The 115343-nt window shown below is 39.8% G+C and carries 111 protein-coding genes and 1 pseudogene (2 of these 112 cut by a window edge); 34 read left to right on the top strand and 78 right to left on the bottom strand.

What is annotated here, in order from left to right; all coding sequences use genetic code 11:
- On the bottom strand, positions 1–751 hold the 5' portion of the coding sequence (pheS, locus tag F886_RS05520) for a phenylalanine--tRNA ligase subunit alpha (RefSeq protein WP_004794529.1). The gene continues 230 nt to the left of window position 1, outside the view; the window shows 751 of its 981 coding nt (coding positions 1–751); the start codon lies at positions 749–751; the stop codon falls past the left edge of the window.
- A gap of 157 nt (positions 752–908) precedes the next feature.
- Here pheS and F886_RS05515 point away from each other — a divergent pair, with 157 nt between their 5' ends.
- The gene (locus F886_RS05515) at positions 909–1901 is read left to right on the top strand and encodes a hypothetical protein (protein WP_005302438.1); all 993 of its coding nucleotides are present in this window, start codon (positions 909–911) and stop codon (positions 1899–1901) included.
- Positions 1902–1907: 6 nt separating this feature from the next.
- On the opposite strand, the gene F886_RS05510 is transcribed toward F886_RS05515, so the two are convergent.
- From F886_RS05510 to rpmI, 4 genes are all read right to left on the bottom strand, one after another.
- Positions 1908–2411 carry a GNAT family N-acetyltransferase gene (locus F886_RS05510; protein WP_005302435.1) on the bottom strand — a complete coding sequence of 168 codons (504 nt, stop codon included), beginning with the start codon at positions 2409–2411 and terminating at the stop codon, positions 1908–1910.
- A 57-nt stretch (positions 2412–2468) separates the two neighbouring features.
- Positions 2469–3026, bottom strand: coding sequence for an NADAR family protein (locus F886_RS05505; protein ID WP_005302432.1), 558 nt, complete (start codon positions 3024–3026; stop codon positions 2469–2471).
- A 90-nt stretch (positions 3027–3116) separates the two neighbouring features.
- Entirely contained in the window at positions 3117–3476 is a 360-nt protein-coding gene (rplT, locus tag F886_RS05500; protein ID WP_000124858.1) for a 50S ribosomal protein L20, read from the bottom strand.
- Positions 3477–3487: 11 nt separating this feature from the next.
- Positions 3488–3682 carry a 50S ribosomal protein L35 gene (rpmI, locus tag F886_RS05495; protein WP_003655048.1) on the bottom strand — a complete coding sequence of 65 codons (195 nt, stop codon included), beginning with the start codon at positions 3680–3682 and terminating at the stop codon, positions 3488–3490.
- Positions 3683–3918: 236 nt separating this feature from the next.
- On the opposite strand from rpmI, the gene nreB reads away from it, so the two are divergent.
- On the top strand, positions 3919–5172 hold the full coding sequence (gene nreB / locus F886_RS05490) for a nickel resistance MFS transporter NreB (RefSeq protein ID WP_005302428.1): 1254 nt from the start codon (positions 3919–3921) through the stop codon (positions 5170–5172).
- Between the two features lie 44 nt (positions 5173–5216).
- Here nreB and F886_RS05485 read toward each other — a convergent pair whose 3' ends face one another.
- From F886_RS05485 to thrS, 4 genes are all read right to left on the bottom strand, one after another.
- Complete coding sequence (locus F886_RS05485; RefSeq protein WP_005302425.1) at positions 5217–5645, bottom strand: YqaA family protein; 429 nt, start codon at positions 5643–5645, stop codon at positions 5217–5219.
- Between the two features lie 57 nt (positions 5646–5702).
- Positions 5703–6323, bottom strand: a complete 621-nt coding sequence (locus tag F886_RS05480) for a glutathione S-transferase N-terminal domain-containing protein (RefSeq protein WP_005302422.1) — start codon at positions 6321–6323, stop codon at positions 5703–5705.
- A gap of 228 nt (positions 6324–6551) precedes the next feature.
- On the bottom strand, positions 6552–7103 hold the full coding sequence (gene infC, locus F886_RS05475) for a translation initiation factor IF-3 (RefSeq protein ID WP_080592984.1): 552 nt from the start codon (positions 7101–7103) through the stop codon (positions 6552–6554).
- Positions 7104–7108: 5 nt separating this feature from the next.
- Positions 7109–9031, bottom strand: a complete 1923-nt coding sequence (gene thrS / locus F886_RS05470; protein ID WP_005302419.1) for a threonine--tRNA ligase — start codon at positions 9029–9031, stop codon at positions 7109–7111.
- Positions 9032–9423: 392 nt separating this feature from the next.
- On the opposite strand from thrS, the gene F886_RS05465 reads away from it, so the two are divergent.
- Positions 9424–11061 (top strand): acyl-CoA synthetase, encoded by a 1638-nt coding sequence (locus tag F886_RS05465; protein WP_005302416.1) that lies wholly within the window; start codon positions 9424–9426, stop codon positions 11059–11061.
- A gap of 47 nt (positions 11062–11108) precedes the next feature.
- Here F886_RS05465 and yjgA read toward each other — a convergent pair whose 3' ends face one another.
- From yjgA to mazG, 9 genes are all read right to left on the bottom strand, one after another.
- The gene (gene yjgA, locus F886_RS05460; RefSeq protein WP_005302413.1) at positions 11109–11645 is read right to left on the bottom strand and encodes a ribosome biogenesis factor YjgA; all 537 of its coding nucleotides are present in this window, start codon (positions 11643–11645) and stop codon (positions 11109–11111) included.
- A 2-nt stretch (positions 11646–11647) separates the two neighbouring features.
- Positions 11648–11917, bottom strand: a complete 270-nt coding sequence (locus F886_RS05455) for an HPr family phosphocarrier protein (RefSeq protein ID WP_013198928.1) — start codon at positions 11915–11917, stop codon at positions 11648–11650.
- Positions 11914–12765 (bottom strand): RNase adapter RapZ, encoded by an 852-nt coding sequence (gene rapZ, locus F886_RS05450; protein WP_004794551.1) that lies wholly within the window; start codon positions 12763–12765, stop codon positions 11914–11916. The genes F886_RS05455 and rapZ overlap by 4 nt, the downstream gene beginning before the upstream one ends.
- Positions 12766–12789: 24 nt before the next feature.
- Complete coding sequence (gene panC, locus F886_RS05445; protein WP_005302410.1) at positions 12790–13638, bottom strand: pantoate--beta-alanine ligase; 849 nt, start codon at positions 13636–13638, stop codon at positions 12790–12792.
- 3 nt (positions 13639–13641) lie between these two features.
- Positions 13642–14451 carry a 3-methyl-2-oxobutanoate hydroxymethyltransferase gene (gene panB, locus F886_RS05440; RefSeq protein WP_005302408.1) on the bottom strand — a complete coding sequence of 270 codons (810 nt, stop codon included), beginning with the start codon at positions 14449–14451 and terminating at the stop codon, positions 13642–13644.
- Between the two features lie 46 nt (positions 14452–14497).
- Positions 14498–14980: a 2-amino-4-hydroxy-6-hydroxymethyldihydropteridine diphosphokinase gene (folK, locus tag F886_RS05435; RefSeq protein ID WP_005302406.1), complete on the bottom strand. Its 483-nt coding sequence runs from the start codon at positions 14978–14980 to the stop codon at positions 14498–14500.
- Positions 14977–16440, bottom strand: a complete 1464-nt coding sequence (gene pcnB / locus F886_RS05430) for a polynucleotide adenylyltransferase PcnB (RefSeq protein ID WP_005302403.1) — start codon at positions 16438–16440, stop codon at positions 14977–14979. The genes folK and pcnB overlap by 4 nt, the downstream gene beginning before the upstream one ends.
- A gap of 125 nt (positions 16441–16565) precedes the next feature.
- Positions 16566–16970 (bottom strand): ComEA family DNA-binding protein, encoded by a 405-nt coding sequence (locus F886_RS05425; protein ID WP_005302401.1) that lies wholly within the window; start codon positions 16968–16970, stop codon positions 16566–16568.
- Complete coding sequence (gene mazG, locus F886_RS05420; protein WP_005302400.1) at positions 16939–17745, bottom strand: nucleoside triphosphate pyrophosphohydrolase; 807 nt, start codon at positions 17743–17745, stop codon at positions 16939–16941. The genes F886_RS05425 and mazG overlap by 32 nt, the downstream gene beginning before the upstream one ends.
- 112 nt (positions 17746–17857) lie before the next feature.
- Here mazG and F886_RS05415 point away from each other — a divergent pair, with 112 nt between their 5' ends.
- Positions 17858–18631: an SDR family oxidoreductase gene (locus tag F886_RS05415; protein ID WP_005302397.1), complete on the top strand. Its 774-nt coding sequence runs from the start codon at positions 17858–17860 to the stop codon at positions 18629–18631.
- A gap of 47 nt (positions 18632–18678) precedes the next feature.
- Here F886_RS05415 and F886_RS05410 read toward each other — a convergent pair whose 3' ends face one another.
- From F886_RS05410 to cysM, 4 genes are read right to left on the bottom strand one after another with little or no spacing between them, the layout of a single operon-like run.
- The gene (locus F886_RS05410; protein WP_005302395.1) at positions 18679–20985 is read right to left on the bottom strand and encodes a RelA/SpoT family protein; all 2307 of its coding nucleotides are present in this window, start codon (positions 20983–20985) and stop codon (positions 18679–18681) included.
- Between the two features lie 30 nt (positions 20986–21015).
- Positions 21016–22407, bottom strand: coding sequence for a 23S rRNA (uracil(1939)-C(5))-methyltransferase RlmD (gene rlmD / locus F886_RS05405; protein WP_005302392.1), 1392 nt, complete (start codon positions 22405–22407; stop codon positions 21016–21018).
- 9 nt (positions 22408–22416) lie between these two features.
- Positions 22417–23235, bottom strand: a complete 819-nt coding sequence (locus F886_RS05400) for a 3'-5' exonuclease (protein WP_005302389.1) — start codon at positions 23233–23235, stop codon at positions 22417–22419.
- Between the two features lie 12 nt (positions 23236–23247).
- Positions 23248–24180 (bottom strand): cysteine synthase CysM, encoded by a 933-nt coding sequence (cysM, locus tag F886_RS05395; RefSeq protein ID WP_005302386.1) that lies wholly within the window; start codon positions 24178–24180, stop codon positions 23248–23250.
- Between the two features lie 172 nt (positions 24181–24352).
- On the opposite strand from cysM, the gene F886_RS05390 reads away from it, so the two are divergent.
- From F886_RS05390 to F886_RS05365, 6 genes are all read left to right on the top strand, one after another.
- The gene (locus tag F886_RS05390) at positions 24353–27160 is read left to right on the top strand and encodes a GacS-like sensor histidine kinase (protein WP_005302384.1); all 2808 of its coding nucleotides are present in this window, start codon (positions 24353–24355) and stop codon (positions 27158–27160) included.
- A 94-nt stretch (positions 27161–27254) separates the two neighbouring features.
- Positions 27255–28043, top strand: a complete 789-nt coding sequence (locus F886_RS05385; RefSeq protein WP_005302380.1) for a crotonase/enoyl-CoA hydratase family protein — start codon at positions 27255–27257, stop codon at positions 28041–28043.
- Between the two features lie 12 nt (positions 28044–28055).
- Positions 28056–28925, top strand: a complete 870-nt coding sequence (locus tag F886_RS05380) for an NAD(P)-dependent oxidoreductase (protein WP_005302377.1) — start codon at positions 28056–28058, stop codon at positions 28923–28925.
- A gap of 13 nt (positions 28926–28938) precedes the next feature.
- Complete coding sequence (locus F886_RS05375) at positions 28939–29733, top strand: hydroxypyruvate isomerase family protein (protein ID WP_005302374.1); 795 nt, start codon at positions 28939–28941, stop codon at positions 29731–29733.
- 81 nt (positions 29734–29814) lie between these two features.
- On the top strand, positions 29815–30216 hold the full coding sequence (rsfS, locus tag F886_RS05370) for a ribosome silencing factor (RefSeq protein WP_004794586.1): 402 nt from the start codon (positions 29815–29817) through the stop codon (positions 30214–30216).
- A gap of 205 nt (positions 30217–30421) precedes the next feature.
- Positions 30422–31243 (top strand): SDR family NAD(P)-dependent oxidoreductase, encoded by an 822-nt coding sequence (locus tag F886_RS05365; RefSeq protein ID WP_005302369.1) that lies wholly within the window; start codon positions 30422–30424, stop codon positions 31241–31243.
- 62 nt (positions 31244–31305) lie between these two features.
- On the opposite strand, the gene F886_RS05360 is transcribed toward F886_RS05365, so the two are convergent.
- Genes F886_RS05360 through F886_RS05350 form a run of 3 tightly spaced genes read right to left on the bottom strand, consistent with a single transcriptional unit; the run spans position 31306 to position 34226 of the window.
- Positions 31306–32760, bottom strand: a complete 1455-nt coding sequence (locus tag F886_RS05360) for an NAD(P)(+) transhydrogenase (Re/Si-specific) subunit beta (RefSeq protein WP_004794591.1) — start codon at positions 32758–32760, stop codon at positions 31306–31308.
- Positions 32761–32772: 12 nt separating this feature from the next.
- Positions 32773–33087 carry a proton-translocating transhydrogenase family protein gene (locus F886_RS05355; protein WP_003654992.1) on the bottom strand — a complete coding sequence of 105 codons (315 nt, stop codon included), beginning with the start codon at positions 33085–33087 and terminating at the stop codon, positions 32773–32775.
- 11 nt (positions 33088–33098) lie between these two features.
- Positions 33099–34226 carry a Re/Si-specific NAD(P)(+) transhydrogenase subunit alpha gene (locus F886_RS05350; RefSeq protein WP_004794594.1) on the bottom strand — a complete coding sequence of 376 codons (1128 nt, stop codon included), beginning with the start codon at positions 34224–34226 and terminating at the stop codon, positions 33099–33101.
- A 238-nt stretch (positions 34227–34464) separates the two neighbouring features.
- Here F886_RS05350 and F886_RS05345 point away from each other — a divergent pair, with 238 nt between their 5' ends.
- The 6 genes from F886_RS05345 to F886_RS05320 all read left to right on the top strand — a co-directional run bounded on the left by F886_RS05345 (position 34465) and on the right by F886_RS05320 (position 39639).
- Entirely contained in the window at positions 34465–35391 is a 927-nt protein-coding gene (locus tag F886_RS05345; RefSeq protein ID WP_005302365.1) for a DMT family transporter, read from the top strand.
- A 67-nt stretch (positions 35392–35458) separates the two neighbouring features.
- Entirely contained in the window at positions 35459–35866 is a 408-nt protein-coding gene (locus F886_RS05340) for a RidA family protein (RefSeq protein WP_005302362.1), read from the top strand.
- Between the two features lie 18 nt (positions 35867–35884).
- Positions 35885–37075: an MFS transporter gene (locus F886_RS05335; protein WP_005302359.1), complete on the top strand. Its 1191-nt coding sequence runs from the start codon at positions 35885–35887 to the stop codon at positions 37073–37075.
- Between the two features lie 141 nt (positions 37076–37216).
- The gene (gene dusA / locus F886_RS05330) at positions 37217–38221 is read left to right on the top strand and encodes a tRNA dihydrouridine(20/20a) synthase DusA (protein WP_005302357.1); all 1005 of its coding nucleotides are present in this window, start codon (positions 37217–37219) and stop codon (positions 38219–38221) included.
- A 334-nt stretch (positions 38222–38555) separates the two neighbouring features.
- Positions 38556–39074: a hypothetical protein gene (locus F886_RS05325; protein WP_005302354.1), complete on the top strand. Its 519-nt coding sequence runs from the start codon at positions 38556–38558 to the stop codon at positions 39072–39074.
- Between the two features lie 169 nt (positions 39075–39243).
- Positions 39244–39639 carry a hypothetical protein gene (locus tag F886_RS05320; RefSeq protein WP_081402096.1) on the top strand — a complete coding sequence of 132 codons (396 nt, stop codon included), beginning with the start codon at positions 39244–39246 and terminating at the stop codon, positions 39637–39639.
- Between the two features lie 30 nt (positions 39640–39669).
- Here F886_RS05320 and F886_RS05315 read toward each other — a convergent pair whose 3' ends face one another.
- Positions 39670–40569, bottom strand: a complete 900-nt coding sequence (locus F886_RS05315; protein ID WP_081402095.1) for a LysR family transcriptional regulator — start codon at positions 40567–40569, stop codon at positions 39670–39672.
- Positions 40570–40664: 95 nt separating this feature from the next.
- Here F886_RS05315 and F886_RS19635 point away from each other — a divergent pair, with 95 nt between their 5' ends.
- Complete coding sequence (locus F886_RS19635; RefSeq protein WP_081399206.1) at positions 40665–40787, top strand: hypothetical protein; 123 nt, start codon at positions 40665–40667, stop codon at positions 40785–40787.
- Between the two features lie 65 nt (positions 40788–40852).
- Here F886_RS19635 and F886_RS05310 read toward each other — a convergent pair whose 3' ends face one another.
- The 7 genes from F886_RS05310 to F886_RS05280 all read right to left on the bottom strand — a co-directional run bounded on the left by F886_RS05310 (position 40853) and on the right by F886_RS05280 (position 50316).
- The gene (locus F886_RS05310) at positions 40853–41614 is read right to left on the bottom strand and encodes a tRNA threonylcarbamoyladenosine dehydratase (protein ID WP_005302346.1); all 762 of its coding nucleotides are present in this window, start codon (positions 41612–41614) and stop codon (positions 40853–40855) included.
- 377 nt (positions 41615–41991) lie between these two features.
- Positions 41992–44745 carry an aconitate hydratase AcnA gene (gene acnA / locus F886_RS05305; protein WP_005302343.1) on the bottom strand — a complete coding sequence of 918 codons (2754 nt, stop codon included), beginning with the start codon at positions 44743–44745 and terminating at the stop codon, positions 41992–41994.
- 124 nt (positions 44746–44869) lie between these two features.
- Positions 44870–45682, bottom strand: coding sequence for a TatD family hydrolase (locus F886_RS05300; protein ID WP_005302340.1), 813 nt, complete (start codon positions 45680–45682; stop codon positions 44870–44872).
- On the bottom strand, positions 45682–46623 hold the full coding sequence (locus F886_RS05295; RefSeq protein WP_034590854.1) for an RsiV family protein: 942 nt from the start codon (positions 46621–46623) through the stop codon (positions 45682–45684). Before F886_RS05295 ends, F886_RS05300 begins: the two co-directional genes overlap by 1 nt.
- Before the next feature lie 91 nt (positions 46624–46714).
- A complete protein-coding gene (locus tag F886_RS05290; RefSeq protein WP_005302336.1) occupies positions 46715–47557 on the bottom strand; it encodes a hypothetical protein in 843 nt (280 codons plus the stop codon).
- Between the two features lie 69 nt (positions 47558–47626).
- Positions 47627–49219: a peptide chain release factor 3 gene (locus F886_RS05285; RefSeq protein WP_005302333.1), complete on the bottom strand. Its 1593-nt coding sequence runs from the start codon at positions 49217–49219 to the stop codon at positions 47627–47629.
- A gap of 233 nt (positions 49220–49452) precedes the next feature.
- Entirely contained in the window at positions 49453–50316 is an 864-nt protein-coding gene (locus tag F886_RS05280; protein ID WP_005302331.1) for a hypothetical protein, read from the bottom strand.
- 328 nt (positions 50317–50644) lie between these two features.
- Between F886_RS05280 and F886_RS05275 the strand changes: the two genes are divergently transcribed.
- On the top strand, positions 50645–51217 hold the full coding sequence (locus F886_RS05275; protein WP_005302328.1) for a TetR/AcrR family transcriptional regulator: 573 nt from the start codon (positions 50645–50647) through the stop codon (positions 51215–51217).
- A 700-nt stretch (positions 51218–51917) separates the two neighbouring features.
- Here the strand turns inward: F886_RS05275 and F886_RS05270 are convergent.
- From F886_RS05270 to F886_RS05255, 4 genes are all read right to left on the bottom strand, one after another.
- Positions 51918–53972 (bottom strand): bifunctional diguanylate cyclase/phosphodiesterase, encoded by a 2055-nt coding sequence (locus F886_RS05270; protein WP_005302322.1) that lies wholly within the window; start codon positions 53970–53972, stop codon positions 51918–51920.
- A 336-nt stretch (positions 53973–54308) separates the two neighbouring features.
- Positions 54309–55325: a ketol-acid reductoisomerase gene (ilvC, locus tag F886_RS05265; protein ID WP_004794656.1), complete on the bottom strand. Its 1017-nt coding sequence runs from the start codon at positions 55323–55325 to the stop codon at positions 54309–54311.
- 32 nt (positions 55326–55357) lie between these two features.
- Positions 55358–55849, bottom strand: coding sequence for an acetolactate synthase small subunit (ilvN, locus tag F886_RS05260; protein WP_001215920.1), 492 nt, complete (start codon positions 55847–55849; stop codon positions 55358–55360).
- A complete protein-coding gene (locus tag F886_RS05255; RefSeq protein WP_004794658.1) occupies positions 55849–57573 on the bottom strand; it encodes an acetolactate synthase 3 large subunit in 1725 nt (574 codons plus the stop codon). The genes ilvN and F886_RS05255 overlap by 1 nt, the downstream gene beginning before the upstream one ends.
- A gap of 505 nt (positions 57574–58078) precedes the next feature.
- On the opposite strand from F886_RS05255, the gene F886_RS05250 reads away from it, so the two are divergent.
- The 7 genes from F886_RS05250 to F886_RS05220 all read left to right on the top strand — a co-directional run bounded on the left by F886_RS05250 (position 58079) and on the right by F886_RS05220 (position 67648).
- A complete protein-coding gene (locus F886_RS05250) occupies positions 58079–58426 on the top strand; it encodes a DUF4124 domain-containing protein (protein WP_005302320.1) in 348 nt (115 codons plus the stop codon).
- A gap of 187 nt (positions 58427–58613) precedes the next feature.
- The gene (leuS, locus tag F886_RS05245) at positions 58614–61238 is read left to right on the top strand and encodes a leucine--tRNA ligase (protein WP_005302318.1); all 2625 of its coding nucleotides are present in this window, start codon (positions 58614–58616) and stop codon (positions 61236–61238) included.
- A 27-nt stretch (positions 61239–61265) separates the two neighbouring features.
- Positions 61266–61775, top strand: coding sequence for an LPS-assembly lipoprotein LptE (gene lptE, locus F886_RS05240; RefSeq protein ID WP_004794663.1), 510 nt, complete (start codon positions 61266–61268; stop codon positions 61773–61775).
- An 18-nt stretch (positions 61776–61793) separates the two neighbouring features.
- Positions 61794–62783, top strand: coding sequence for a DNA polymerase III subunit delta (holA, locus tag F886_RS05235; RefSeq protein WP_004794664.1), 990 nt, complete (start codon positions 61794–61796; stop codon positions 62781–62783).
- 107 nt (positions 62784–62890) lie between these two features.
- Positions 62891–64231: a MacA family efflux pump subunit gene (locus F886_RS05230; protein WP_004794665.1), complete on the top strand. Its 1341-nt coding sequence runs from the start codon at positions 62891–62893 to the stop codon at positions 64229–64231.
- A 2-nt stretch (positions 64232–64233) separates the two neighbouring features.
- Positions 64234–66228 carry a MacB family efflux pump subunit gene (locus tag F886_RS05225; protein WP_005302315.1) on the top strand — a complete coding sequence of 665 codons (1995 nt, stop codon included), beginning with the start codon at positions 64234–64236 and terminating at the stop codon, positions 66226–66228.
- Positions 66229–66250: 22 nt separating this feature from the next.
- Complete coding sequence (locus tag F886_RS05220) at positions 66251–67648, top strand: efflux transporter outer membrane subunit (RefSeq protein ID WP_081402112.1); 1398 nt, start codon at positions 66251–66253, stop codon at positions 67646–67648.
- A 69-nt stretch (positions 67649–67717) separates the two neighbouring features.
- Here F886_RS05220 and F886_RS05215 read toward each other — a convergent pair whose 3' ends face one another.
- The 3 genes from F886_RS05215 to orn all read right to left on the bottom strand — a co-directional run bounded on the left by F886_RS05215 (position 67718) and on the right by orn (position 70111).
- Positions 67718–68521: an enoyl-ACP reductase FabI gene (locus tag F886_RS05215; RefSeq protein WP_023274323.1), complete on the bottom strand. Its 804-nt coding sequence runs from the start codon at positions 68519–68521 to the stop codon at positions 67718–67720.
- A 137-nt stretch (positions 68522–68658) separates the two neighbouring features.
- Positions 68659–69390, bottom strand: a complete 732-nt coding sequence (locus F886_RS05210; RefSeq protein WP_005302309.1) for a Bax inhibitor-1/YccA family protein — start codon at positions 69388–69390, stop codon at positions 68659–68661.
- 154 nt (positions 69391–69544) lie between these two features.
- Positions 69545–70111, bottom strand: coding sequence for an oligoribonuclease (orn, locus tag F886_RS05205; protein ID WP_005302306.1), 567 nt, complete (start codon positions 70109–70111; stop codon positions 69545–69547).
- 125 nt (positions 70112–70236) lie between these two features.
- Between orn and rsgA the strand changes: the two genes are divergently transcribed.
- From rsgA to secB, 4 genes are all read left to right on the top strand, one after another.
- Positions 70237–71298 (top strand): small ribosomal subunit biogenesis GTPase RsgA, encoded by a 1062-nt coding sequence (gene rsgA, locus F886_RS05200; protein ID WP_005302303.1) that lies wholly within the window; start codon positions 70237–70239, stop codon positions 71296–71298.
- 98 nt (positions 71299–71396) lie between these two features.
- Entirely contained in the window at positions 71397–71813 is a 417-nt protein-coding gene (locus tag F886_RS05195) for a rhodanese-like domain-containing protein (RefSeq protein WP_004794673.1), read from the top strand.
- Between the two features lie 11 nt (positions 71814–71824).
- Complete coding sequence (gene grxC / locus F886_RS05190) at positions 71825–72082, top strand: glutaredoxin 3 (protein WP_002114715.1); 258 nt, start codon at positions 71825–71827, stop codon at positions 72080–72082.
- Positions 72083–72109: 27 nt separating this feature from the next.
- The gene (gene secB, locus F886_RS05185; RefSeq protein WP_003654925.1) at positions 72110–72562 is read left to right on the top strand and encodes a protein-export chaperone SecB; all 453 of its coding nucleotides are present in this window, start codon (positions 72110–72112) and stop codon (positions 72560–72562) included.
- A gap of 68 nt (positions 72563–72630) precedes the next feature.
- Here secB and F886_RS05180 read toward each other — a convergent pair whose 3' ends face one another.
- The 33 genes from F886_RS05180 to F886_RS05020 all read right to left on the bottom strand — a co-directional run bounded on the left by F886_RS05180 (position 72631) and on the right by F886_RS05020 (position 104019).
- Positions 72631–73287, bottom strand: coding sequence for a 4'-phosphopantetheinyl transferase family protein (locus F886_RS05180; protein WP_005302300.1), 657 nt, complete (start codon positions 73285–73287; stop codon positions 72631–72633).
- Positions 73288–73311: 24 nt separating this feature from the next.
- On the bottom strand, positions 73312–73746 hold the full coding sequence (locus tag F886_RS05175; protein ID WP_005302297.1) for a hypothetical protein: 435 nt from the start codon (positions 73744–73746) through the stop codon (positions 73312–73314).
- A gap of 11 nt (positions 73747–73757) precedes the next feature.
- Positions 73758–74984, bottom strand: a complete 1227-nt coding sequence (locus tag F886_RS05170) for a beta-ketoacyl-ACP synthase (protein ID WP_005302294.1) — start codon at positions 74982–74984, stop codon at positions 73758–73760.
- Positions 74984–75709: a 3-ketoacyl-ACP reductase FabG2 gene (locus tag F886_RS05165; protein ID WP_005302292.1), complete on the bottom strand. Its 726-nt coding sequence runs from the start codon at positions 75707–75709 to the stop codon at positions 74984–74986. The genes F886_RS05170 and F886_RS05165 overlap by 1 nt, the downstream gene beginning before the upstream one ends.
- A 23-nt stretch (positions 75710–75732) precedes the next feature.
- Positions 75733–76158 (bottom strand): hotdog family protein, encoded by a 426-nt coding sequence (locus F886_RS05160; protein ID WP_000762337.1) that lies wholly within the window; start codon positions 76156–76158, stop codon positions 75733–75735.
- Positions 76158–77360, bottom strand: coding sequence for a beta-ketoacyl-[acyl-carrier-protein] synthase family protein (locus tag F886_RS05155; RefSeq protein WP_005302288.1), 1203 nt, complete (start codon positions 77358–77360; stop codon positions 76158–76160). Before F886_RS05155 ends, F886_RS05160 begins: the two co-directional genes overlap by 1 nt.
- Positions 77357–77902 (bottom strand): DUF3261 domain-containing protein, encoded by a 546-nt coding sequence (locus F886_RS05150; RefSeq protein ID WP_005302286.1) that lies wholly within the window; start codon positions 77900–77902, stop codon positions 77357–77359. The genes F886_RS05155 and F886_RS05150 overlap by 4 nt, the downstream gene beginning before the upstream one ends.
- A gap of 2 nt (positions 77903–77904) precedes the next feature.
- A complete protein-coding gene (locus F886_RS05145; RefSeq protein WP_005302283.1) occupies positions 77905–79200 on the bottom strand; it encodes an NAD(P)/FAD-dependent oxidoreductase in 1296 nt (431 codons plus the stop codon).
- 29 nt (positions 79201–79229) lie between these two features.
- Entirely contained in the window at positions 79230–81545 is a 2316-nt protein-coding gene (locus tag F886_RS05140) for an MMPL family transporter (RefSeq protein ID WP_005302280.1), read from the bottom strand.
- Positions 81520–82149, bottom strand: a complete 630-nt coding sequence (locus F886_RS05135; protein WP_005302277.1) for a LolA family protein — start codon at positions 82147–82149, stop codon at positions 81520–81522. The genes F886_RS05140 and F886_RS05135 overlap by 26 nt, the downstream gene beginning before the upstream one ends.
- Positions 82149–82577 carry an acyl-CoA thioesterase gene (locus F886_RS05130; protein ID WP_003654902.1) on the bottom strand — a complete coding sequence of 143 codons (429 nt, stop codon included), beginning with the start codon at positions 82575–82577 and terminating at the stop codon, positions 82149–82151. Before F886_RS05130 ends, F886_RS05135 begins: the two co-directional genes overlap by 1 nt.
- Before the next feature lie 9 nt (positions 82578–82586).
- Positions 82587–84122: an HAL/PAL/TAL family ammonia-lyase gene (locus tag F886_RS05125; RefSeq protein WP_005302274.1), complete on the bottom strand. Its 1536-nt coding sequence runs from the start codon at positions 84120–84122 to the stop codon at positions 82587–82589.
- Between the two features lies 1 nt (position 84123).
- Complete coding sequence (locus F886_RS05120; RefSeq protein WP_005302271.1) at positions 84124–85050, bottom strand: LpxL/LpxP family acyltransferase; 927 nt, start codon at positions 85048–85050, stop codon at positions 84124–84126.
- Between the two features lie 2 nt (positions 85051–85052).
- Complete coding sequence (locus F886_RS05115; protein WP_005302268.1) at positions 85053–85793, bottom strand: glycosyltransferase family 2 protein; 741 nt, start codon at positions 85791–85793, stop codon at positions 85053–85055.
- Positions 85794–85795: 2 nt separating this feature from the next.
- Positions 85796–87454: an ApeI family dehydratase gene (locus tag F886_RS05110; RefSeq protein WP_005302264.1), complete on the bottom strand. Its 1659-nt coding sequence runs from the start codon at positions 87452–87454 to the stop codon at positions 85796–85798.
- Between the two features lie 9 nt (positions 87455–87463).
- The gene (locus F886_RS05105) at positions 87464–88018 is read right to left on the bottom strand and encodes a COG4648 family protein (protein ID WP_005302261.1); all 555 of its coding nucleotides are present in this window, start codon (positions 88016–88018) and stop codon (positions 87464–87466) included.
- Entirely contained in the window at positions 88015–88269 is a 255-nt protein-coding gene (locus F886_RS05100; protein WP_080649511.1) for an acyl carrier protein, read from the bottom strand. Before F886_RS05100 ends, F886_RS05105 begins: the two co-directional genes overlap by 4 nt.
- Before the next feature lie 5 nt (positions 88270–88274).
- Positions 88275–88535, bottom strand: a complete 261-nt coding sequence (locus F886_RS05095; protein ID WP_000067033.1) for a phosphopantetheine-binding protein — start codon at positions 88533–88535, stop codon at positions 88275–88277.
- Position 88536: 1 nt separating this feature from the next.
- Positions 88537–89340 (bottom strand): lysophospholipid acyltransferase family protein, encoded by an 804-nt coding sequence (locus tag F886_RS05090; protein WP_081402094.1) that lies wholly within the window; start codon positions 89338–89340, stop codon positions 88537–88539.
- Entirely contained in the window at positions 89325–89939 is a 615-nt protein-coding gene (locus F886_RS05085) for a beta-ketoacyl synthase chain length factor (protein ID WP_005302252.1), read from the bottom strand. The genes F886_RS05090 and F886_RS05085 overlap by 16 nt, the downstream gene beginning before the upstream one ends.
- A gap of 197 nt (positions 89940–90136) precedes the next feature.
- Positions 90137–91546, bottom strand: coding sequence for a ribosome biogenesis GTPase Der (der, locus tag F886_RS05080; protein ID WP_004794708.1), 1410 nt, complete (start codon positions 91544–91546; stop codon positions 90137–90139).
- 187 nt (positions 91547–91733) lie between these two features.
- A complete protein-coding gene (gene bamB / locus F886_RS05075) occupies positions 91734–92879 on the bottom strand; it encodes an outer membrane protein assembly factor BamB (RefSeq protein WP_005302249.1) in 1146 nt (381 codons plus the stop codon).
- Entirely contained in the window at positions 92879–93577 is a 699-nt protein-coding gene (locus F886_RS05070) for a YfgM family protein (RefSeq protein ID WP_004794712.1), read from the bottom strand. Before F886_RS05070 ends, bamB begins: the two co-directional genes overlap by 1 nt.
- A gap of 27 nt (positions 93578–93604) precedes the next feature.
- On the bottom strand, positions 93605–94897 hold the full coding sequence (gene hisS / locus F886_RS05065) for a histidine--tRNA ligase (protein WP_005302246.1): 1293 nt from the start codon (positions 94895–94897) through the stop codon (positions 93605–93607).
- Positions 94894–96009, bottom strand: coding sequence for a flavodoxin-dependent (E)-4-hydroxy-3-methylbut-2-enyl-diphosphate synthase (gene ispG / locus F886_RS05060; protein ID WP_004698760.1), 1116 nt, complete (start codon positions 96007–96009; stop codon positions 94894–94896). The genes hisS and ispG overlap by 4 nt, the downstream gene beginning before the upstream one ends.
- A 21-nt stretch (positions 96010–96030) precedes the next feature.
- Positions 96031–96822, bottom strand: a complete 792-nt coding sequence (locus F886_RS05055) for a helix-turn-helix domain-containing protein (protein ID WP_005302244.1) — start codon at positions 96820–96822, stop codon at positions 96031–96033.
- Positions 96813–97613 carry a type IV pilus biogenesis/stability protein PilW gene (gene pilW, locus F886_RS05050; protein ID WP_005302242.1) on the bottom strand — a complete coding sequence of 267 codons (801 nt, stop codon included), beginning with the start codon at positions 97611–97613 and terminating at the stop codon, positions 96813–96815. The genes F886_RS05055 and pilW overlap by 10 nt, the downstream gene beginning before the upstream one ends.
- A gap of 15 nt (positions 97614–97628) precedes the next feature.
- Positions 97629–98864, bottom strand: a complete 1236-nt coding sequence (gene rlmN, locus F886_RS05045) for a dual-specificity RNA methyltransferase RlmN (protein WP_005302240.1) — start codon at positions 98862–98864, stop codon at positions 97629–97631.
- A 123-nt stretch (positions 98865–98987) separates the two neighbouring features.
- Positions 98988–99419 carry a nucleoside-diphosphate kinase gene (gene ndk / locus F886_RS05040; protein WP_003654870.1) on the bottom strand — a complete coding sequence of 144 codons (432 nt, stop codon included), beginning with the start codon at positions 99417–99419 and terminating at the stop codon, positions 98988–98990.
- A 112-nt stretch (positions 99420–99531) separates the two neighbouring features.
- Complete coding sequence (gene iscX / locus F886_RS05035) at positions 99532–99732, bottom strand: Fe-S cluster assembly protein IscX (protein ID WP_003654869.1); 201 nt, start codon at positions 99730–99732, stop codon at positions 99532–99534.
- Positions 99733–99831: 99 nt separating this feature from the next.
- Positions 99832–100383 carry a phosphatase PAP2 family protein gene (locus tag F886_RS05030; protein ID WP_005302237.1) on the bottom strand — a complete coding sequence of 184 codons (552 nt, stop codon included), beginning with the start codon at positions 100381–100383 and terminating at the stop codon, positions 99832–99834.
- Between the two features lie 24 nt (positions 100384–100407).
- The gene (locus F886_RS05025; RefSeq protein WP_081402092.1) at positions 100408–101697 is read right to left on the bottom strand and encodes a glycosyltransferase family 4 protein; all 1290 of its coding nucleotides are present in this window, start codon (positions 101695–101697) and stop codon (positions 100408–100410) included.
- 138 nt (positions 101698–101835) lie between these two features.
- Complete coding sequence (locus tag F886_RS05020) at positions 101836–104019, bottom strand: carboxy terminal-processing peptidase (protein ID WP_005302232.1); 2184 nt, start codon at positions 104017–104019, stop codon at positions 101836–101838.
- 192 nt (positions 104020–104211) lie between these two features.
- On the opposite strand from F886_RS05020, the gene nagZ reads away from it, so the two are divergent.
- The gene (gene nagZ / locus F886_RS05015) at positions 104212–105231 is read left to right on the top strand and encodes a beta-N-acetylhexosaminidase (protein WP_005302229.1); all 1020 of its coding nucleotides are present in this window, start codon (positions 104212–104214) and stop codon (positions 105229–105231) included.
- A 297-nt stretch (positions 105232–105528) separates the two neighbouring features.
- Positions 105529–106371, top strand: a complete 843-nt coding sequence (locus F886_RS05010; protein WP_005302224.1) for a class I SAM-dependent methyltransferase — start codon at positions 105529–105531, stop codon at positions 106369–106371.
- A 55-nt stretch (positions 106372–106426) separates the two neighbouring features.
- Here F886_RS05010 and F886_RS05005 read toward each other — a convergent pair whose 3' ends face one another.
- Positions 106427–107740, bottom strand: coding sequence for an alpha/beta fold hydrolase (locus F886_RS05005; protein ID WP_005302221.1), 1314 nt, complete (start codon positions 107738–107740; stop codon positions 106427–106429).
- Positions 107741–108039: 299 nt separating this feature from the next.
- On the opposite strand from F886_RS05005, the gene F886_RS05000 reads away from it, so the two are divergent.
- A complete protein-coding gene (locus F886_RS05000; protein WP_005302218.1) occupies positions 108040–109305 on the top strand; it encodes a glutamate-5-semialdehyde dehydrogenase in 1266 nt (421 codons plus the stop codon).
- A 72-nt stretch (positions 109306–109377) separates the two neighbouring features.
- Here F886_RS05000 and F886_RS04995 read toward each other — a convergent pair whose 3' ends face one another.
- The 4 genes from F886_RS04995 to edd all read right to left on the bottom strand — a co-directional run bounded on the left by F886_RS04995 (position 109378) and on the right by edd (position 113956).
- Positions 109378–109890: a gluconokinase gene (locus F886_RS04995; RefSeq protein ID WP_005302215.1), complete on the bottom strand. Its 513-nt coding sequence runs from the start codon at positions 109888–109890 to the stop codon at positions 109378–109380.
- 17 nt (positions 109891–109907) lie between these two features.
- Positions 109908–111266, bottom strand: coding sequence for a GntT/GntP/DsdX family permease (locus tag F886_RS04990; protein ID WP_005302212.1), 1359 nt, complete (start codon positions 111264–111266; stop codon positions 109908–109910).
- Between the two features lie 186 nt (positions 111267–111452).
- On the bottom strand, positions 111453–112082 hold the full coding sequence (gene eda / locus F886_RS04985) for a bifunctional 4-hydroxy-2-oxoglutarate aldolase/2-dehydro-3-deoxy-phosphogluconate aldolase (RefSeq protein WP_005302210.1): 630 nt from the start codon (positions 112080–112082) through the stop codon (positions 111453–111455).
- A gap of 20 nt (positions 112083–112102) precedes the next feature.
- Positions 112103–113956, bottom strand: coding sequence for a phosphogluconate dehydratase (gene edd, locus F886_RS04980; protein WP_005302207.1), 1854 nt, complete (start codon positions 113954–113956; stop codon positions 112103–112105).
- 659 nt (positions 113957–114615) lie between these two features.
- Between edd and F886_RS19630 the strand changes: the two are divergent.
- Positions 114616–114736 (top strand): annotated as a pseudogene (locus F886_RS19630) (hypothetical protein).
- Positions 114718–115343, top strand: the 5' portion of a protein-coding gene (locus F886_RS04975; protein ID WP_005302205.1) for an acetate/propionate family kinase. The gene runs 577 nt beyond the window's last position; only the first 626 of its 1203 coding nucleotides appear in the window; it begins with the start codon at positions 114718–114720; the stop codon falls past the right edge of the window. Before F886_RS19630 ends, F886_RS04975 begins: the two are co-directional and overlap by 19 nt.

Raw genomic sequence — 115343 nt, 5'->3', positions numbered from 1 at the left:
CAGTAAACGGGAAATATGATGGACGGAAACGTACCTTTAAATCTTTTTCAAAAAACTCATTCAGCAGGTTAATGAGTAAACCTTTTAATTCAGCAAAGCTGGTGTTCTCAGCAACGTATAGACCTTCGATCTGATGGAACATTGGCGAATGCGTCTGATCAGAGTCACAACGATAAACACGGCCTGGACATACGATACGAATTGGTGGCTCACTTGTTTCCATGGTACGAATTTGCACACCAGACGTGTGCGTACGCAGTAAATGAGTGGCATCAAAATAGAAAGTATCGTGCATAGCACGCGCTGGATGGTGACCAGGAATATTTAATGCTTCAAAATTGTGATAGTCATCTTCAACTTCTGGACCAGTCGCAACTGTAAAACCAGCCTTAGTGAAGAACTGACAAATTCTTTCTTGTACTTGAGTAACAGGGTGAACTGTACCAACGCGTTGACCGCGGCCTGGCAAAGTAATATCAATTGTTTCACTTGCTAGTTTTTGCTCAAGTGCTGCCTGTTGTAATGCCGCTTGACGTTCTGTTAAAGCAGTATTAATTGTTTCTCGAACAGCATGAATCGCAGCACCTTGTACTTTGCGTTCTTCAGGGTCCATTTTCCCTAATGCTTTCGATTGTTCTGCAAGCTGGCTTTTTTTCCCTGTAAATTGCACACGCACCTGATCAAGTGCAACAAGGTCTTGAGCTGCTGCAATGGCAGCAAGCGCTTCTGTGGTCAGGGCTTCCAGTGACATATTAACTCTCAAAGCAACAAATTAAAAAATATAATAAAACACTGCATTCTAACAGTTTTTCATCAGATTGATGAAGTTTATCCATCATGAAAAATGTATTAGGCAACAAAAAGATAAAACGTATAAGATAATAGCATCGTCAATGAGATCAACTATTATGGCGCTCAATCAAATTTGGAAACAACAACTTACGCTTGTGACGTATGGTAATGAATACCTCCGTCAGAATTTAAGCTTTACCCAATGGCGACAACATCATATTTTTGACCACCATAGTTTTCAGTTTCGTGACTTAGCTTCTCAGCATTTACTCGCTCAACACTTTCAAGTTTGGCTAGAAGCGCTAAAAAAACAAGGCACCACTCAGCTCAGTTTACACTTATCAAGCCTTCTCAATGAAGAGCAAAATCCAAACAGCAACGTTGAGCTTTTGCCTTATACTCATTTTATCGTTAGCCATCAAAATGATAAGAAATTTGCATGGATTTTCGGCCATGAACTTGCTGAATGGTATAACAATGATAATGAGTTTGAAGCTCCTGCTTCACAAACCTGTGAGCTTCGTTTAGAAACTTTCTGGCGTTTTGAACTCAATGAAAAATTATCAAAAAAAATTGAAGCTGATTTAAAAAATCCGCCATGGCAAGAAATAGCTGACTTTATGGAGAGTGAATTATTTCGTAGTAAATATGCAGCAGGGTTTGAGGAACCAGAATTTCAAAAAACTCATTTTGATGGTACAAGCATTACAAGCCAAGAACCAAGACTTGCTTTAATTCCAGAGAATTATCCTGCAGATTATGCTCATCAGCTTTTATCTCGCACTCAAGCATTGGCTAATTATTTAGAACAAAAGAAACGCCTTGCAAATGATCCATTAGGAGAAGAGCTAGACCAAGAACAAATCATTAATTTAAGAAATTTTACGCAAAAAACTGATGATTTGTTTGCCAAACTTATTGTTAAGGCTGCAAATCACTACCAAACAGCTCAGATTGTACCTGTAGTTAAAGCCTCTCCGTTCGAGCAATCAAATGAAAATCCACAACATTTGAAATCTCACCACCATAAAGGCACTGGTTCAGGCGTTATTAAGCTGATTATTCTAACGATTATTATTTGTGCTCTGGCTTATTATTTTGGGCTTTAACTTAGATTAGAGTTTCCATTGATAAAGTAACTCTGTTATTTCGAAGCCGAACTCCGGTAGTTCGGTTTCGCCAATTATTCTGGCTCCCATTTTTTCATAGAAAAAACGGCTTGGATTTTTATTAAAAACTTCTAAACGAATAAAACTGTATCCATTATTTAAAGCACACTGATGAAACTTTTGGAATAACTCACGGCCTATACCTTGTTTTTGAACTTCTCTTAAAAGATAAAAAGCAAGAATTTCAGCAATATTATTTTCTGGATTTAAATAACCATCGAGAAAGCCTTTCACTATTCCATTTTCAGTATAGATAAGTAACTTATGATCAGAGTTTTTGGTGATTTCTTTCCATAACTGTTCTTTATCTAGTACTTTAAGCTCATCCAATATTTCCTGCTTAAGCATACCTGTATAGGTTTCTTTCCAACACTGCACATGTACTTCTGCAATAGATAATGCATCCTTAAAAGTAGCTATACAAATTTCTCTTTCATTTAGTAATTGCAATTCGTTTCCCTCACGTCACTACTTTTAAAGTGAAGCACCAATTTGTTTCATACAAACTTATTCAACTAAAAGCCGCTCTCGAACATGCATTAGAGCAAAACCCAACAAATTTAAGCCTTGCCATTGAGATGGATCTTGAATATGTGGATGGTCTTGTGCCATACCAATTCCCCAAATTTTATCGACTGGAGATGCTTCAACTAAAATACGATCTTTTGTGGCTAATAAGAATTCTTTCAATTTATGATGCTGAGAGAATTTAGCAAAGTTCGCCTGTACGACAATATCAAACCGTTTTTCTTGCCATAACTGTTCATCATAATTACGCACTTTACGACCTAGCTGTTTCGCCTCATTCGGATGTTTAACCTGCAAAATCTGTGCAAAAATTTCTTCATCATTAAATAATTTTGCTTTTTGCGCCATCATATAGTGCTCAGCAGTAAAGTATTCATGACCTTCCACTTTAAATTGCGCAGGAAACCACTGGCTAAAACAGCTTTTATCAACAAGATCAGCTTGTTTAGGAGTATGCCCCCAGAAATATAAGTATTTAGACTGATGGCCTTGCTGTACTTTTTGAATTAAGTCCTTTAGAAATTTTTCGTCTTTCATCATTTATCTCTGATTATTTTCTTTTTTAAAATAGAACCACTCAAAATAAAAAAGACCGCTAAAAAGCGGCCTCTTTTTGAATCTCTAAGCTTATGCAGCTAATGCGCCTTTAGCTTTTTCAGCTAAAGCAGCAAATGCTACTGCATCATGCATAGCGATGTCAGCTAATACGCGACGGTCGATGATCACTTGAGCTTTTTTCAAGCCATCGATCATACGGCTGTAAGACAAACCGTTTTGACGAGCACCAGCATTGATACGCGCAATCCATAGAGCACGGAATTGACGTTTCTTTTGACGGCGGTCACGATAAGCGTATTGACCAGCTTTGATTACCGCTTGGAACGCTACGCGGTAAACGCGTGAACGAGCACCATAGTAACCTTTAGCGCGAGCAAGAATTTTTTTGTGACGACGATGAGCCACTACACCACGTTTTACACGAGCCATTTATAATCTCCTTAGATGTATGGGCACATACGACGAACTGAGTTCACGTCAGAAACATGAACCATTACACAGCCGCGTAATTGACGGATACGTTTAGCAGATTTTTTGGTCAAAATGTGGCGCTTAAATGCTTGTTTGCGCTTAAAACCGTGTGCAGTCGCCTTGAAGCGTTTAGCAGCACCGCGGCGAGTTTTCATCTTAGGCATAACAACCTCTTTTGAACACCTGTTCGGAACGTTTGCACCATTGCAAAAACGACCTGCAGGTAAGGGAGCCGATATTCTAAAGCATCCCAACCTAAAACAAAAGTAAAATGCTCATTTTTTGATAGTAAATTGTCTATTTTATATAAACGATATTTTCTATAATCAATTATCAAATTACGAGAAAATCCATAAAATCATCGCCTATAATAAGTGCAATCCCCTAAATTCAAAAGAATATGAATATACAAAATGATGCTTTCGCTGCATTACGGTATCGAGACTTCTCTATCGTTACGATCAATCAGTTTTGCTTAACGCTCGCAATTTTGATTCAAGAAATTATTGTTGCCTATTCATTATACCAAATCACCAAAGACCCACTGACTTTAGGTTTAATCGGACTTGCAGAAGCCATTCCTTTTATTGCCCTTTCTCTTTGGGGAGGCTATTTTGCAGATAGGTTTAATAAACAGATTATTATGAAAATCTGTTTATTTTTTTCGGTTCCCCTTCCCCTGGTTTTATGGTTACTTTTCCACTTACATGGTTTAGGACATATCAGTGTTAGCTTCCTTTCTTGGGGCATTTATGCTGTTATTTTTGGCTTAGGAACAATCCGCGGTTTCTACAATCCTTCTGCAACATCTTTAAAACCATTTTTAATTCCACGCGAACTTTATGCAAATGGTGCGACATGGACAACCATCGGCTGGCAAAGTGGTGTAATTATTGGACCTATGCTGGGTGGTTTTATGCTTGCTTATTTAGGCAGAGAAACCAGTCTATTTAGCGTTGCTGTTTTACTTGGTATTTGCTTTATTTTAATTAATTTATTGCATAAACGTAATTTCCCTAAAATTGAAACTGACAATATTCTAGAAAGCTTAGGAGAAGGTTTCCGTTTTATCTGGAAAACCAAAATTGTTCTTTGGGCGATTTCTCTTGATTTAGCTTCTGTTTTATTTGGTGGCGTTATCGCGTTATTACCAATTTTCGCAGAAGATATATTAAAAGTCGGTCCGGAAGGACTTGGATATTTACGAGCTGCTCCATCTATTGGCGCACTTATCACAATGATTGCTTTGACCCGCTTTCCGCCAACTCAGCACGCATGGCGTAACATGTTACTTGCTGTAGCAGGTTTTGGAATATTTACTATTCTATTCGCCTTCTCAAAAAATATGTGGTTATCACTTTTTGCTCTTGCTATGACAGGCGCTTGTGACAGTATTTCAGTTGTGGTTAGACAAACCATTTTGCAAATTTTCCCACCAGAAAATATGCGAGGCCGCGTTGCTGCCGTAAACGGTATGTTTGTATCTTCAAGTAATGAATTAGGAGCCTTTGAATCAGGTTTAGCAGCTAAATATTTAGGCACGATTACCGCTACAATTTTTGGAGGCTGCATGACTCTGGTTGTTGTGACTTTCTGTTGGATCAAAACGAACGATCTATTTAAAGTTGATATCATCAGAAGCTCAGAAGATTAATTTAAATAGTTATAAATCAAAGCATCTTCGGATGCTTTTTTATTTTAAATAAAACCCATCACTACCCAGTAAATAAACAAATAGCGCCCTGCTTTGGCAATAACAACAATACCAAGGAAGCGCCAAAAATTTTCTTTGAAGAGTCCAGCAACCAAAGTAATTGGATCACCAATGATAGGCGCCCAACTTAAAAGTAAAGAGTAAAAGCCATACTTATGATAAAAGCGTTGGGCTTGTTCTAAACGCTTTTCAGAAACTGGAAACCACTTTCGATGTTTAAATTGCTCTATCTTTAGGCCTAACCACCAATTAACACAAGAACCTAAGACATTACCCAAAGTAGCAGTACCGATTAAAAGCAAAGCTGAATATTGTCCCTTTAATAATAAAGTTACCAACACCGCTTCAGACTGTAGAGGTAATAATGTGGCAGCACCAAAAGCACTGATAAAAAGCAAAAAGTAACTCAGCATAAGCAATTATACCAAATGACTTTTTGCTTTAAGCATTTATTAAATCTAGGCAAGAAATTAAGCCACTTTAATTGATAGTGCTTTCTGAACTGCTGGGCGTGCTGTTAAACGCACAATATATTCTTGTACATATGGATAGTCTTCAAGTTGAATACCTTGCCATTCATAACGCAAGATCCAAGGTAAAATTGCCATGTCAGCAATCGAGTACTCACCAGCAACAAACTTCTGACCAATTAATTGTTTATTAAGTACACCATATAAACGTTTAGTTTCATTTACATAGCGATCTATGGCATAGGGAATTTTTTCTGGGGCGAAACGATTAAAATGATGATTTTGCCCAAGCATAGGCCCTAACCCGCCCATTTGCCACATGAGCCACTGCTCAACCTCAACTCGCTCTTGTTCATCATCTGGATAAAATAATCCAGTTTTTCGACCTAGATATTGCAAGATAGCACCCGATTCAAATATAGATATCGGCTCACCACGAGGTCCATTTTGATCAACAATCGCAGGAATTTTGTTATTTGGAGAAATTCTCAGGAAATCTGGTTGAAATTGATCATTTTCTAAAATATTAATTGGGTAAAGGGTGTAATCCAATCCCATTTCTTCTAAGGCAATTGTGATTTTATGTCCATTGGGAGTGCCCCAATAATATAGATCAATCATTCTATTTTCCTACTCATCGTTATCATGACTGCGTCTTGGTTTATATCATGTTTTAAGAGAGACGATTAGATTTGCAACACTAAAAAATACATAAAATTCGTGAATTGAATTTCTTAAAAAAATATACCAATTGTCTTAAATAAAACTGAATAAAGAAAATTTAAATGATCTTTTTTTATTGATATGTGGGTAAAAAAAGCACTGCTTTTGCAGTGCTTTTTTTGAGTATTACTTTTTCTTTTTCGGTCCAAGTAACATACCCATTTGACGGCCTTCCATTTTTGGTGCTTGTTCCACAACCCCAAACTCAGCTACATCCGCTTCAATTTTTTGTAATTGAGCTAAGCCAAGCTGTTGATGAGCCATTTCACGACCACGGAAACGTAAAGTAATCTTCACTTTGTTTCCTTCTTCAAGGAATTTCAAAATAGCACGAAGCTTAACTTGATAATCACCAACATCAGTTGCAGGGCGCAGTTTGATTTCCTTCACTTGCACTTGATGCTGTTTTTTCTTCGCATCTTTTTGCTTCTGCTTCAGGTCAAACAAGTGCTTGTTGTAATCCATAATTTTACAAACAGGCGGCTCGGCGTTTGCAACGATCTCAACAAGATCAAGTTCAACCTCTTCAGCAGCACGCAGTGCTTCACTTAATGAAACAATTCCTTTTTGCTCACCTTCAGCACCGACGAGGCGTACTTCTTTTGCACGGATCTCGTCATTAATTGCTGGACGGTTGCTTTTTGCACCTTGTTGTTGGTTACGGTCAGGCTGTTTAATCTTTCTTACTCCACAATATACCGGCCACGTTCGGCGACGGCAGACTTCACTAAGTCAATGAATGCATCTACTGACATAGTACCTAAATTTTTTCCTGAGCGGGTACGTACATTCACTGTACCTTCTTCAACTTCTCGATCACCAAGAACTAACAAGTAAGGAATACGCTCTAGAGTACGCTCACGAATCTTAAATCCGATTTTTTCATTTCTCAAGTCAGAAATGGCACGAAGACCATTTTCTTTGAGTTTTGCTACGACTTTCTCACAAGCTTCAGCTTGAGAATCCGTGATATTCATGACACATGCTTGTAACGGTGACAACCAAGGTGGCATGAAACCAGCGTAGTGTTCAATTAGTATACCAATAAAACGCTCAAAACTGCCAAGAATTGCACGATGCAACATAACAGGCTGATCACGATCATTGTCTTCAGTCACATAAGACGCATCTAAACGCTCTGGTAAGTTGAAGTCACACTGAATAGTACCACATTGCCATACACGTCCGAGACAGTCTTTCAATGAGAATTCAATTTTTGGACCGTAGAACGCACCTTCACCAGGTTGTAATTCCCATTCCAACCCTGCGGCATCTAAAGCGTCTGCTAAAGATTTCTCAGCCATATCCCAAAGTGCATCATCACCCACACGTTTTTCTGGACGTGTAGAAAGTTTCATTTGCACTTCTTCAAAGCCAAAATCTTTATAAACATCAAGCGTCAGTTTAATAAAATCTGCAACTTCTTGACCGATTTGTTCTTTAGTACAGAAGATATGTGCATCATCTTGTGTAAATCCACGTACACGCATAATGCCGTGTAAAGAACCAGATGGTTCATTACGATGACAAGAACCGAACTCTGCTAAACGAATTGGCAAATCACGGTAAGACTTCAAACCTTGGTTGAAAACTTGTACGTGACATGGGCAGTTCATTGGTTTAACCGCATAATTACGACTTTCAGAATGAGTCGTAAACATGTTGTCTGCATAGTTCGCTGCATGGCCTGATTTTTCCCAAAGCGTAAAGTCTACGATTTGTGGTGTTTTAATCTCAAGGTAACCATTGTCTTGCTGAACTTTACGCATGTATTGTTCAAGAACTTGGTAAATCGTCCAACCGTTTGGATGCCAGAACACCATACCTGGTGCTTCTTCTTGCATATGGAACAAGTCTAGAGCTTTACCAATTTTACGGTGGTCGCGCTTTTCAGCTTCTTCAATACGTTTGATGTATGCAGCAAGCTGTTTCTTATCAGCCCATGCAGTACCATAAATACGTTGAAGCTGTTCGTTCTTCGCATCACCACGCCAGTAAGCGCCAGAGATTTTTGTCAGCTTAAACGATTTTAAAAATTTAGTGTTCGGTACGTGTGGACCACGACACATATCTAAATAATCTTGATGGTAGTACAAGCCCATTTGTGTTTCTTCAGGCATGTCTGCAATCAAGCGTAATTTGTATTCTTCGCCACGTGCAGTAAATTCAGCAATGACTTCATCACGCGGTGTCATTTTTTTAACGACATCATAATCTTGATCAATGAGCTTTTTCATGCGCTCTTCGACAGCTGCCATATCGTCTAATGTAAAAGGACGTGGCATCCAGATGTCGTAGTAAAAACCTTCTTCAATGACTGGACCAATCACCATCTTGGCTTCAGGGAAAAGCTGTTTAACAGCATGTCCGACAAGGTGTGCACAAGAGTGGCGAATAATTTCAAGACCTTCTTCATCTTTTGGAGTGATAATTTGTAAGGTCGAATCTTCGGTAATTAAGTCACATGCATCAACTAAGCGATCATTCACACGTCCAGCAACAGTATTTTTTGCTAGACCAGGCCCGATACTTTGGGCAACTTCCATAACAGATACAGCGTGATCAAAACTCTTTTGATCGCCATTTGGCAATGTGATAATTGGCATAAAAAAATCCTTAAGGAGTGATGCCCTATACGAAGGAGCATTTCACCGCGAGATTATGATCGAGGCGAACCTCAAAATATAAAAACGGTGTAAATCAAAATTAAAAAACCTGAAAGATTTTACACTTGTTCAAGCAAAGTGAAAACCTTTGAGCCCATAAAATCATAAATACATTTTGCTTATCAGGTAAACAGCAATAAATGACTTAAAAACATATTGAGATGATTTTTAAACATGTTCAACACAAGTGGTTTAAGATGAAGAAAATAGCATTTCTGCTCATTTTCTGACTGGAGGGTATTTCCCTTTAAGACTAAAGCATAGATGCTTTGATGAGTATTAAGTCATATTTTCAAAGAATGAATTAAAAATAGAACACGGAGTTGTTTCACATGGTTAGTGCTTATGATGAATTGCCACGCACACCCGCAAACTTTGTTGCGTTATCGCCTCTACGCTACCTAGAGCGTGCAGCTTATATTTATCCAAATCACGCTTCGATTATTCACGGTAAACGCCAAATTTCATGGAAAGAAACTTACCAACGTTGTTGCCAGTTTGCTTCTCAGCTCAAACAACTCGGAATTGGTAAAAATGATACGGTATCAGTTTTATTGCCTAATGTGCCAGCGATGATCGAAGCACATTTTGCAGTACCGATGACTGGAGCTGTGCTCAATACGCTCAATACACGCTTAGATGCAAAAACAATAGCTTTCATGTTAGAACATGCTGAAAGCAAAGTGCTTTTGGTTGACCCTGAATTTGTTAATCTGGCAAGAGAAGCCCTCTCTCTTATTCCCGACCAACACATTATTGTGATTGATGTAGCTGATGATGAATATGAGGGCGAGAATCAGTTTATTGGCTCTTTTGAATATGAAGAATGGATAGCTCAAGGCGACATTAATTTTGTATGGCATTTACCAGATGATGAGTGGGATGCAATTAGCTTAAGCTACACTTCAGGCACAACAGGTAATCCTAAAGGCGTTGTTTATCATCATCGGGGCGCTTATTTAAACGCTGCAAGTAACATATTGGCCTGCGGAATGAAACCTCGCGCTGTGTATTTATGGACATTGCCTCTCTTTCATTGTAATGGTTGGTGTTTTGCATGGAGCATCGCAGCCAGCGGTGGAACAAATATTTGTTTGCGCAAGGTCGACCCAGAATTAGTCATGCAACTCATTGCAGAACATAAGGTTGATTATTTCTGTGGTGCACCGATTGTTCTTTCAATGATTATTAACTTACCTAAAGAAAAACAAACTAACTTTGATCACCATGTTGAAGTAATGGTTGCTGGCGCAGCTCCTCCAGTTGCTATTATTGAAGGTATGCGAAACATGGGGATTAACGTAAACCATGTTTATGGTTTAACTGAAACTTACGGGCCTTCTGCCTTATGTGCTTCGCAATCGGGATGGAATGAGCTTTCAATTGCCGAACAAGCTCAACTTCATTCTCGCCAAGGCGTACCCTATCCGTTACAAGACAGTATGCGTGTATTAGACCCAGAAACCATGCAACCTGTACCAAACGATGGACAAACCATGGGAGAAATCATGTTCCGTGGAAATATTGTCATGAAAGGCTATTTAAAGAATCCCCAAGCGACTCAAGAAGCTTTTGCTGGCGGATGGTTCCACACGGGAGACTTAGCCGTTTGCCATCCCGATGGTTATGCAAAAATTACTGATCGCTCGAAAGATATTATTATTTCAGGTGGAGAAAATATTTCATCTTTAGAAGTAGAGGATGTTTTGTATAAACACCCAGCTGTTTTAACCGCTGCGGTGGTTGCTAAACCCGATGCCCGTTGGCAAGAAGTACCATGCGCATTTATTGAATTAAAAATGGGTGCTACAGCAACACCTGAAGAAATTATTGCACATTGTCAAAAAGAGTTAGCTCGCTTTAAAGTTCCTAAAGATGTGGTCATTACAGAAATTCCAAAAACATCGACCGGCAAATTACAGAAGTTTATTTTGCGTGAATGGGCAAAAGAACGCGCTGAGAATATATAAATAAAAAAAGCGACGCCTTGAGCGTCGCTTTTTTTATTTAAGTGCATTTAGCCTTGATCGGACAATAATGCAATTTGCTGCACATAGTTAACAAATTTAACTTTTGATGCCTCAATATCTGCTTCACTCGCCTGTTGAGTTTTATCGCGGTTAATTCTCAACACATGCTGACGCAAGGTGTGACGTTCCGATGCATTATAAATTTTACTAAATTCATTAATTGCAGGATCACCCTGCTCAATCATACGGTCAACCCAACGCATTAATTGAGCCTGTCTTTTTGCGCCTTGCTGCGGGGTTAAATAAGACAAAATAACGGTCTCATCTTCATTGCGCAATAACTTACCAATACGTTGAAATTGGCGACGACGTGCTTCAAAAGAACTAATGTTCTGCACTTCCATTAAAGCATCAATTAAACGCTCATCAACTGGAAGTTTCTGAATTTGTTTAATAGAAAGTTGTGCGAGTTGCTCACCTAAAGCAGCCATGCGTTGCACTGCTTTTTTCTGTTCGGTTTTACTTGCACGTCCTTCTAAAGAACCGAAATCTTCTTCAGTATAACGCTGGGAACCACGTGCCACGATTAATCTGCCTCATAAAATTTTGCTGCGAATAACGCCAGTACTTCATTTAATGCCTGCTCTTCGTCGGTACCATCAATGACCAATCGCAAAGTGGTTCCTTTACCTGCACCTAACATCAGCAAAGACATAATATTTTTTGCATCTACCAAATGATCGCCTTTTCCAATCTGGATCGACGAACGAAACTTTGTAGTGACCTCTATCAGTTTTCCTGATGCACGAGCATGTAAACCGAGTTTATTAATTACATCAACAGTTGTGTCTATCATGACCAGTGCTTCATTTCTCTGTGTAAGACCTGAACAGACCATTCTGCCTCAAGTGCTTGTTTTAGTCTATCTACGATATAAACCGAACGATGTTGCCCCCCAGTGCAACCAATAGAAATCGTCATATAGTGACGATGTCCTTCAGCAAATGCGGGAAGCCATTTTTTTAAGAAGTGAAGAATATCATCAAACATTTCGTTTGCTTGCGGACTTGCTTCTAAAAATAGTCTTACTGGCTCATCCAAACCAGAAAAACGTCTTAATTCTAAATCCCAATGCGGATTTGGTAAATGCCGTACATCAAAAACATAATCGGCATCTAAAGGAATGCCATGTTTGTATCCAAATGACTGCAATATGACAATAAGCTTATCTGACTGCCCTAATTTAGACAGTAAAATATGCTTTAAATCATGAACGCTTTTATCCGTTGTATCAATATGAACCGTAGCGCGGAACTGAATTGGAAGCAGTAACTGCTTTTCTTCATGAATACATTGCAACAGACTTTTAAAACGATTAGCTAATGGATGTGGACGACGCGATGCACTAAAACGCGCAATCAGATCCTGATCTTGTGTCGTCAAGTAAATAACATCAACAGTTCCATGTCTTTGTAATTGCTCAAACACATGATCGAACTCTTGCATATCTGCCCGAGTACTTCTTACATCCACTCCTAAAGCTAATTGCTCCAGATTGTTTTCATGATCTAGCTTTGCCACAATTTCAGGCAGCAATGCCAAAGGCAAATTATCAATACAGTAATAGCCCAAATCTTCTAATACTTGAAGGGCCGAAGATTTTCCTGAACCAGACTGTCCTGTCACGATAAGTATACGCTTCATGGCATGGCTGTCCTTTGATCTCTTTTATTGGGGTGTAAAGGCAACTTCTAAATTGTCAATCAAACGAGTTGCACCAAGTTTTGCCGCGACAAACAACACAATATCACGATCAAATTGAGCAGCAGGTAACAGATTTGTCTGACGAGCTTCGACATAATCAACAACAAAGCCATTATCTGTCAACTGAGTTTTGATATCTTCTACAACTTGTTGCAAATCTTTGCCTTGATGTAACTGTTGCTCAGCCTGCTTCAAACTTTGATAAATAACCGGAGCAATCTGACGATGCTCAGCGCTTAAATAACCATTTCTTGAGCTAAGCGCCAAACCATCTGCTGCACGAACAATTGGCACGCCAATTACTTCTAAAGGAATATTTAAATCTTGTACAAACTGACGAATAACGGCTAACTGTTGGTAATCTTTTTGTCCAAAGAAAGCGTAATTCGGTTGCACAATATTAAAGAGCTTAGTTACAACTAAAGCGACACCATCAAAGTGTCCTGGACGTGAACTACCACATAAAGCATCTGTAATCTGGCTGACACTGATGTTCGTTAAACGTGGTTGTGTACCGTACATTTGCTCAACTGATGGCGCAAAAATAATGTCACAGCCAACATCAGCAAGTAAGCGACTATCTTGCTCTAAAGTACGAGGATAGTTGTCAAAATCTTCGCCTGGGCCAAATTGCGTCGGATTTACGAAGATGCTTACAACCACAACATCACATAGCTTTTTCGCTTCACGAACAAGTGTGAGATGCCCTTCATGTAGATTTCCCATTGTTGGGACAAAACCAATAATTTTACGTGCAGCTCTAGCAGGATTTAAAGAAGCTGCAAGACCTTGTATGGTGGTTTCTGTTTTCATGAATTACAGCTCAACGTGAAAAGTATGTTCTTTGGCAGGGAAAGACTGATCCTGCACAGCAGCATGAAAAGCTTTAAAAGCATCTAAAATTGCAGTTTCACCTGATTGCTCTTTCATAAAGTTACGTACAAAACGCGCAACTCGACCAAAAGTTAAGCCCAACATATCTTGTACAACCAATACTTGACCATCAGTTGCATTACCTGCGCCAATACCAATTACAGGCGTATTTGGGAATAATTCAGCAATTTCTTGACCCAATTGAGCAGGAACACATTCAAGCAATAATACCGCCGCACCCGCCTCAACCACTGCTGTACAATCAGCAATAAGCTGATCTGCTGCTTCACGTGTTTTAGCTTGTAATTTATAACCACCGAATACATGTACAGATTGAGGAGTTAAGCCTAAATGTACACAAACAGGGACGCCATTACGGGTTAAGACCTGCACGATTTCACTTAACCATGCACCGCCTTCGATTTTCACCATTTGAGCGCCAGCTTGCATGACTGTTCTTGCATTTTGCAAAGCATCATTCAAGGTTGCATAACTCATAAATGGCAAGTCAGTCATAATCAAGGCATGCTGATTACCACGGCGCACCGCTGCCGTATGATAAGCCATATCTTCAACGGTTACTGGCAAAGTTGAATCTCGCCCTTGAATTGCCATTCCAAGAGAATCACCAATTAAGATTGTATCAATTTCAGCAAGTTCCATTGCTTTTGCCATGCTTGCATCGTAACAAGTTAGACAAGAGAACTTACGTCCTTCGGCTTTAAATTTTCTTAAGTCACTTAGACTAATCATGATGATATCCTCTACAGGAGTTTGCAGAACATAATGAATCAAGGGCTTAAGCCCAAGACTCATCCGCAAGTACAGTCAGCGTTGGCTGCTGTATCAGTTCTAAATTTTTAAGTGGCTGATCATTAATCTGTAAATCAGCATCTAAATCTAATAAAGGAATCACAACGAAATCTCGTTGTAGAATGCCTATGTGCGGCACAGTTAAGCGCTCATTGTGAATTTTTTCATTGCCATAAATAAGCAAATCCAGATCTAAGGTTCGCTCACCCCAACGACGAAGCCGTACACGACCAGCTTCTTGCTCAAAACGTTGTAAATGATCCAGCAAATCTAAGGGCGCAAGATCGGTAATTAATTTTGCAACTGCATTTAAATAATTTGGCTGATCTTGAGGTCCCATAGGCGGACTTTGATAAAGTCTAGAGACTTTAACCATTCCTAACGTCTTAAGCTTAGCAATGGCTTCAGATAAAATTTGACGTGAATCGCCTAAATTACTTCCTAAACCAATATAAGTGGTTATTGTCATTGCGTTGGCCCAAAGATGACTTGGCTTAAATCACGTTGTACCCGCTTACGTTTTAAAATTGGATGATCGCCTATCACGCCTGCTTCAGAAGTAGTCGCTTTTTCAACAAATCGGCCAACTGCCTGATCTTGTCTAGTACGTTCTTTTTTCCCACGGCGAGTACGTGGTTCCGGAATATCAACCAAAGGTTCAATTTCGGTGTCAACTTTATTACTTTCAAGAGGTTCAGCAGCAGCTTTACGACGGTTTCTAGCTTTCTGACGATTATATTGGCTAATCGCAGCTTCTTTTTCGTCATTTGACATTTCTTGGTAGGCTTCCCACCAACTTCCCATTCCTTGTGTTGTGTCATCACCAGATTTTTCACGAAGTAATAAGAAGTCAAAACCTGCACGGAAACGAGCATGTCCAGCCAATGCTTCTATTTGCTGTGGTTTTGGATTAAGCAAACGAGTTTGCATTTCCCAAACTTCACGAATAAAAGTTTCTGCAAAGCGAGGAATAACTGTACGTGTTGCTTGGCGTTTTAAGACATCTAAACCAGCCTGCGCACGGGCTTCAGCCGGCACAATACCTTTAGATAAATAAAACTCACAACGCTCTAAAAATGGTTGCCACAATAACACTGCATAGAAAAATGCTGGGTTAATTGTTTTCCCAACCTGAATACGTTGATCTGTATTTTTTGCTGCTCTTAAAATAAATGGAGTGAGGTTAGGCTGAATATCTGCAAAGAGTTGCTTCCAGACACCAAACTCAATCAACATTGGCAAAACACGCGCCAAATGTCCCATTGTGAACAGCTTCTGAGATTCATCGTATAAACGATGCGGAGAGACATCACGCAGTAATTGCGTCATTTCAGTATCAAAGATATCGAGAATATTTGAATCAATTTTGAAATTTAACTTAGCTGCAAAACGTAGAGTTCGCAGCATACGCACTGGGTCTTCTTCGAAGCGCTGTGCCGGATCGCCCAATAAACGTAGAGTTTTATTTTTTACATCGTCAATTGCTTTGCAGAAATCGAGCACAATACTCTTACGCGGTTGGTAATATAGCGTATTAATTGAAAAATCACGTCGAGCAAAGTCTTGTTCGATAGTACCCCAATTATTGTCACGTAAAATCATGCCTGAGGCACTAGTGACTGCTTTTTTAGGAGGGGCACGGAATGTAGCAACTTCAATAAGCTCACGCCCTGAATAGACATGTGCCAATTCAAATCGACGACCAATGATTCGGCAACGTCTGCCAAAAACTTCTTTAATTTGAGAAGGTGTCGCATTGGTCACTGCATCGAAATCTTTAGGATTAAACCCTAGCATTAAATCACGGACACCACCCCCAACAATATAAGCTTCATAGCCAGCTTTAGTCAGGCTATCGATCACATCTAAAATCGAAGAAGGAAGTTGGGCTGTGGACAAACCACATTTTGACGCTCGCAAGGTTTGCAAAAGACGCTGTCTCCTACGTCAGGACGTAAATAACAAGTTGTCGCTAATCATAGCTCTAACGCACACAAAGGGCAATTTGATTCTCTGTAGTTTGCGCATGAAATGACAATTGACAAACAGATGATTTATAAAGTCAAACGCGCTTTATTCTTTTCAAAAATGGCTGGACCAATGCCCTTTACGCTTTTAAATTCATCAATATTTTTAAAGCCACCATTCTTTTGACGGTATTCTACAATCGCTTGAGCCTTTTTCTCACCAATACCTTTTAGCTTTTGAAGCTCATCAATATTGGCTTGATTCAAGTGAACTTGTCCCGAAGAGTCAGTCATGGCTGAGCTTTTTGGAACGCTAGAATGCGAGGCGTGTTGTATGCTTAACTTCTGATCATACATCTGCTGTTTAGCCTTCCACTCCTTAAAATTTTGATCAAAAGATTGAGCCTGAACAAAGCTTGAAGAAATCAGGCTCCAAAATAAAACAATAAAAAGATAAGACTTACTCTTCCAAAGATTCATGCTGAGATGCATGTATTTTTTCCCCTAATCTTAACTGCCGCTTTGCCTGATTCCACAATTCATCCATTTCAGACAAGGTCATGTCTTCTAATGTTCTTTGCTGTTTTTGCACTTGATCTTCAATAAAAGCAAAACGGCTTCTAAATTTATGTATTGTTGATAAAAGTGATGTTTCACTTGAAATCGCAAGTTTACGTCCTACATTGACTAATGAAAACAGGCAATCTCCAAATTCATCTTGAATTTCATCAATATTTTGATTTCTCAGTGCTTGTTTAAACTCATCTAGCTCTTCTTCTAGTTTTCCATAAGCATCTTCTACGGTTTCAAAGTCAAACCCAACTTTTGCGACATTTTCTTGAATTTCTTGTGCCTGCAATAGAGCTGGTCCATGCTTTATTTCATCCAACCTTGATTGCGGCTTGCCTTGTTTTTCTTGCTGTTTAATTTGTTTCCAAAGCTCACTTACTTGCTCTGGCGTTAAATTATTAAATTGATCTGCCTGAAAAACATGTGGATGGCGGCGAATTAACTTTTCACTTATTGCCTCAACCACATCTTGAAAGTTAAAAGCACCTTGCTCACTAAACATTTGTGATTGAAACACGACTTGTAATAACAAATCGCCTAGCTCATTTCTGATTTCATCGATATTCCCCTGACGAACAGCAGCCTCGACTTCATATGCTTCTTCAATCGCATATTTAGTCAGTGACATTGGGGTTTGTTCTTGATCCCACGGACATTTTTCTCGTAACTCTTGCATGATTTTAAGCAATTTATCCATGGTAACCCTCAAGTTTAAAAAGTCGGTCAGTAAAACTAAGATTTTAATTTGTTATGATCAAAATCAAAGCGATTAAATCAGTCGCACTATTGTACTGACAAAGAGAAAAAAGATGAGATACAGTATTCTGATTAGTGGTGCCGCTCAAGGTATTGGGGCTGAAATTGCACGTGTATTCTACAAACAAGGATATAAAGTAGGCATTTATGATATTAATGAATCGCTTGCTCAGAAATTGGCAAACGACTTAGGGCCAAATGCCTGTGCCGGCTATCTAAATGTAAGTGATTACGACCAATGGCAACACATATTAAAAGAATTTACTGAATGGGCTGGCGAACTCAACATCTTAGTAAATAATGCCGGTATTTTATATTCTGGCGCATTTGAAACAACTGATATTAAAGCACACCAAAGAACAATAAATATTAATGTAAACGGTGTCATCAATGGCTGTCATGCTGCCCTACCTTATTTGAAGCAAGCTTCTTTTGCACGTGTTATCAATCTATCTTCAGCTTCTGCAATTTACGGGCAAGCTGACCTTATTTCTTACTCAGCCAGTAAATTTGCTGTTCGCGGAATTACTGAAGGTTTAGATGTGGAATGGAAAAAATATGGTATTCGCGTTTTAGATGTGATGCCGCTGTTTGTGCAAACTGCAATGGTTAACAATATGGATGCAGGCACTATTCAAAATATGGGGATAGATTTAACTCCAAATGATATTGCTCAGCAGGTGCTTGCGCTTGTAGAGAAAAAAGCTCATTTCTGGACACCTACTCACACTCCAGTTGGCATAAAAACCAAACTGCTTTACCAACTCTCGACTTTAAGCCCTCAGTTTCTAAATCGACTTACTAACATTTATTTATCCAGAAAGTAACGCATAGTAAAAAGGCTGTCATTTGACAGCCTTTTTACTCAATTTATTTAAACACCTTGAATCATGCGTCGCGCACTAATGATTCCAGGCTGTTGCTCTAAGCGAGCCAATAAGCGAGAAAGCTGTGCTAAACCCTTAACCTCAATTAACAACTTCATATTGGCAATACCATCTGCTTCAGAAATTGTATTGACCTGACGAATATTGATTTGGTCAGAGAAAATCACTTGAGTTAAGTCTTTAAGCAAACCACGACGATCATACGCTTCCACCACAATTTGAACGCTTTGACCACGTGTTGGTTGCATTTCCCAATCGGCTTCAACAGCACGCTCTGGTTCTTGCTTAATCATACGTTGGTAGTCTGAACAAATGACTTTGTGGATGCTAACACCACGGTTCAAAGTAATATATCCAGCGATTGACTCACCATGTACGGGCTGACAGCACTGCGCGATGTGCAGCTCTACATTGTCTAAACCATCAATTAAGATTCCATGAGCCGATAACGTATGGCTAGCACGTGGATTTAATGCTGGTTTAAGCACTAGTTCAGGTTCATCCTGATCTAGATGCATTTGACGGTTCACCTGATTAATCAAGGCATGTAAGCTAATATCACCGCTTACTAGACTCACTAAAATGTCATCACCCGTTTTCACGTTAAAATGTGATGAGTAATCATTTAGGTCGATACTTTTTGGGTGAATCGCTAGACGAGCTAACTCTTTATTAAGAAGTTCACGGCCAACTTCAAGATTTTTACTACGATCTTGCTGTCTAAACCAATGACGTAGCTTGTCACGGGCGCGAGAGGTTTTAATATAACCTAAAGAGTTGACCAACCAATCTCGGTTTGGATCACGATCTTTTTTAGTTAAAATCTCAACCTGCTCACCAGTTTTTAAAGTATAGGTAAGTGGCACATAGCGCTGGTTAACTCGCGCTGCATAACACTTGTTACCTACTTCCGTATGCACATGATAAGCAAAATCTAAAACTGTTGAGCCACGTGGCAATTCTTTAATATCACCATCACGACTAAAAACGTAAATCTTCTCAAAGCCTTCAAAATCTTGTAACTGTTCAAAGCCTTCTGTTTCATCTTCGTTTTGATGTACCGTCGTTTCATTACGCTCTTGATAGTGCTCTAAAACAGCACGTAATGAATGCAAACGATGATTAAAGGAATGGTCAGTATTCTTTGAACCTTCTTTATAGTTAAAGTGCGAACATACGCCTAATTCTGCTTCGTCATGCATCTCATGAGTACGAATTTGTACTTCAAGCGATTTATTCTCGGCAATTACAGCAGTATGCAAAGAGCGATAACCATTTGCTTTCGGGTTGGTAATATAGTCATCAAACTGATGCGGAATATGACGCCAGATTTGATGAACAATACCTAAAGAGTGATAACACTCAGGAACACTATTGACCAATACACGTAAGGCACGAATATCATAAAGCTGATCAAAACTCAGGTTTTTGCTTTTCATTTTTCGATAAATCGAATAAATGTGCTTCGCTCGACCTGTGATTTCTGACTCGATTCCGTAAGACGCTAACTCATTTTTTAAACGATCAATCACAAACTGAATATAGTGTTCGCGTTCTAATCGTTTTTCATTCAGTAATGACGCAATTTCTTTATAACGATCTGGCGCTAAATAGCGAAAAGCGAGATCTTCAAGTTCCCATTTAAGCTGAGCAATACCGAGTCGATGCGCCAATGGCGAATAAATAGTAAGAATTTCACGTGCTACACGTTCTTGACGTTCACGAGATGAATTTGCTAGTTCTCGTAAAGAATAGGTACGTTCAGCAAGTTTAATTAAAACAACACGAACATCTTCGGTAACCGAAATCAGCATTTTATAAATGCCACTTAAATGTTCTCGTTGATTATTATTAAAATGATCTTCTAACCGTTTATTTTTCTCAATGAGTTCCGAGAGCTTACCCATTGCCAAAGTACCTTTGACAAGGTTATAGACCTGCTCCCCAAATTTCTGTTTTACTTCTTCTATATCAGTAATGTCTTCACGCACACTACGATAGAGCATTGCTGCCGATAGAGTATCTTCATCTACATGGAGATGCGCCAGAATGTCAGCCATTCCAACGCCTGTAGCGAAAGTATTTGAACGATGATTAACCGTTGAATCCAACTCTTTTTGCAGGGTTAAATGAGCAACCTGCTCAAGCTGTTCAAGCTTCGCCCCATCTAATATTTCACGCACCCGATCCAACCATGAGGCTAAACCGATTTGCGTTTCGGCGGCATGCTCTACAGTCGTTTCCTCGGACAACTCAGTTAGTTGTTCAGGTAACTGTTCACGTACTGTGACCATACCATTCTCCTCAATATGTAACTCATGTTTTTAATCGTTTATCTCTTGAATTTTTTCAAATAGTGCAATGGATTCAACATGTTCTGTGTGCGTAAACATGTCCATCACAGCTGCTTTTTTTAACTGGTAACCATATTGGACCAAAACACCCGCATCCCTTGCCAGTGTAGCTGGATTACATGATACATAAACGATTCTTTTTGCTCCAAAATTTGATACATACTGCATAATTTCATATGCACCAGCACGAGGAGGATCAATCAATAATGCATCAAATCCTTGATTTGCCCAAGAATGATGCGAAAAATCTTTTGTTAAATCTTGTGAAAAGAAGGTTGCTTGCACCAAACTATTGCATTTTGCATTAGCTGTTGCCCGTTGCACCATTTCTTCACTCCCTTCCACACCGACAACCTGACCACTCTCACCAACACATCGTGCTAACGGGAGTGAGAAATTGCCTAAACCGCAAAATAGATCAAGTACCTTTTCACCTGGTTGCAATTGAAGCAATTCACATGCCAATTGAACCATTTGTTCATTTACTGTGGCATTGACCTGAGTAAAATCCAATGGCGAAAAAGCAAAATTTACATCAAACTGCTCTAAAGCATAGTGTAAACGTAAAGCACCTTTTTCATCATCAATACGATGAATACTTTCAGGCCCCTTAGGCTGCAAATACAACTGCCACCCTTTGTCTAACGCAAATTGCTTTAATTGGTTGACATCAGAATTGTTTAATTTTTCTACATGACGAACCAACAAAGAAATTTCATGATCACCTTTTGCTAATTCTACATGACCTATATGCGCTTTGCCTTTTAGACTTTGGAGTAAAGTACGCAGCTCAGGCAAGCTATCTGATAGTTTTTTATCCAAAACACTACAAGTGTGGATAGAAGTTAGCCGATTACTATGATGTTCACGAAACCCCATAATTAAGCGATCTGGCTTTGGCAGATAGCGCACCCCTATTCGAGCACGACGACGATAATCTGTTTGTAAAGATCGAATTGGCTCAAGCCACTGTTCAGGCTGAATTCCTGCAAAATGTTGTAAATGCGATTGGAGCACACTTTGCTTTAACCGGATTTGTTCATCAGGATGGATATGCTGCATGCTACAGCCACCGCAAATACCATAATGAGGACAAATTGCATCTATGCGATGAGTTGAAGGCTCTCCTAACAACTGCACCATCTCAGCTTCTTCAAGACGCTTTGCTTGATGGGTAATCTGAGCCTTTACAATTTCTCCGGGCAATGCATAGCGAATAAAAACTTTCTTGCCATGCTTATCTGCTGGATGATCAGGATGAGAACCATAATGCGCAATTCCTCGCCCCTCATGAGAAAGTGTTTCAACTTGAAAAATGTATTCAGGTTGTTGAGGCTTGCGAGATTTGGCTTGTTGTTTCAAAGGATGAACCTAAAAATCTGAAGGATTAAAATAGTGAGAAGTAAATTCAGTATGTTTCGAAGTACGTTCCCATACTTCAAGAAAGTCAGACTGCTGCGGCATAGTCTGTAAATATTCAATACTCGAGCTAATCCAGTGGTTATGTTCATCTACGCTCAACTGACCTTTTAGTACGAGCCAACGTAAATAAATAAACCATGTATTGAGTACATCCCCTTCACAATAGCTAGTCAATTTTAACCACTGTTGATTACGAACATATTCAGGCACATGATAACCCGATTCACCACGTTTACCCGGCAAACCTAAAATGCAGGCAATATCATCAAGCTTTTGAAAATTACGCCCATTAAACATTGCCATCACGTCCATTAAATCAATGTGGCGATGGTGATAACGGTTTTGGTAATTATTAAAACGCTTCTGGCTATCAATCTCACCTTGATCAAACAAGCCCGGTGCAGAAAGCCCATGATACATCGCGCGAAACAGAATAACGGGTAAATCAAATTGTGAGCCGTTCCAACTCACTAAAGTCGGATGACGCTTATCAAAAATTGACAAGAACTTTTGCAAAATCTCAGCTTCAGAATATTGTTCACGACTAAAAGAAAACAATCTGAAACCAGACTCATCAATCCATAGACCAGAAATACAAACAATTTCATGCAAAGGTAAGCGCTGAAAATCCATGCCTGATTCTTGACGACGGAGTTTAGTCAATGCTTGCTCTACATCAGCCTCTGGTAAATCAAGATGATATAAATGCGCTCCCGCTTTTAAATCAGTTAAAGTTTCAATATCAAAAACCAAGGTAGGGAAACGCATTATTTCTCTCAATTATGAGTTATCGTCCTGTACTGAAAACAATCCTGTAGACAAGTAGCGGTCGCCACGGTCACAGATAATGCAAACAATAACAGCATCTGGATTTTCTTCTGCAATCTTAATGGATGCCCATACCGCGCCACCTGAAGATGTACCCGCACTAATGCCTTCCATCCGCGCTAATTTACGCATGGTCTTTTCAGCATCAATTTGTGGAATATCAATAGTACGATCTACACGACTACTATCAAAAATAGTAGGTAAATATTCTTTCGGCCAACGGCGAATACCAGCAATGCTTGAGCCATCTGCTGGTTGCAAACCAATAATTTGAATATCTGGGTTTTGTTCTTTTAAATATTTAGAAACACCCATGATGGTACCAGTCGTACCCATTGAGCTTACAAAATGGGTGATTTTCCCACCTGTTTGTTTCCAAATTTCAGGACCAGTTGTTAAGTAATGAGCTTCAACATTATCAGGATTACCAAACTGATTTAAAACGTGCCCTTTGCCTTCTTTTTCCATTTGCAAGGCTAAATCACGAGCACCTTCCATACCTTGCTGCGGTGTTACTTCAATCAGCTCTGCGCCATAAGCCAGCATGGCATCTTTACGCTCCTGACTCATGTTGTTCGGCATAATAAGTTTCATTTTATAGCCACGCATTGCAGCAACCATTGCCAAAGCAATACCTGTGTTCCCACTGGTTGCCTCAATCAAGGTGTCGCCTGGCTTAATTTGACCACGTTTTTCTGCCTGCATAATCATGTTATATGCAGGACGGTCTTTTACAGAACCTGCCGGATTATTACCTTCTAATTTTGCTAAAACCGTCGCTTGCGTATGAGAAGCTAATCGCTGCAAACGAACTAGAGGTGTCTTACCTACATAGTGATCTAACAAAAATTCGTCGGCTAAAAAGTCAGGTTGTGTATTACTCATGATCAATACCTATATCGAGGTGCGCCTATTGTATGAAAAAATGCTCGCTACTGCACCCATTTCAATATGCTTTTTCATGAAAGCGATTAAAGCTCGGTCATTTATAAAATGCCGTCTGTTTTAAAATAAAGCGTGATAAGATGCCGTACAGAGAGATAAATCTGATGTAGCCATGTCTAATTTCAATAAAACCTTATCGAAACGCTTACGTCTGAATCATGCATATGGGCAATTGATTGCTCTAATTTTTGTGCCGATTATGATTTTAACAGGGGTCGGTGCTTTTCTGGTTTTAACTGAAACGTCACATTCGGTAAAACAACAACAGCTACATCACGCCTCAGCAATTTTAGCTCGCTACAATCAAATTGCGAAAGATCTATATACGCTAGTCGAACTAGAGCCCGATGAATACGATCATGCCCAGCACATTATGCAAAGCATGTTTAGCGAAAAAAATCTTAAACGCGCGGTATTAATTGATAACAATGGACAGACTTATTTAAGTATTGGTTATCGCGATAATCGTTATTGGCCGAGCTTTCCTAGTAATAATAGTTTTTTTGGTCCAATCTCTTATAACCACAATAATATTTATGGACTGCAAATTAGCAATAAAGCTGGAAAAGCCCCAGTTTGGTTAATGATTGAAATGGATAACCAGCCTCTAGAGTTGGCACGTTATCGCATTATGATTGCCCTCGTCATTACTGGATTAATGACCTTATTATTACTTTTACTGTGCTTGAATTTTTACTCTCGTCGCTGGATTGCGCCGATGTATGAAATTCGCATGCAGTTACAACGCCTAAATGCAGATACTCTAGACCAGCACCTAGTTATTAACAGTACTGGGGAGCTACGCTTACTACAGCGTGATATTGCAAATGTTGTTAAGCGATTACACTTTAGCTTTTTAGAATTAAAAGAACACACTGAACAAACAGAAGAAGACTTACGCAGAACACTAGACACCTTAGAAGTCCAAAACATTACTTATCGTCAAGCACGTGACCAAGCGATTTCATCAAACCAAGCGAAGTCAGTTTTCCTTGCCAATATTAGTCATGAGCTTCGAACACCTCTAAACAGTATTGATGGCTTTATTCATTTATTGCTTCGTCAGCAAAATTTAAATAATGAGCAAAATCTTTATTTGCAAACCATTCGCAAGTCATCTGCCCATTTATTGGCATTAATTAACGATGTATTAGATTTCTCAAAAATTGATGCGGGTAAATTAGAACTTGAAACAGCACCTTTTGATTTAGAAGAAGCCATCTTTGATGTCATGGATATGCTGTCTCCATTGGCTGCTCAAAAACATATTGCCATGGCTTTTTACTATGCGGACAACATTCCACAAGAAGTGATTGGCGATGCTTTACGCTTCAAGCAAATCTTGACCAACTTGATTTCTAATGCGATCAAGTTCACTCCTGATGGTGAAATTATTGTTCGCGTTCGTATGGAACATGATGATATTGGGCAATGTCTGCTTCATTTCAGTGTTCAAGATAGTGGTATTGGTTTAAGTGGCACAGACCGTAAAAAACTATTTGAATCATTCTCGCAAGGTGATGCCTCAGTTACACGTCAATTTGGTGGTACAGGTTTAGGTTTAGCTATTTCTAAACAGCTTGTTCATCTCATGCATGGTCAAATTGGCTTTGAAGATAACCAAGAACGTGCACCAACTGAAAAAGGCTCAACCTTCTGGTTTACCGCACAATTTGTGGTAGATGAAGACTACGAAATCGAACACCCGCACTTTGAACATTTACAAGTGGTGTCGTATCTTGCACACCCTGCTACAGCAAGTGTTTTACGTTACTACCTTGAAAACTACCATGTTCCTCACATCGAAACTCAATCGATTTTGGACTTGTTTAGCCGCTTAAAACATCTTGATCAGAAAGATAATACATGGCTCATTGTTGACCATAGCGGCGACACAGAGGCATTATTAAAAGAAATACGTAGCCGTTATCAAGGTAATTTAGCCGTCTATGGCTATCAAATGACGCTTGAGCCAAACATGCTCAGTGAATACCGTGCTCGCCCTCTATATCAACCATTAAGTCGAAGTGGACTTATTCAATTATTAAATGATCAGCCTATTTTTGAAGAGGAACAACAAGACTTTAATGGTCAGGGTTTACACATTCTGGCAGTAGATGACCATCTTCCTAACTTAATTGTTTTAGAAGCCTTGCTCGGTGAACTCAATGTTAAAACAACTAAAGCACTCAGTGGACAAGAAGCACTTAACCTGATCCAAGAGCGAATTGACCAGAAACTTAAACCATTTGATTTAGTGTTTATGGACATTCAAATGCCTGTCATGTCAGGCATTGATACCACTCGTGCTATTCGCTCTTTAGAATCGACTTTAGACGGAGAAATGCAATTACCAATTATTGCGCTCACTGCCCATGCACTTGCCGATGAAAAACAAAAACTCCTTAAAGTAGGCATGAATGACTATGTCACCAAGCCAATCCAAATGGAGCAAATCATCCAGATCTTAACGCAATGGACTAAAAACAACTTTACAGCAAAAGCTTTAGATAAAGACCATCATGTCGTTGCGGAAGCTTTAGATCCACAAATTTTAAACTGGCAACAAAGTTTGCAGCTTGCAGCAAATAAAGAAGACTTAGCGCAAGATCTACTTAAAATGTTAGTTGATAGTTTTCCAACTGAACTAGATGAAATGCAGCAGCTCATTGAACTTGAAGACTTCCCTCAGCTTGAGCATGTTTTACATCGCCTCTATGGTGCTACTCGCTATGTAGGCGCCCCAAAACTACAACAAGTGACCGGTGACTTTGAACAGTTTATTTCAACGCTGCGTAAAGAACGCCGTATAGCAGATGAAGGTTTCATTGAAGAAGTGATGCAGCGCTTTAATGAACTAGGTCTTGTCGTTAAAGAAGTAGAAAGTGCAGCCCATCAAATCTTGGTGATTCCTGACTAACATCTCTATCAAAGAGGCATGACTGGGCTGTCATGTTTCCAAATTACAGCCATGTTATGCTCCGTTCATCTATAAAAAAAGAAGCGGGAATCTCATGGCACTCTTACGTATTGAAAAAAATAATGGCATTGCAACGGTATATTTAAACCGTCCAGACAAACGCAATGCAATGAGTTTTGCCTTATTAAAAGAGTTAGTTTCAACTGCAAAAGCAATTAAAAAGGATAGAGATATTCGCTGTGTTATTTTGACAGGCGAAGGGAATGTGTTTAGTGCTGGAATTGATTTATCCGACCTAAACAATCCGAAAAACTCTGCTTTTGCCATTTGGGAACTTGTAAAACCCGGACAAAGTCTTTTTCAAAAAGCATTTCTGACTTGGCAGAATTTACCTGTCCCAGTTATTGCTGCATTAGAAGGATATTGTTTCGGCGCGGGTATGCAACTTGCGTTGGCTTCCGACATTCGAATTTCTCATCCAGAAACAAAAATGTCGATTATGGAAAGCCGTTGGGGTTTAGTTCCTGATATGGGGCTTACTCGCTCATTAAAAGGTTTAATTAGCGTTGACCTTGCAAAAGAACTCACCTTAACTGCCCGTGTTTTTGACGGGAATTATGCAAAAGAAATCGGTCTTGTGACTCATTTAAGTGACTCACCTCTAGAGAGAGCAAATGAGATTGCAGCTGAAATGTTACAACGCTCACCTGATGCCCTCACAGCAGCAAAACGTGTACTTGATGCAATGGAGCATCAACCAGAAAAATCATTACGTCTAGAAAAAATCTGGCAACTTAAATTATTACTTGGTAAAAATAGCAAACTTGCTCGTAAAAAAGACAAACATCCGGAAGTTAATTTTTTACCACGCCAATATAAATAAAGAGCTTAGATGATGAATTTTGATCGTAATACCCCTATTGCTTTTTTAGGTATGGGGCTTATGGGAAGTCGGATGGCAACCCGCCTTATTCAAGCCGGCTTTCAAGTTTCGGTTTGGAATCGAACCTTCTCTGCATGTGAAGAACTGATTGATATCGGCGCCCAACCTTTAGAACTTTCAAATATTGGTGACTACCCTATTATTTTAATCTGTCTAGCAGATGATAAAGCCGTAGAGGCAGTATTTGAAAAAATTCAGCCTAACTTAAAAGCTGAACAAGTTATTGTGGATTTCTCAAGCTTATCTGTTGCTGCAACAAAAACGCTTGCTCAAGCAGCTGCCACACATGACGCTATTTGGATTGATTCACCTGTATCAGGCGGAACAGCTGGAGCAGAACAAGGCACACTTGTCATTTTTGCAGGCGGTGATGCTCAAATGATTACGGAACTAACGCCTGTTTATAATGTTCTATCTCAACGTGTAACGAGAATGGGCGATACAGGAACTGGCCAAGCCACCAAAATTTGTAATCAACTGATTGTTGCAGCCAACAGCGCCCTTATTGCTGAAGCTGTCGCGCTTGCAGACCGAGCTGGTGTAGATACGACTTTACTCGCTCCAGCTTTAGCAGGCGGATTTGCGGACTCTAAACCCTTTCAAATTCTAACTCCACGTATGGCAACTCATACCTTTGAGCCAGTTCAGTGGAAAGTTCAAACATTATCTAAGGATCTTAATAACGCAGTAACATTGGCTAACAATGTTAATTTAGACATCCCAGTTGCACAAAAAGCTCTATTACAGCTACAAACTCACCAAAAAAATGGCTTTGCTGAGAAAGATTTAGCTACTATGATTCAATTAGTAGAGCAAAAATAAACGGAGTTTGAGTATGGGTCGTCTTGCAGTCAATTTATCCATGATTTTTACCGAAGTTCCTTTAATTGAACGCTTCGCTCTAGCCCATGCACAGGGCTTTGAATATGTAGAAATTCAATTCCCTTATGAATTAACTATTGCAGATATTCAAACTCAACTCGAACGCTATAATCTTAGTCTGTGTCTAATTAATGTGCCTGCGGGTGACCTTATGCAAGGCGGAAACGGTTTAGCAGGCATTCCCGGCCAAGAAATAGCTTTCCATGAAGCATTAGAGTTAGCCATTAGCTATGCCACAGCTTTAAAGGTTCCTCGTGTTAATATTCTAGCGGGCAAGCAACCGCTCGATGCCGACTTACTGCCTTGTTTAAAAACCTTAGCAGCTAATTTAAAACTTGCGTGCAACTTACTCAGTGAACACGATATAGAACCCGTTTTTGAAATGATTAACGGTACAGATATGCCCCGCTTTTTAGTACAAAATATTGCGCAGGCACAAGAAATGCTAGAAGCAGTCAACGACCCTATTCTAAAAATGCAATATGACTGCTATCACATGGCAATGATGGGCGAAGACGTTCTTGAAGGTTTACAAGAGAATATTAACTCAATTGGTCATATTCAATTTGCGGACTGTCCGGGCCGTCATGAGCCAGATACAGCTGAAATTCCTTATGAACAAATTTTTTCTTGGTTAAAACAAAGTTCTTATCAAAACTATATTGCAGCAGAATATAAGCCTGAAAACACTTCAAATCAGTCATTTACATGGAAGAAAAAGTATTTTTCCGATGATGTAAATATATAAACTGTTACGAGTTTTGTTTGAAATTTAGCGCGAAAACCACTATATTAGATAGTGAGTAATTGTCAGGAAAATATACCCTATATGAATTTAGAACCATCGCCCAGCGTGTCTAATTCTCACGATTTCGCAATGAATACCTCAAATAAAGACGTACAAACTTGTCTCAAAGTCGTCCACGACGCTTTAGTTGATGTAAAAGCAAAAGATATTCTCCAGTTAGATGTTAGCTCAATTAGCAATGTCGCTGATGCTATTGTAATTGCGAGCGGTACTTCTACTCGTCATGTGAAAGCACTTGCAGACAATGTTGCAGAAGAAGCTCGAAAAGCCGGTTTCCGCCCGATTGGCGTTGAAGGTGAACGAGATGCAGAATGGATCTTAATTGATCTCGGCTTTGTTGTAGTACATGTGATGCTACCAACAGCTCGTAAATTTTATGATTTAGAAAGCTTATGGCGTACCGCTCCAGAGTCGGTTGCTTAAAATTTTGCTTTTAAAAAAAGCGGCTCTTTTGAGCCGCTTTTTTATTTACTAAATAAAGATTTTAACCATTTTCAAATATCCCATCACCCCCACAAATACCAATCATCACTTACAACCAAATTTGACATGACAAATTGTCAGATTTGCAGCACTATATATTTTCTGAAAGTCCTCACCAATAAATAGCATAACCGGAGTACAGAAAGTGAAGATATTAATTACAGGCGCCAATACGGGCATTGGCTTTGCTACAGCAGAACAACTCGTTAAACAAGGGCAACACGTCATTCTAGCGTGCCGAAATCCACAAAAAGCCCATGATGCGCAGAACAAACTACTTTCACTTAATCAAGGCCAAGTCGATTTAGTTTCCCTCGATTTAAACAGTCTTGAGTTAACCCGAAAAGCAGCAGATGAAATTGCTGATCGCTATGGCAGCCTTGACGTACTTATTAATAATGCAGGCTTATTTGCCAAAACCAAACAATTGACTAATGAAGGCTTTGAGCAACAATTTGGGGTTAACTATTTAGGTCATTTTTTACTTACCCAAAAATTACTCCCAGTTTTAAAACAATCTCCGAAAGCACGTATTATTCATCTAGCATCTATTGCTCACTGGGTGGGTTCAATTAAACCCAACAAGTTTCGTGCAGAAGGTTTTTACAATCCCCTGTTCTATTATGGGCAATCAAAGCTTGCAAATTTATTATTTAGTAATGCATTAGCAGAACAGCTAGCTGGAAGCTCAATTACTAATAATGCATTACACCCCGGCGGTGTTGCTTCCGATATTTATCGTGACTTACCAAAACCGGTTTATGCAGCGATGAAATTAGGATTAGTGCCAACTTCAGTTCCAGCAAATCTCATTACAGAAATGGCAACTGGAGATGCTTGGCAAAACCGTAATGGCGAATATGTCAGCGCACATATGCCAGACTGGAAATCATTACATGCCAAAAATCAGCAACTGGCACGCGACCTCTATCAACAATCTCTAAACCTCGTAGAAAAATTTCTTTAAACAAATAAGCCAAATAAAAAAGCCACCCAAGGGTGGCTTTTACAATCCTGATTGGGGTCAGATTAGTGACCACCACCATTGATTGCTTTTGTCATATCTTCAACAACTTTTTTAGCATCACCAAAGATCATCATTGTTTTTTCGTTATAGAACAAATCGTTGTCTAGACCAGCATAACCTGTTGCCATAGAACGTTTAATCACCATGATTGTACGCGCTTTATGAGCTTCAAGAATCGGCATACCATAAATTGGCGAGCTTGGATCATCTTTCGCAGCAGGGTTTACAACGTCGTTTGCACCAATTACAAGCACTACATCTGTTGCAGGGAAGTCTGAGTTAATCTCATCCATTTCCAAGATGTCTTCATATGCCACGTCCGCTTCTGCAAGCAATACGTTCATGTGTCCAGGCATACGACCAGCAACAGGATGGATTGCGAAACGAACGCGAACACCTTGCTCTTTTAGAATTTCACATAATTCTTTTACAGCATTTTGTGCACGACCTTGCGCCATACCATAACCAGGTACAATCACAACGCTGTCAGCATTTGACATCAAGAAGCCAGCATCATCAGCAGAACCAGAACGATGGTTACGTTGAACTTGCTCACCTTTGGCAGCAGTAGCAACCGCTGCACCGCCCATTGCACCACCAAACAATACATTGATGATCGAACGGTTCATTGCTTTACACATGATGTACGACAGAATCGCACCAGATGAACCTACGAGAGAACCCGCAACGATCAACATGTTGTTTTCAAGTGTAAAACCAATACCTGCCGCAGCCCAACCAGAGAATGAGTTAAGAAGCGATACTACTACAGGCATATCACCACCACCGACCGGTGCAATCCATACCCAGCCAAATGCAAGCGCAAGAGCTGTCATTGCCCAGAAAGCAGTCATGTTGCCAGTCGTGAAGAAGTAAAATCCACAAGCCAACATCGCAATAAAGATAAGCGCTTGAACAGGTTTAACCCATGCACCAGAAATTGTTTTAGCCCATTTTTTCGCAGCCAATTTACCGTACGCAAACACAGATGCAGTAAAGGTAATCGCACCAACGAAACAACCAACAAACAATTCAAATAAGTGAACTTTGCTCATGTGCACATGTTGCACACCAGCTGCCGTTAAAGCTGCTTCATTTTGTGCAAACAATTCAGTTAATTGGTTGTTATGTAAAATTGCAGCAATTGCAATTAAAACAGCTGCCAAACCAACCAAAGAGTGCATAAGCGCAACAGTTTCCGGCATTTGCGTCATTGGTACAGTACGAGCACGTGCAATACCTACGATTGCACCAAGCACCATTGCACCAACAATCATCCAGATCACTGGGTTATTCGCAACAAAGAAAGTCGTTACAACTGCAATCGCCATCGCGATCATACCGTAACGGTTACCTTGAATTGCTGTTTTAGGGCCAGACAAGCCACGAAGCGTCAAGATAAAGAGAATTGCACCTACAAGGTACAACCAGTTCGCATTTGCTTGAATAAATTCCATGTCAAAGCCCTCTTATTTCTTTTGCTTAGGCTTGAACATTTCCAGCATGCGTGCAGTTACTGCAAAGCCACCGAAAATATTAATGCTTGCCAAAAATACTGCAATCGCACCAAGTACGCTCACCACATTTACACTTTGAAATGCAACGTTAGCATCTACACCCAAAATAGGTAGACCCACAGTTTGCAACATCGCACCCACTACAATAATAGATGACAATGCATTGGTTACAGCCATAAGCGGCGTATGTAAAGCTGGTGTAACACCCCAAACTACGTAATAACCTACGAAGATGGCAAGGACGAAAATTGTAATAGTTTCAACCATGAGAAATCTCCTTAACCACGCTTAAGCAGTACTTGACCGCCATGAGTGACCAATAGGGCTTTTTGGATTTCGTCTTCTTGATTAATCGCAAAGTTTTTCTCTTTGTCGAATAAAGTCTCTACGAAATTAAAAACGTTACGTGCATATAGCGCTGAAGCTTCTGTCGCTACAGTTGCCGGAATATTTGGGATACCCAAAATTTTCACGCCATTTTCTGTAAAAACAGTCTCGCCCACTTTAGAGCCTTCAACGTTACCGCCAGTTTCAACAGCCATATCTAAAATGACAGAACCCGGTTTCATCTTGGCAACAGTTTCAGCCTTAATCAGACGTGGTGCATCACGACCCGGCAAGAGCGCAGTAGTAATCACGATGTCAGCGTTAGAAACAGCCTTATCAACAATCGCAGCTTGGTCTTTGATGTATTGCTCACCCGGCATCCATCCATAACCATTTTTAGCGGCATCCGCTGCACGTTGTTGTTCTTCTTCAGACATTGGTACGTCTAACCACTTACCACCCAAAGATTCAACCTGATCTTTTGCTGTAGGACGTAAATCGGTCGCCTCAACAATTGCGCCTAAACGCTTTGCGGTTGCAATTGCCTGAAGACCTGCAACGCCCACACCCATAATCACAACACGAGCAGGTTTTACAGTACCAGCAGCAGTCATAAGCATTGGGAACATGCGCTGATATTCAGCAGCAGCAAGCAAAACTGATTTATAACCAGAAAGGTTTGCCTGAGAAGACAATACGTCCATATTCTGCGCACGAGAAAGCGTACGAGGAAGCAATTCCAGAGCAAAAGCAGAAACTTGCTGATTCGCAAACTGATCTAGCTCGGTATTACGATAAGGATCAAACATTGCTACAACAGCAGTATTTGCTGCAAGTTTTTGAATTTCCCCGCCTTGTGGCGCGCGAACTTTCAAAATAATTTGACTACCCGTATAGGCATCATCCGTAATGGTTGCACCGACCTGTTCATAAGCACTGTCAATGTACGCGGCCTTTACACCAGCACCACGTTCAATCACAACGCTATGACCAGCGCTAATCAACTTCTTTACTGTCTCTGGCGTAGCAGCTACACGATTTTCACCGACGACAGTTTCGGTTGGGATTCCGATCTGCATGAGCGTTCCTCAAGCTAATTTCTCATTGTCAAAAACATTGCAAGCTGCAATGTTTCCCCCATGTGTATTCTTTGTACAGAATTTGGATTCTAATTGAACTTTTTTAAAATACCACCCAATATTTATTTAATAAATACCCATATTTTGAACTGATGATTCACGATATTTGATTTGAGGTGTAATATAGGAAGATTTTTCTTTTTTTGTAGACAACAGTCTCTCTTATACAGTCTTGTATATGAAAATTTCGTTTTCTTCGTTTCAAATCGGGTCTTTTTTTGCTCTTTGCTCTGCTTTTCTATTCAGTACAAAAGCAATCTTTATTAAACAGACTTATGCCCTTTCTCCATTAGTAGATGCTACAGTCCTGATGGCTTTACGCATGTTAAGCGCTTTACCGTTCTTTCTACTTATTTGTTGGTTTAACAGGCATCATAATCAGGGCATAAAAAAGAAGGATTGGCTAATTTTAATTTTTGCCGGTCTATTAGGCTACTACTTTGCCAGCTGGCTCGATTTTATGGGCCTCATGTTTATTAGTGCCTCTCTTGAGCGAATTATTCTATTTTTATATCCCACGCTTACTGTCATCGTCTCAAGCTTACTCTACAAACAAAAATTAGATGCAAAAAGTTTATTTGCCATTTTTCTTAGTTATGGTGGAACCGTGCTGGTTATGCTTCAAGAGCACAACAACGCACCAATTCAGGGCAACTTCTGGTTAGGTACAAGTTTAGTATTTGCAAGTGCTGTAGCTTTTGCAGGCTATTTGCTATTAACCCCACCATTAATTAAGAAATTTGGTTCTTGGAATTTCACTGGGTTAGCATTAACTGTGGCTTGTATCGGCACATTAACCCACTATGCACTCAGCACACCTCAACCTATTCAACTTCTATTACAGCTACCCTCTAGTGTGATTTGGTATGGGGTTGGTCTAGGCTTTTTAGTGACCGTCTTACCTACCGTTATGCTCATGCAAAGTATTGAACGATTAGGTGCCTCTCAATCTGCAATGATTGCTTCGATTGGACCAGTTTTAACGATTTTGCTTGCTGTTGCTTTTTTAAATGAACATTTAAATATGTGGCAATGGGTCGGTTGCCTTCTCAATATTACTGGTGTGATGATGATTACACTCAGAAAGAAAAGGCTAAAACATTAAATTCTCTTGACCTCAACTTAAGTTGAGGTTGGATACTCATCTAAATTTTAATGAACGGTTGAGTTCCATGAATAAAGAAACTTTTAAAATCATAAATCCATCAACTTTATATGACCCTACCCCAAATGCTTATAGTCATGTGGCTGTAGTAGAAAATTTTAAAAAGATTATTCATATTGCAGGTCAAGGTGGCGAAAACTCAAAAGGTGAATTAAGCCCAAGTTTTGAAGAACAAGTTATCCAAGCCATTAATAACATTCAACATGCTTTAAAAGCCGCCAATGCAGAGCTTAGTAACATTGCAGTGTTAAGAGTTCTAGTTGTTAACCACTCAGATGAAAAACACCAAATTTTGATTAAAATTATGCAAAATTTATGGAAAAATCATCCTTTTCCAGCCTGTACACTCATTCCTGTACCACGCCTTGCACTAGAGCATATGCTCATTGAAGTCGAAGCAACCGCATACACCTAATAAAATCGAGAGAACATCATGTCTACCCCTGAAGATATCAGTCAGAATAAACCTTTGCTTTGGTTGATGGCAGCAGCATGTGGCTTATGTGCAGGTGTGAATTACTATTGTCAGCCGCTGATTCACTCGATTCAACAAGAGTTTGCTGTAACTCAAGCACAAGCTGCTTTAACAGTGACATTTGCTCAGGTGTCTTATGCCCTCGGTTTACTCTTTATTGTTCCAATGGGTGACATCGTTAATAAAGCCAAGGCCATTCCATTTTTAATGGTGCTTTGTGCAATTGGCCTATTTACTTCTGCTTTTGCTGTGAACTTGCCTATGCTATGGATTGGTACAATTTTAGCAGGCTTGTTTTCTGTTGCCGCTCAAGTGCTTATTCCTCTTGCCACAATGACTGTAAAACCCGAAAAAACTGGCGAAATCATTGGTTTTTTAATGAGTGGTTTATTAGTGGGGATTTTACTCTCTACCAGTCTGGCAGGCTTATTTTCGAACCTTTTTCACTGGAAAATGGTGTATGTAGTAAGCGGCGTATTAATGCTGCTGCTAGCATTTACCTTAAAAAGCCGCTTGCCTTATGTCTTACGTATGAAAATGAACTATGGGCAAATCTTTGTTTCCATGGCTCAACTTTTAAAGCAGGAAAAGCGATTATTATTAAGAGCGCTTACAGGTGCTTTCGCCTTTGCAGCAGTAAGTATCTTGTATTCCACTATCGCCTTACTCCTTACCTCAGCACATCACTTACCTGATCTCTTTATTGGACTAGTGCCTTTAGTGGGCATCTTCGGTGCTTTATCAACACGTTACATTGGTAAATATGCGGATCAAGGACATACTGGCTTACTGACATGGATGGGCTGCGGGCTGTTCTTAGTAAGTTGGGTTTGTTTCTACTTCGGACAAACTCTACTTTCTACTTATGTTATTGGTTTTGCTTTAATTCAATTAGCACTCGCGCTCGTACACACCAGTAACCAAAGTATTATTTTCCGTTTACGACCAGATGCAAAGTCTCGTATTAATGCCATTTATATGACGACTTACTTTATTGGTGGCGCAGGCGGTTCAGCATTAGGAATTTTTGCATGGAACCGTGGTGGATGGACCATGACTTGCCTTGCAGGGATTGGACTAGTTGTTCTTTGTATTTTATTTAGCATGTTCGATACGATCTTACAAAAAAAGAAAATGGTTTCCCAATAAGGTAACTTGTTATAAATCATCTTTCTATATTCAACCCAAGGGTGGTTATAAATTACTCGGTTAAATGCCCCTGTCGATTCAAGCATAAACCTCGTATAATGCTGCCCTTTCATTAATTTAGCGACTTTTGGGCTATTGGTTATGCAATCACTTCAATCGTTACAACCTCGTATTTCTGTCGCACCCATGATGGACTGGACTACAAAGGATTATCGATTCTTTGCACGCCTGTTTAACCCAAATGTTGTACTTTACACAGAAATGGTGACCACAGGTGCGATTCTTTTTGGCGATGCAAAACGTCATTTGGACTATAGCGCACAAGAACATCCTATCGTATTGCAACTTGGTGGCTCAAATCCGCAAGAGCTTGCGACCTGCACAAAAATGGCCGAAGACTGGGGTTACGATGAAGTCAACCTCAATGTTGGCTGCCCAAGTGACCGTGTACAGAACAATAAAATCGGTGCTTGCTTAATGGCAGAACCAGACTTGGTTGCTGAATGCATTCATAACATGCAAAAAGCAGTCAGTATTCCCGTAACGGTAAAGCACCGTATTGGTATCGATGACATGCAATCTTACGAAGAGATGCTTCATTTCGTAGATACTGTTGCGGCAACAGGTTGTACTTACTTCGTTGTGCATGCTCGTATCGCTATTTTGAAAGGTCTATCTCCGAAAGAAAACCGTGAAGTTCCACCTTTGCGCTATGAAGATGTTTATCGTTTAAAACAAGAACGTCCACATCTCACCATTGAAATTAACGGCGGAATTAAAACATTTGCCGAAACTCAAACACATTTACAGCATGTTGATGGTGTCATGATTGGCCGTGAAGCCTACCATAATCCGTACTTACTCGCGGAAATGGGTCAGCTTTGGAATTTAGAGGCACCTGATCGATTCGATATTATGGAACAAATGCTGCCTTATATTGAACAACGTATGGCTGAAGGTGCTCCTCTTTCAATCATTACGCGTCATATCTTAGGTCTATTCCAAAACTTGCCAGGTGCTCGAAAGTGGCGTCAGGCACTAAGTGGTGGAAATGCAAAAACTTTAGGTGATGTAGAACAGGCTATTAGCAACATGCAAGCAGCTCTAATGCGTACCGAGGAATATTTAAAAGAGCAGCAAGCTTAAGTTTGTGAGCACTTCTTAAATTGTAAGAAAATGTGGCATTTTAAATCAGAGACTTAGATTTTGAGTATATTCGCAAATGTTGAAGCAAAATATTCAAATTTAAGCTCTGGTTAATTATTTATTTATAATGATATCAATAATTTAAATTTCACTATTTTTAATCACTCTTTTGATGAGTATCTTTTTACTCCGAAGCAGGTACCTCTGGAAAAAAGATACGTTATTACATAACATAAACAAAACTTTTAAGGTACGCCGATTAGTATCTCTGAACGCCACAGGTAGGTGGTGATTTTTTTAATATGGATATGAGTAGCACGGTAGAGATTTCACGATGATTATTTATGACGGACAAGTAGCTGATAATTACATGTATCAGGATTCAAATCAGGCAGCCATTGTTGTATCCCACAGCACCCCAAGCCTCCCTTATCCCTTCACCATGAAACCCAATAATCATCAGACAGAAACTTCCAGTACTCCCGCCATAGATATTGATAAATTTGTAGAAAAATTAGAAAGTGTTACCTCTAGACGCAGTAAAGCTCGTTGCGCACGCAGTATCCGCCTTGCACTAGAATCTGCTGGTGCCAATGTCGAAAACCACCCAATCGCAGCTTCAGATTGGGGAGATACCTTAAAAAAGATTGGCTATAAAGAAATTAATCCAGCCTTTGATGAACCACAAGAAGGCGACATCTATATCATTCACAGAACCCGTAACCATGTTTATGGACATATTGCTGGATATACAGGAAGTGAATGGGTCTCTGACTTCAAACAAAATAGTTATGATGTCTATAAAGATGATAGCGTAACCTATACTTATTACCGATTAGGGCAAGCTACTTAAGAACCAGATGTTCAATCACTTGAATCATTTCAAGCACCTTATCAAACAAACATTTTGAATCCAGCTTGGCTTCTTTTTTGCTTTATTTTCATATTGTACTCGTCAAAAATAATGATGGAACTTTATGAAAAGAATATTGCTGAGCTTTTACTTACTGACGTCGTTTAGTATGACGTATGCTGCCCCAGATACAAAAGTTGAAGAGGTTTTAAAAAAAGTACCTGAAAAACGGATTTATCAGCCCCAATATTTATTAAAAGAAACCACTCCTAAAGCTCGGATCCACGTGATACGAAAACAATATTCAAATGGACTACTAGATTGTCCTTCCGTGATTTATCACGACAAGAAGAAAATTCTATCTTTGCACTCATTTGAAGAAGCAACATTTTTTCTAGAGCCTGATCGTTACTATATTCGCTATGAGGTTAACAATAGTGGTTGTATCAATTTGGAATTTTACCAGCATAAACGCCCCAAAATGGACATCCTATCTCAGGAACGTCAGTTAGAAGGTGATACCGAATATACATTTACTATTAGTGAACACACTGGGCCACAATAATATTTCAGCAGAAGTTAAACATATTACCTCTCACACTTGCAGCAGCTGGTAGATCTGCTCAACATAGGGTTGAATCAGATCACTCTGGTTTGCTCTGTAAGCTAAAACTACTTCAGATAAAAGATTCTTATTTTCTAGAGGAATCAATTTTACATTTTTGGGTAATATTTGCTTAAACTCTTGGGGAACAATACTAATACCCAAATTTGCAGCGACTAACTGTAATTGGTTTAACTTACGTGATTGGATCGCCGCTGCTTTAGGCCAGAAGCCAGCCCCTACACATAAGTTTGAAACTAAATAACTCAAACCTCCCCGCTTAGAATGAGGGGTAGAAACGAAATATTCATCTTTTAAATCTTTAACTTGAATCTCTTGTTTATTTGCAAACTTAGTATGATCAACATGCACAGCCACCATTAAAGGTTCTTCATATAGCTTAACAATATTGATCTCATCTAAAGTATGCCGAACTGGTGGTCTAATCAAACCAATATCAATTTCTCCGCTCATTAAAGCTAGAATTTGATGCTCAGATGACAAAGTGTTTACCTCAAAATTGATTTCTTGCGTTAAGCTAATTTCTTTTAATATCTGAACCTTTTTATCATCCATAATAATACTGCTTGAGTGAGCAATTTTAATCTGGCGATTTTTTCCTTCGGCAATATTCTTAGAAACTCCAATGATTTCATTTAAATAATGCATATTATCTTTTATTTTTTTATAGAAGACTTCTCCCGCCGTTGTAAGTTTTATTTTCTTATCAGTGCGATCAAATAACTGAAAATCAATTTCTTCTTCCAGTAATTTAATTTGTCGACTTAAAGCAGATTGAGCAATAAAGAGCTTTTCTGAAGCAGCAGTAAAACTCCCTTCTTCTACAATTTTTATGAAATATTGAAATTTTTTTAATGTGGGCATCACCATCTCAAAATTAGATTATTAGGTCTATTTTCTATATTAGATTAGATGGGTTGCCTTTGCTAGAATTTTATCAAGACCACTCACTTGATTGAATTATCATGAAGTATTTTAAAGGTTTCACCATCTTCACTGTTGTTGTTCTAATTTTATGGTGCTTTAAATTTTATGATCAGCAGCTTCCAACACAGCCCAAACACGACACTATAGAGTTATATGATTAAATCGTTTTTCTCAAAAACAAAAAGCATGCCCTCCAACATAAGAGCATGCTATTTTTATATTTAAATTAGGCTTTCTTCAAATCGAGTTTCTTCAAAACTTCAGCCACAGCAATCATGGCAAAGCTTGAAGTCACCACTACTGCGGAACCATAGCCACCACAGCGTAGCCCAGCCGAAGGACAAACATCTGCACTTGAAAATGGATTATCGATTGAGTAAACACAAGTAATTCCAAATTTCTCTTTCGGCTTTTTACAGATGCCTCGAGCACGAAGTTGACTACGTAGCTTCGCTAACATTGGGTCTTGTTCTGTTTTGGATAAATCAGCCACACGGATTTTAAGCGGATCGAGCTTACCACCTGCTCCACCCGACACAATCAACGGAACTTTATTAAAACGGCAATGGAGCATTAAAGCCAACTTTGCTTTAACGTCATCAATGCAGTCCAAAATAATATCGGGTACAGGGGTTAACAGCGCTGTGACATTCTCTGGTGTTAAGAAGTCATCAATAATATTTACTTTAATACGTGGGTTAATTTGGCGACAACGTTCCGCCATAATCTCAACTTTTTCACAGCCTAAAGTTGATGTCATTGCAGGTAACTGACGGTTCACATTTGATGCTGCAACCACATCCATATCGACCAACGTGATCTCGCCAATACCCGTACGTGCCAAAGCCTCTACCGCCCAACTACCGACACCACCAATACCAATCACCATCACATGACTTTTTTCATAGTGCTGGAACGATGAATCACCATAAACTTTGGCTACACCTGCAAAACGGCGGTCATATTCATCTTGTTGAAGATCGGTCATTGCTACTCTTTGAGGGGATATAAAACACGGGAGGTATTTTACTGCTTTTCAAAACCAAATTGCTACTTGGCACTAGTCAGCTATCTGATTGGTGCCAAAGCCATTCACAGCCTGAGTGAGGGTCAAGCAAACACTGTTTGCTCCGAACGCAAGACAAACAAAGTGCGTAGTTCCACTCAAGCACAGCTTTCGCTTTACGACACGGCAAAGATTATTAATCTTTGCTATTCGCGTCTCAGGTTTTGCCTACTTTTGCCAAAACAAAAGTAGGGTTATAAGCTACTACCATTAGAATTTTTTACGACAAGGCTCTGCCGTGATAATTCCTCCAATACCAACCAATACAAATATTGATTGGTATTAATCTCAAAATAACATTAACCAGCAATCAAATTCCGCAGTACATAATGCAAAATACCACCCGCTTTAAAGTACTCGACCTCATTTAACGTATCAATTCGACATAACACATTAAAGTGGCTGGCGACTCCATTTGGCCCTTTTACATCAACCTCAAGAATTTGATGAGGCTGAACGCCATCAGACAAACCTCGAATTGATATCACCTCATGACCAGTTAAGTTGAGCGACTGTCGAGTTTGTCCATCAACAAACTGTAGTGGCAACACGCCCATACCCACCAAGTTTGAACGATGAATACGCTCAAAGCTCTCAGCAATCACTGCCTTCACACCTAACAAGTTTGTTCCTTTGGCAGCCCAGTCACGTGAAGAACCTGTTCCGTATTCTTTACCAGCAATAATCACAAGCGGTGTATGTTCTTGTTGATAACGCATTGCAGCATCATAAATAGCGAGCTTTTCACCACTTGGCACATGAATGGTATTACCACCCTCTTCACCACCAAGCATCTCGTTTTTAATACGAATATTGGCAAAGGTCCCGCGCATCATGACCTCATGATTACCGCGTCGAGAACCATAGGAGTTAAAGTCTTTTGGCTCAACACCTTGCTCTTGTAAATATCGACCTGCCGGACTGTCTTTTTTGATATTACCTGCTGGTGAAATGTGGTCAGTCGTTACTGAGTCACCAAGCACTGCCAAGATATTTGCTTGTTCAATATTTTTAATTGGTTTTGGTGGTTCACCAATGCCTTCAAAGAATGGCGGATGACGGATATAAGTCGAATCATCAGCCCATTCATAAGTTTTACTTTTTGGAATCTGAATTGATTGCCAGCTTTCATCACCATCAAACACCGCAGCATATTCTTTATGAAACATGTCTGTATTTACTTTCTGCAAGACAACATCAATTTCTGCCTGACTTGGCCAGATATCTTTTAAATAGACAGGTTGTCCATCTTTACCCTCACCAAGAGGCTCTGTTGTCAGGTCGGTACGAATATTCCCAACCAAACCATAAGCCACTACAAGAGGCGGTGAAGCTAACCAGTTTGTTTTAACTAATGGGTGTACACGTCCTTCAAAGTTACGGTTGCCAGAAAGTACAGATGCAACATTCAAATCATGGCATTGAATTGCATCTTCGACTGGCTCGGGTAATGGGCCTGAGTTACCAATACAGGTTGTACAACCATATCCCACCAAGTTATAACCCAATTCATCTAAATACGGCGTAAGCCCAGCAGCCAACAAATAATCAGTCACGACCTTAGAACCAGGTGCAAGAGAGCTTTTCACCCATGGTTTTCGTTGCAAGCCTTTTTCAATGGCTTTTTTAGCAAGTAACCCCGCCGCTAACATCACGCTTGGGTTAGAGGTATTGGTACAAGAGGTAATCGCAGAAATAACAACATCACCATGATTTAACGGGTATTCCTGCCCTTCAATCACGCAAGATGGACTTTCATGTTGAATATTTGCTTTTTTTGCCTCTACAGCAGTACCACCACCTTCATTTTCTAGACGTTCTTTTGCTTCTTTTGCTGGTTTTAGCGTTAACTCCATGAGTGCATTAAACGCTTTAGGTACTTCTGATAACAGCACTCGGTCTTGCGGGCGTTTTGGTCCTGCTAGACTTGCCTGAACCGTACTCATATCAAGGCTTAAAGTATCTGTAAAAACAGGTTCATCACCAGCATTTCGCCATAAACCTTGTGCTTTGCTATACGCTTCAACCAGTTCAATACGATCATTTTGACGACCAGTTAATCTCAAATATCCTAGTGTCACCTCATCAATTGGGAAGAAACCACAAGTCGCCCCATATTCTGGTGCCATGTTGGCAATGGTTGCACGATCAGCAAGAGGTAAATCGGCTAAGCCGTCTCCATAAAACTCTACAAATTTACCCACTACCCCTTTTTGACGAAGCATTTGAGTAATGGTCAGCACCAAATCAGTTGCAGTAATCCCTTCTGGTAGTTTTCCTGTTAATTTAAAACCAATGACCTCAGGAATCAGCATCGAAATCGGTTGGCCCAGCATAGCCGCTTCGGCCTCAATTCCCCCTACACCCCACCCTAAAACACCCAAACCATTAATCATGGTGGTATGTGAATCTGTACCCACTAAAGTATCGGGAAAAGCAAAAGTCTGACCGTTATCTTCACCTAGCCACACCGCTTGAGCCAAATACTCTAAATTGACCTGATGGCAAATACCTGTGCCCGGTGGCACTACACTAAAGTTATTAAATGCTGATTGTCCCCAACGTAAAAATTGATATCGCTCACCATTACGTTGCATCTCGATTTGTACGTTTTCTTCAAAGGCCTGATCATCAGCAAAATGGTCAACCATCACAGAGTGGTCAATAACCAAGTCTACAGGGGATAAAGGATTAATTTTTTCAGGGTCACCACCCGCTTGTGCCATTGCTGCACGCATGGCAGCCAAGTCAACCACAGCTGGAACACCAGTAAAATCCTGCATTAAAACCCGTGCAGGTCGGTACTGAATTTCTTGATCTGAACTACGGGTTTTTAACCACTCTGCTAAAGCATGAATGTGTTCCGTTTTAACGCTATGCTGATCTTCAAACCGTAATAAGTTTTCCAATAATACCTTTAAAGATTTCGGCAGTTTGGCAATATCCCCTAGCGTTTTCTCTGCTTGGGCTAAGCTAAAAATCTGATAATTGCTGGAACCTACTGTTAGCGTCTGTAAAGCATTAAAACTATTGATACTGCTATACTTAGCCATTGGGTTATCCTCCCATGTCTGGCAATGTTATTTTTCACGTTTTTACATGTTGTTTTCTTACTTTAAGCTTCTTTTTTAATCGCTGTGTTTTGTTTTAGTTACTATTTCTAATCTTTGATTTTTATTACGATAATTTCAATGCAGTGAGAGAGTTTTTCCACAGCACCTCAGCCAAATCTGACTCTGGCATATTTAAATTTTCAGCCAAACTTTGTAATACATAAGGCAAATTAACAGGAGTATTACGAGTACGTTGTTCAGTTGAGGTTTGGCAGCAAAGCGGTGTCATATCAGGGCAATCTGTTTCAATCACCAAGTGCTCGGCACCTATAGCCTGCACAACAGTATGAAGTTTTTTTGCGTTCGGATTGGTAATCTGTCCTGTCACACCAATTTTAAAACCAAGCTTAATAAGGCCTTTTGCCTCTTCTACCCCACCACTAAATGCATGAGCAATGCCACCCAATTTAAATTTTTGAGCTTTTAATATAGCAAGCACATCACCATGCGCTTTTCGAATGTGGAGTAATACTGGTTTTTGGTATTGAGTTGCAAGCTCTAACTGATCTGCAAAATATTGTTTTTGCTTAGCATATATATCGGGCTGCTTATGTTCTTTTAAGAAAGTATCTAGGCCAATTTCACCTACCGCCACACAGTCCTGTTGCTGCAAGATATGTTCCAGCTGAGAAAGATGTTCTGGCTGATGTTGCTCAATATAAAACGGGTGTAAGCCTGGTGCTAAATATGAATTTGGCACTTTTTCCCAACTCTTTAACTGATGATGAGTTTGCACCAATTCATCAAAGCGTGACTGCACAAAACCAATTAAGACTAATGCATCTACGCCCACTTTTTTGGCATTAAGCGCTAACTGTTGCCGATCTTCATCAAAATCGGCAACATCGAAATGGGTATGGGTATCAAACAAATGCATTAGCCAGCACTTTTTGCAACTGGTGCCGAAGCTGGTTTAGCTTTAGCCTGTGGCAAATACTCTTGTTTCAACACTTCCTGTAATTGGTCATATGGAATGACTAATCGAGGTAATCCCACCACATATGGTCCAATTTCATATTCACCATATTGAAGAATTAAACCTTGCTCACCCAATAAGAAGTTATCAGATAACTTAAATGGCCAAGCTTGCTCATACTCACCCACATTATCAGCCAGTTTAGAGTCTGCAACCCAAGTCTTAAAGGCTTCATGGGCTAACTTTTCTAATGCAGTTTTTTGCTGTGGGCGTAACAAATCTTCAAGCTTGATCTGCTTTTGTTCTTTTAAATCAAAATTATAATAATGCTGTGCAGCAGAACCATGTGCTCCACCTAAATAGCTACTACTATTCAGTACCACGGTTACGACTTTACCTTGAGCCTGCAAGATTTTAGGTTTCACCAAAAGATTAATTTGATGATTACTACTTAAAGCTTTCAACTCATTGTCCAAACCAATAAATGAATTGGCGTAACGTTGAACCTGCGCATCAAAACTATTTTTTTGCTCTGCACTCGCAACTGCTGAAGCTTCTGTTTTTTGATCGGCTTGCTTCACTTTAGCATCTGGTTCAGCAATCTCTAAAATTTGACCTAAAGTCTTTAAAATTTGCTGATCTAGAATTTTGTCAATAAATGGAAAATTACTCTGCAAACGTTCAACTGTGAATTCGGGACAAGTTTTACCATCACAATCCGGTAAAGCAACCTTAGTAGGAACTGTTTCACCCTTCAAAGTCAGCTCTACTGGTTTTTGTTCCTCGACTGCTGGTTTCTGCTGCTCTTGAGAATCCTTAGGATCAGCTTTAGGTTGGCATGCCACCAAAAATATAGCAGAAGCAAGCAAAGTTAATCGCAGTGAAGCTTTAGAAGATAACATCATATTTTGCCTTTTATTCTAAGGAGATTACACAGAGCCTTTTCTAAGAAATTAGCGCATATAAATAGAGGTTGCAAATTCTGCTACCATCTTAAAACATTTGTTCATAAACCTCGGGTTGTAATATTTTTTTGGTTTGTTCTTTAGATAAATAAATATCGAGCTGTGGAGCTTCTTTAGTGATCTGGTTTGCCTGATAATGTAAACCAACACCTTCGCCATCAAAGAACCAATCTGCTTGTCCCCAATATAAAGTTTTTGGTGCTTCTTTCTTTATGTCAGCAGTCTGTTTTTTTAACCAGTCTTGATAGGCCACCTGCACCATTTGATGCACAGTCGTTTGTTGATCTTTTTGTAAAACATCTAATAAAGCTAAGCTTTTATGAAGTTTTCGGTCGGCCACAAAAAAGTAATAACGATCTTTAATCGTGAGCTCTTCTTGCTTGGTATCAAGTCCTAATTGCAATAAAACATATTGGTTACGCTGCGATGCAATACGCGTATGAAGATGTAATTCGTAAGCCCGATTCTTTGAATATTTATCTTGCCATTCATCAGACTTTTTAACATAGGCATTAATGGCTTGCTGCAAGCTTAGATCTTTTTTCAAATCAATTTGGTCTTGGATCACTTTAGCCTGACTTTTAGCAATCCATTCATTTAGCCATGCATCTTGGGTCTTTATCGTTTGAATATCGACATCAATACAATTTTTCTTCTCACAAAATGGCAAAGCATAATCAGCTTTTACTTGTTGTAAGTTAAGAAATGGCAGTACTTCAGCTTTTTCTATATGTTGAGTTTGGGTAGACGCTAGTTTTGTTTGAGAAGATGATGAAGGCTGAGTTCTTTTCCAGACAAAAAGACAAATTGCCAAAATTAATATGATTACTGCAACTACAAGCGCAATAATTGTCTTTCTATTCAAATTCATTTCATCATCCTTTCTTATTTTTCAAAACAAAACAGCTTCTATTCGAAGCTGTTTGTCACATTAAAATGATCAGTGTTCACGTGTGTTACGGAACTGAATATCAGGCCAACGCTCTTGCATAATCTGCAAGTTCACTCGGCTTGGCGCAAGATAGGTTAAGTGTCCGCCGCCATCGATAGAAAGTTGATCATGTGCTTTCTTCTTAAACTCATTCAGAGTTTTTTCGTCATCACAGTGAATCCAGCGAACTGTGTTAACACTTACTGGCTCATAAACACAGTCAACCTTATATTCTTCTTTCAAACGATAAGCAACCACATCGAACTGAAGCACACCTACCGCACCCACAATCAGGTCATTGCTGATTTGTGGCATAAATACCTGAGTCGCCCCTTCTTCCGACAACTCTTTCAAACCTTTTTGCAATTGTTTTGACTTCAATGGATCTTTTAAACGCACACGACGGAACATCTCTGGCGCAAAGTGAGGAATACCTGTGAAATGTAAATTTTCACCACTGGTAAAAGTATCACCAATTTGAATTGTGCCATGGTTATGCAAACCAATAATATCGCCTGGCCATGCTTCTTCTAAATGTTCACGCTCACCAGCAAGGAATGTCAAAGCATCACTAATACGAACATCTTTACCAATACGTACATGATTCATCTTCAAACCTTTTTCATATTTACCTGAGCAAATACGCATGAAGGCAATACGGTCACGGTGTTTCGGATCCATGTTGGCTTGAATTTTAAATACAAAACCAGAGAAACCTTCTTCTTTCGCTTCAACCACACGCTCTTGTGTAGGATGTGCTTTAGGTTCAGGTGCCCAGTCCATAAAAGCATCTAATACATGGTCAACACCAAAGTTACCTAATGCCGTACCAAATAGAACCGGAGTTTGTTTACCTTGTAAAAATAATTCGCGATCTAATGGCTCATTCGCCATTTGCACAAGTTCAAGCGACTCTTCAAAAGATGCCCAAGCCAACTCACCTACTTTTTCACGAATATCCGCATGATCATAACCATCACGGACTTCAATATCTGTAATGGTTGAGCCAAAGCCCGCTTTGTAGACATACAATTTATTTTCAATAATGTTGTATACACCAGCAAAATCACGTCCCATCCCTAATGGCCATGTAATCGGCACACAGCGGATATTGAGGACATTTTCAATTTCATCAAGTAACTCAAGCGGCTCACGGATCTCACGGTCCATCTTGTTTACAAATGAAATAATAGGAGTGTCGCGCATACGACAAACTTCCATTAATTTGATGGTACGTTCTTCGACACCTTTTGCACCATCAATTACCATTAACGCAGAGTCAACTGCGGTTAGGGTACGATAAGTATCTTCCGAGAAATCTTCATGCCCCGGTGTATCGAGTAAGTTAATCGTGTGACCTTTATATGGGAACTGCATAACAGACGTGGTAATCGAAATACCACGCTCTTTTTCCATTTCCATCCAGTCAGATGTAGCTGCGCGGTCAGATTTACGACTTTTTACCATCCCTGCAACCTGAATTGCTTTACCCCATAACAGTAATTTTTCTGTCATGGTGGTTTTACCGGCATCGGGGTGGGAAATGATGGCAAATGTGCGGCGTTGAGCAACCTGTGCCGCTAACTCATCTTTAAAACTCATGAAATACACCTACTGCGGAGATTGCAGTGCCAAAGACCTAAAGTCGATCAAAATAAAAATTGGCGTAATTGTAGCAGATTTATAGAAGTGTTTAATGATTGTTGATAAGCCATGAGCTACTCATAAGCTTTTTAGATATTTTTTGAGAATGTAGCTTAGCATCTTAGAAATTTTATAATTAAAAAAAGCCCATACAATCTTAGATGGGCTTTCTTCGGGCTTAGGAGGATATCTTATGCCAGTTTCTTTTCTTCTATAAACTGAACATCGGCAATTTGTGCATCCCAGAACTCATTCCATAACGCACAATATTCAATACATAGCTTCGTTAAGCCTTCATAATCATCTTTGGTAATTGCTTGCGCTAAAGTGAACCAAAGATCATCTTGATGGTCATCATCAGCAGCTTCAGATGTCTCATCAGTAGATACACCATGCACATGGTAATACCCACCACCTTCAACATCAATATTCACAAATTTGGTTGCTTGACGTAATGGAGGACTAAAAAGAATAACCTCTTCCTCTGCAACAGCTAGTAAAGCGACTACATTAATATAACTATCATAAGAAGATTCTAAAAATGATCTAACCTGATCTGAAATTTTTGATGGCTTAAAGTTATGACGATCAAGCTCTGTTAAACCATAATCATTAAGTAAATCTTCATATAATGGATAATGTGCATATTCAGGATTCCCCAAATAATAATTATCCTTACCTAAACCAGGACGAAAACCAAACTCATCAAGTATATTTAAACTTAATAATACTCTTGGAAACATTTTAGCTCCAGAATGGAGTTTAGGTTCCAGTTGTTTTGTCAGAAACTGAGCCTTTAATAAAGCATCTGTAAAAATTTGTACAATTGCATGACGATATTCTAAATGAATATGAGTCAAACTCTTCTTATCGAGATATCCATTATTTAATACTTCAATTGCAGGATGTCTAGAAACTGGTAGTTTTGCAATTTTACTTCTTAAATCTTTAAGAAATTGTAAATTCTCTTCCCACTGTTTTGCAGGAATACTATTTCTCATCCCTTGCAATGCTTTTTCTCTTGGATTATTAAAGTCTTCAAATTTTTTTGACATAATCATTCTCAGTAAAAAGTTTTTCTTATAGTTAAGTTATATGGCCTTATTTTTATTCCAATTTTGCATTCAATTGCTAAAATAAATTCCACGAACCTAAACTTAACAATTTTATATTATGTTTATTAACTCAACAAATCAACGAATTAATTAATAATATTTAAAAAAAGTAAATTATTGCCAATTAGAAATAATTTTATTGTTTTCAATAACAAATCAAGCTATTGAATAAATATAATTTTTTAAATATCATTAAATAAGATTTATTTAAGCTTTCATACTTTACAATAGCAAAGTTAATCAAAAATATTTTATGACGGGGAAACCGATGTCAAAAAGAGAAACTATTATAACAACAGCCACTACCCTCTTTAACCAGAAAAGCTATACCTCTATTGGGGTTGATCGTATTATTGCTGAAGCAAACGTGGCAAAAATGACTTTTTATAAATATTTCTCTTCTAAAGAAGCCTTAATTGAAGAATGTCTTCATCGAAGAAATTTAGAAGTCCAAACTTCTTTATTTGATCAAGTTAATGATATTGATGATCCATTAATTAAACTTAAAAGTATTTTCAACTGGTATGTCGACTGGATCAATACAGATGATTTTAATGGTTGCTTATTTAAGAAAGCAACGATTGAAGTCATGCAATTGTATCCATCTATTAAATATCAAATTAATAAATATCGAGATTGGATTTATAAATTAGTTTTTTCAACCTTTTCAGAACTAGAAGTTGAGAATAAACAAATCCTTACAGGACTCTTCCTTAATATTGTCGATGGCATCATTATTGATGGCACTATAAATAAATCAAAAATCAACTCAGAGAAAACATGGTCTTATATAAATAAAATCATTAATTTCGAGAAGGTTCGAGAGTGTGCAACTATTTAATATATAAATTAATTAACTTTTTATAATTTAACAAAAATAAACAATAATCTTAATTTTGGTGGAGCATAACCTCCTACTCCACCAAGTTAAACCCAATTCACTCATTTTTTACCCCCTATAAATTTAAAGATCTTATTTTTTAAAAAAGCATTTCACGTCAACCTTAATCAACACTCTCTATTTTAAGTCCAATTATTTTATAAACTTAATAAAATCAATAAGAAAATTTTATAATCTTTTAGCTCGAGCTATCTATTCATTAAAGTAATTATTCAGTAATGATATATATTTTATTTAAATATACTAATAAATTATTATATCCAAAGTATTTTATTCTCTATAATAAATGAAAAGTTAACACATCCATTTCAAATATTTTATATAAGTTATTAAAATTATTATATAAATTTCACTAACAAACACTTCCAATAGCACACTATAACTTGATGGGCTTTGGGCTAAAGCTTTTTCAATTTCAAAAAATATTAACTACACAATCCCATCTAAATGAGCATGTAACAAGACACTCTCTCTTAAACTATATATTTATGCTTAACCTTTTCTTTGCAACTGAATAGGCACGTATTCTCTTTAAGCGTATCTTTTTTTTTAAAGATTAGACCTAGGTCGATCAGCCGCTTTTTAATAGGAAAGTTTGAAAATTAACAAAATAAATTAAACAAAATTAATATATAAAAGGTTAAACAAAATTAGCCCCTTGAGACTCAATGAGTTGATCAACCTGAACAGGCATTCCCAATAGATAACCCTGAAATTGCTGACATCCTAAACGCGTCAAAATCTCAACCTGCTGCTGAGTTTCCACGCCTTCTGCCGTTACCGTTAAACCTAGCTTTTTAGCTAAATGAATAATACTTTCTAGAATAACTTCTTCTTTTGAACCAGGTTTTAAATCAACAATAAAGCCCCGGTCAATTTTCAATTCGTCTACAGGCAAATCTTTTAAATATAAGAAGCTCGAATGCCCTGTTCCAAAATCATCAATAGCAACACGAATTCCCATATCACGTAACCGCTCACAGGCTCGGATACTCAAGTCGATATGACGCATTGCCGTAGATTCTGTAATTTCAACAATTAAGTGATGAGGTTGAATTTGATATTTTTTTAACAATGCTTCGAGCGTACTAAATAACTTTTTATTTTCAAACTGTAATGCTGACAGATTCACTGCAACTGGATAAAACGGTGTATTACTGCGTTCCCACGCTTGAATTTGTAGGCAAGCTTGCTCCAGTGCCCAATACCCCATTGGAATGATTAAACCAGTTTTTTCCGCACCCTCAATGAACATATGTGGAGTAAGTATTCCTAAGGCTGGGTGATTCCAACGGATTAAGGCTTCAACTCCACAGACTTCAAGATTCGTATTAAATTTTGGTTGGTAATATAAGATGAACTGTTTTTCTTCTACGGCTTTATAGAGATCATTGATCAGTTTTGACTGACTTCTTGTTTCTTGCTGATGGGTTGAGTAACTAAAGATTGTATATGTATTCCGACCTTGTTCTTTAGACATGAGCATGGCGGCATCAGCATTCATGAGTAAGTCCTGAACATTTTGTCCATGCTCGGGAAAGAGTGCCACCCCCAAACTTGCAGAAATATTAATTTCCTTACCAGAAATTTGATAGCTTTCCTGAATCAGTTGTAAAACTTTCTCAGCCAAAACCACCGCTTCATCTGCATTAGTATTTTCTGCAATAAGTAAAAATTCATCGCCACCGATTCTAAGCAATTTACATTTTTCATTGAGTTGCCAATGTAAACGGTTTGCCATTTGAATAAGTAATTGATCACCCACATGATGCCCAAATGCATCATTCACCGATTTAAAACGGTCTAAATCAATATATAAAAAAGCAATTTTCTGATCTTTATATCGATGATCTGAAAGCAATACTTCTGCATAATCAACCAAGTAAAGGCGGTTGGGTAGTTTGGTTAAATTATCCAGTATAGATAAGTTAGCTAATTCTTTATTCGCCTTACGTAACTCTAAATTTTGTTGAGTGAGCCTCTGCTCTAACATCGCGACAATAAAACTTGCTACGAGTACCAGACACGTGACTAAAATAATCGTAAATAATAATAAGTCATGTTCGGCCTGATATTGGCTAATAAATTTATCAGTGATATTCGTCGCAATCAGTGCAGTATAGTGCATTCCCATGATACTTAAGGTCATCATAACCGAAAATGCGATTTTTAAAGTTAGGCGGTAACGTTCATTGTCTTTTAATTTATAGGCTAATAAAAACGCCAGCCCTGAGCCACTCATCGCAATTAATATAGAAAATAATAGCAAGAACGAGGTGTAATCTTTTTTATAGATATTAATATTCCAGCCCAACATACTAATGTAATATGAAGCTGAAATTCCAATTCCCATAATAATAGAGCTTAAAATGAGTCGGAATAAAGGGAGCGTAAAACGCGAAGTCAACCACATGGCAATGCACGATAGCAAAGCACTAATGGCAAATGAAACAGTAATCAAAGGAATATTCGAGTTAACTGCTTCAGACAGATGATAAGCTTGTATACCAATAATATGAACAATACTAATTGCTGATGCGAGCAATAAGCCATTGATAAATAGAATTAAGGACTCAAATTTTTTATAAACTTGCTTGAATATTAATTGCTCCATGGAAATCACAAAATAGCAAATGAAGCCAGCTGCAAAAAAAGAGCCGACGATCAATGTGCTATCGTAATCAACATGACCCATAGTGGACTTCCATGATTATTCAATACTTTTTTTTATTTTGTTCAACTCATTGCCCAAAATACAATTAAAAATTAAACATGTTAAAAAAATTTTAGTAAATTTGACGTTTTTAGTCAGTTATAAACAATAACATTATCTATATTTTGGTCAAGTATTTTTTACTTTATAAATCAATAGAGTAACTAAAAATTAAGCAGCCAATTATATGAAAAATATAGAATTTCTTTAATCTGGTCAAGTTGACCTAATCGCTCTTTTTCACATTCAAATAAAAACAGTATAAAAAAAGAACCCTGCGTAGTAGCAGGGTTCTTTTGAAGCTTTAGAAAAAGAAAATTAGTTCTTTTCTTTGTCTACGATTTTGTTTGCTTGAATCCAAGGCATCATTGCACGTAACTTATTACCAGTTACTTCAATACCATGTGCAGCATTTTGACGACGACGAGCAGTCATAGATGGGTAGTTTAATGCACCTTCTTGAATGAACATCTTCGCGTATTCGCCAGATTGGATACGTTTCAACGCATTACGCATTGCTTCACGAGATTGTTCGTTAATTACTTCAGTACCAGTTACATATTCACCGTACTCAGCATTGTTAGATACTGAGTAGTTCATGTCAGCGATACCGCCTTCGAACATCAAGTCAACGATCAATTTAAGTTCGTGTAAACATTCGAAGTAAGCCATTTCTGGAGCATAACCAGCTTCAACTAAAGTTTCGAAGCCCATTTTCACGAGTTCAACTGCACCACCACAAAGAACTGCTTGCTCACCGAATAAGTCAGTTTCAGTTTCTTCACGGAATGAAGTTTCGATAATACCAGTACGGCCGCCACCTACGCCTGAAGCATAAGAAAGAGCAACGTTACGTGCATTACCAGAAGCATCTTGGTGAATTGCGATTAGGTCTGGAACACCTGAACCACGTTGGTATTCAGAACGAACTGTGTGACCAGGTGCTTTAGGAGCAACCATGATTACATCTAAATCTTTACGTGGAACAACTTGGTTATAAAGAATTGAGAAACCATGAGCAAATGCAAGAGTTGCACCTTCTTTGATGTTCGGCTCAATCACGTCACGGTAAAGTTGTGATTGGAATTCATCTGGAGTCAAAATCATTACGAGGTCAGCTTGCTTAACAGCAGCAGGCACTTCTGCAACTTTAAGACCAGCGTTTTCAGCTTTCTTCCAAGAAGCTGAACCAGCACGTAAACCTACAGTTACGTCTACGCCTGAGTCTTTAAGGTTAAGTGCATGAGCATGACCTTGAGAACCGTAACCAACAATCGCTACTTTCTTGCCTTGGATGATTGATAAGTCACAGTCTTTATCGTAAAAAATTTGCATTTGTGTTCTCCGCTAAAATACTTTTTAAAAAATTAAATGGCTAATACTTTTTCGCCACGGGCGATACCTGATACACCTGAACGAACGACTTCTAGAATAGTGTTTTCTGCAAGCGCATCGATAAAACCATCTAATTTTTCAGTTGTCCCTGCTATTTGAATGGTATAGGTAGTTGGTGTCACATCGACAATTTGCGCACGGAAAATATCCGCTGTTCGCTTAATTTCAGCACGTGAAGCACCTAACGCTTTTACTTTAATCAACATCAGTTCACGCTCAATATGTGAACCTTCTGATAAATCTACTACTTTTACAACTTCAACAAGCTTGTTGAGCTGCTTTGTAATCTGTTCAATCTTATGGTCATCACCATAAGTCGTTAACGTCAAACGCGATAAAGTTGGGTCTTCGGTCGGGGCTACATTCAACGTCTCAATGTTATAGTTACGTTGACTGAATAAACCTACCAAACGAGAAAGCGCACCAGCTTCGTTTTCAACGAGTACAGAAATAATATGTCTCATTATGTACGCTCCCCTTTCCCTAACCACATATCCTTCATTGACTGACCTGCGATCAGCATTGGATAAACATGTTCTGTACGATCAACCATGACATTAATGAATACACATTTATCATTAATCGCCATTGCTTCAGCAAGCTTTGACTCTAGTTCGTCAGCATGATCAATCTGGATACCCACATGACCATAAGCTTCCATCAATTTGCCAAAATCAGGTAGGGATTCAACGTATGAGCTTGAATGACGACCTTCATAGTTCATATCTTGCCATTGTTTAACCATACCTAAAGCACGGTTATTTAAGCACAAGATCTTCACATTCATACCGTATTGCTTACAAGTTGAAAGCTCTTGAATACACATCTGAATTGAAGCTTCACCGGTAATACAAACTACCTGTTGATCTGGGAAAGCTAACTTAGCTGCCATTGCATAAGGTAAACCTACGCCCATGGTGCCTAATCCGCCTGAGTTAATCCATTGACGGGGACGTTTGTACTTGTAATACAACGCACCAAACATTTGGTGTTGACCCACATCCGAAGTAATAATGGCATCGCCATTAGTCGCTTTATATAAAGCTTCAACAACTTGCTGTGGCTTCATCGTGCCATCAGCAGGTGTTTCATACTTCAAACCATGAACTTTACGCCATTCATTAATTTGATCCCACCATGCAGCAATTGCTTCTGGGTTAGGCTTAGACACATTCAATTGTTTCAACTGCGTCAACATTTCCTGAAGTACAGGCTCAACCGCCCCTACAATCGGAATGTGCGCCATGATCGTTTTTGAAATGCTCGCCGGATCAATATCAACATGAATAACTTTTGCATTCACACAGAATTTTGCAGGATTATTGGTTACTCGGTCATCAAAGCGCGCACCAATTGCAAGAATGACGTCAGCATTATGCATCGCCATATTTGCTTCATAAGTACCGTGCATTCCCAACATGCCCACGAACTGCGGATCATTACCTGGGAAGCCACCAAGACCCATAAGTGTATTTGTCACTGGATAGCCCAACAAATGAGCCAATTCAGTCAATAATGCTGATGCATTACCTTGAACAACACCACCACCTGTATAAATTACAGGGCGTTTTGCACTTAAAAGCTCATCAATCGCTTTACGAATTTGACCAGAATGACCACGTGAAGGTGGTTGATAAGAACGCATCTTCACTTTTTCAGGATATTCGTACGCAAATTTTTCTGCAGGATTTGTCGCATCTTTAGGAATATCGACTACAACAGGGCCAGGGCGACCACTTGATGCGATATAAAATGCTTTTTTGATAATTGCAGGAATTTCACTTGCGTGACGAACTTGGAAGCTGTGTTTCACGATCGGACGTGAAATACCCACCATATCAGTTTCTTGGAAAGCGTCTTCACCAATAAGATGTGATGCAACCTGGCCAGACAAAATCACCATTGGGATTGAGTCCATATAAGCTGTTGCAATTGGAGTCACAGTATTAGTTGCGCCAGGTCCAGAAGTGACCAGTACTACGCCAGTCTTACCTGTAGCACGCGAGTAAGCATCTGCCATATGACCAGCAGCTTGTTCATGACGTACGAGGTAATGATTAATTTTGTCTTGTTGAAATAGCGCATCATAAATATGTAATACAGCGCCGCCTGGATAACCAAAAACATGTTCAACGCCTTCGTCCGCAAGAGCACGAACGAGCATTTCACCACCAGATAAAAGTTCCAACGTGATTCACCCTAAAATCTTTATCACTATTTATGGAAGGCACAAATAGTGTTTCATTCATTGAATTGTCTGCACTGTTATAGCACACATATTGTCTAGTTTTCGTTGCAATAGAAAAATTTCTGTTTTTCAGCCGTATAAGCTTTTTTAACATTAATAAAGCATGTCTGGATATACATACTTTAAGTAAAATCAATCTCTCGGCTAGAGAGAATGTCTATTACAAAACATGACGGTTATTCGAAGGGTGATCAAATAATCGCATATAAAACTAAAGGAAGCATTTTTGTTGTTTAATTCACTAAAGTCAAGATTAAAGAAAAGGTTTTTCCATAAAAAATTTTAGCTGCTTCTTTTTTAATCTAAAGTTGAATCGTAAATTTGGTAGTTCTACCCTCTATTTATTAAAAATAATTTGTCTTTTTTATATAAAACCATGCATTGTAAATTGCTTATTTCTGAACTTTATTTAAATATAGCCAGCTTTCTTTGGGGAATATCTAATATGAATTTATTTTATTTAAAAACAAGCTTATATACGGCAGTTGCAACAGTGATTTTAGTTTGCTCAAGCCAAAGTCAGGCACAGCAATATTACAAATGGATGGATAAAAATGGCTCCACCCATTACACCACGACTCCACCACCTAAGAGTGCAAAACATTTGAACAAAGTTTCAACTTACGGTAGCCAATCATTCGTAAAAAATTCGACACCTTCCCCAGAACAACAATCTCAAGATAAAACAGATAAAGTAGTGCAAGAGGCAACGAATGTCGCACAGGAAAAAAATGCACCAGCAGTAGCTGTTCCACCTGTAGCACCTACCCCATCCGCTACAACAGCGCGATAAGTAAAATGAGAGTGGTGAATATTTTCATCACTCCTTTATTATTTAAAATAAAGAAGAATAGATTGAGAAATGTTTATTGCTCATATTAAAAGATAAAATCCTGATCTAAAAACTGACATTTCCTGTTATTTTGCGCTATGCTGTGCAGCAATCTTTCATTTCAATTTTCGTTGTATAGCTTACGTCTATGACTATTTCTCACATTGACCCCGAATATCAAGCAAACACGATTGAACCATCAGTTCAACAAGATTGGGAAAATCGTAAAGTCTTTAAAGTTGCCGACACTGTCGAAGGTAAACATCGCTACATCCTGTCAATGTTTCCTTACCCAAGCGGCAAGCTGCATATGGGGCATGTGCGTAACTATACAATTGGCGATGTAATTAGCCGTTTTTACCGTTTAAAAGGTGAAACTGTATTACAACCTATGGGTTGGGATGCATTCGGTTTACCTGCTGAAAACGCAGCAATTGCCCATAAAGTTGCTCCGGCAAAATGGACATTTGAAAATATTGCTTACATGCGTGACCAATTAAAAAAATTAGGCCTATCTGTAGACTGGGATCGCGAATTCGCAACTTGTACACCAGAGTATTATCACTGGGAACAATGGTTATTTGTTCAGCTTTATAAAAAAGGCCTGATCTACCGTAAACTTTCAACAGTAAACTGGGATCCGGTTGACCAAACAGTTTTAGCAAACGAGCAAGTTGAAAATGGGCGTGGCTGGCGCTCAGGTGCATTGGTTGAAAAACGTGATATTCCAATGTACTACTTCCGTATTACGGATTATGCACAAGAATTATTAGACGATCTTGACACATTACAAGACGGCTGGCCTCAACAAGTGTTGACCATGCAACGTAACTGGATTGGTCGCTCTACTGGTATGGAAATTACTTTCCCATCTGCCAATACCGAAATTTATGCTGACGGCTTAACTGTTTACACAACACGTGCTGACACGCTTATGGGTGTGACATATGTTGCTGTTGCAGCAGAACACCCTCTCGCGCTTAAAGCTGCTGAAAACAACCCTGAATTGGCTGCATTTATTGAAGAGTGCCGCATGGGTTCAGTTGCAGAAGCGGACTTGGCAACAGCCGAGAAAAAAGGCATGGCAACAGGCTTGTTTGTAAAACATCCTGTAACTGGTGAAGAGCTTCCTGTCTGGATCGCAAACTACGTATTAATGTCTTATGGTTCTGGCGCAGTAATGGCTGTACCAGCGCATGACGAACGTGATTTTGAATTTGCTAACAAGTTCAACTTGTCAATTAAGCAAGTGATCGATGCCAAAGGCGCTGACGATGCAGACTACTCTGCAACTGAGTGGCAAGAATGGTACGGTTCTAAAGAAGGTAAACTTGTTAACTCTGGTGAGTTTGACGGTTTAGAATTCCAAGCTGCGTTTGACGCATTCCTTGCAAAATTAGAACCACAAGGTTTAGCAAACTCTAAAGTTCAATTCCGTTTACGTGACTGGGGTGTTTCTCGTCAACGTTACTGGGGTTGTCCAATTCCAATGATTAACTGTGATACTTGTGGTCAAGTCACAGTTCCAGAAGACCAGCTTCCAGTTGTATTACCAACAGACGTTGTTCCAGATGGTTCAGGTAATCCGCTGAACAAAATGCCTGAATTCTATGAAACTAAATGTCCTTGTTGTGGTGGCGATGCACGCCGTGAAACAGATACTTTAGATACCTTCGTAGAGTCATCTTGGTACTATGCACGCTATGCATCTCCAGACTTTACTGGTGGTATGGTTAAACCTGAAGCAGCTCAAAACTGGCTTCCTGTAAACCAATACATTGGTGGTGTTGAACACGCAATTCTTCACTTACTTTATGCACGTTTCTTCCACAAATTAATGCGTGATGAAGGCGTTGTACAAGGTAATGAGCCATTTACCAACTTGTTAACTCAAGGCATGGTACTTGCAGATACGTTCTATCGTGAAGCAGAAAATGGCAAGAAAACTTGGTTCAACCCAGCTGATATTGAATTAGAACGTGATGAGAAAGGTCGTATTCTTTCTGCAAAATATTCAGGCGACGGCCAAGAAGTTGTGATCGGCGGACAAGAAAAAATGTCTAAGTCGAAAAATAACGGTATTGACCCACAAGCGATTATTGATCAATACGGCGCAGATACAGCTCGTGTATTCATGATGTTTGCTGCTCCACCAGATCAATCTTTAGAATGGTCTGATGCAGGTGTTGAAGGTGCAAACCGTTTCTTGAAACGTGTATGGCGCCTTGTAGCTGGCTTCCTTGAAAAAGGTAACTCAGCGTCTACAATCGATACAGCTAATTTATCTAAAGATGCTCAAGACTTACGTCGTAAAACACACGAAACTATTCAAAAAGTAAGTGATGATATTGAACGTCGTCATGCATTCAATACTGCGATTGCTGCTTTAATGGAGTTGTTAAACGCGAGCAACAAGTTTGAAGCAAAAGATGACAATGACATTGCTGTAGAACGTGAAGCAATCACAACACTATTAACTTTACTTGAACCGTTTGCACCGCATTTAAGCCAAACTTTATTGGCTCAATTTGGTACAGATGTTACGGCAGCAACATTCCCTGAAGTTGATGCTTCTGCGTTAACACGCAATACACAAACGATTGTTGTACAGGTTAATGGTAAACTTCGCGGTAAACTTGAAGTTTCTGTTGATATTTCTAAGGAAGATCTATTAGCTCAAGCTAAAGCTCTACCAGAAGTTCAACAATTCTTAACCGGACCAACAAAAAAAGAAATTGTGGTTCCAAATAAATTAGTTAACCTCGTGGTTTAATTAAAGTTATTAATGAGAGGATCAAGCATGCACTTAGCCAAACGTTTAGCCGCTGTTGTTTTAACCTTAGGCCTTAGTGCAGGCTTAGTCGGGTGTGGGTTTCATTTAAAAGGAACCAACCCGACTGCGACTCCGCTTGTTTATAAAAAGTTAAGCCTTGAGTTACCAGCTAAAACTGATGATTTGGAAACGCAGTTAAAAGTGTATTTAGCTGCTAATGGTGTTCAACTCAGCAATGATAATGATGCCTATGTACTTCGTGTTTTAGAGTACACACCACGTCGTCAGCTTTTAAATGGAAAACTAACTGAAGTATTATTACGTTTGACCGTAACCTTCCAGATTGAAGATCGTCAGGGTAATAAAATTACTGAGCCACGCTCATTAACTGCATCTCGTAGTTATCAATATGACTTGGCAACAGTCAACACTGAAAATCAGCAAGAAAGTTACTTACAACGCATTGTAATTGATGATATTGCACAGCAAATTACTCGTCAGATTTCAGCAAATCGCTTACCAAAAGCTCAGCCTTAATCTGTATTTTTACCAGCAATGAAAATTGATTATTTACAAGCCTTAAAACGTACTCCGGAAGCTCGGGGTGCGTGGATTTTGCATGGGCAAGAGCCTTTATTAGAACAAAATTTATTAGATGCTTTTCGAAAAAGCTGGCAACAACAAGAAGTTGAAAGACAGCGCTATGATATTAGTAGCGTAAGCGACTGGAAAAATGTTTTTAACGCACTTAATAGCTTATCGTTATTTTCTCAGCAGCTTGCTATTGAAGTACACGGCAATATAAAACCTGATGCGAATGGCTTAAAACAACTCAAAAGCTATATACAACATAATGAACATAACCTGCTATTAATTGTTTTACCCAAACAAGATAGTAGCAGCTTAAAATCTGCTTTTTTCCAAGTTGTTGAAGCAAATGGGGTTGTAGTTGCCCTCACGGCAAATTACCCACAAGATCGTCAAAGAATTTTATCTGCTGAAGCAGAGAAACTTGAAATTCAACTCGACAATGATGCTTGGCAGTGGCTAATGCAACATCATGAGCACAATTTGCTTGCAGCTAAAAATAGCTTGATGCGTGTACGAGACACATTTCCAGACCAACAACTCATTCAAATTGAACAATTATATGCGTGCCTACAAGATCAATCACGCTATACCACCTATGATTTAAGTGATGCATTATTAGAAGGCAACCTTGGCCAATCTATTAAGATTTTTCAATATTTAATTGCAGCAGGCGAACCAGACAGTCTGATTTTATGGACTTTAAGTAAAGAAATGCGCTTGTTAATGCAGTTGTTTGAACAGCCACATAATGCCTTACAGCTCGGTATCTGGAAAACAAAAGTCAGCTTATATCAACAAGCATTAAGAAGACTAAATCCACAACAGTTTCTAGGCTGGTCTACCCTTCTATTGCAAATCGATGCAGCAATTAAAGGAATGTCGAACGAAAATGCAGAACATTTAATGCAGCAAGCGATTGCTGAATTATGTGGAAAAACATTATTTATACAGTAATTCGGCTGTATCCTTTTTCTTCATTCCTGAAATATCATAAAAATTCACGTTTTATCCTCATTTCGCTTTTATACTAAATTAAATTTTAAACTTTTCGACCTCTCGCCATGCCAAAAATAAAGCCAATCAAACTTGTTATTATCATCGTCTGTATAGTCATTATTGCTCTTTTAGCCTGGAAGTTTTTCAAGCCAAAACAGCAACAGCCACAATATATTACTGCCGAGGTAACACGCGGGGATATTGAAAATAATGTACTTGCAACGGGTACACTTGATGCAACCAAACTGATTAGTGTCGGTGCACAGGTATCTGGTCAGGTTAAAAAGATGTATGTGCAACTTGGCGATCAGGTTAAGCAAGGTCAACTTATTGCACAGATTGATTCAACGACCCAAGAAAATAGTTTAAAAACCTCTGATGCAAATATTAAGAATTTAGAAGCACAGCGTCTTCAGCAAGTTGCTTCTTTGAATGAAAAACAACTTGAATACCGCCGTCAGCAACAAATGTATGCACAAGATGCAACACCACGTGCGGATTTAGAATCGGCTGAGGCAAGCTATAAAACAGCTCAGGCACAAATCAAAGCGTTAGATGCACAAATCGAATCGGCAAAAGTCACAAAATCTACGGCCCAAACCAATATTGGTTATACGCGTATTGTTGCTCCAACAGATGGTACAGTTGTTGCGATTGTGACCGAAGAAGGTCAAACAGTAAACGCCAATCAAAGTGCGCCAACAATTGTCAAAATTGCAAAACTACAAAACATGACGATCAAGGCACAGGTCAGTGAAGCTGACATTATGAAAGTTGAGAAAGGACAACAAGTTTATTTCACTACATTAGGTGAAGACACTAAGCGTTACGCAACTTTACGCCAGATTGAACCTGCCCCAGATTCTATTTCTAGCGAATCAACAAGTACGACAAGCTCAACAACGAGTTCAGCTGTTTACTATAATGCCTTATTCGATGTGCCAAATACCGATGGTAAATTGCGTATTGATATGACTGCACAAGTTTATATCGTATTAAACTCAGCTAAAAATGCCTTGCTCGTTCCATCATCAGCACTGAGCTCTAAACAATTTTCAGGTCAAAGAAAGTCAGGCCAATCATCTGATAAAGCAAGCTCTACACCTGAAGCTGCTAAAAAATCTCAAGGAAATGGAGCTCGTCTGGAGCGTCTTAACCTGACTGCTGAGCAAAAACAGCTAATTGAACAAGGTAAATTAACCTTAAGTGTTGTACGTGTATTACAAGCTGATGGCACAACTAAACCAACTCAAATTTTGGTTGGCATTAACAACCGTGTAAATGCACAAGTTCTTGCGGGCTTAAAACAAGGTGATCAAGTTGTCATTGCCGATAGTGCAGATACTTCTGCTGCATCAGCTAATAGTAGTAATAACCGTCGCCGTAGTGGCCCAATGGGAATGTAAGCATGACAAAACAAGCTTTGCTTGAAGTCAGCAATCTAGTCCGGGAATTCCCTGCTGGCGAAAGCACGATACAAATTTTAAAAGGCATTGACCTTACCATTTACGAAGGTGAACTGGTTGCCATTGTCGGTCAGTCTGGTTCTGGTAAGTCAACACTCATGAATATTTTGGGCTGTTTAGACCGTCCTACGAGTGGTAGTTACAAGGTTAGTGGGCAAGAGACAGGTAAACTCGAACCAGATCAACTCGCTCGACTACGCCGTGAATATTTTGGTTTTATTTTCCAGCGCTACCATTTACTGGGTGACTTATCCGCTGAGGGTAACGTTGAAGTTCCCGCAGTTTATGCAGGTGTTACCCCTTCTGAGCGTAAACAACGCGCAACGGCTTTACTGACCGAATTAGGTTTAGGTACTAAAACACTCAATAGACCAAGCCAGCTCTCTGGCGGTCAGCAGCAACGTGTTTCTATTGCCCGTGCCCTTATGAATGGCGGTGACGTTATTCTGGCAGATGAACCGACAGGGGCACTCGACTCTCATAGTGGTGTTGAGGTGATGCGTATTTTGCGTGAACTCAATGCCGCAGGTCACACTATTATTTTAGTCACCCACGATATGCAAGTTGCAAAAAATGCGACGCGTATTATCGAAATTAGTGACGGAGAAATTATTAGTGACCGTCCTAATGTTCCTGATCAAGCAGCTGAACCAGGCAATTCTGATCCAGATGCCGCTCCTGCTTTGCAAGGCAAACAGAAGAAAGGCAAAAGTATTTCCGCATGGCGTTCTACTTTAGATCGTTTGTCAGAAGCTTTTCAAATGGCTTTACTGTCGATGAATGCTCACCGCATGCGTACTTTTTTAACCATGCTTGGGATCATTATTGGTATTGCATCTGTTGTTACAGTGGTCGCGCTAGGTAAAGGTTCTCAACAACAAATTTTAAGCAATATTAGCAGTCTGGGAACAAATACGATTACGGTGTTTCAGGGCCGTGGTTTTGGTGATAACTCCAAAACTGCAAACTTTAAAACATTGGTTCCTGCCGATGCTGATGCGTTAATGACTCAACCTTATGTCAGTGCAGTCAGCCCAATCGTCAGTACATCCAAAACCATGCGTTACCAGCAGAATGAAGCAAACGCGACCATTAATGGTGTGAGTAACGATTATTTTGATGTTAAAGGTTTGGTCTTTAAAGATGGGCAAACTTTTGACCAACGTAGTGTGCGTGATCGTTCACAAGATGTTGTAATCGATACTAATACGCAAAAACAATTCTTTGGAGATGGTAGTAATCCAATTGGCCAAGTCGTACTGCTCGGTAGTGTACCAGCACGTATTATCGGGATTGTAGAACCGCAGACAAGCGGCATGGGTTCAGATGATACTTTAAATGTCTATATGCCTTATACAACCGTAATGAGCCGTATGTTGGGTCAGTCTAATGTACGTAATATCGTTGTTCGTATTAATGACAAATATTCAACTGCTGCCGCAGAAAATGCGATTGTAAACCTATTAACTCAGCGCCATGGTGCACAAGATATTTTCACCATGAACAGTGACAGTATCCGTCAAACCATTGAGAAAACAACCAGCACAATGACGCTTCTGGTTTCAGCAATTGCCGTAATTTCACTGGTGGTTGGTGGTATCGGGGTGATGAACATTATGTTGGTTTCAGTGACTGAACGTACTCAGGAAATTGGCGTACGTATGGCCGTAGGTGCTCGTCAAAGTGATATTTTGCAGCAATTCCTGATTGAAGCAATTTTGGTGTGTTTAATTGGTGGTGTGCTTGGCGTCTTACTATCGCTTGGACTTGGACAACTCATTAATAAATTTGCTGGCGGTAACTTTAGCGTGGCTTATTCAAGCACTTCTATTATTGCAGCATTTGTCTGTTCAACCCTGATTGGTGTCGTATTCGGTTTCTTGCCTGCTAAGAATGCCGCGAAACTTGACCCTGTTGCCGCACTATCTCGAGAATAAGGAAAATTGCATGTCTTTCTCTATGACTAAACTCAGCACAGCACTTCTTCTCACAAGTTCTCTTGTAGGATGTGCAGCTGTAGTAAAAACACCTTATGAAACGCCTGCAGTACAAGTTCCGGGTAGCTTTCAATATGACACAGCAAAAGCAAAAAACATGTCTGCCGATCAATACTCTGATCGTTGGTGGACGCTTTTCAATGATGCTCAGCTTAATCAGCTCGTAAGCAATGTATTAGAGCGTAACAGTGATTTAGCAGTTGCCGGAATTGCCTTAAAGCAAGCCCGTCTACAAGCAGATCTAACTGCAAACCAACAAGGGCTTCGTGTTACAAACACGGGAATCTCAACAGGCCATTCTTTCGATTTAAATTCTGGAGATGATAATTCTAGCGGATTATCAGTTAAAGGAGGCGTAAGCTATGAGCTTGACTTGTTTGGCAAGCTTGCACGCCAAACTGAGGCAAGTAAATGGGAAGCCTTAGCGACCGAACAAGACTTACAAGCCACTGGGCAAAGTTTAATTGCAACCACTGCAAAACTCTATTGGCAACTCGGTTATTTAAATGAGCGCTACACAACTGCCCAACAAAGTCTTGCAACATCACAAAAGCTTTATGACTTGGTACAGATTCAATATAAAGCTGGCGCTGTTTCAGGTGTAGATCTGACTCAAGCAGAACAATCGGTACAAAGCCAGAAAGCGAGTTTAAGCCAGATTGAACAACAACGTGTTGAAACACGCACGGCTATTGCAGTGCTATTGCATGAGCCATTGCAACAATTAAACATTCAAGAGCCAAAGCGTTTACCACGCACTGCTCTACCTGCAATTGGTGCTGGTTTACCTGCCGATATTTTATCGCGCCGCCCTGATTTGCAAGCGAGTGAGTTACGTTTAAGAAAAGCATTAGCGACTAAAGATGCTACTAAGGCGAGCTACTATCCATCGATTAGCTTAACGAGTAGTTTGGGCTCAAGCAGCACATCGTTAACGGAGTTATTACGTAACCCTGCTCTGACACTTGGGGCGAGTTTGAGCTTACCATTTTTGCAATATAACGATATGAAGAAAGATATCGCGATTAGCAATCTAGATTATGAAAAAACGATTATTCAATATCGTCAAACGCTTTATCAGGCTTTTGCTGATGTAGAAAATGCTTTATCGAGTCGTACCGAACTCGACAAACAAGTAGCGTTACAGGAGCGCAATGTTGAACTTGCAGAAAAAACTGAACGTTTAACCGAAGTCCGTTACCGTTATGGTGCTGTCGCATTAAAAACACTTCTCGATGCTCAGCAAACCACACGTACTGCAAGGTTAAGCCTCGTTGAAACCAAGCAAAGCCAATACAACGCGTATGTCACTCTCATGCAAGCTTTAGGTGGTTCACCTGTAAAAGAACTTCCTCAGTAACTTGTACCAATTAAAAAAGCCGTAGTCCTTCAACTACGGCTTTTTTAATGGCTAAATAAGTTTTAAAACTTATTCATCATCCATCATAGATTGGCTCATACCTACAGTATTGAAACCAGCATCTACATATAGAATTTCACCAGTAATACCAGAAGCCCAAGGTGAGCATAGGAACAACGCTGCATTACCTACTTCTTCAATCGTTACATTACGTTTTAACGGTGCAACTTTTTCATTAGCATCTAACATTTTACGGAAAGACTTAATACCAGAAGCAGCTAAAGTACGGATTGGACCCGCAGAAATCGCGTTTACACGAATACCATCAACACCCAAGCTTGATGCTAAGTAGCGAACACCCGCTTCTAAAGAAGCTTTTGCCATACCCATTACGTTGTAGTTAGGCATAACGCGCTCAGAACCTTGGTAAGTCAAAGTCAATAAACAGCCTTGACGAGCTTGTAATAAAGGTTTTGCAGCACGAGCCATTGCAATAAAGCTGTATGCACTGATGTCATGAGCAACTTTAAAACCGTCACGGTCAGTTACGTCAGTGAAGTCACCATCAAGCGTGTGTGCAGGTGCAAAGCCAATTGAGTGCACAACACCATCTACACCGTCCCAATGTTTTGCAAGTTCTGCAAATGCATTATCAATTTCAGCATCAACAGCAACATCACATGGAAACACAAGCTTAGAACCGAATTGCTCAGCAAATTCATCCACACGTTTTTTTAATTTTTCGTTTGGATAAGTAAACGCAAGCTCTGCACCTTCACGGTGTAATGCTTGTGCAATACCAAAAGCAATTGATAATTTACTAGCAACGCCTGCAATCAAAAAGCGCTTACCTGCTAAAAGTCCTTGTGTCATGCCGATCTCACTCAAAACAATTTCAAGCATAATGCCAATATTCAGCGGTTTTCGAAATTGCATAATGCATCTTTTTTCAAAAATCGCACGAAAAAAAATCGCTCCTGATAAGGAGCGACTTCTCGATGAATTCAATCTTAGTCGTCAGACAATAAGCCAAGTAAGCGTAAGAAAGAAATATACATCCACACTAAAGTTGCAAGTAATGCGATACCACACAACCATTCCATGAATTTTGGTGCACGATATGCTGCGTTAGTTTCGATTAAATCAAAATCTAAAATCAGGTTAAGTGAAGCAATCACTGCAACAAATGCAGCAAAGCCAATGCCTAACCAGTTACTTTCAAAAATATAAGGAACACTTGAACCAAATGCTAAACGCATGACCATCTGCACGATAAATACAATAAAGATCGCCAAAGATGCAGAAATTACAACTGACTTGAACTTTTCAGTTGCGCGAATAATTTGGAATTTATATAGACCAAACATCACCAAAGTGGTGACGAAAGTTGCTAATAAAGCTTGAAGAGGAACACCTGGGTATTTCAACTGGAAAGTAAAAGAAATACCACCTAAAAAAGCCCCTTCAAATAAGGCATACGGAATTGCCAATGTTGGCGCGGTCGTTGGTTTAAACGTTGTAATTAAAGCTAAAACCAAGCCACCAATTGCACCCACAATTGAAGCCGAGTAAGCAATGCCAACATTTGCAGTAAAGGCTGCATAGAAAAATAAAGCGACACCCACCGCAGCAGCAATAACTGTCAACATTACAGATTTTTGAATCGCACCTTGCACAGTCATCGGTTGACTATAGTCACTGACCGTTTCAACACGGGTCAGTATCGGGTTATTACTTTGCATAAATGCTCTCTTTTTATAATAAAAATTTAAAACATCATTTTAAGCAAAATGAATATGAAAGCCAAATCAGGCGATCGGCATTATTGTAACAATCCCCTTTAAACAATAAAAAAGGAGGCAATAGCCTCCCTTTCATATCACTCGGGCAAAGTCATTAATCTTTACCGTCAGTGTTCATAATAAAGAAGTATTCACGGTAATATTTCAACTCGGAAATCGAGTCACGAATATCATCCATTGCTAAATGCGATGCATTCTTTTTCAGACCACTCATGATTTCAGGGCGCCAGCGTTTTGAAAGTTCTTTTACCGTAGATACATCAAGATTACGATAGTGGAAATACTGCTCTAGTTCAGGCATAAGACGATGTAAGAAACGGCGATCCTGACAGATCGAGTTACCACACATCGGTGAAACTTTTGGATTCACCCATTTTTTTAGGAATTCTAAAGTTTGTAACTCAGCATCACGAGCTGTTAATTTGCTGCGACGAACTCGTTCAATCAGACCAGACTGCCCATGTTGGCGGGTATTCCACTCATCCATTGCATTTAAAATACGGTCAGGCTGGTGAACGGCTAAAACCGGACCTTCGGCAAGTACATTTAAATGATCATCTGTAATAATTGTTGCGATTTCAATAATTTGGTCATTATCGGTATCTAATCCGGTCATTTCCAGATCAATCCAAATTAATCGTGTATTTAAAGTACTGCTCATGTATGTACGTTCTAAAATGCCGTAAAAACATCAATAGTAGCAAATTTCTTGCATCTGCGCTGTAATTCTATAGCCGCTTCATGCTATTTTTGCCATCTTCAAACAGTGGTTTTTTTGGGATATGAATGGCTTTAATTCGTAAGCGTCGTTTAACTGAACAACAGCAACGTCGTATTGAAAAACAGCACAAAACTCGCCAAGAAGAGGCCGATACTTCACAAGATCTGGACGGACTCGTTGTACAACATTATGGCCGCCAACTTGAAGTACAAGCACTCTCTGTACCTGAGCATCACCCAGAAAAACCTCAAGTTGCCGAAGGAGAGCCAGAACCTTTCTGGAAACCTATCGAGCTCAAAAGCGTATGGCGCTGTCATACCCGAACAAACTTAGAATTACTTGTGACTGGTGACCGAGTTAAATGGCAAGCTGACCCAAACACGGGGTTAGGCATTATTACAGCCATTCACCCTCGTACCTCTTTACTTACCCGTCCAGACCGTTATCACAAAGTTAAACCTGTGGCAGCAAATATCAGTTTGATTGTGATTGTCTTTTCACCGCTTCCTGAACCTGCACCAACGTTAATTGACCGTTATTTAGTTGCTTGTGCAGATGCTAATATTCCTGCTCTTTTAGTCCTCAATAAATCTGATTTGTTAACCGAAAATGATCCAATTCTCACACTATTAGAAGAATATAAAACTTTGGGTTATGAAGTGATGATTTGTCAGTCTAAAAAGGGTGATATCTCTGCTTTATCTGAACGTTTAGATGGCGAAACAGTAGCATTCGTTGGCCAATCGGGTGTAGGAAAAAGTTCTTTAATTAATGTGCTCATTCCAGAAGCAGAGCAAAAAACAAATATTATTTCTGAAAACTCTGCACTTGGTCAGCACACAACAACTTCTACACGTTTAATGAATTTCGGTAAAAATGGCGCGTTAATCGACTCACCGGGAATTCGTGAATTTGGGCTTTGGCATCTTGATTTAGAAAAAATTCGTATGGGCTTTCCAGAAATTGAAGCACATTTGGGTTCTTGCCAATTCCGTAACTGTACCCATACTCATGAAAAGAACTGTGGGTTAAAACACGCTGTAGAATCTGGTGAAATTTTACCACGGCGCCTAGATAGCTTTTTGCGTTTAAATGATGAGATTCAAGAAGCACAGCAAAAAAACTAATTTTCTGTCCGCTTTGCCCTTGAAGTGGTGATTTTGATCACCATCTATATACGCTATACTCTAGGTCAATTTTGTTTTTAATTTTTTTTAGGTGACTTGTGGAACGCTGGTTAGAGTTTATGGGGAATCACCCCATTTTGTTTGGTACGCTCGGAGTCTTGGTCGTGTTGTTCTTCATTTTTGAAGGTCAACGTAACGGTCGTAAAATTTCACCACAGTCGCTTGGTATTTTAGTGAAAGCGAAAAATGCCATACTCATCGACTTGCGCGATAGTAAAGACTTCCGTGAAGGTCATATTAGTGGTAGCCGCAATATTCCTTTCAGCCAAATTGCAAGTCATGCTGATGAATTAAAAGCAAGTGACCGTCCATTAGTATTTATTTGCAACCTCGGGCAAGTCGCTGGTAGTGCTTTGCAAAAAGTTGCTCACCATGACAGCTATCGACTCGATGGTGGCATTAGTAACTGGAAAGCACAAGGCTTACCTCTTGTAAAAAGCAAACCGAAAGCTTAAGGAGAATTATTATGGCTGCAAATGTCATTGTTTACTCAACTTCTGTATGCCCGTATTGTGTTCGTGCTAAACAGTTACTTGAGCGTAAAGGTGTTGCTTACAAAGAAGTAAATCTTTCTGTTGAAGCACCGGAAGTACGTGTTGAATTAATGCAACGCACTAATCATCGTACTGTCCCACAAATTTTTATTAACGATCAGTTTATTGGTGGTTTTGACCAACTTTATGCTTTAGAGCGTGAAGGTAAACTCGACGAATTATTGGCTTAATCTCGCATCCATATTAAGGAAAAAACAATGAGCGAAGAACAACAAGTTCAACCACAATTAGCTTTAGAGCGTATTTATACAAAAGATATTTCTTTTGAGGTTCCTGGGGCACAAGTTTTTACTAAACAATGGCAACCTGAACTCAATATCAATCTTTCTTCTGCTGCAGAAAAAATTGATCCAACTCATTTTGAAGTTTCTTTAAAAGTTGTGGTACAAGCCGATAACGACAACGAAACAGCGTTCATTGTAGATATCACTCAATCAGGTATTTTCTTGATTGATAACATCGAAGAAGATCGCTTACCGTATATTTTAGGCGCGTATTGCCCAAATATTTTGTTCCCGTTCTTACGTGAAGCGGTAAATGATTTAGTGACTAAAGGTAGCTTCCCACAGTTACTTCTTACACCAATCAACTTTGATGCAGAGTTCGAAGCAAATATGCAACGTGCTCAAGCTGTTGAAGGTCAAGCTTAATTTTCTAGCTTTTCCTTTAGTAAAAAACCGCGTTTATCGCGGTTTTTTTATGTCTGCTATTTCACTTATTAAGAATCAAGTGAATGAAGCTGAATAGTTGGAAACTGAAAACCGCGGCAAGATAATTCTGAGCGCCATGCCACTGTTAGCATCATATTGCCTAAAACAAAATTTTGATAAGCAAATGTCCCAATAAGTGGATGAGAACATATTCCGCCACGGTCTGTAGGATGTGCTTGAGTATTTAAAGTATTTAAATCTAAACGGATACCAAGACCCGAAGCTTTTAGAACAGCCTCTTTAGTCGTCCAGACTTTAAACCAATATTCTCTATCTTGTTCTAGACTTTGCCATGTTGCATATTCATCGGGATGAAATGCATGCTGAGCTAGAGCTTCCAAACGTACTTTACGGTCTAACTCTTCAACATCGACACCGATATCTTTAACATGCGGGCTCATTGCTAAAGCATAATACTGTTGGCTATGAGAGTGATTGAAATCTAAATCGTGATTCAATAAATATGGCTTGCCATGCTCATGCTTTGCAAACGCTAAATCCGTTATTGTAATTTGTAATTTCTGTGCTATCAGCTCGTTTCTAATGTTATGTATTTGCTGTTTTTTATAATGATTAAATGTACGAAAGTCAGGAAAATCTTGTTTAGATTTTAAAAGAAGCTGGGACAATGTCTGTGTGTAGACTTCAATATTACGCTTAGACATTATCCCGACCTTATTTTAAATTAATTAGAATTTAACCACGTCGCCTTTTAAGGTAACCCCCGCCATCATGGTGCCTTTATAGCAATCGTAAGTTGTCGTACTTGTGGTTTCATTGGCTTTAAAATAGCTCACAATATTGATAACTGCGTTTGCACCTTGTGCTTTAGCATTGTTTTGCATTTGGATGAGTGCTGAACGTAAAACCCAATCACAAGACGTTGCTGCTGACTTACCAAAACCATTGGTTTTTTTATTGGTTACTGCATCTTTTTGAATAATCTTACCGCCAGACTTTGTACCCTTTAAATAAAACTTTACTGAACCATCTAAAGTGCCATCTGCAACTGCACGGTCTACAGCTTCTTTAAAATTCAACTGATGTACTTCATCTCCAGCCTGAACAGTGGCAGTAAAACCCGCACTTAGCATTGCTACAAATAAAAGTTTTTTATTTAACATTGTTGTGTTCCTTATTGTTTAACACGTTTAAAAATAAGCGAAGTATTAATTCCGCCAAAAGCAAAGTTATTGCTCATAATAATGTCAGCATCCAGAGTTCTTGGCTGCTGAACGATATAATCCAGATCGCCGCACAGTGGATCGACTTCATCTAGATTTAAAGTTGGAATAAAGCGACTACGGTTCATCATTTCAATGCTCAGCCAAGCTTCAATAGCCCCACACGCCCCCAGCGTATGTCCAAAGTAGCTTTTTAAAGAGCTGATCGGTTTACGTCCTAAAACTGTTGCTGTCGCCTGACTTTCTGCTACATCGCCCTGATCAGTTGAGGTGCCATGCGCATTTACATAAGCAATGTCTTTAGCTTCTACAGATGCATCTTTAAGTGCCAATTGCATACAGCGACCCATCATTTCTGCCTCGGGGCGAGTGACATGTTGACCATCAGTATTGCTACCGTAGCCAATCACTTCTGCATAGATATGGGCACCTCGAGCTTTGGCATGTTCGTATTCTTCTAAAATTAAGCAGCCCGCCCCTTCACCAATCACCAATCCATCTCGCTTAGCATCAAATGGTCGTGGTGTTTTTTCTGGTTGGTCATTCATTCCACTGGTCGCGAACAATACATCAAAAACCGCAGCACCTGCTGCACTGAGTTCTTCTGCACCACCAGCAATCATGACCTTTTGTTTGCCATATTTAATCGCTTCATAGGCTTGCCCAATGGCCATAGAACCAGAGGTACATGCACTTGATGTCGGTAAAGTTAACCCTTTTAGACCAAAATACACGGTCATGTTCACCGCACTTGTATGGGCCATCATGCGGATATAGGTTGTTGCATTGATCTTACTCATGCTCTGATGAAGCAACATGCTTGCAAACTCACCCACGGCCTCTACGCTACCCGCAGAAGAACCAAAGGCAACACCCGCTTCACCACTAGACAAAATTTCGTGCCCAAGCAAGCCAGCATTTTGCAAAGCAGTTTCGGCACAAACCACAGACATGAGTGCAACACGGCCCATACCACGGGTGACTTTACGGTTAAAATGTTTTGGAACATGAAATGTTTCAACAGGTCCAGCAAGCTTAGTCCGAAGGTCAACATACTGTTCCCATTCCGGCATGTAACGAATACCACTTTTGGCGGCTTCAAATTGGGCAAAAATCTCATCAGAGGTTTCACCTAAAGAGGTAATTCCAGCCATTCCTGTCACAACAACACGTTTCATCAGATGAGCCCCCCATTCACAGAAATAACCTGTCGGGTCACATAAGAAGCTTCATCGGAACACAAGAATTTCACCACGCTAGCAACTTCATCGACTTGTCCCATGCGTTGTAACGGAATCATTTTAAGTGCATGTTCTTTGACTTCGTCTGTCACCATTTCAGTTTCGATCAACCCTGGCGCAACACAGTTCGCAGTAATTTTTCGCTTCGCTAATTCGAGGGCCAAAGCCTTGGTCGCACCAATCAATCCTGCTTTTGCAGCACTATAGTTAACCTGACCACGGTTACCCATAATCCCAGAAACCGAAGATAAGGTGACGATACGGCCACCTTTACGTAAATGAATCATTGGCATAACTAATGGTTTTAATACGTTATAAAAACCGTCTAGGGACGTTGAAATAACTTCGTCCCAATCTTGATCGGTGAGTGCAGGAAAAGCTCCATCATGAGTAAGACCTGCATTCAATACAACGCCATAGAATCCGCCATGCTGCTCTACATCTTGTTCTAAAATCTGTTGAACAGTTTGGCGTTCATTTACATCAAACATTAGATAATGGCTATTTTTTCCTAACGCTTGAATCTCTTGTACGACTTGCTCAGCCTCTGCCTGACGCGAACGTGCATGTACAGTCACATCAAAACCAGCCTTTGCTAGTTGTAATGCAATCGCTTTCCCAATTCCTCGACTTGAACCTGTTACTAAAATTCGTCTTGTCACAATGTATTCCTAATTCTTTGTGGTTATTCAAATGGTGATTCTGTTGGTTCAAATACACTTAACGTTGCCTGAATGCAGTGCTCAGCATATTGAATTTCACAGGAAAATTGCCCAAGTCCTTCATGAAAATATTGTTGTTCTATTTGAATGATCAATCGAGAACCCAAGGCGAAATAAGGGATCGGTAAATTTAACTTACGCGTTCCCAATAAAAAACCGACTTTTGGCGCTTGTTTTGACTGCTGACCTTGCCAGCCTGAATAAGCACTAATCGTTTGTGCCATAATTTCAATGCTTGCCCATGTCGGCAAACCTTCTGCTTCACAAAACATAAGCTCTGGCGTAATCGTAAGTTCTGCTTGCGCCCGCCCTTCTGCAACCTCAGTTAAATGGTCAATAAATACCATCGGTTGCTCATGAGGAATATATTGAATTGCATCTAGTTTCACTAGGGCTTCACTCCAAAAACAAGACTAATATTACTTCCCCCAAAAGCGAAAGAATTACTCATGACATAGCGGATGGGCTGTTTTAGTTCGGCATTTTGCACATAGTTTTGGTCAGCCAAATCTGGATCAATCTCAACACTTTGATGTAAAGGCAACCAATTTTGATCTTTTAAAACTTGCTCACAAATAAAAGCCTCTATGGCACCCGCTGCACCAAGACAATGTCCAGTTTTATGTTTTGTACTACTTAAAGCAACTTGGTAATCGCCAAAAATTTGCCTTACAGCCTTAATTTCCATTGCATCATTTTGTGGAGTTGCTGTTCCATGCAAATTGATATAACCCACCTCTTGAGCTGAAATACGTGCCATATCTAATGCACGTTGCATAGCTAAAGCAGCACCTTTGCCTTCAGGATGCGGGGCCGAAATGTGCCATGCATCCATAGATTCACCCGCCCCCATTAACATGACAGGTGCTTGTTCTTTACTTAGTACAAAAAACGCAGCGGCTTCACCAATATTAATACCATCACGGTTTAGACCGCAGGGTTGGCAAATATGTTCAGATAAACTTTCTAGGCTATTAAACCCATTTAGAGTCAACTTACACAAGGTATCGACGCCACCGACTAGCACAACATCGGCTAAATCTGCGTGAAGTAATCTCTGCCCTGCGGCTAATGCTTTAGCGCTTGAAGAACAAGCTGTTGAAATCGTATAGGCTGGCCCTTCCCATCCTAAGTACTGCTGCAATGCTTTCGCTAAACAACTCATTTCTTGGGGATAATGAGATATCGATAGATCGGTTTGCCCTTGAAAATATTGCTTAAGCAATAATTCATTATCTGCAATACCAGAAGTCGATGTGCCCACCACAATGGCCAAACGTTTATTTTCAAAGGATGCTGTATAAGCTTTTAACTCTATTTCGATTTCAGATAATGCGGTTAAGGCAAAACGTAGATTACGTGAATCTACAGACTGTAAAGTATCGGGTACGCTCGAACATAATGGATGCGTATATTGTCCCACCCAAACATCACGATCAACGATTAAATCATCTCGCAAACTCAAGGTTTGCTGCGGCTGTTGTAATACCTGTTTAATTTGATTAAGTTCACAGCCTAATGCAGATAAACCAACACTAAATTTTATGCCTACTGCCATTGGAGCTGCATTTGCTGAAGGTAGATGTTTCATGGCGTAGGACTTTCTTCTGTCTGTAAAGTGTTCTCAATCGAACTCAGCGTCATGGTATAAGGGACTTGTTCATTAATCAATTCAATGCTTCCTTGCCCTTGTTTAACCTGCAACACAGGCTGCTTTTCAATATAAACAACCTGCTTGTCTGCTTGTTGTTTCATCTCTACAGCTTGCTGCCCTAAATGCGAAAACTGAGGGTATGTTGCAAACAAAAGGTCACGCACCACAAACTCAAAAGGCAATAAACGCATTTGATCAATACACTGTTCAACATGAACCCGATGCCCATCAAACTGTAACTTAAATAATTGCTGGCCTGTTAGGCTCAAAGCGACCATATCCAGTACAGCGCCCTTTTGCTGTTGATATAACAAGAAGCTAAAACTTTGCTGCTTCCACTGGACCTCAACCTGATCTTGTCTTTGATAAGTCTGAGCCAGCCATAGAGGACTTTGCAGCCCTTTAGCATGTGGCATGACCTGACAACCATTTAAAAATATCAAACTACTGAGTAATATCGTTGCCCATTTGCGTTGCATGGTTATCCCTCAAGTACCTGTTCTTGCGCCAAGCCTTCACGACAATATTCTGCCAAGGTGCTGAGCCTACGTTTAGCATTTTTATGGATTGGATTTTTTTCATCCCACGCATAACCAGCCAATAATGAAGAAATCATACGGCGAATACCTTCATTCTGATTTTTCGAGAACACCACATCTTGGAACTCGCCTTCGTACCATGATTCAACATAGGCACGAAACACCTGAATGCCGCGGCGTAATGGTTTTTCATATTCTTCTAACCAGTCGACTTGCTCACCTTGTAAAACTCGTTCAACTAAAGGAACCGCCAAACTTGAAGATTTAAGAGCAATCGTCACACCTGATGAAAAGACTGGATCAAGAAACTCACCCGCATTACCTAATAGCGCATAGTTGCGGTCTGCCAAGTGTTTTACATTCGCTGAGTAGCCCACCAAAGTACGCACAGGTGTATCAAACTTTGCATGGCGCAAGACATGTGACAAGCTTGGCTCATCAGCCAAAATACGTTTGAACATTGCCTCTGGTTCATTATCTTCAGCATTTTCGACCGTGTATTTGTCAAAAAAGTCTTGTTCTGCAACGATACCAAAAGAAGCCCGTCCATCTGCAAATGGAATCAGCCAATACCATGCGCGATGATCTTTTTCATGCACCGTAATTAAAATTTTATTACGATCAAATTCAGGATCATCGGTAATACCATCTTCAATATGGGTAAACAGCGCACGTCGTACCGGAAAATTTGATGGACTTTCTAGATCTAATAACTTTGGCAAAATTCGCCCAAAGCCACTCGCATCTAATAAGAATTTAGTTTGAATCTGATAACGCTGTTGTTCTTCATCAATTACTGTAAGTACAGGCTGTTCAGATGCAACATCAACATCTAAGACTTCATGTCCAAAGCGTATGTCTGCGCCATAAACTTGAGCCTGTTTTGCTAATAAATTGTCAAAATCTGCACGGCGAACTTGCCAAGTTGTCCCCGGACCATCCGTAAATTTTTCTGTAAAGTCATAAAAGCTACGCTGTTTGCCACGTAGAAAAGCCGCCCCATTTTTAAATTGAAAAGCATATTGCTCAACATGCTCACGGACTGTCTCCAATAAGCCAGCTTCTTCTAAAAATGCCATAGATTGAGGTAACAATGACTCACCAATCGAAAAACGGGGGAAATGCTGTTTTTCAATGACCGTAACGGTATAACCTTTTTTCCGAAGAAGTGCAGCAGCAGAACTCCCTGATGGCCCAGCCCCAATAATCACGACGTCAATTTTTTCTATAGTGCTCATAGCACAACTTCCTTTTTAATTTATTCAAATTATGAATGGTCTTGTAAATTCACGATATGTTTTTCATCTGCGGGAGTTAACAAAGTCGCATAGATAAACGAGAAAATAACCCCGAATAAAACCGTTAAACCAAAACAATGAATTGCATAAGTATGGCTAAATGAAAGTAATCCGAAGCCAAGTAAGGTCGACATCATACATAAAAACAATGCCATTCCAACTACTTGCGGGTGATCATGTCCATGTCGGTAGAAAATTGCATAGTCGACACCAATCCCAATAATCAGGAATGTCGCCATAATACTAAACAGGTTAATCTCGACACCTAACCATGCCTGAATAGCAAAAGTGCTCAGTAAAGCCAAACTGACTGGCAGAACCAATGGCACAATCGAACTTAGTCCATAAATAAGCGCTAAACCAACCGCCAGACCAATTAAGGCATAAATCAGAAGATGTTGAGCCTGCACTCGATGTTCAGCAAACATTTGCGACATTTCGGTAATCGGTTGCTGGAAATGTATGTGCTCATTCTGAAGCTGCTTCAACACGTCAGGTTGCTTCACCCCTGTCACCATGACTAATCGTTCATTAGCTTGAGGTTGTAAAAAAGCTAAAGGATGATCTTTAAATACAGAAAAATCTAATAACGGTTGTGTCACCAGTTGCTGTTGCCACTGTAAAACATCATTAAGATTTAGCCCCATGCTTTGTGCATATTGCTGCAAAGTCACTTTTGGAATATTTCTTAATAATTGTAGATTATTTTGCTGCTCTGCCAATGGTGGAATCCATTGTCCCAAAGCTTGAAATGCACTGATTTTCCCTTGTGACTGTAACTGTTGCAAATGTCCAATCAGTTGCTGCTCTTGTTGCTGCATTTCATTTGCCGATGCTGCACGCACCACAAAATAATCACTACTTTGTTGCTGGCCAAATTGCTCACGAACCGCTTGGTCTTGCTGTTTTAAGCTCGCGTCCATACCTTGTAAATTACGAATATCATCGTTACTTTTAAGATAGAAAAGACTCGCCGTACCTACTGCTAAAATGATTGCAATCAAGCTATAACGAACTTTGGCTCGTTGCTGAAACCATAAGCGTGCTTGTCCAATCCACGACAGTGCTTTTATTGCTGGCTTGGCATTGAGTGCAGGTAATCTTGGTAATAACAGTACACTACTAATCCACGCCGCAGTTAATCCTATAATTGAAAAGACTGCAATCTGCTTGAACCCAGGAAACGGAGTAAAACTCAAAAAGATATACGCAACCAATGTGGTCATTAAGCCCATAAACAAACTTGGTAATAGCGGTTTTAAAATTTGAAAACCACCAAGCTTTCTATGCTGCGATTGCATCGCCATAAAATAAAATGAAAAATCGACACAGACACCAATCAGACTCGCACCAAAGACCAATGTCATCAGGTGAATTTCACCAAACACCCAATGTGTGACTGCAAACGCCACAAAGCTTCCAGTCGAAACTGCAATAAACTCGGTCGCCAAAGGTCTCAATGAGCGAAAGCCGAACCAAACCAGAAAAATTAAGCCCAGTGTCGAGCCAACACCAATGGTTGAGATTTCCTGTTTAGCCGATTGCGTCCCAAAATTTGAAAATAAAATAGTTCCAGTCCAATGAGATTTTAATCCCATTGCAGCTAAATTTTGCTTAGTTTGCTCAATCCAAGTAGAGGTCTGTTCTTGGTAATCAATATTGTATGGGCTTTGCGTCAACTGTAATACGAAAAGCCGAGAGATACCTTGCTCATGATGAATCGTGGCAAAGCCCTGCTCCATTTCAATATCTTGTTGCGACGGGGTTGCCAACTGCATGGCATAACGGGGGAACAATAATAGCGGGTCTTGCTTAAGTGATTCAGCAGTGACAGGCATGCCTGGACTCATCATCTGCATCAGACTTTGTTCAGTCAGCGCAGCATAATCCTTTTTTTGCACTAAGGCTTGATCTTGAGCACTCAACAAACCTGCGCGATGTTGATACAACTGTTTTGCAAATTGATCAAAATCAAGTTGTGGCTTCAGCGGTTGCCACAACTGGCTTTGCTTGGCCTGCGCTGTTAAGAAATGAGTCGCTTGTTGTATCGCAGCTTCATCTTTGGCATCTACCACCACAAATACTTTATTGTTGAGTTGCTCATTCATGTACTGCTGAGTACGTGCAAGTTCTGGGTCTTGCTGAACCTTAGGCAATAACGCAAAAATATTAGTTTGAATATGAATATCTTTATTCAGCCACGTCACGCCAAGCCCTACCGCAATCAGTAGCAGAGCGATTAACCAAAGCGCGGTGAACTTATTTTGCCAGTTGGAAAATCGCATGCTCAGCAGCCGTTAGAGTCGTCGGTTGAGAAGTCTGATGACTAAAGCGGATGGTCGTTAAATTATTCGCTTTCTCGGTAATCACGATTTGGTTAACGTACTGTTGACCTTGAGCATCAACACGCACAAATAACTTTTTAAACAAGCTACTTTTCGGAGTTAAGCTCATGCTCCAACCCGCTGGACTATAATTCGCACTTACCACATTAAAATTCTTTGCCAAAGCCTGTTCATTACCAGACATGAGCTGTAAGAATAAAGTCGCGACCGAACTATATGGCGATTGATCAACTTGTATTTGGCTAAATGTACGCTGAGTTTTCTGTACCAATTTGGTTGGGGTAACAATCAAATCTGCTTGTACAGGTCGTTTGATTTGCCAGGCTACACCATAAGATTTTGAGAACAACAAAGAGCCGTTCGATATAAAAGTTTTATTCAACGATGGCAATTTTTTTTGCTGTTCAAAATCAGCACGAACCGTAGGAGACTGTGACAATTGCTGAAAAATTTGAGTGATCTGTGTTGGCGCTGCATAGACCGCACTTAAACTGCTCATCCAAACAGCAGCACCTAAACCTAAAGTTTTGATGAATTGAGACATCACGTATTCCTCTTCGGTTGAAACTCAGACCATGCATTCAAGCGATCAAACAAAACCTGTGGCGATTGAAAACACATTTCACGAGCTTCAATATTCACCGCTACCTGTGTGGTATAACCCTTGGTTAAACGTTTTCCTGACTCAGCATCAAAAATCAAATAATCAATTTTCAAACGGTTTTCCCATTCTTTTAAAATGGCCCGAACCCGAATCTTTTGTTCAAACTCAATACCGTATGCATAGCGAACATGGCTTTCAATCACAGGCCATGCATAGCCTGATTCTTTCATCTGCATATAGTTGTAATGAAATTGATCGAGCAATTTACAGCGCGCAATCTCAAAATATTTTAAATAGTGTCCATGCCAAACCACATTCATGGTATCGACATCATGAAATGGAATTTCAATGATTACATCTGCATGCATTGGCTCACCTTATCCCATAAATTCTGGTTGATTAAACAGTTCAAGTTGGTCTAAACGATCAACAATCTGTTGTAATTCGGTTTGTAATGGTCGGTCTTCTTCGACAAATGCAAAGCTTTGTAAGGTCCATTGCATAAATGCCTGCAATGTTGGACTTAACTGTGTGGTGAGGCCTTTCAAGTGAATCGCCTGCACACTTGCACAGCACAGCGCTGCAATGACTTGCTGTGTTAAGGTAATTACTCGGCTCGCATCACGCGCAGCAATAGTTCCCATGCTAACTTTGTCTTGGTTATGACATTCGGTTGAACGTGAAAAAATTGAAGCTGCCAAAGTGTTTTTTAAGGCTTCAGCCGTCCACGCCGATACTCCGATTTGTACCGCTTTAAAACCATGATTCAGTGGCAAACGTTCAGCCGTTGCACCCGTTAAATTACGTGGTAAACCATGATTCATTTTATGATCGACTAGTTGTGCAATCTGTCTATCCATCAAGTCAGCAATATTGGCAATCATAATTTTTAAGCTATCCATTGCTTGTGCAATGTGTCCACCGTAAAAATGACCGCCATGCAACACACGCATACCGACTGGATCAATCAATGGATTGTCGTTACTTGAATTCAGTTCATTTTCAATAAACTGACGTAACCATACTTTTGAGTCTTCAAAAACACCAATGATGTGTGGTGCACAGCGCAACGAATAACGGTCTTGCAAGCGTGGACTTTGATGTGCTGTTTGTACTTCACTGTTCAGCCAGTCACGTAATTGCTTGGCAATTTGCTGCTGCCCCGGATGGGGCTTTTGTGCAAATAGTACTTCATCAAAATGACTAGGATTACCTTCCAAAGCCAATACATTTAGAGCAGTAATTAAAGTACTTGCAAGTGCAATTTGCTCTGCTTTTTTATAGTTCAAACAAGCAATCGCCGTCATCACCGCTGTGCCGTTCATGAGCGCCAAACCTTCTTTAGGTCTAAGCGTTAAAGGCAACATATTTTTTTCAGCATAGACTTGAGCAATAGGAACAATTTGCCCATCGACATAGACGTCACGTTCACCGACTAAAGTTCCCGCAATATAAGACAACGGTGTTAAGTCACCACTTGCCCCGACTGAACCTTCAGATGGAATGACTGGAATTACATTTTCATTCAGCAACCAAACCAAGCGCTCAAGTAGTGCTATCGACACGCCTGAATAACCGCGAGCCAATGAACATAAACGTGTCACAACTACTGCACGTGCAGTGATGACATCTAAATTTTCACCTAAACCACAACCATGAAAGCGTGAAAGATGCAGCGGTAGTTCATTAACCTGATGTAATGGCACTTCAACCAAACATGAGTCACCATAACCCGTGGTCACACCGTAGATAACCCCTTCTTCTTCAAGGAGCTGATCGAGAAAATCAGCACCTTTTTGAATCAGTTCACGCCACTCAGACGTTTCTGGTAAAGCAACCTGACATTCGCCTCTGGCTACAGAAACGACATCTTCAATACTCAGTGGTTGTTCACCTACGGTTAACACACGCATGTTATTTCGTCCAAAAATTATAAAAATTAAACCATTGATAAGGGGCACGCAGACAATGCTGTTCTAGTACGGCAACGTACGTTTTAGTGATGGTTTGCATACTTTCAATACGGTGAGCACGGGGTAAACTCACCTGCTCAGCAATTGAATGAATATGCACTTGAAACTGCTGTTGCACCCGATAGCAAAACACCGCAATAACAGGCACTTTGAGTAAATTTGCTAAAATCCAAGCCCCTTGTGGGAAAGCTGCTGACTCCCCTAAAAAATCAACATGCTGTACACGATCTGACTGCACAGGCACTCGATCTGCCGCTACAATGACCCACTCACCTTGCTGCATTTTGTCTTGCAATAGCATGGCAGTTTCAATACCCAGCTCATCAACTGATAAAAGACAGACATCTGCCTTATCATTTATTTTTTTCAAAAACTCATTAAATTTTGTCGCGTGCTTTTGGTAAACCAGCACATTAATTTTCTGCGGATGCTCTGACTTAATAGCTCGAAGCAATTCAATATTGCCAAAGTGAGAGACAACAATAAGAGCGCCTTTTTGATAATGCTGCGAGAAGTTTTCATGTCCAAAAACTTCTAGATTTTGCTCGGAGATATGGCCTAGCCAACCCTCAATCTTATCTAAAATACATTCGCCAAATTGCATGAAATGCGCATAGCTATTTGTCCAATTTGGTTGGTGGCTAAAAGGCGACTGTGATCCAGCAAAATGATGCAGTTTTTGTAAATAAAGTAAGGAAGCCTGTCGTGCAGTGGCAGCAAATAACCAGTACCACATAATAACGAAGTACATCACCAACTTGCATAACCAACGTCCACCAAAACGGTAAAACCACAACACGAGCATAAGGGGCAACATACCGCCTCGCTCTTTAATGTCGTTCCATTTTGGTGAAGCTGAATCTGTCATAATTAACCTTGCAGTTTTTGCTTTAACAGCTTCGGTAGGCGAATCAGCATGCCCATGAACAAAGTTGCATGTGCTTTACTCAGACCTAAGTTATCTCGCCAAGCATGAAAATGAGAAATACCCTGCTCTGGATAAACCACAGGTGTCGGGACATTAATAAAAGGGGTATTTTCCCATTTTAAACGCACTAAAATTTCACTATCAAAACCCATACGTGGCTGAAATTTAGCACTATTTAAAACATTTATTGTGCTCTCAAGCGGATACACGCGAAACCCGCACATGCTGTCTTTAATTTCAAAAGACAAACTGTTTAACCAGACCCAAAAATGGGTAATGTAACGGCCATATAAGCGCTTTTTAGGAATAGAGGCATCAAAGTATGGCTGACCAATTACCATTGCATCTGGATGTTGTCGAGACTGCTCAATAAATTTTGGAATGTCATCCCAGCAGTGTTGACCATCTGAATCGAGTTGTAATGCATGGCTTAAACCAAGCTCATAGGCTGCACGTAAACCAGTCATTACGGCTTGTCCCTTACCCTTATTCACCTCATGTTCAATAAGATGAATTTGAGAATATTGCTCTGCCAATCCTTTTAAAATTTGGCTACAAGCATCATCACTTCCATCATTGACCAACACAATCGGTAGATCAAAACTGTCCAGATAAGAAATCAAATCTGCTAAATAATGTGGATGATTATAAACCGGAATAACAAAGCCGTAATTGGTCTGCATTTTTAACCCTCTACTTCCGTTTGCAAAGCAAATAATAATCGCCCTGAAGCCAGAATCTGTTCTGAATCGCGTAGTTCAAAACTCACTTTATGCTCTTTTCGAGCAAGCTTGAGTTGTACCACAGCATACGGACGAATCAGGTTTTGAAATTTTAACTGCTCATACCCCTGACACCAGCTCAAATCAGACCAAATTGATTTAGCAAAATGTTGTAAAAAACCTATTTGCCCAACCCCAGGATAAATGGGCTGTGTTGGGAAATGCCCTTTAAAACAAACTAACTCGGGTGGAAATTCCAACTCCCAAATGTAGTCATCTGAATTTTGAGACTGTGACAGCACCACGGGTTGTAACATAGGCTTAAATAGAGTTTTCAAATAGTTTTTATTGAGTTTGGACTGAGTATTTTGTGGTAGCTGACTGAGGAAACGCCATTGACGAGGAATCGCGATCGTTTCCAAGCTGTCTTTTAATTGTTGTTTTAAATGGCTGACAAAAGCGGACTTACCTTGCTGTTGTAATTGCTCACGAGCTTGTTCTTTCAGAACAACAATACAACCCAATATTTGACGTTGCTCATGTTCAAGTACCAATACATGACAGTGTTTTACGACATATAGAGCCTGAATACTTTGCTCAATCGCATCTAGACTCAAGCGCTTTTCTTCAAGTTTTACAATTCGATCTGTACGCCCCATCAACTTAAAGGTCTGACATGTTGCATCGGTCCATGCAGCGCCATCACCTGTGGTAATCCAATCATCCTCATAGGCATGATTACTCTTGACCATAAGCTGTTGCTCTTCAATCCGAATAGCCACATTACTAAATGCAGTCCAAGCATCTTCATCTTTAGCACGATGGGCAATACCACCAGTTTCCGAACTTCCCAAAACTTCAATAATCGAACGATTTAAGAAAGGGCGAACACCACTTTCTAGCTTGCCACCAGAACTAAAGACCATTTGGCAGTGTTGCAAAACGACATCAGTTGTCCAACGTTTTAATAATGCAGGACTTGAGATCAAATAATTGCTTAATCCCAACGTTTCTAATTGTTTTTGAGCTTGTACCACATCTTCTGGGAATGCCATTTGAGGCACATAAAAACTTCGACCAGTAGCAAGTGGTAGCAGTAATTTAAACAGTAATCCATAAATATGTTGATGACTAACCGTTGCAATCGCGATTGCATGCTCATCAAAACTAAAGCTTTGACTTAACCCTTGGACTTCGTTGAGTAATTGTCTGAGTGTCCTTGGAATTTTTTTAGGTTCCCCTGTTGAACCAGATGTATAAAAATAGAGTTGCGCCTGCTCTAAAAAAGCATCGTCTAACGTTAAAGATGAAGGAACAACTTTTTCAGTATTTTGGCGCTTTAAAAAATAAACCTGCTGTGCTGCAAAATCCTGTTCTAATTCACGCACTCTATTGGGTGGTAAAAGTACTTGTTTTTTCGCTAGCAAAGCAGCAAAGAATAAAACCAGAAATTCATAGCTATCTGCTTCCCATAAAGCCCAAGTTAGATTTTCCATTTGAGCAATTGCAGTAGCTTGTAAGGCCACATCCTGCCAAAAGTAATTAAAACTAGTCGAGTGCAGAGCATCGTCTATACAAAGTGGCTGAGCTGAATCGATGAATTTCTGAAAATGGCAATACATAGTTTTTAATTAATGATTTGAAGAATGTAAACGCTGATGTCTCTTACGCAAAATAAATTCACCAAGGAACAAAATGCCCATCAGCACATAAGAAATAAAGCCATTATAAATGACCCAAACCTGAGTTGAGGTAAAAAGCACAGTGCTTAACGCAATCAGTGCATTACAAAAAAAGAAAACACACCAAACTTTAGTCACCTGTCTGGTCCACTGCACCCCAGAATCAGGTAAATCAGGTTCAACGAGTCGGGCAAAGCGCTCAATCATAGACGGCGGCTTGATGAGTGTCAGCGAAAAAATAATTAATGCGCCTAAACTCATACCAACTGGATATAACTTTAACCACGCATGATTATGTGACAATAAGCTCAGACTGCCACAAACAATAGCAAAACCGGTTAAAGGCCATAATAATGAGTTACCTTTACCAAAAAGTCTGACGACCCCCAACCCGATGAGTAATAGACTTACCCAAATGAATTGACCGTGTGTCAAACTCCAACCCACAATAAAGGGATACAGCACAAACAGTGCTGCTATTATCCCTTTAAGAATAAACTTCATTCAGCAGTCATGTTCTGAATAACCGTCACAACATCCAGTACGGTTCTCACATTTTTAAAGTCTTCAGGCTTTACTTGCTTACCTGTTAACTCTTTAATTTTTACAACTAAATCAACCGCATCAATACTGTCGACATCAAGATCTGAATAAAGATTCGAATCGAGTTGAACAGACTCCGGTTCAATTTCAAACAAATCTTCCATCCATTCACGGAGTTTAGTTAATACTTGCTCTTGAGATAACATCATCACGCTCCTTATGACTTCTGTTGTGCTTCAACTAAAGCAACCAAACTCTGGATTGATTTAAAATGCTGTTTGGTTTCATCCGACTCTGCATTTAAATGAATGTTGTAACGCTTTTTCAAAGCTAGTCCCAACTCAAGTGCATCAATCGAGTCTAATCCTAAACCTTCTCCAAATAGTGGCGCTTCTGTATCAATATCCGCAATAGTGATATCTTCAAGTGCCAAAACATCAATAATCATTTGCTTTAGTTCATCAGCAAGATTGCTCATTTCAAGATAACTCTTCATCAAAAATTTTATAAAAACTACGACTTAACTGACGAACTTGTTTAGGTCCTACTGTTAAATCGTCTAACAAATCTGATACTCGCACTGCATCTAAAACCTTGACCTCGATATGAAATGGTTGAGATGGTACGTGGTACCATTTTTCATTCTTGGTTAATGTTGATGGTGTGCAGGTAATAATTACTGGACGAATTGGTACATTTGCGCGGATGGCAATATTGGCTGCGCCTCGCTGAAACTCGTTGAGGGTCATCCCTTTTTCAGTGCGCGTTCCTTCCGGAAAAATTAAAAGAGAAGCCGCATTGTTTTCTTTTAGACGCTTTACACAGTCTTCAACAAACTGCTGAGAACCTGCATTTAAAATATAGCCTGCGCTTTGTACGGGTCCTTTGGTAAATGGGTTCGACCAAAGAGACTGCTTCACAACACAATTAGCCTGCTGCATCATACCAATTAGTACTACAACATCAATCAAAGTCGGATGATTGGCAATCACCAACTCTTGACGACTATTTTGTAGCTTTTCCAAGCCTTCTACCGAATAAGTCATGATGCCAAGTTTGACCATCATTTCGGTAAAGCCTTTAAAACTATGTTTAATCACATTTTGTGCACGCTGCTGACGCTCTTCAGAGTCAGAGGTTGTCGCATTTAGTACTGGTGCAATCACTGAGGCAATTGCCATACCACCCAGCCCAAAACTGGCAAAACTAAAACCAGTAGCAGCCACACGCCAGCAATAATTACTTTTTTGCTTGAGGTTTTTAAGATTTAGCATTTGTTCCACCCAAATGCAGATGTTAACTGGTCAGCATCCTGCCAAAAATGAGCAAAAGCAGGAGCATCTGCTTCATCTGTATGCATCCACGCAGTAATTTGTAAATTAGGTTGCTCTAGAGTAACGACAGCAGCCATTGCATAGGCAGGAAAATCGACTGCCTCAGCATAAATATTAGGTAATGGCTCATCATAAGCAACGACTAAAACCCGCTTGATATCAGTCATCGACTTTAAAAGTGCATACGCCTCAATCAAACTTTCAGTCCATGAACAGCTTAAGCTTGTAGAGGGAGTATCATCCTGACATAAAATAGAATAAAGCCCAGAAATTGCATTATGAACAGACGTTGAAAATTGTGTAGGTGATGGAGTTTGTTCATTTAAAACATCTTTTAAGATATTTAAAGTTTTGGCCTCATCACCATATTTTGACACCCAAACAATATAATCGGCTTTATTACCATCTAATGCACCGATCGCACTATTTAAAGCAAGTTTAGCTAAGGGCGACAACCGTCTACGCTGCATCGCGGGGATGCAGTCGAGAGCTGCGTAGGAGGGCTGAGCATGTGTAAATATAAGCTGAGCAAGATGTAATGTTACCATGCTAAAAAATGAACCCTAAGCCGCGTTATTCTGTCGAAATATAAATTATTTTATAAAGATGCTGATTATAGCATTCGTTATAAAATTTACAAAAAATTACGTTTATTACTCACACTTTTTCATAACTCTTGGCACGTGCTCATTTATTTGCAATAAAAAACCCAAAGAAAACTTTGGGTTTTTGAACGTTAAAAAGCTTAACGATTAAATTTTTTCTCTGCTTTTTTAAATTTCTGAATGTAGCGACGACGGCGCGCAGCAGTACGTTCATCAATTTGACTCTTACGACCTTCAAACGGGTTTTCAGAAGTTTTAAAGTCAATACGAACTGGTGTACCTTCAAGTTTATATACTTTACGGAACACGTTTTCTAAGTAACGACGATAATCCGCAGGAGTCTTATCAACCTTATTACCATGGATCACAATCGTTGGTGGGTTCTGTCCACCCATATGCGCGTAACGCATTTTAATACGTTTTCCACTCACCATTGGCGGTTGATGTGCATCTGTAGCATCATTCAAAATTTGGGTTAATTTCGCAGGTGAAACTTTTAAATGCGACGAGTCATAAGCACGGTGAATAGTTGGGTACATATCCCCTACACCCGTACCATGCAATGCCGAAATAAGGTGTACTTTCGCCCATGGAATAAAGTCAAAACGACGATCAACATCCAATTTACATTGTTTGCGATCATATTCGGTCATGTTATCCCATTTATTAATGGCGATCATCATGGCACGCCCAGCTTCAAGCGCATAACCAATTAAATGCAAATCTTGCTCAACAACCCCTTCACGAGCATCGAGAACTACAACAACCACATGTGCATCTTTAATTGCTTGTAGCGTTTTCACAATTGAGAATTTCTCAATCATTTCTTCTACTTTACCCTTACGACGCACACCAGCTGTGTCAATTAATGTGTATTGACGGCCATCACGTTCAAAAGGAATATAAATCGAATCGCGGGTTGTACCAGGTTGGTCAAATGCTACTACACGATCTTCGCCAAGTAATCGATTGACCAAGGTAGATTTACCAACGTTTGGACGGCCAATAATAGCTAAACGTAAACCTGTTGCTTTGTCATGTTCTTCTTCACTTTCGTCTTCAGGAACATTCTCAAGAACATCTTCAAGCATTTGCTGCACGCCACGACCATGGCTGGCAGCAACTTGTAAAGGTTCACCCATACCAAGTTTGTAGAATTCAACCAAAGCCGCTTCTGCATGAACGCCATCTACCTTGTTCGCAACAAGATAAATTTTCTTGCCCAAAGTACGTAGTTCACGGGCAATTTGCTCATCTGAAGCCAATAAACCAGCACGAGCATCAACCACAAAAATAATGATATCTGCTTCATTGATTGCTGTTTTTGACTGCTCAGCCATGTAGTTATCAATACCGCCCTCATTTTCACCAATACCGCCAGTATCAACGACAATGAAAGACTTATTCTGATAAGTCGCATCACCATATTTACGGTCACGAGTCAGGCCCGCGAAGTCGGCTACAAGTGCATCACGACTCTTGGTAATCTGGTTAAATAACGTTGATTTTCCGACATTCGGACGACCAATGAGCGCAATAACGGGTTTCATACAATAACCTTAATTCAAGACCAGCCATATCTCATGGCATGAGCATTAAAAACAGTACAGGAGATATATTTTAAGGTCAGAGATGACCATAATAAAAGACGGGGCTTTGAACTGATTTAATTCAAACACCCCGATATTTTTAACAGCATAATTTGTTAAGCGCTTATTTTAGCACAAGCGAACGAAATTAACGATTCTGCCAAATACTTAAATCGCCTTTTCGGGTCGAAACATAAAGTTGATTCTCGATAACACGTAATGTATTGACCTCACCACTTGTTTTTGAACGACCAATCAACTTACCTGTTGCAGGATCAACAAGATGTAATACGCCATCTAAATCACCTACAACAAGATCTTGTCCTAGCACAACTGGATTACTTAAATGACGGTTTAACAAACTATCATTTTCCCAGATTTTTTCACCAGACGCTAAATCGTAAGCTGTTAGCTTACCATCTGTTGAAGAGACAAATACTTTATTGTCATAAACTTCTGGACGTTTAGTACTGCTCGAATCTTCACTCCAAACGACACGTTGAGAAGCAAGATCGGTTACAGTCACTTGACCTTGGAAACTGGTCGTTACCATAAACTGTCCAGCTACAGTAGGATCACCATCAATATCAATTAAACGTTGAATATCAGAACGACCTTCACTTACCGCAACACGACGTTGGAAACGCGGAATACCACTAATGGTATCAATTGCATAAACATATGCATTCGCAGAAGCAATTAATACAGTACGAGGGTCAAGGCTAACTGGTGATGCCTGGCCACGTAAACTAAATTGGACATTCGGTAACTTATAAGCCCAAACTTGTTGGCCTGAAGTAGCATCATGTGCAAATACAGTACCATCATTCGCAATGGTAATAACACGTCCAGATTGAACCAATGACGGGCTTAACAATGCGCCAGATAACTGTGCAGTCCACTTCTGCTCGCCTGTTGCCTGATCTAGTGCGAAGAGTTGACCTTTACTGTTACCAACAACAACAATTCCTTCAGCAGCTTCAACACCAGAACTCAAGCCTAATTTACTGACTTTCTTTTCCCAAATGCGTTGTTTACCACGATATGCAGCTACTTCACCTTTTGGATCAAGCGTGAAAACCACACCATCGTTTGCATCAAGTTGCAAACGTAATGGATCAGCTTTATCTGTAGAAGAAACACTACGCGAAAACACTGGCGTTAAGGTCTTTTTCGACTCGGTTAATTTCGGTAGAGGATTAGGTTTAACTTCTTTTACTTTATTACTAGAACATCCCACCAGTACAGCCGATGCGATTGCAATTGCCAAAGGCAGTTTGAATTTCTGATTCATTAAGACTCTTCCACCTGTGTTTCCAAAATTGGGCGCTCAATCTGTGGATCTTCAACTAAAACGCCAACACTTTCGAGTTTAATTTGTAAAATTTGTCGCTCTTGTTTACGTTCTAGTAACGAATTCCAAGCTGCCTGATACGCTTTTTTAGCAGAATCAACATCTTTCTTAGCAACAAAGATATCACCACGTAACTCTTCTACCGTTGCTTTAAATGCAGGATCGACGTTACCAGACAGAGTTTTTAGTGCTTCATCATATTTGTTTTGCGCCAATTGTGCATCTGCTAAACGCAACTTTACAACTTGAATCAAACCTTCATCTTTAACTTTTGAATTTTCAACTTTCTTTAAAGCTTTTTCGGCAGCAGCATAATCCTGTTTTTCATAGGCTAATTTTGCTAATACAAACTGAGTCTGTATGGCCTGAACAGAGTCGATATCATCTTTTACAATTTTATCTGCTGATGCAGTTACCGAACTTAAAGCATTCGGATTATCGGCACTCGCATTTGCCTCATCCATTAACTGCTGTACTTTTGCAGTTTCTACCTGACTAGTTGCCAGATTCTTTTTTTGCCAGTAAGTCCACCCAAAAAAGGCAATCAACGCAATGAGAATTCCGCTAATCATGGCAGAACCATATTTTTTGGCGAACGACTTTAAGCTGTCGAATTGTTCTTCATCACTTAAGCTCATGTGATTGTCCTTTTCCAGATGTTCAGTTTATTTTGTAAATTTTTGGATTAAAAATGGTACGAGGTCAGCAATTGCGACTTGTGACTGTTCAGCTGTTGCTAACTCTTTAATAGCAAGCTGCTGCGCTTCCCACTCTCGTTCCCCTAAAATCAAAGCAAAGATTGCTCCAGCCTGATCAGCTTTTTTCATCTGGCTTTTCATGCTGCCTTGTGAACCTGTTTTGATTCGAATACTGCTATTTGCAGCTTCTAACTGGTCACGTAATTGTTCCGCTAAAATCAAGGCATTTGTTTGATAAGCAGGTTCTGCAACCAAAAAGACTTCACAATCGCGAATAACTTCAGCTTGTTCAACTTGCTCAAGCAGAAGCAATAGACGCTCCATACCCATCGCGAAACCAACAGCTGGTACAGATTGATCTGGCTTACCTTTTAATTGACCAACTAAACCGTCGTAGCGTCCACCAGCACATACTGTGCCTTGTGAACCGAGTGCTGTAGTCGTCCATTCAAAAACAGTCTTGTTGTAATAGTCCAGACCACGTACCAACTTCTGGTTAATTACAAACTGGATGCCAGCAGCAGTCAAATAATCTTGTAACTGCTTAAAATGATCCAAACTATCTTCTTTTAAGAAATCATGCAATTTCGGCGCATTTTCCAGAATTTTCTGGGTAGATTCAATTTTAGAATCTAAAATGCGTAATGGATTTGTTGTTAAGCGACGCTGCGAATCTTCATCCAACGCATCTTTATGCTCATTTAAAAAAGCAACTAATGCATTGCGATACTCTGTACGCTCATCAGTTTCGCCTAAAGTATTCAACTCAAGCTGAACCTTATCAGCAACGCCCATACGTTTCCATAAGCGAGCTGTCAACATAATTAATTCAGCATCAATGTCAGGAGTCGCAACGCCAAAAGTTTCTACACCAAACTGGTGGAACTGACGGTAACGCCCTTTTTGTGGTTTTTCATAACGGAACATAGGTCCCATATACCACACACGTGGCGTAGCGCCGCGCAACAAATTATGTTCAACCAACGCACGAACACAACCAGCTGTACCTTCCGGACGTAAAGTTAATGACTCTGGTGGGTTGCCTTTATCGAAAAAGGTATACATTTCTTTTTCAACAATATCGGTAGCATCACCAATAGCACGTTTAAACAAGCCCGTTTGTTCAACGATTGGTAAACGAATTTGTTGATAACCATAAGCATCCATTAACGATGCTAAATGTTGCTCAAGACGTCTCCACGCTACTGTTTGCGTTGGCAAGATGTCATTAAAACCTTTGATTGCGACAATTGAACTCATGATGAACTACGAATAATTTCTTTAGATTTAGCTTCTTCAAGCTCTTGGACACGTTGACGAACCATTGTTTCGATTTCATCAACCAATTGATCGGTATCGATTAAATGGCTTTTCTCACCATTACGATAAACCAGTGAGCGAGGCGCAGCCCCAACAACCCCGATATCAGCTTCTTTTGCTTCACCCGGGCCATTTACCTTACAACCAATCACTGACACATCCATTGGAGTACGAATATCTTCTAGACGTTCTTCCAAAGCTTGCATCACTTGAATAACATTAAACTCTTGGCGAGAACAACTCGGACAAGCAATAAAGTTAATGCCGTTAGAGCGTAGACCAAGCGATTTTAAGATATCAAAACCAATCTTGATTTCATCTTCCGGTTCGGCAGCAAGCGAAATACGCATTGTATCGCCAATACCTTCCATCAATAATCCGCCAAGGGCAATCGCTGATTTCACAGTACCCGTACGGTAAATACCCGCTTCGGTAACGCCAAGGTGTAATGGATTATCAATTTGCTGAGAAAGCAAGCGGTAAGCATCCATGGTTAAAAACACATTTGAGGCTTTTACGCTAACTTTAAACTCATGAAAATCAAGGCGGTCTAAAATATCAATGTGACGTAAAGCTGATTCAAGAAGTGCTTGCCCAGTAGGCTCGCCATATTTTTTCTGTAAATCTTTTTCTAGAGAACCCGCATTCACACCAATACGCATTGAAATACCATGATGACGTGCCGCAGCAACGACCTCACGAACTTTCTGGTCTGACCCGATATTACCCGGATTAATACGCAAACAGTCTGCGCCATAATCTGCAACTGCTAAGGCAATTCTATGGTCAAAATGAATATCGGCAACTAATGGTACTGAAACGCGCTTACGAATTGCGCCAAATGCCTCAGCAGCCTCCATAGATGGGACCGAAACACGCATAATATCAGCACCTGCATCAACGCAACGCTCAATCTGAGCAACGGTTGCATCAACATCGCAAGTTTCAGTGTTTGTCATACTTTGCACACTAATAGGTGCATCGCCACCGACATACACCGACCCAACACGAATTTTGCGTGTTGGTCGACGTTTAATTGGGTTCTCTATCATTGTATCGCTCAACTCATGGTATTAGCGGGATAAACGGAATTCAGCTTTACCGTTTACCGTATATGGAGACAATGAAATCTGTTCTTGGTTTAAACTTAATGACACCGCAGTTGCATCATCAAGACGAATCTGAAATGGAGACTCGCCATTTAAGTTTAAAGTTGATGACTGACGGCCTGTCGCCAAAACTTTACCTGTTGCATCAACAATATGAACAGACGTTGGACGGTTAAAGTTTAGCACCAATTGATCACCCACTGTTGAGGTGGCATTTCCTTTCATAGGTAAAACTTCAACACTAGATTGATTTACTTTAGGTAAATCCGCATCTTCTTTCTTAGAAGTCCATTTTTGAATACCCATGACAATCAATGACACAACAGCAATAACCACGATTGCAAGAAGTGCACGCTTCAACCATTTCTTATTACGGTCACTATTAGAACCAGGGAGTTTACCCATGATTTTAATCGGTGAGTTGTTTAAGGCATGGTTTGGTAAAAGCCCGGTATCATTTGCATAAATTTCATCAAAGCGCTGAATAATTGCCGTCGCATCTGTATTTAAATATTTTGCATATGAACGGTAATAACCCTTAATAAAAGTTGCTTCTGGCAATGACTTGTAATCATCTTGCTCTAAAGCAGTTAGAGTCTTAACCGGCATGTTTAAATCTGAAGAAACTTGCCCTAACTCTTTATTCTGAGCAACTCGAATTTGACGTAAATACTCACCAGGACGTTGAATATTTCCTAAAGCAGAAGTCGGTAAGCTTGAGCCAGTTGGCTGCTGTGAATTAGGATTTATTTCCATACGGCCTCAGTACTATACTGTAATTGCAAATAACGTTGATATTCTGGACTTTCCGGGAACAAAGCACGTAACTGGTTTACTAACACTTGCATTCCCATTTTATCCGCATTGGCTCGAGCCACTCTTACACCAATCCAAAGTGCTCTTGCACCCTGATTTTTCTGCCCCACTGTATGAACATATTGCTCATACATTTGTGTAGCAGCCGGAATCTGCTGCTGCAAATAAAAAATTTCCGCTAACTCTAACATTGAAATATAAGAGTCACGGTTAGCAAGGAGTGCTTGTTTGAATGTTTTTTCAGCATTCGCAACATCACCCAATTTTAAATAAATACGCCCTAGATTTTCTAACGCCTGATAGCGTTGGTCATAACCTAATGTTGTACCAGCAATACGAAATTGCTCGATCGCATCATTATAGCGTTCCATTTGGTATAAATAAGTACCATAGTTATTATGTGCTTGAGCATTATCTGGTTCAGATGAAATTGCTCGTTTAAAGTAATGTTCTGCTTTTTCTAAGTTCGGCTTACTACCTTCTTGCTGTAGTAAAATGCCCATCATCATGTTTGCCGTCGCATCGCGGCTATCTACACTTAAAGCTTGATCAAGAGCTCGCTTTGCTGAATCCAAGTCACCCGAACGGATATGTTCAGCAGCAAGTTGTGTACGCACTTTTACCGCTTTTTCTGGGTCTTTCTTTTGCACATGCGTTGTCTGGCAACCACTTACCAGAAATGCAACTGCAATCCCCATCCATAATACCGTTTTTAACTTTGGAGTACTCAAAGCCTGCCCTCAATTTTATCCCTGTGTACGCAAAATCTCTTGACGCTGTGTGACTTTCTTCTGCCACTGTTCAGCACGACGAGTTCTATCGGCAACTTGACCAACTAACTGTCCACATGCAGCATCAATATCATCACCACGTGTTTGACGAATCGTACACACAAATCCAGCATCAGACAAAGTTTTTTGGAACGAGATAATTCTATTTCGGCTTGAGCGACCATATGGTGCATGCGGGAACGGGTTAAATGGAATTAAATTAATTTTACTTGGTAGGTTTTTTAATAATTTAATCATTTGCTGTGCATGTTCAGGCTGATCATTTACACCCTCTAACATCACATATTCAATAGTCACATGTTTACGCGTACTTTCATTACCATCTTTGGCAATATAACGCTGACATGCTGCAATCAACTGAGCCAATGGATATTTTTTATTAATTGGCACTAATTCATTACGTAATTCATCGTTTGGTGCATGTAAAGAAATTGCTAAAGCAACATCAATGTCTTTTGCAAGTTGATCAATTTTAGGTACAACACCTGATGTTGATAAAGTCACACGACGCTTAGACATGCCATAAGCAAAGTCATCAAGCATAATCTGCATTGAGCTTAATACGGCATCATAGTTGAGCAATGGTTCACCCATACCCATCATCACGACATTAGTCACTGAACGCTCGCGCTCAGCAACAGGCACTTCTTCCATATAAGAATAGTTTGCCATCCAAAGTTGTCCAATGATTTCATCTGGCGTTAAATCACGTTGAAAACCTTGTTTGCCTGTTGAACAAAATGAGCAGTCTAATGCACAACCAACTTGTGACGAAATACACAAAGTCTTACGCAAGCCTGTTTTATCTTCGGCAGGAATTAATACAGTTTCAACTAAAGAACCTGCACCATCACCCACACGAAAAACCCACTTACGTGTACCATCTTTTGAATAGTGACGGTGAACCACTTCAGGAGCTTTGATTTCACAAATCTGTTCAAGCTTCGCACGCAATTTCCCTGAAATATTGGTCATTTCAGCAAAATCAGTAATGAAGTATTGATGTATCCATTTCATGACCTGACCGGCACGAAACTTTTTCTCGCCAATATCTTCAAAGAATTTTTCTAATTCAGTACGAGACATGCCGAGTAAATTCACTTTATTTTCGGCAGCAGGAATTACCAGCTTGGACGAAGATTGCTGCTGTCCATCAAGATTTTCAGATGAAACGACCTCTGCAGAACTCATGTGTATTTACCTAAACCATGTCAAAAAACTGAAGATATTGTTCAAGAATCAAACAATATTCTCTTGAGAGAATAAAAAAACCAGATAAGTAGTATACCACTTATCTGGTTTGAATGCTTTCGATTAACGAGTGCGTGGGCAGATCTCGTTGTCAGCAAAGAAGTAAGCAATTTCACGCTCTGCAGAAGCAACTGAGTCAGAACCGTGAGCAGCGTTTTCGTCGATGCTTACAGCAAAGTCAGCACGGATAGTGCCAGGAGCAGCTTCTTTAGGGTTTGTAGCGCCTAAGATTTCACGGTGTGCAAGAACTGCATTTTCGCCTTCAAGAACAGATACTACAACTGGACCAGAAGTCATGAATGCAACTAAGTCACCAAAGAAACCACGTTCTTTATGCTCAGCATAGAAACCTTCAGCATCAGCTTGAGAAAGGTGTTTCATTTTAGTCGCAACAATTTTTAAACCCGCTTTTTCAAAACGAGCAAAAATATCACCGATGTGGTTTTTAGACACTGCATCAGGTTTTACGATAGACAAAGTACGTTCAATAGCCATGAGTGGCTCCTTTATTTTAAAATTTAAACATTGAAAAATTTGCCGCATTATACCGATGTCATAGGCAATAATCAGCTTTGAATGTGTAAAAGTTGCGATTTTTCTACTGTTTTTAGCGAACTTCGTCTATCCAGGCCATTTGAATCCCTTCTAGCAATCCTTCTGTCGATTTATTTGGGTCATCATTGAAGTCTGGTAATGCGCACACCCATGCATGTAAATCGGTAAAACGAATCCATTGCGGATCAACTTCTGGATGTGCTTCTGACAATTCAATGGCAATATCAATCGTATCTGTCCAACGTAAGCCCATAGCGGCTCCTATCTGTTTAATCTGCTAAATCACGAACTGTGTACTTTAGCAAATCCACAAACCTAATCGATAGCTTAAGCTGATAAAAATTACCGATACTTATAAAGCGATATTCAATAGTGGAGCCATAAAGATAATCATACCCGCGACCGCCGCGCCAATAAGCGCACCGACAATCACATCACTTGGATAATGAAGACCAAGGACCATACGAGACAATGCTACAAGCACCATGAAAGGAAACATCGCCGCAAGCAAAGCGGGCTGGATATAACCCAACACAATTGTCACCATCACTGCATGAAGTGTATGACCCGATGGAAAGCTAAAATGATCAAGTGGTCTTTCACCAAGCACAATCACCTGATGCACTTGATAAGGACGAGGTCGTGTTGTCTTATGTTTTAAAAATTTATAGATTGCCGTGCCAACAGAACCACCTAATAACAAGTAGATGATTTGCAAGCTATAGGTGATGCCTTGCATCCCCCACACGATTGCCAGCATTAGATACCAAAATGGACCGTCACCCACACGACTGATGATTTTGAAGAAAAGGGCAACACGCTGTGAGTGAGAGAAATTGTTAAGGTATAAACAGCCTCTTAAATCTAAATCGAGTATTTTTATTTTTGCATTCTTAAATTTCATGGTCATTCTCCTATTTTAGGATACTTAGGTGAAGTCCACCGAGGGCTCCTTCACTACCTGATAAAATGCCTGCTCCAATTGCTGAACCGGAAGTTGCCAACCGCTTTGCTGTACTTTATGACAGGCTTGTATGCCCATTTCTCTAAGTTGTTGTACTGAAGGAAGCTGATAAATTTGTTGTATAAAGTGGCTTTTTTGTCCAAGTGGGCTTAACCAGCCATTCACACCATGGGTTAAATATTGATGTGCACATGCATAATCATACGCGATAACTGGCAAACCGCTTGCCATCGCCTCTAAAACTACGTTACCAAACGTTTCAACTTGACTCGCAAATACGAATACATCGGCACTCGCATAGGCAGCCGCCAAATCCTGACCTCTCAAACTTCCAGTAAAGATAACATCCTTCGCTTCAGGTAATGACTTTAAACGAGCAAAATCCGGGCCATCTCCCACAATAACCAATTTCGTTTTGTGGGGCTGAACAGTTTGTAAGTTGGCATAACTATCAATGAGCACTTGCACTTCTTTTTCTGGCGACAAACGCCCCACATAAAGCATAACGCGAGTATTCTCATCGGCATCCCATTGCTTTCGCAAATTTTCAGAGCGATGCTTTGGTGTAAATCTCGTTGTGTCTACACCACGTCCAACCACAACCAGCGGGCAAGTAATGCCAAAACCGCGTAATGATTCTTGTGTATCTTTACTTGGCACACAAGTCACTTGAGTATTGTTATGAAACCAGCACAGGTATTTTTGAATCGGTTTAACTAAAAAAGCCAAATCGAAGAATCGACTAAAATCTTGAAACGGTGAATGAAAGCCGCTAGAAACTGGAATAGCTTTTGCCTTGGCAGCTTGCATTGCAGTTAAACCTAATGGCCCTTCAGTCACAATATGAACCACATCAGGTACAAACTTTTCAAAAGCTTTCGATACTTTTAAATATTGTGGCCAACCAAATTGCAAAGTCGGATATTTGGGAATCGCCTGCGACATCACCAGACATTCTTGCTCCGGCGTAAAGTCATGGCATTTTGCCTTTTGCTCTGGACGAATCAGTAAAATCTTATGCCCCTGTTTTTGTAAACCTTGGCATAGTTGTAATAATGAAAGTGCCACACCATTAATTTCAGGTGGCCAAGTTTCCGTCACAATCGCAATTTTTAAACGTGGGCGCACCAAATCATGCAATGAATGCGTATTAGATAGCTGCTGCTTTTGTTTAAAAAAGAATTGGAAGCTTTCAGGAAGTTGCTGTTGTTTTAATAGTGCTGTCGCGTATGAGCTTTGCATAGCGCCATCCATCAATGTATTTATTTTCATGCTTAAAGATTAAGCAGTTTTTTTGACATTTTGATGATAAATGCGTGACAGTTTACTGACATGAAAAATAAAAAAAGCACACTGATAACAGCATGCTTTTCTCTTAAGACCTAGTAATACTTAGCGGTTTTGCAATTTTGCATAGTCCATGAGTACATTTGCAGCTTCAGTCACAAAAGTTTCTTCTTCTGGTAATGCAGGGCGTTGAGATGCTTTCATTTTAGCGCGAGATTCAGCTAGAGCATCTAATGAAGCCTGATAGCTTTCCCAGTTTGCAAAAGGCTTTTGACCAGTTGCAGCACGGCGTTCATTTTCTGCATCTAAAGTTTGTTTCTCTAAACCAAGTAATTCTGCACGGCGTTTATCAATATCAAGCACCACTTGTTTCTGATCACTCGTAACTTTGGCAATCGCGGTACGTTTATTTAGATATTTAAACTGGGCATCATTAGCAACACGTTGTTCAGAGAATTGAGACAACTTTGCCACATAAGGTTGAACAGAGCCTTCACGTTTAAATGGTGCTGTAGGAATTGTGTCCCACTTCAACGCATTCTTCGATTTACGCTCACCAAACTCTTCGTTATAGATATCGACGAGTTTAATGTCTGGCACTACACCTTTATTTTGTGTACTACCACCTGTAATACGGTAGAACTTACGCTGAGTTAAAGTCGCTTGACCGTATGCCAGAGTATCAAGTTGCACCTGAGCTGTACCCTTACCAGTCGTTGTACTACCAATAATAATACCGCGCTCATAGTCTTGGATTGCAGCAGAGTAAATCTCACTTGCAGATGCAGATGCCAAGTTCACCATTACAGCGAGTGGACCTGTGTAAACTTGCTGACCACCGTCGTTGTCTTCAAAAACACTAACGTTGCCATTGCCATCACGGATTTGAACCACTGGACCTGACTTAATCACTTGACCCAGCATACGTGCAACTTCTTCTAATGAACCACCTGGGTCATTACGCAAGTCGATAATAATACCTTCTACTTTCTTCGCTTTTAACGCTTCAAAAGCATTGGCAGTATCTTCAGAAACTGAACGGTATTGTTGACCCGCACGACGTGAACGATAGTCAAAATAGAATGATGGAATTTCAATCACGCCTAACAGATGCTTTTTACCATCGCGGTTAACTTCAACTGTACGTGAACGAACACCAGCATCTTCTTCTTGAATCACATCACGCACTAAGGTCACATTACGTGCTTGACTCATTGATGCGCCAGCACCAAGAAGTTTTAACGTAACTTTAGTTCCGCGCTTACCACGAATGAGTCCAACAATTTCAGAACTTGTCCAACCAACCACATCAATCATTTTCTCGCCTTCTTGGGCGACACCAACGATTCGATCTCCTGATTTCACTTGACCAGACTTACTTGCAGGACCACCTTCTACAATGGTTTCAATCTTGGTGTAATCTTCATTTCCACGCTCTGGACGAATCGATACACCAATACCTTCAAGCTGCAAGGTGGTTTGGCGATTCAATTCTATCGCATCGATTGGCGGGTAATAGTTACTGTGTGGATCATAAGTCGCCAACATGGCGTTCAATGTTTTATCCAACACATCATCGCTTTTCACACGACTAATTCTTTCAAGCTGACGCGTATAACGTTTAGTTAAGGTCTGAGCTGGTGTTAAATCTTCTGGGCCAGTTAAATCTTGACCATCAGCAAGTGAAGGATTTTCTTTAAGCGCTTTTTGTTTCGCCTGCTCTTCTTCACGGCTAATCGTTAAATTGATTAACTGTGAAACCAACATTTTACGCCAGTGATTTTGTTGCTCAGCAGACGTTTTAAAATACGGTGCTTTTTCGCGATCTACTTCAATATAGCTATTTGGCTGTTTTAAATTTTGCTGCTGTTTCAGCTCAGCTAACATGAACTCATAAAATTGTTTTAAGCGTTCACGATATTGCTGGTGAATGGCAAACGGTCCAGTCAAATTCCCCGCTTTTAAAGAAGCACCAAAATTTGAACCATATAGTTTTTTATAATTTTGAACTTCAGCGTCTAAAAATAGTGAGTGATCCGGATCAAGACTATCTAAATACATATCGAGAATACGATTTGATGTCGTCGCATCCAGACGCATATTCAAATAATGTTGGCGATCAACTAAAGTTGCCAGTTGGCGAGCCACCAAAGCCTGTTCTTGCGTTGGCTGGATCGATTGAGAAACCACAGCAGTATTGGTTGCTGCTCTCGCTTCATTCATCGTATGAGTGAAGAATAAACCGCCAGTCGCGATCGCTACTGCACAAGCTATAGTTTGAAGTTTCATAAATTTTTAATACTTCCTTGGGTGTTCCTATCTTACACGCTCTGTTTTCGATATGAACTAAGCAGATTCAAAATCTTAACCAACTAAATTGTTTATACCGTGTAGTTTTATCATATTCTGTACTGACAAAATGTAGCAAAACATTGCAAAATTCGCTTATTGTTTTTCAATCAAAATTCAAATGGAACCAATATGATTGGCGCATTGATGCTGGACATCGCCGGCACAGAACTTACTCAAGAAGATATTGAACTATTACGCGCTCCGCAAGTCGGTGGCATGATTTTATTTGCACGAAATATTGAATCTCCACAACAAGTCCGTGCATTAACGGACCATATGCGTCAAATTCGTCCAGATATTTTAATTGCTGTCGACCAAGAAGGTGGTCGAGTTCAGCGCCTAAGATCCGGTTTTACCTTATTACCGGCCATGGGTCGTTTCGGTGAACTCTATATTACTCAACCTCAAAAAGCACTTGAACTAGCTGAACAGTGCGGCTGGTTAATGGCAACCGAAGTCTTGGCTGTAGGTATCGATTTTAGTTTTGCACCCGTTTTAGACCTCAATGCAATTAGTGATGTGATCGGTGATCGTGGTTTCTCTAAAAATATTGAGGATATCGCACCACTTGCTGGCGCGTTTATGCAAGGTATGAAAAAAGCTGGAATGGCAAATACGGGCAAACACTTCCCGGGCCACGGTTCAGTAAAAGCAGACTCTCATGTTGCAGCCGCAATTGACAGCCGCAGCTATGACGAAATTTATAACCATGACATGCAAAGCTTCATTAAGCTTATGCCACAGCTTGATGCACTCATGCCAGCACATGTGATTTATGATCAGATCGACCCAAATCCAGCAGGTTTTTCACCGTTCTGGATTCAAGAAGTTCTACGCAACCGTTTGAAGTTTGATGGCGTACTTTTCTCTGATGACTTAAGCATGCAAGCTGCATGTGTAGCAGGTGGCGCAGATGCACGTATTCAAGCTGCTTTAACGGCTGGTTGTGATATGGGACTGGTATGTAACGACCGTAGTGCAGCATGTACAGCACTTGAAGGTATTGCAAATCTAGAGCTACCAAATCAAGAACGCCTTGAACGCATGCGTGGTCAAATTCCACAAATTCAGATTGGTGAAACCTTATCGCTTGGCGAGCACTGGCAAACTGTCAAAACAGCCATTGAAGAGTTTAAAAATTCGATCTAAATTATGAATACGTAGAAGCGTCATCTGCAACCTGCGTAGTCCTTAATAAGTATTGTATTTACAATATATAAGACAGATGGATACATCTAACAGGTTTTGCAGATGACAATGGTTTTGCCTACTTTTGCCAAAACAAAAGTAGGTCGAACCGAAGGTTAATCTCGATATGAAACATTTAAAATAGTAAAACTCCGTCGTGATGTATTAATCAACTTAAATTACGTAATTTCAATTCAAGATCTTATAGTGCTTAGGCAATGAAGATCACAGAAAAACAATAAATCGAGCTCAGGACGAATGACACAACAACTTTCAAAACACCGCCATATCTCTTTTACAGCCCACTATACGGGCTATATCTGGTATCAAATGGGAATTTCTCATGAAGCACTTGCTACAGCCAAAGGCAAATCATTAGCATATTTGGTTCATCCGATAGAGTCTTGGGCAGAGAAATATGTGGGCGGTAGCATGCGCACGACGCTCAAACAACGCCACACCATGCTTGATCATCACTTAGAACAACTCATTCAAGAAAGTCCTGATTTACAAGTTCTAGAAATAGCATGTGGCTTATCTCCACGTGGCTGGTGGTTTAGACAGCATTATCCTTCGATTACCTATCGGGAGCTTGATTTACCTGATATGGCACAAACCAAACAAAATGCGTTACAGCAAATTGAAAAAAATGCACCTGAAGTTTTATCAGTTGATTTATTTACAGAAGCTTTTGCACAAGCATTTGAAGTATTTGACACGAACCGCCCACTGGTTGTGATTAGTGAAGGTTTAATTAATTACTTTGATAAAGATTTATTAAAACAGCTGATTCAATCGATTGCTCACTATGGCGCTTCTTTTAAAAATTTTCATTATTTAACGGACCTCTACCCTGAACCAGTTAAAAACAAACTTGCCAGCATCATCTGGAATAGTAGTAAATTATTGAAATTAATGTCTCGAAGCTCGTTTAGTTTTCACTTCAAAAGTCCCAAAGAAGTTGAAGACTTTTTTAAAGATACAGAGTTCGATCAAGTTAGCGTGGAACAACCACAAATTTTCTTTGGACAAGCTTCTCAAGATAGTCATGAGCAACATTTAGGTGACTTGGTCTGGACTATTCACGCGCAAATAAAATAACCAATATAAAAAATGGAAGCTCGACATCAACGAGCTTCCATCTATAACTATATTATTAAGCTGCTTGTTTTTGACGAGCAATAAAACGGCTTAAACGATCAGCAAGTTCGAAACTACCATGTTTAAATAAAGCTCGAATACCTTGCTCTGTACTTTCAAAAATTAAGCACTCAATTGCAAAGCTACCCTCTTCATCTTCTAAATGTAGTGCCAAATCACGTGGATGATCATTCACAAAATCAAGCTGCGAAACATCATCCATTTTTAAATACATACCGAAGAAAGTGACATCAACAATCGTTACAGGTACCTGCACATCAAACTCTCGGTGAGTAAGTTGAGTTTTGGGCTGCAAAACTCGGACTCGCTCTTCACCACGGCGTTCCATGTTTTGCATTTGTTCACGTGTCATAGGAATAATGCCATCCAAATTTTGGATAGATTCACCTTTTAAAAATGAAGTGAACAAACTCATGGTTTCTTTACGACGCTGCAACTGTGGCACATGGTCCGCATTTGCAATAAGGGCAAATTCCATATCTGGGCATTGCAAAGCAAAGTTCGCATTTTCATGAGGCAGAGTAAAACTATCGTACTGCCCTGCTGCAACCAGCGTTTTACACTCTGGAATGGGTACATCAGTTAAACGTAAAAGACGATTACAGTTAATTTCATAACGTTCTCGCTCTGTACCCGTAAACTCAGCCATTTGCCTAAAAAATAATTTTTTAGCTGTTGGTGACATGCGGGTTTTATCTAATTTTGCATGATTAACTAAATATAAAATTACAGCTTGCCCAAACTCTTCCATGCGGTTTTCTTGCATGAGCTTGAGCGACTCTTCCAAAATCATTCGCCAACTTTTTCGGGTCTTTTGCATAACTCCCATCAAAATCATGCGATTCATTAATTCTGGACGATAATAAGCAAAACAAGAAGCAATCACTGACCCCAAAGACATTCCCATTACAGAAACTTTTTGTAGTCCAACAATATCTAACCAGCGTCCCAACATTTTAGACAAATCAGGTAGCTCTAAAGTACCTGCTGATACTCCTGTGTCCCGATTGGTAATTTGCTGATTTGCGCCCATAGAAGGTAAATCAATTAATATGACCGGACCACTTTCAAACAATTGTTCAACACAATATTTATAAGAATTAAAATTCTGGAAAGCTCCGCCCACAATCACAATTGGCGTATTGTGAATCGTTTTTGGGTCGGCAATCGCCATATATTCAATTTTCCAGCCGTCAATCCATGTGGTACGAGCAGGTTGTTTAAAACTATCTCTATGGTAGATATCGAAAAAGCCAAAACCGGCATAAGCTTGGTTGATCTCCGAATCCATTTGAATAATGGAATTCATATCCTTGCTTCCTCCTTGCTGTAATTTTTTTATGCTGCAAGAGTTCCTTCTTGAACACGTAATCTTTTATGCACAAAACTTTAAAATTTGTATTAGTTTGTATTGCACAATAACATTCTAAACAATTGTGTGAAATATACGCAATCGCTCAAATGACCACTCATCTTGTTTAAGTCGCTAATAGTTTGCAAAATATTTAAATGTTTTTTTATGGCGGTCACATTTTTCAAAAAAAGCCATTCATTGTTCCGCATTTGACTGCTACTATCTTACTCATTGGTAAATGATTAAAAAATGCTATGCAAGATTCAATTGAACAATATATGCAAACAGTCGGGCAACAAGCACGTCAGGCCTCTCGTGTCCTTACAAGTGCTTCTACCTCACTAAAAAACCATGCACTCTCTGCTATTTATACTGCTTTAGAAAATAATCAGGCAGCAATTTTGGCAGCAAATCAAATCGACATGGATAAAGGTCGTAGCAATCAGCTCGACAGCGCATTGCTTGATCGTCTTGAACTTACGCCCGCACGTTTTAAAGGAATGTTGCAAGGTCTAAAAGATGTGATTGCTCTTGTCGATCCAATTGGGGAAATTACGGATCTTGCATATCGCCCCACAGGCATTCAAATTGGTAAAATGCGTGTGCCTTTAGGTGTTGTTGGGATGATTTACGAATCACGTCCAAACGTAACCCTTGAAGCTGCATCTTTAGCCATTAAATCGGGCAACGCCATTATTTTACGTGGTGGTTCAGAAGCACTCGAGTCAAATAAAGCAATTGCTGAAGCGATTAAGCATGGCTTAAAAGTTGCTGGCTTACCTGAAGATTCAGTTCAAGTGATTAACACTTCTGACCGTGCGGCTGTTGGTCATCTTATTACCATGGCGGAATATGTAGATGTAATCGTTCCACGTGGTGGCAAAAGCCTAATTGAGCGTGTAACTAATGAAGCGCGTATTCCAGTCATTAAGCATCTTGATGGTAACTGCCATGTATTTGTTGAAGCACAAGCAGATTTGCAAAAAGCTTTACCAATTACATTAAATGCGAAAACACATCGTTATGGCGTTTGTAATGCGATGGAAACTCTGCTCGTTGATGAAAAAATTGCAGATGTTTTCTTACCACGCATTGCTGAACTTTATGCTGAAAAACAAGTTGAACTTCGCGGTTGTCCAGAAACACGTCGCATTTTGGGCGCATCTGTAAAACCTGCAACAGAGGAAGATTGGTATACCGAATATCTAGGGCCAATTCTTGCTGTTAAAGTTGTTAGCGGTATTGATGAAGCAATTGACCATATCAACAAATATGGTTCACATCACACCGATGCAATCGTGACTGAAAATTACACTTTGGCTCGTCAGTTCTTAGCTCGTGTAGATTCAAGCTCAGTTGTAATCAATGCATCAACTCGTTTTGCTGATGGTTTTGAATATGGCCTCGGTGCAGAAATTGGTATCTCTACAGATAAAATTCATGCACGTGGTCCAGTTGGTTTAGAAGGTTTAACTTCTCAGAAATGGATTGTGTTGGGTGACGGTCAAATTCGCCAATAACAGATTTAACACTTCAAAAAAAACGCCTGATCAATATCAGGCGTTTTTTTTATCATTTAAACTTTTCTATGATTATTCTTGGCAGACATCACTAACTACACCAAGTTGCTGCATGACTTGCGCAACAATCTGCTCAGGTGTCAAAGCAATATCAATCGTTATTGCTTCGTGAAGATCTGGTTCTTCTAATGTATCAAGCTGGGTTTGTAGCAATGATGGATCAAAGAAATGACCTGATCTTGCCGCAAGTCTTTGCTCCAATAACTCATAAGAGCCTTTGAGGTAGACGAACTTAATATTTTGATCTTGCCCTCTTAAAATATCGCGATACATGCGTTTTAAAGATGAGCATGTAAATACAGCTGTTTCACCATCTCTTTGTTTGGTTTCAATCACCTGACGAATCGCCTGTAACCATGGCAGACGATCATCATCAGTTAAAGGAATTCCTTGGCTCATCTTACTTTTATTTGCTGCCGAATGAAGCGTATCACCGTCGAGAAATTCACAAGCCAAACGCTCTGATAATAATTCACCAATCAGGGTTTTACCTGTTCCACAGACACCCATTGCAATCACAATCATGGATTACTCACCTTTAATTATAAAATAGTGCTAAGCAGTAGCGTGAAAGATAAACCCAACACGGAAATGATCGTTTCCAATACCGACCAAGTCTTGAGTGTCTGCCCCACGGTCATACCAAAATATTCTTTGATTAACCAAAATCCCGCATCATTTACATGTGAGAAAACCAATGAGCCTGAGCCTGTAGCAAGTACTAAAAGTTCTGGCCTAACAGCAACACCAGCCGTAGCTGCAATTGGAGCAACAATGCTACAAGCGGTAGCCATAGCAACCGTTGCAGAACCTGTTGCCAAACGAATCAATGCTGCAACAAACCAGCCCAACAATAACGGCGACAAATTTGCTTTCAAGGCTGTGGACACAATCTCATTAGAAATCCCTGTGTCACGTAAAATGCCACCAAAACCACCACCAGCACCAACAATCAACATAATTCCGGCAATAGAAGCTAAACATCCGCCGCAGAATTTTTCAATTTGTTCACGGTTAAAGCCTTGCATCGTACCAAAAGTAATAAAGCTGACCAGTACAGCAATAAGCAATGCGATATCAGAAGTACCAATTAAACGTAGTAAATCATTTGCGAAAGTCTGTGGTGCAAAGAAAAGATCTGCCCAACTTCCGATTAACATCAACACTACTGGTAGCATAATCGTAAATAAGGTAATCCCAAAGCTTGGCAAATCACGAGTTCTATTTGTATCTGCTTCAATAAACTGTTTTGCTAACGGGTTATTTTCAGGCAATTTGACGTACTTATTAATCCAAAGTGCATACAATGGCCCAGCAACAATAGCCGTTGGCACACCGACGATTAAGCTGTAAGCAATCGTTTTACCAATATCAGCATGATAGGCTTGTACTGCCAACAATGCCGCGGGATGTGGTGGAATTAAACCATGCACAACCGATAAACCAGCAACCATTGGCAAGCCAACAACCAGTAAAGATTTGCCAGTCCGCTTAGCAATGTTGAACGCAATTGGAATGAGTAGAACGAAACCGACTTCGAAAAATACGGGAAGACCAACAATCAGCGCAATAAACATCATGGCCCAGTGAATATTTTTCTCACCAAACCATTTAATTAAAGTAATTGCTATTCGCTCAGCGCCACCCGACTCGGCCATCATTTTACCGAGCATCGTTCCCAGTGCGATTACAATCGCAAGGTGGCCCAAGGTTTTACCAGTACCAGCTTCATATGACTTAACAATATCGCCCATTGGCATGCCAACAGCTAAAGCCAAACCGAGTGAAACAATAATAAGAACAAGAAATGGATAAATTCTGAACTTCGCGATCATGACAACCAATGCAATAATCGCGATTACAGTGTAGATAAGCAACATGCCACCCTGAACGGTCTCCATGTGATACTTCTCCTTGGAATAATACTATTTAGGCACACTGCCCAAACAAAGGTCTTCAACCACAGTAATTCCTACTGTTAAGACACTAAATTTTTATATTTAGGTGTGACCAGCACAAACTGGCCACCTCAATACAGCCTTAAAGTACATAGAATGCACTTCATTTTTTATAAATATTGACTACATTTACAGTGCTCTCAACTGACTCGCAATTTGCGCTAAGCGAGTAATTTCAGCCCAATCTTGTGCAGCTACAGCAGCTTTAGGCGTTAACCATGAACCACCTACACACACTACGTTTGGTTGCTTTAAGAAATCTGGCGCTGACTCTGCCGTAATTCCACCAGTCGGGCAAAAACGTAAGTTTGGAAATGGACCATAAAATGCTTTTAGCATCTCAACTCCACCTGCCTGTTGAGCTGGGAAGAACTTCACAATCTCATAACCTAACTCAATCGCCTGAATCAGATCACTTGGTGTCATCACACCCGGTAATAAAGGTAAGCCAGCATCTTGTGCAGCCAAATGCAGATCTTTGGTCAAACCAGGAGAAACACCAAATTGAGCGCCTGCTTTTTTAGCTTGAGCACAATGTTCTGGCTTGGTAATCGTTCCTACACCTACCACAATGTCATCCGCCAATTGGCTCGCACGCTCAATAGCAGCAAGACCCGCAGCGGTACGCAACGTAATTTCAAGGACTTTTACACCACCAGCATGTAAAGCACGTGATACATCTTCACCTTGCTCAGCAGAATCAAATGCCAATACTGGAATGACTGGGCCTAATTTGACGATATCTTCAATTTTAATCATTATTTTTCAGTTCCTTTGACTCAAATCTGCTCTGGTGAAGTTTCACCAACCAATGCACCAAATACAGATGCTCCATGTTCAGCTGGCGCAGCAGCAGCACGGAAAACACCAAATAATTCACGGCCAAAACCAACTTCGTTTTCTGCCTGATGTTCTGGCTGTGCAACAGGACGCGACTGCCAAGTCTGTTCATCTATTTCAACATCGAGTACGCCAGCCTCAGCATCAATAATCAACATATCGCCTGTTTGAACTTTAGCAATCGGCCCATTTAGTAAGGCCTCTGGAGATAAATGAATCACCGCAGGAACTTTGCCTGAAGCACCAGACATACGTCCATCAGTAACTAAAGCAACGTGGAAACCTTGATCTTGTAAAACACCCAACACAGGCGTTAAGCGATGCAATTCAGGCATACCGTTGGCACGCGCACCTTGGAAACGAACGACTGCAATAAAATCTCGGTGTAACTCACCACGATCAAATGCTGCTTGTACTGCTTCTTGAGAATCAAACACGATTGCCGGAGCTTTAACTTTACGGTGCTCTGGCGCAACAGCAGAAATCTTGATAACACCACGACCAAGGCGACCTTGCATTAAGCGCAAGCCGCCATCTGGTTGAAATGGCTCGTCAATGCTACGTAGAACTTTGTCATCAAGGCTTTGAACCACACCATCAACCCAAGTGAGCTTGCCATCAATCAGTTTTGGTTCTTTGGTGTAATGTTGCAAACCTTTACCAGCCACTGTCGTTACATCGTTATGCAACAAGCCAGCTTCCAGTAAGTTACGAATGAGGAAAGCAACCCCACCCGCAGCTTGGAAATGGTTTACATCGGCCTTACCATTTGGATAGATTTTTGCGAGCAATGGAACAACAGCTGACAATTCATCGAAGTCATCCCAGTCAATCAAGATGCCAGCGGCACGAGCAATCGCAATTAAATGCAAAGTATGATTGGTTGAACCACCTGTAGCGAGTAACGCCACGATGCCGTTTATAATTGCTTTTTCATCGACAACATGACCAATCGGCGTGTAGTTTCCACGCTCAACTGTTAAATCAAGTACACGAATCGCAGCTTCTGCGGTAAGTGCATCACGTAATGGTGTGTGAGGATGAACAAATGCAGCGCTTGGCAAATGTAAGCCCATGACTTCCATCAGCATCTGGTTACTGTTGGCTGTACCGTAAAAAGTACAAGTCCCTTGTCCGTGATAAGCAGCTGACTCAGCTTCTAGCAAAGCATCTCGACCAACTTGACCCGTTGCAAATTGCTGGCGAATTTTAGCTTTCTCATCGTTAGATAGCCCACTAGTCATTGGGCCAGCTGGCACAAAAATAGTAGGTAAATAGCCGAACTGCAAAGCCCCAATGAGTAAGCCTGGTACAATCTTGTCGCAAACACCTAGACACAAAGCTGCGTCAAACATGTTATGAGAAAGTGCAATCGCTGTGCTCATTGCTATCGTTTCACGAGAGAACAATGAGAGTTCCATACCAGCATTACCTTGGGTAATACCGTCACACATCGCAGGAACACCACCTGCAAACTGTGCCACGCCACCATTTTCACGAGCGGCTGTTTTAATTAAATCTGGAAATGTTTTATAGGGTGCATGAGCCGACAACATTTCGTTATATGACGACACAATGCCAATATTTGGTTCACGACCTACTTTAATAATTAATTTTTCATTGTCATCCATGCTGGCAAAACCATGAGCCAGATTGGCACATGAAAGTGCCCCACGAGCAGGAAATTTGCCTTGTGCATGTTCAATACGTTGTAAATATGCAGAACGAGTTTTTTGACTACGGGCGATTACACGCTCGGTCACTTTTGCCAATATTGGATTCGGCAAGTCCATGCTGGACGCTCCTGTACAACCGGATAAGCCGGAAAAGAAAAATAGACCAAATGATATATTTTTTATGATCATTTGAAAAAAGGATGAACAATATTATTCAGGCAAAAAGCGACATGCAACCCCAGCCAATGCTGCTGTAATGGCCTCAGTACAAGCTTTAAAGACATAACGAGTTTATCTTTTAGACAAAAAACTTATTTAATATTTAGGTATATTTACAGCTAAACCAAATCTCAAAAATACGGTAAATTTATTGTAAATCAACATAATAAAATATATTTAACAATATATAAATGATGAGCTTTTCATTCTAATTTTTAGTACTTATAAATCCATATTAGGTTCTTTTTTCACGCCCTTAATACCATCAAAACTTAATTTCAATTACGTATATTATTTGTAATATATGCTTAAAATTTAACTTAAAGAACCAGCTCACTTATTCAATAACGGTTTGGTTTCTACCATTTAAAATTCATCCTTCATTCAGGTTTATTTTTTCATAAATATATACAAAAAACTCGTTTCTAAGCATATAAAAAAACAAGGAATACAGTGGTTAAGCTTTATACTGGACAAATATTAGTTACAAATAATTTGATGGTCGATAGTGCTTAAGTCTAATGGGCTAAAGTCTATCTTGGACAGAAAAACAACACATGTTAAAACATGACAACCCGTTCAATCTGTATGAAAAAAATAATACATCTTGAACAGGAAGTTAGGAAAACTATTTTAAATCAGGACTTGGGTATTTCAACGTGGCTATATCAGTATTAGTTATCAATTGCGGCTCTTCATCTATTAAATACGCACTGGTTTCAGAGCGTCGTGAAGACCGTATTTACGGTTTAGCAGAAAACTTGGGGGCAGCTGACGCTCGTATTAAGGGAGTTACAGTTGGTGGTGAACCACTTGAACTTTCAATTCCTTATGCTGACCATGCCAAAGCTTTAGAAACTTTACTTGCACGTCTTGCCAACTACAAACCGCAAGCCATCGGACATCGTGTTGTACACGGTGGTAGTTTAACCAAAGCAGAATTACTCACTCCTGAAATTATTGAACGTATTCGTGCAGCAACGCCTTTGGCTCCGCTTCATAACCCAGCACATTTAATTGGTATTGACGCAACCGTACGCCTATTTCCTGAATTACCTCAAGTTGCCGTATTTGATACTGCATTCCATCAGACCATGCCACCGCATGCATACCGTTATGCAATTCCTAAGTTTTTATATACTGACCACAATGTCCGCCGTTATGGCTTCCATGGTACGAGCCACGCCTATGTATCTGATAAAGCAAGTGAGCTCTCAGGCAACCTGAAAAAAGGTGGATGGTTAACAGCGCATCTAGGAAACGGCAGTTCAACTTGCGCAGTGTG

The organism is Acinetobacter sp. NIPH 542, assembly GCF_000369825.1.
Lineage (GTDB): Bacteria > Pseudomonadota > Gammaproteobacteria > Pseudomonadales > Moraxellaceae > Acinetobacter > Acinetobacter oleivorans.
Note: the sequence above shows the minus strand (reverse complement) of the source record. Positions and strands in the feature narration are given on the sequence as shown.

Excerpts from the sequence above, each read along its gene's own strand:
- F886_RS05360 (WP_004794591.1), bottom strand. The coding sequence starts at position 32,760 with ATGGAATTTATTCAAGCAAATGCGAACTGGTTGTACCTTGTAGGTGCA.
- F886_RS05325 (WP_005302354.1), top strand. The coding sequence starts at position 38,556 with ATGATTATTTATGACGGACAAGTAGCTGATAATTACATGTATCAGGAT.
- F886_RS05225 (WP_005302315.1), top strand. The coding sequence starts at position 64,234 with ATGACAAAACAAGCTTTGCTTGAAGTCAGCAATCTAGTCCGGGAATTC.
- F886_RS05150 (WP_005302286.1), bottom strand. The coding sequence starts at position 77,902 with ATGCAACGCAAATGGGCAACGATATTACTCAGTAGTTTGATATTTTTA.
- F886_RS05105 (WP_005302261.1), bottom strand. The coding sequence starts at position 88,018 with ATGAAGTTTATTCTTAAAGGGATAATAGCAGCACTGTTTGTGCTGTAT.
- bamB (WP_005302249.1), bottom strand. The coding sequence starts at position 92,879 with ATGAATCAGAAATTCAAACTGCCTTTGGCAATTGCAATCGCATCGGCT.
- F886_RS05345 (WP_005302365.1), top strand. The coding sequence starts at position 34,465 with ATGAAAATTTCGTTTTCTTCGTTTCAAATCGGGTCTTTTTTTGCTCTT.
- F886_RS05270 (WP_005302322.1), bottom strand. The coding sequence starts at position 53,972 with ATGGGTCATGTTGATTACGATAGCACATTGATCGTCGGCTCTTTTTTT.
- F886_RS05310 (WP_005302346.1), bottom strand. The coding sequence starts at position 41,614 with ATGACCGATCTTCAACAAGATGAATATGACCGCCGTTTTGCAGGTGTA.
- F886_RS05140 (WP_005302280.1), bottom strand. The coding sequence starts at position 81,545 with ATGCGATTTTCCAACTGGCAAAATAAGTTCACCGCGCTTTGGTTAATC.
- F886_RS05030 (WP_005302237.1), bottom strand. The coding sequence starts at position 100,383 with ATGAAATTTAAGAATGCAAAAATAAAAATACTCGATTTAGATTTAAGA.
- ispG (WP_004698760.1), bottom strand. The coding sequence starts at position 96,009 with ATGATAGAGAACCCAATTAAACGTCGACCAACACGCAAAATTCGTGTT.
- acnA (WP_005302343.1), bottom strand. The coding sequence starts at position 44,745 with ATGGCTAAGTATAGCAGTATCAATAGTTTTAATGCTTTACAGACGCTA.
- edd (WP_005302207.1), bottom strand. The coding sequence starts at position 113,956 with ATGGACTTGCCGAATCCAATATTGGCAAAAGTGACCGAGCGTGTAATC.
- F886_RS05250 (WP_005302320.1), top strand. The coding sequence starts at position 58,079 with ATGAATTTATTTTATTTAAAAACAAGCTTATATACGGCAGTTGCAACA.
- F886_RS05285 (WP_005302333.1), bottom strand. The coding sequence starts at position 49,219 with ATGAGTTTTAAAGATGAGTTAGCGGCACAGGTTGCTCAACGCCGCACA.
- F886_RS05110 (WP_005302264.1), bottom strand. The coding sequence starts at position 87,454 with ATGTATTGCCATTTTCAGAAATTCATCGATTCAGCTCAGCCACTTTGT.
- F886_RS05295 (WP_034590854.1), bottom strand. The coding sequence starts at position 46,623 with ATGTTATCTTCTAAAGCTTCACTGCGATTAACTTTGCTTGCTTCTGCT.
- nagZ (WP_005302229.1), top strand. The coding sequence starts at position 104,212 with ATGATTGGCGCATTGATGCTGGACATCGCCGGCACAGAACTTACTCAA.
- F886_RS05275 (WP_005302328.1), top strand. The coding sequence starts at position 50,645 with ATGTCAAAAAGAGAAACTATTATAACAACAGCCACTACCCTCTTTAAC.
- F886_RS05335 (WP_005302359.1), top strand. The coding sequence starts at position 35,885 with ATGTCTACCCCTGAAGATATCAGTCAGAATAAACCTTTGCTTTGGTTG.
- F886_RS05465 (WP_005302416.1), top strand. The coding sequence starts at position 9,424 with ATGGTTAGTGCTTATGATGAATTGCCACGCACACCCGCAAACTTTGTT.
- F886_RS05410 (WP_005302395.1), bottom strand. The coding sequence starts at position 20,985 with ATGGTCACAGTACGTGAACAGTTACCTGAACAACTAACTGAGTTGTCC.
- folK (WP_005302406.1), bottom strand. The coding sequence starts at position 14,980 with ATGACAATAACCACTTATATTGGTTTAGGAAGTAATTTAGGCGATTCA.
- F886_RS05125 (WP_005302274.1), bottom strand. The coding sequence starts at position 84,122 with ATGCGTGTGTTAACCGTAGGTGAACAACCACTGAGTATTGAAGATGTC.
- F886_RS05320 (WP_081402096.1), top strand. The coding sequence starts at position 39,244 with ATGACGTATGCTGCCCCAGATACAAAAGTTGAAGAGGTTTTAAAAAAA.
- rpmI (WP_003655048.1), bottom strand. The coding sequence starts at position 3,682 with ATGCCTAAGATGAAAACTCGCCGCGGTGCTGCTAAACGCTTCAAGGCG.
- iscX (WP_003654869.1), bottom strand. The coding sequence starts at position 99,732 with ATGGGCTTACGTTGGACAGATACGATTGATATTGCCATTGAATTGTCA.
- F886_RS05115 (WP_005302268.1), bottom strand. The coding sequence starts at position 85,793 with ATGCAGACCAATTACGGCTTTGTTATTCCGGTTTATAATCATCCACAT.
- F886_RS05010 (WP_005302224.1), top strand. The coding sequence starts at position 105,529 with ATGACACAACAACTTTCAAAACACCGCCATATCTCTTTTACAGCCCAC.
- thrS (WP_005302419.1), bottom strand. The coding sequence starts at position 9,031 with ATGCCAATTATCACATTGCCAAATGGCGATCAAAAGAGTTTTGATCAC.
- F886_RS05400 (WP_005302389.1), bottom strand. The coding sequence starts at position 23,235 with ATGCGTTTCCCTACCTTGGTTTTTGATATTGAAACTTTAACTGATTTA.
- F886_RS05210 (WP_005302309.1), bottom strand. The coding sequence starts at position 69,390 with ATGCAAAGTAATAACCCGATACTGACCCGTGTTGAAACGGTCAGTGAC.
- F886_RS04990 (WP_005302212.1), bottom strand. The coding sequence starts at position 111,266 with ATGGAGACCGTTCAGGGTGGCATGTTGCTTATCTACACTGTAATCGCG.
- orn (WP_005302306.1), bottom strand. The coding sequence starts at position 70,111 with ATGAGCAGTACTTTAAATACACGATTAATTTGGATTGATCTGGAAATG.
- F886_RS05120 (WP_005302271.1), bottom strand. The coding sequence starts at position 85,050 with ATGACAGATTCAGCTTCACCAAAATGGAACGACATTAAAGAGCGAGGC.
- F886_RS05130 (WP_003654902.1), bottom strand. The coding sequence starts at position 82,577 with ATGCATGCAGATGTAATCATTGAAATTCCATTTCATGATGTCGATACC.
- F886_RS05380 (WP_005302377.1), top strand. The coding sequence starts at position 28,056 with ATGAATTTTGATCGTAATACCCCTATTGCTTTTTTAGGTATGGGGCTT.
- rsfS (WP_004794586.1), top strand. The coding sequence starts at position 29,815 with ATGAATTTAGAACCATCGCCCAGCGTGTCTAATTCTCACGATTTCGCA.
- panC (WP_005302410.1), bottom strand. The coding sequence starts at position 13,638 with ATGAAAACAGAAACCACCATACAAGGTCTTGCAGCTTCTTTAAATCCT.
- F886_RS05005 (WP_005302221.1), bottom strand. The coding sequence starts at position 107,740 with ATGAATTCCATTATTCAAATGGATTCGGAGATCAACCAAGCTTATGCC.
- F886_RS05220 (WP_081402112.1), top strand. The coding sequence starts at position 66,251 with ATGACTAAACTCAGCACAGCACTTCTTCTCACAAGTTCTCTTGTAGGA.
- rlmN (WP_005302240.1), bottom strand. The coding sequence starts at position 98,864 with ATGAGTTCTGCAGAGGTCGTTTCATCTGAAAATCTTGATGGACAGCAG.
- F886_RS05085 (WP_005302252.1), bottom strand. The coding sequence starts at position 89,939 with ATGGTAACATTACATCTTGCTCAGCTTATATTTACACATGCTCAGCCC.
- F886_RS05515 (WP_005302438.1), top strand. The coding sequence starts at position 909 with ATGGCGCTCAATCAAATTTGGAAACAACAACTTACGCTTGTGACGTAT.
- mazG (WP_005302400.1), bottom strand. The coding sequence starts at position 17,745 with ATGGATAAATTGCTTAAAATCATGCAAGAGTTACGAGAAAAATGTCCG.
- F886_RS05215 (WP_023274323.1), bottom strand. The coding sequence starts at position 68,521 with ATGACACAAGGACTTTTAGCAGGTAAGCGCTTTTTGATTGCAGGCGTT.
- F886_RS05170 (WP_005302294.1), bottom strand. The coding sequence starts at position 74,984 with ATGAAACGTGTTGTTGTGACAGGAATGGCTGGAATTACCTCTTTAGGT.
- F886_RS05020 (WP_005302232.1), bottom strand. The coding sequence starts at position 104,019 with ATGAAACTTCAAACTATAGCTTGTGCAGTAGCGATCGCGACTGGCGGT.
- F886_RS04995 (WP_005302215.1), bottom strand. The coding sequence starts at position 109,890 with ATGATTGTGATTGCAATGGGTGTCTGTGGAACAGGTAAAACCCTGATT.
- ilvN (WP_001215920.1), bottom strand. The coding sequence starts at position 55,849 with ATGAGACATATTATTTCTGTACTCGTTGAAAACGAAGCTGGTGCGCTT.
- secB (WP_003654925.1), top strand. The coding sequence starts at position 72,110 with ATGAGCGAAGAACAACAAGTTCAACCACAATTAGCTTTAGAGCGTATT.
- F886_RS05315 (WP_081402095.1), bottom strand. The coding sequence starts at position 40,569 with ATGGTGATGCCCACATTAAAAAAATTTCAATATTTCATAAAAATTGTA.
- F886_RS05175 (WP_005302297.1), bottom strand. The coding sequence starts at position 73,746 with ATGTTAAATAAAAAACTTTTATTTGTAGCAATGCTAAGTGCGGGTTTT.
- ilvC (WP_004794656.1), bottom strand. The coding sequence starts at position 55,325 with ATGCAAATTTTTTACGATAAAGACTGTGACTTATCAATCATCCAAGGC.
- F886_RS19635 (WP_081399206.1), top strand. The coding sequence starts at position 40,665 with ATGAAGTATTTTAAAGGTTTCACCATCTTCACTGTTGTTGTTCTAATT.
- F886_RS05485 (WP_005302425.1), bottom strand. The coding sequence starts at position 5,645 with ATGCTGAGTTACTTTTTGCTTTTTATCAGTGCTTTTGGTGCTGCCACA.
- F886_RS05375 (WP_005302374.1), top strand. The coding sequence starts at position 28,939 with ATGGGTCGTCTTGCAGTCAATTTATCCATGATTTTTACCGAAGTTCCT.
- grxC (WP_002114715.1), top strand. The coding sequence starts at position 71,825 with ATGGCTGCAAATGTCATTGTTTACTCAACTTCTGTATGCCCGTATTGT.
- nreB (WP_005302428.1), top strand. The coding sequence starts at position 3,919 with ATGAATATACAAAATGATGCTTTCGCTGCATTACGGTATCGAGACTTC.
- leuS (WP_005302318.1), top strand. The coding sequence starts at position 58,614 with ATGACTATTTCTCACATTGACCCCGAATATCAAGCAAACACGATTGAA.
- F886_RS05145 (WP_005302283.1), bottom strand. The coding sequence starts at position 79,200 with ATGAGCACTATAGAAAAAATTGACGTCGTGATTATTGGGGCTGGGCCA.
- F886_RS05300 (WP_005302340.1), bottom strand. The coding sequence starts at position 45,682 with ATGCATTTGTTTGATACCCATACCCATTTCGATGTTGCCGATTTTGAT.
- F886_RS05425 (WP_005302401.1), bottom strand. The coding sequence starts at position 16,970 with ATGCATCTCAGCATGAATCTTTGGAAGAGTAAGTCTTATCTTTTTATT.
- F886_RS05095 (WP_000067033.1), bottom strand. The coding sequence starts at position 88,535 with ATGAGCAATCTTGCTGATGAACTAAAGCAAATGATTATTGATGTTTTG.
- rsgA (WP_005302303.1), top strand. The coding sequence starts at position 70,237 with ATGGCTTTAATTCGTAAGCGTCGTTTAACTGAACAACAGCAACGTCGT.
- F886_RS05480 (WP_005302422.1), bottom strand. The coding sequence starts at position 6,323 with ATGATTGATCTATATTATTGGGGCACTCCCAATGGACATAAAATCACA.
- F886_RS05055 (WP_005302244.1), bottom strand. The coding sequence starts at position 96,822 with ATGGAAATAAATCCTAATTCACAGCAGCCAACTGGCTCAAGCTTACCG.
- panB (WP_005302408.1), bottom strand. The coding sequence starts at position 14,451 with ATGATTAGTCTAAGTGACTTAAGAAAATTTAAAGCCGAAGGACGTAAG.
- lptE (WP_004794663.1), top strand. The coding sequence starts at position 61,266 with ATGCACTTAGCCAAACGTTTAGCCGCTGTTGTTTTAACCTTAGGCCTT.
- eda (WP_005302210.1), bottom strand. The coding sequence starts at position 112,082 with ATGATTAAAATTGAAGATATCGTCAAATTAGGCCCAGTCATTCCAGTA.
- F886_RS05355 (WP_003654992.1), bottom strand. The coding sequence starts at position 33,087 with ATGGTTGAAACTATTACAATTTTCGTCCTTGCCATCTTCGTAGGTTAT.
- holA (WP_004794664.1), top strand. The coding sequence starts at position 61,794 with ATGAAAATTGATTATTTACAAGCCTTAAAACGTACTCCGGAAGCTCGG.
- F886_RS05000 (WP_005302218.1), top strand. The coding sequence starts at position 108,040 with ATGCAAGATTCAATTGAACAATATATGCAAACAGTCGGGCAACAAGCA.
- F886_RS05350 (WP_004794594.1), bottom strand. The coding sequence starts at position 34,226 with ATGCAGATCGGAATCCCAACCGAAACTGTCGTCGGTGAAAATCGTGTA.
- hisS (WP_005302246.1), bottom strand. The coding sequence starts at position 94,897 with ATGAGTTCAATTGTCGCAATCAAAGGTTTTAATGACATCTTGCCAACG.
- der (WP_004794708.1), bottom strand. The coding sequence starts at position 91,546 with ATGAAACCCGTTATTGCGCTCATTGGTCGTCCGAATGTCGGAAAATCA.
- F886_RS05135 (WP_005302277.1), bottom strand. The coding sequence starts at position 82,149 with ATGTCTCAATTCATCAAAACTTTAGGTTTAGGTGCTGCTGTTTGGATG.
- F886_RS05340 (WP_005302362.1), top strand. The coding sequence starts at position 35,459 with ATGAATAAAGAAACTTTTAAAATCATAAATCCATCAACTTTATATGAC.
- F886_RS05505 (WP_005302432.1), bottom strand. The coding sequence starts at position 3,026 with ATGAAAGACGAAAAATTTCTAAAGGACTTAATTCAAAAAGTACAGCAA.
- rapZ (WP_004794551.1), bottom strand. The coding sequence starts at position 12,765 with ATGAAGCGTATACTTATCGTGACAGGACAGTCTGGTTCAGGAAAATCT.
- F886_RS05390 (WP_005302384.1), top strand. The coding sequence starts at position 24,353 with ATGTCTAATTTCAATAAAACCTTATCGAAACGCTTACGTCTGAATCAT.
- cysM (WP_005302386.1), bottom strand. The coding sequence starts at position 24,180 with ATGAGTAATACACAACCTGACTTTTTAGCCGACGAATTTTTGTTAGAT.
- rplT (WP_000124858.1), bottom strand. The coding sequence starts at position 3,476 with ATGGCTCGTGTAAAACGTGGTGTAGTGGCTCATCGTCGTCACAAAAAA.
- ndk (WP_003654870.1), bottom strand. The coding sequence starts at position 99,419 with ATGGCTATTGAACGTACTTTGTCTATCGTAAAACCTGATGCAGTGTCT.
- F886_RS05025 (WP_081402092.1), bottom strand. The coding sequence starts at position 101,697 with ATGGATGGCGCTATGCAAAGCTCATACGCGACAGCACTATTAAAACAA.
- F886_RS05290 (WP_005302336.1), bottom strand. The coding sequence starts at position 47,557 with ATGAATTTGAATAGAAAGACAATTATTGCGCTTGTAGTTGCAGTAATC.
- dusA (WP_005302357.1), top strand. The coding sequence starts at position 37,217 with ATGCAATCACTTCAATCGTTACAACCTCGTATTTCTGTCGCACCCATG.
- F886_RS05180 (WP_005302300.1), bottom strand. The coding sequence starts at position 73,287 with ATGTCTAAGCGTAATATTGAAGTCTACACACAGACATTGTCCCAGCTT.
- F886_RS05230 (WP_004794665.1), top strand. The coding sequence starts at position 62,891 with ATGCCAAAAATAAAGCCAATCAAACTTGTTATTATCATCGTCTGTATA.
- F886_RS05070 (WP_004794712.1), bottom strand. The coding sequence starts at position 93,577 with ATGAGCTTAAGTGATGAAGAACAATTCGACAGCTTAAAGTCGTTCGCC.
- F886_RS05415 (WP_005302397.1), top strand. The coding sequence starts at position 17,858 with ATGAGATACAGTATTCTGATTAGTGGTGCCGCTCAAGGTATTGGGGCT.
- F886_RS05155 (WP_005302288.1), bottom strand. The coding sequence starts at position 77,360 with ATGAAACATCTACCTTCAGCAAATGCAGCTCCAATGGCAGTAGGCATA.
- F886_RS05385 (WP_005302380.1), top strand. The coding sequence starts at position 27,255 with ATGGCACTCTTACGTATTGAAAAAAATAATGGCATTGCAACGGTATAT.
- F886_RS05455 (WP_013198928.1), bottom strand. The coding sequence starts at position 11,917 with ATGATAGACACAACTGTTGATGTAATTAATAAACTCGGTTTACATGCT.
- F886_RS05280 (WP_005302331.1), bottom strand. The coding sequence starts at position 50,316 with ATGTCAAAAAAATTTGAAGACTTTAATAATCCAAGAGAAAAAGCATTG.